General features: G+C 75.2%; 103 protein-coding genes, 1 tRNA gene and 4 pseudogenes (2 of these 108 only partly in view). 49 read left to right on the top strand and 59 right to left on the bottom strand.

Features of this window, described 5'->3' with window-relative positions:
- Positions 1-501, top strand: partial view of an SDR family NAD(P)-dependent oxidoreductase gene (locus tag FKM96_RS14485; RefSeq protein ID WP_147795834.1) — the 3' portion only. The gene continues 291 nt to the left of window position 1, outside the view; the window shows 501 of its 792 coding nt (coding positions 292-792); the start codon falls outside the window, past its left edge; the stop codon is at positions 499-501.
- Positions 502-510: 9 nt separating this feature from the next.
- Here FKM96_RS14485 and FKM96_RS14480 read toward each other — a convergent pair whose 3' ends face one another.
- The 6 genes from FKM96_RS14480 to FKM96_RS14455 all read right to left on the bottom strand — a co-directional run bounded on the left by FKM96_RS14480 (position 511) and on the right by FKM96_RS14455 (position 5,801).
- Positions 511-1,653, bottom strand: coding sequence for a methyltransferase (locus FKM96_RS14480; protein ID WP_147795833.1), 1,143 nt, complete (start codon positions 1,651-1,653; stop codon positions 511-513).
- Positions 1,641-2,060: a type II toxin-antitoxin system VapC family toxin gene (locus FKM96_RS14475; RefSeq protein ID WP_147795832.1), complete on the bottom strand. Its 420-nt coding sequence runs from the start codon at positions 2,058-2,060 to the stop codon at positions 1,641-1,643. The genes FKM96_RS14480 and FKM96_RS14475 overlap by 13 nt, the downstream gene beginning before the upstream one ends.
- The gene (locus FKM96_RS14470; protein WP_147795831.1) at positions 2,057-2,290 is read right to left on the bottom strand and encodes an Arc family DNA-binding protein; all 234 of its coding nucleotides are present in this window, start codon (positions 2,288-2,290) and stop codon (positions 2,057-2,059) included. The genes FKM96_RS14475 and FKM96_RS14470 overlap by 4 nt, the downstream gene beginning before the upstream one ends.
- A 77-nt stretch (positions 2,291-2,367) precedes the next feature.
- Positions 2,368-3,453 carry a redox-regulated ATPase YchF gene (ychF, locus tag FKM96_RS14465; protein ID WP_147795830.1) on the bottom strand — a complete coding sequence of 362 codons (1,086 nt, stop codon included), beginning with the start codon at positions 3,451-3,453 and terminating at the stop codon, positions 2,368-2,370.
- Positions 3,454-3,492: 39 nt separating this feature from the next.
- Positions 3,493-5,058, bottom strand: coding sequence for a hypothetical protein (locus FKM96_RS14460; RefSeq protein WP_147795829.1), 1,566 nt, complete (start codon positions 5,056-5,058; stop codon positions 3,493-3,495).
- On the bottom strand, positions 5,034-5,801 hold the full coding sequence (locus FKM96_RS14455) for an ABC transporter ATP-binding protein (protein ID WP_147795828.1): 768 nt from the start codon (positions 5,799-5,801) through the stop codon (positions 5,034-5,036). The genes FKM96_RS14460 and FKM96_RS14455 overlap by 25 nt, the downstream gene beginning before the upstream one ends.
- Before the next feature lie 51 nt (positions 5,802-5,852).
- Between FKM96_RS14455 and FKM96_RS14450 the strand changes: the two genes are divergently transcribed.
- Positions 5,853-7,238 (top strand): DNA recombination protein RmuC, encoded by a 1,386-nt coding sequence (locus tag FKM96_RS14450; protein WP_147795827.1) that lies wholly within the window; start codon positions 5,853-5,855, stop codon positions 7,236-7,238.
- Between the two features lie 23 nt (positions 7,239-7,261).
- Here FKM96_RS14450 and FKM96_RS14445 read toward each other — a convergent pair whose 3' ends face one another.
- Positions 7,262-8,302, bottom strand: coding sequence for a 4-hydroxy-3-methylbut-2-enyl diphosphate reductase (locus FKM96_RS14445; protein ID WP_147795826.1), 1,041 nt, complete (start codon positions 8,300-8,302; stop codon positions 7,262-7,264).
- Between the two features lie 288 nt (positions 8,303-8,590).
- Between FKM96_RS14445 and xseA the strand changes: the two genes are divergently transcribed.
- A complete protein-coding gene (gene xseA, locus FKM96_RS14440; RefSeq protein ID WP_147795825.1) occupies positions 8,591-9,931 on the top strand; it encodes an exodeoxyribonuclease VII large subunit in 1,341 nt (446 codons plus the stop codon).
- Positions 9,932-9,946: 15 nt separating this feature from the next.
- On the opposite strand, the gene FKM96_RS14435 is transcribed toward xseA, so the two are convergent.
- A complete protein-coding gene (locus tag FKM96_RS14435; RefSeq protein WP_147795824.1) occupies positions 9,947-10,711 on the bottom strand; it encodes an SDR family oxidoreductase in 765 nt (254 codons plus the stop codon).
- 100 nt (positions 10,712-10,811) lie between these two features.
- Here FKM96_RS14435 and FKM96_RS14430 point away from each other — a divergent pair, with 100 nt between their 5' ends.
- From FKM96_RS14430 to FKM96_RS14420, 3 genes are all read left to right on the top strand, one after another.
- Entirely contained in the window at positions 10,812-11,663 is an 852-nt protein-coding gene (locus FKM96_RS14430; RefSeq protein ID WP_147795823.1) for a helix-turn-helix transcriptional regulator, read from the top strand.
- Between the two features lie 51 nt (positions 11,664-11,714).
- Complete coding sequence (locus FKM96_RS14425; protein ID WP_371300427.1) at positions 11,715-11,966, top strand: exodeoxyribonuclease VII small subunit; 252 nt, start codon at positions 11,715-11,717, stop codon at positions 11,964-11,966.
- Positions 11,967-12,059: 93 nt separating this feature from the next.
- Positions 12,060-12,998 carry a carbohydrate kinase gene (locus tag FKM96_RS14420; protein WP_147795821.1) on the top strand — a complete coding sequence of 313 codons (939 nt, stop codon included), beginning with the start codon at positions 12,060-12,062 and terminating at the stop codon, positions 12,996-12,998.
- Between the two features lie 102 nt (positions 12,999-13,100).
- On the opposite strand, the gene FKM96_RS14415 is transcribed toward FKM96_RS14420, so the two are convergent.
- Genes FKM96_RS14415 through FKM96_RS14400 form a run of 4 tightly spaced genes read right to left on the bottom strand, consistent with a single transcriptional unit; the run spans position 13,101 to position 17,549 of the window.
- A complete protein-coding gene (locus FKM96_RS14415) occupies positions 13,101-14,399 on the bottom strand; it encodes an ABC transporter ATP-binding protein (protein ID WP_147795820.1) in 1,299 nt (432 codons plus the stop codon).
- Between the two features lie 26 nt (positions 14,400-14,425).
- Positions 14,426-15,274 carry a carbohydrate ABC transporter permease gene (locus FKM96_RS14410; RefSeq protein ID WP_147795819.1) on the bottom strand — a complete coding sequence of 283 codons (849 nt, stop codon included), beginning with the start codon at positions 15,272-15,274 and terminating at the stop codon, positions 14,426-14,428.
- The gene (locus tag FKM96_RS14405) at positions 15,274-16,227 is read right to left on the bottom strand and encodes a carbohydrate ABC transporter permease (protein ID WP_147797136.1); all 954 of its coding nucleotides are present in this window, start codon (positions 16,225-16,227) and stop codon (positions 15,274-15,276) included. The genes FKM96_RS14410 and FKM96_RS14405 overlap by 1 nt, the downstream gene beginning before the upstream one ends.
- A 29-nt stretch (positions 16,228-16,256) precedes the next feature.
- Entirely contained in the window at positions 16,257-17,549 is a 1,293-nt protein-coding gene (locus tag FKM96_RS14400) for an extracellular solute-binding protein (protein ID WP_147797135.1), read from the bottom strand.
- 198 nt (positions 17,550-17,747) lie between these two features.
- Between FKM96_RS14400 and FKM96_RS14395 the strand changes: the two genes are divergently transcribed.
- Together FKM96_RS14395 and FKM96_RS14390 are read left to right on the top strand one after the other, a co-directional pair.
- On the top strand, positions 17,748-18,413 hold the full coding sequence (locus FKM96_RS14395; RefSeq protein WP_147795818.1) for a carbonic anhydrase: 666 nt from the start codon (positions 17,748-17,750) through the stop codon (positions 18,411-18,413).
- A gap of 196 nt (positions 18,414-18,609) precedes the next feature.
- Positions 18,610-20,022, top strand: a complete 1,413-nt coding sequence (locus FKM96_RS14390) for an aspartate ammonia-lyase (RefSeq protein ID WP_147795817.1) — start codon at positions 18,610-18,612, stop codon at positions 20,020-20,022.
- 61 nt (positions 20,023-20,083) lie between these two features.
- On the opposite strand, the gene FKM96_RS14385 is transcribed toward FKM96_RS14390, so the two are convergent.
- Both FKM96_RS14385 and FKM96_RS14380 read right to left on the bottom strand, forming a co-directional pair.
- Positions 20,084-22,216, bottom strand: coding sequence for a methyl-accepting chemotaxis protein (locus FKM96_RS14385; RefSeq protein ID WP_147795816.1), 2,133 nt, complete (start codon positions 22,214-22,216; stop codon positions 20,084-20,086).
- Positions 22,217-22,413: 197 nt separating this feature from the next.
- Entirely contained in the window at positions 22,414-22,899 is a 486-nt protein-coding gene (locus tag FKM96_RS14380; RefSeq protein ID WP_168216997.1) for a MarR family transcriptional regulator, read from the bottom strand.
- Positions 22,900-22,973: 74 nt separating this feature from the next.
- On the opposite strand from FKM96_RS14380, the gene FKM96_RS14375 reads away from it, so the two are divergent.
- Positions 22,974-24,107: an FUSC family protein gene (locus tag FKM96_RS14375; RefSeq protein ID WP_147795814.1), complete on the top strand. Its 1,134-nt coding sequence runs from the start codon at positions 22,974-22,976 to the stop codon at positions 24,105-24,107.
- Positions 24,108-24,181: 74 nt separating this feature from the next.
- Here the strand turns inward: FKM96_RS14375 and FKM96_RS14370 are convergent, their stop codons facing one another.
- Together FKM96_RS14370 and FKM96_RS14365 are read right to left on the bottom strand one after the other, a co-directional pair.
- Positions 24,182-25,528 (bottom strand): PhoH family protein, encoded by a 1,347-nt coding sequence (locus tag FKM96_RS14370; protein WP_147795813.1) that lies wholly within the window; start codon positions 25,526-25,528, stop codon positions 24,182-24,184.
- A gap of 291 nt (positions 25,529-25,819) precedes the next feature.
- Entirely contained in the window at positions 25,820-26,581 is a 762-nt protein-coding gene (locus tag FKM96_RS14365) for an isoprenyl transferase (RefSeq protein ID WP_147795812.1), read from the bottom strand.
- 208 nt (positions 26,582-26,789) lie between these two features.
- On the opposite strand from FKM96_RS14365, the pseudogene FKM96_RS14360 reads away from it, so the two are divergent.
- Positions 26,790-27,462 (top strand): annotated as a pseudogene (locus FKM96_RS14360) (hemolysin III family protein).
- A gap of 96 nt (positions 27,463-27,558) precedes the next feature.
- Positions 27,559-28,302, top strand: a complete 744-nt coding sequence (locus tag FKM96_RS14355) for a GTP pyrophosphokinase family protein (RefSeq protein ID WP_147797134.1) — start codon at positions 27,559-27,561, stop codon at positions 28,300-28,302.
- A 124-nt stretch (positions 28,303-28,426) separates the two neighbouring features.
- On the opposite strand, the gene FKM96_RS22295 is transcribed toward FKM96_RS14355, so the two are convergent.
- From FKM96_RS22295 to mca, 3 genes are all read right to left on the bottom strand, one after another.
- Positions 28,427-28,948, bottom strand: coding sequence for a nitrilase-related carbon-nitrogen hydrolase (locus FKM96_RS22295; RefSeq protein WP_371300426.1), 522 nt, complete (start codon positions 28,946-28,948; stop codon positions 28,427-28,429).
- A 297-nt stretch (positions 28,949-29,245) separates the two neighbouring features.
- Complete coding sequence (locus tag FKM96_RS14345) at positions 29,246-29,590, bottom strand: hypothetical protein (protein ID WP_147795811.1); 345 nt, start codon at positions 29,588-29,590, stop codon at positions 29,246-29,248.
- On the bottom strand, positions 29,587-30,444 hold the full coding sequence (gene mca, locus FKM96_RS14340) for a mycothiol conjugate amidase Mca (RefSeq protein WP_147797133.1): 858 nt from the start codon (positions 30,442-30,444) through the stop codon (positions 29,587-29,589). The genes FKM96_RS14345 and mca overlap by 4 nt, the downstream gene beginning before the upstream one ends.
- 127 nt (positions 30,445-30,571) lie before the next feature.
- On the opposite strand from mca, the gene FKM96_RS14335 reads away from it, so the two are divergent.
- Both FKM96_RS14335 and greA read left to right on the top strand, forming a co-directional pair.
- Positions 30,572-30,982 carry a DUF4307 domain-containing protein gene (locus FKM96_RS14335; RefSeq protein ID WP_168216996.1) on the top strand — a complete coding sequence of 137 codons (411 nt, stop codon included), beginning with the start codon at positions 30,572-30,574 and terminating at the stop codon, positions 30,980-30,982.
- A 225-nt stretch (positions 30,983-31,207) separates the two neighbouring features.
- The gene (gene greA, locus FKM96_RS14330; protein ID WP_147795809.1) at positions 31,208-31,696 is read left to right on the top strand and encodes a transcription elongation factor GreA; all 489 of its coding nucleotides are present in this window, start codon (positions 31,208-31,210) and stop codon (positions 31,694-31,696) included.
- 81 nt (positions 31,697-31,777) lie between these two features.
- On the opposite strand, the gene FKM96_RS14325 is transcribed toward greA, so the two are convergent.
- From FKM96_RS14325 to FKM96_RS14310, 4 genes are all read right to left on the bottom strand, one after another.
- A complete protein-coding gene (locus tag FKM96_RS14325) occupies positions 31,778-32,011 on the bottom strand; it encodes a hypothetical protein (RefSeq protein ID WP_147795808.1) in 234 nt (77 codons plus the stop codon).
- 108 nt (positions 32,012-32,119) lie between these two features.
- The gene (gene ilvA, locus FKM96_RS14320; RefSeq protein ID WP_147795807.1) at positions 32,120-33,325 is read right to left on the bottom strand and encodes a threonine ammonia-lyase; all 1,206 of its coding nucleotides are present in this window, start codon (positions 33,323-33,325) and stop codon (positions 32,120-32,122) included.
- A gap of 11 nt (positions 33,326-33,336) precedes the next feature.
- Positions 33,337-34,686, bottom strand: a complete 1,350-nt coding sequence (locus tag FKM96_RS14315) for an AI-2E family transporter (protein WP_147795806.1) — start codon at positions 34,684-34,686, stop codon at positions 33,337-33,339.
- Entirely contained in the window at positions 34,683-35,912 is a 1,230-nt protein-coding gene (locus FKM96_RS14310; protein WP_147797132.1) for a cystathionine gamma-synthase, read from the bottom strand. Before FKM96_RS14310 ends, FKM96_RS14315 begins: the two co-directional genes overlap by 4 nt.
- Before the next feature lie 126 nt (positions 35,913-36,038).
- On the opposite strand from FKM96_RS14310, the gene msrA reads away from it, so the two are divergent.
- The 4 genes from msrA to FKM96_RS14290 all read left to right on the top strand — a co-directional run bounded on the left by msrA (position 36,039) and on the right by FKM96_RS14290 (position 38,822).
- Complete coding sequence (msrA, locus tag FKM96_RS14305) at positions 36,039-36,707, top strand: peptide-methionine (S)-S-oxide reductase MsrA (protein ID WP_147795805.1); 669 nt, start codon at positions 36,039-36,041, stop codon at positions 36,705-36,707.
- 165 nt (positions 36,708-36,872) lie between these two features.
- Positions 36,873-37,604 carry a HEAT repeat domain-containing protein gene (locus FKM96_RS14300; protein ID WP_147795804.1) on the top strand — a complete coding sequence of 244 codons (732 nt, stop codon included), beginning with the start codon at positions 36,873-36,875 and terminating at the stop codon, positions 37,602-37,604.
- A 64-nt stretch (positions 37,605-37,668) separates the two neighbouring features.
- On the top strand, positions 37,669-38,415 hold the full coding sequence (locus FKM96_RS14295) for a hypothetical protein (protein WP_147795803.1): 747 nt from the start codon (positions 37,669-37,671) through the stop codon (positions 38,413-38,415).
- Positions 38,412-38,822: a VOC family protein gene (locus tag FKM96_RS14290; protein ID WP_147795802.1), complete on the top strand. Its 411-nt coding sequence runs from the start codon at positions 38,412-38,414 to the stop codon at positions 38,820-38,822. Before FKM96_RS14295 ends, FKM96_RS14290 begins: the two co-directional genes overlap by 4 nt.
- An 81-nt stretch (positions 38,823-38,903) precedes the next feature.
- On the opposite strand, the gene deoD is transcribed toward FKM96_RS14290, so the two are convergent.
- Positions 38,904-39,620, bottom strand: a complete 717-nt coding sequence (gene deoD, locus FKM96_RS14285) for a purine-nucleoside phosphorylase (protein ID WP_147795801.1) — start codon at positions 39,618-39,620, stop codon at positions 38,904-38,906.
- A 112-nt stretch (positions 39,621-39,732) separates the two neighbouring features.
- Positions 39,733-40,137, bottom strand: a complete 405-nt coding sequence (locus FKM96_RS14280) for an FKBP-type peptidyl-prolyl cis-trans isomerase (RefSeq protein WP_147795800.1) — start codon at positions 40,135-40,137, stop codon at positions 39,733-39,735.
- Positions 40,138-40,262: 125 nt separating this feature from the next.
- Here FKM96_RS14280 and FKM96_RS14275 point away from each other — a divergent pair, with 125 nt between their 5' ends.
- On the top strand, positions 40,263-41,528 hold the full coding sequence (locus FKM96_RS14275; RefSeq protein ID WP_147795799.1) for an FAD-binding protein: 1,266 nt from the start codon (positions 40,263-40,265) through the stop codon (positions 41,526-41,528).
- A gap of 316 nt (positions 41,529-41,844) precedes the next feature.
- Here the strand turns inward: FKM96_RS14275 and FKM96_RS14270 are convergent, their stop codons facing one another.
- The 8 genes and pseudogenes from FKM96_RS14270 to FKM96_RS14240 form a co-directional block, all read right to left on the bottom strand.
- Entirely contained in the window at positions 41,845-43,251 is a 1,407-nt protein-coding gene (locus FKM96_RS14270; RefSeq protein WP_147795798.1) for a cystathionine beta-synthase, read from the bottom strand.
- A gap of 61 nt (positions 43,252-43,312) precedes the next feature.
- A complete protein-coding gene (locus FKM96_RS21850) occupies positions 43,313-43,525 on the bottom strand; it encodes a UxaA family hydrolase (RefSeq protein ID WP_256375957.1) in 213 nt (70 codons plus the stop codon).
- 106 nt (positions 43,526-43,631) lie between these two features.
- A pseudogene (locus FKM96_RS22290) lies at positions 43,632-43,991 on the bottom strand (altronate dehydratase); the annotation flags it as partial.
- Positions 43,892-44,521, bottom strand: coding sequence for a UxaA family hydrolase (locus FKM96_RS22285; RefSeq protein WP_371300535.1), 630 nt, complete (start codon positions 44,519-44,521; stop codon positions 43,892-43,894). The pseudogene FKM96_RS22290 and the gene FKM96_RS22285, both read right to left, overlap by 100 nt.
- A 232-nt stretch (positions 44,522-44,753) precedes the next feature.
- Positions 44,754-44,924: pseudogene (locus FKM96_RS21670) on the bottom strand (hypothetical protein); the annotation flags it as partial.
- Positions 44,925-45,030: 106 nt separating this feature from the next.
- On the bottom strand, positions 45,031-45,267 hold the full coding sequence (locus tag FKM96_RS21665) for a PfkB family carbohydrate kinase (protein ID WP_246854989.1): 237 nt from the start codon (positions 45,265-45,267) through the stop codon (positions 45,031-45,033).
- A gap of 1,154 nt (positions 45,268-46,421) precedes the next feature.
- Positions 46,422-47,378 (bottom strand): LacI family DNA-binding transcriptional regulator, encoded by a 957-nt coding sequence (locus FKM96_RS14245; protein ID WP_246854988.1) that lies wholly within the window; start codon positions 47,376-47,378, stop codon positions 46,422-46,424.
- Positions 47,378-48,952: a Gfo/Idh/MocA family protein gene (locus tag FKM96_RS14240; protein ID WP_147795796.1), complete on the bottom strand. Its 1,575-nt coding sequence runs from the start codon at positions 48,950-48,952 to the stop codon at positions 47,378-47,380. The genes FKM96_RS14245 and FKM96_RS14240 overlap by 1 nt, the downstream gene beginning before the upstream one ends.
- Before the next feature lie 243 nt (positions 48,953-49,195).
- On the opposite strand from FKM96_RS14240, the gene FKM96_RS14235 reads away from it, so the two are divergent.
- The 9 genes from FKM96_RS14235 to FKM96_RS14195 all read left to right on the top strand — a co-directional run bounded on the left by FKM96_RS14235 (position 49,196) and on the right by FKM96_RS14195 (position 59,252).
- On the top strand, positions 49,196-50,143 hold the full coding sequence (locus FKM96_RS14235) for a carbohydrate ABC transporter permease (RefSeq protein ID WP_147795795.1): 948 nt from the start codon (positions 49,196-49,198) through the stop codon (positions 50,141-50,143).
- A 15-nt stretch (positions 50,144-50,158) separates the two neighbouring features.
- Complete coding sequence (locus FKM96_RS14230) at positions 50,159-51,073, top strand: carbohydrate ABC transporter permease (protein WP_147795794.1); 915 nt, start codon at positions 50,159-50,161, stop codon at positions 51,071-51,073.
- 44 nt (positions 51,074-51,117) lie between these two features.
- Positions 51,118-52,446, top strand: coding sequence for an ABC transporter substrate-binding protein (locus tag FKM96_RS14225; RefSeq protein WP_147795793.1), 1,329 nt, complete (start codon positions 51,118-51,120; stop codon positions 52,444-52,446).
- A gap of 300 nt (positions 52,447-52,746) precedes the next feature.
- Positions 52,747-53,430, top strand: coding sequence for a fumarylacetoacetate hydrolase family protein (locus tag FKM96_RS14220; RefSeq protein ID WP_246854987.1), 684 nt, complete (start codon positions 52,747-52,749; stop codon positions 53,428-53,430).
- Positions 53,427-54,191, top strand: coding sequence for a 2-dehydro-3-deoxy-D-gluconate 5-dehydrogenase KduD (kduD, locus tag FKM96_RS14215; RefSeq protein WP_210417279.1), 765 nt, complete (start codon positions 53,427-53,429; stop codon positions 54,189-54,191). The genes FKM96_RS14220 and kduD overlap by 4 nt, the downstream gene beginning before the upstream one ends.
- Before the next feature lie 95 nt (positions 54,192-54,286).
- Positions 54,287-55,117: a 5-dehydro-4-deoxy-D-glucuronate isomerase gene (gene kduI / locus FKM96_RS14210; RefSeq protein WP_147795791.1), complete on the top strand. Its 831-nt coding sequence runs from the start codon at positions 54,287-54,289 to the stop codon at positions 55,115-55,117.
- 12 nt (positions 55,118-55,129) lie between these two features.
- The gene (locus FKM96_RS14205) at positions 55,130-56,299 is read left to right on the top strand and encodes a glycoside hydrolase family 105 protein (protein WP_147795790.1); all 1,170 of its coding nucleotides are present in this window, start codon (positions 55,130-55,132) and stop codon (positions 56,297-56,299) included.
- The gene (uxaC, locus tag FKM96_RS14200) at positions 56,296-57,741 is read left to right on the top strand and encodes a glucuronate isomerase (RefSeq protein WP_147795789.1); all 1,446 of its coding nucleotides are present in this window, start codon (positions 56,296-56,298) and stop codon (positions 57,739-57,741) included. Before FKM96_RS14205 ends, uxaC begins: the two co-directional genes overlap by 4 nt.
- Positions 57,738-59,252: a tagaturonate reductase gene (locus FKM96_RS14195; RefSeq protein WP_147795788.1), complete on the top strand. Its 1,515-nt coding sequence runs from the start codon at positions 57,738-57,740 to the stop codon at positions 59,250-59,252. Before uxaC ends, FKM96_RS14195 begins: the two co-directional genes overlap by 4 nt.
- Positions 59,253-59,325: 73 nt before the next feature.
- Here FKM96_RS14195 and FKM96_RS14190 read toward each other — a convergent pair whose 3' ends face one another.
- Positions 59,326-60,183: a Bax inhibitor-1/YccA family protein gene (locus tag FKM96_RS14190; protein WP_147795787.1), complete on the bottom strand. Its 858-nt coding sequence runs from the start codon at positions 60,181-60,183 to the stop codon at positions 59,326-59,328.
- Positions 60,184-60,451: 268 nt separating this feature from the next.
- On the opposite strand from FKM96_RS14190, the gene FKM96_RS14185 reads away from it, so the two are divergent.
- The 4 genes from FKM96_RS14185 to FKM96_RS14170 all read left to right on the top strand — a co-directional run bounded on the left by FKM96_RS14185 (position 60,452) and on the right by FKM96_RS14170 (position 64,468).
- Positions 60,452-61,420: an ABC transporter ATP-binding protein gene (locus tag FKM96_RS14185; RefSeq protein WP_147795786.1), complete on the top strand. Its 969-nt coding sequence runs from the start codon at positions 60,452-60,454 to the stop codon at positions 61,418-61,420.
- The gene (locus FKM96_RS14180) at positions 61,417-62,241 is read left to right on the top strand and encodes an ABC transporter permease subunit (RefSeq protein ID WP_147795785.1); all 825 of its coding nucleotides are present in this window, start codon (positions 61,417-61,419) and stop codon (positions 62,239-62,241) included. Before FKM96_RS14185 ends, FKM96_RS14180 begins: the two co-directional genes overlap by 4 nt.
- Before the next feature lie 19 nt (positions 62,242-62,260).
- Positions 62,261-63,724: a sensor histidine kinase gene (locus FKM96_RS14175; RefSeq protein ID WP_147795784.1), complete on the top strand. Its 1,464-nt coding sequence runs from the start codon at positions 62,261-62,263 to the stop codon at positions 63,722-63,724.
- Positions 63,725-63,844: 120 nt separating this feature from the next.
- Positions 63,845-64,468: a response regulator transcription factor gene (locus tag FKM96_RS14170; protein ID WP_147797130.1), complete on the top strand. Its 624-nt coding sequence runs from the start codon at positions 63,845-63,847 to the stop codon at positions 64,466-64,468.
- On the opposite strand, the gene FKM96_RS14165 is transcribed toward FKM96_RS14170, so the two are convergent.
- Positions 64,448-65,752, bottom strand: coding sequence for an MFS transporter (locus tag FKM96_RS14165; RefSeq protein WP_246854986.1), 1,305 nt, complete (start codon positions 65,750-65,752; stop codon positions 64,448-64,450). The two genes, FKM96_RS14170 and FKM96_RS14165, sit on opposite strands and share 21 nt — an antisense overlap.
- Positions 65,753-65,855: 103 nt before the next feature.
- Here FKM96_RS14165 and FKM96_RS14160 point away from each other — a divergent pair, with 103 nt between their 5' ends.
- Both FKM96_RS14160 and FKM96_RS14155 read left to right on the top strand, forming a co-directional pair.
- Positions 65,856-66,314 (top strand): MarR family winged helix-turn-helix transcriptional regulator, encoded by a 459-nt coding sequence (locus FKM96_RS14160; RefSeq protein WP_147795783.1) that lies wholly within the window; start codon positions 65,856-65,858, stop codon positions 66,312-66,314.
- Positions 66,315-66,450: 136 nt separating this feature from the next.
- Complete coding sequence (locus FKM96_RS14155; protein WP_246854985.1) at positions 66,451-67,353, top strand: siderophore-interacting protein; 903 nt, start codon at positions 66,451-66,453, stop codon at positions 67,351-67,353.
- 4 nt (positions 67,354-67,357) lie between these two features.
- Here the strand turns inward: FKM96_RS14155 and FKM96_RS14150 are convergent, their stop codons facing one another.
- From FKM96_RS14150 to FKM96_RS14140, 3 genes are all read right to left on the bottom strand, one after another.
- Positions 67,358-67,672, bottom strand: coding sequence for a sulfurtransferase TusA family protein (locus tag FKM96_RS14150; RefSeq protein ID WP_147795782.1), 315 nt, complete (start codon positions 67,670-67,672; stop codon positions 67,358-67,360).
- A gap of 31 nt (positions 67,673-67,703) precedes the next feature.
- Positions 67,704-68,540 carry a GAF and ANTAR domain-containing protein gene (locus tag FKM96_RS14145; RefSeq protein ID WP_147795781.1) on the bottom strand — a complete coding sequence of 279 codons (837 nt, stop codon included), beginning with the start codon at positions 68,538-68,540 and terminating at the stop codon, positions 67,704-67,706.
- Between the two features lie 124 nt (positions 68,541-68,664).
- The gene (locus FKM96_RS14140; protein ID WP_147795780.1) at positions 68,665-69,813 is read right to left on the bottom strand and encodes a glutathione-independent formaldehyde dehydrogenase; all 1,149 of its coding nucleotides are present in this window, start codon (positions 69,811-69,813) and stop codon (positions 68,665-68,667) included.
- A gap of 255 nt (positions 69,814-70,068) precedes the next feature.
- Between FKM96_RS14140 and FKM96_RS14135 the strand changes: the two genes are divergently transcribed.
- Both FKM96_RS14135 and FKM96_RS14130 read left to right on the top strand, forming a co-directional pair.
- Positions 70,069-72,123, top strand: a complete 2,055-nt coding sequence (locus FKM96_RS14135) for a beta-galactosidase (RefSeq protein WP_246854984.1) — start codon at positions 70,069-70,071, stop codon at positions 72,121-72,123.
- A gap of 70 nt (positions 72,124-72,193) precedes the next feature.
- On the top strand, positions 72,194-72,844 hold the full coding sequence (locus FKM96_RS14130) for a TetR/AcrR family transcriptional regulator (RefSeq protein ID WP_246854983.1): 651 nt from the start codon (positions 72,194-72,196) through the stop codon (positions 72,842-72,844).
- Between the two features lie 63 nt (positions 72,845-72,907).
- On the opposite strand, the gene FKM96_RS14125 is transcribed toward FKM96_RS14130, so the two are convergent.
- From FKM96_RS14125 to mfd, 14 genes are all read right to left on the bottom strand, one after another.
- Complete coding sequence (locus FKM96_RS14125) at positions 72,908-74,440, bottom strand: MDR family MFS transporter (RefSeq protein WP_147795779.1); 1,533 nt, start codon at positions 74,438-74,440, stop codon at positions 72,908-72,910.
- 199 nt (positions 74,441-74,639) lie between these two features.
- Positions 74,640-74,713, bottom strand: a tRNA-Leu gene (locus tag FKM96_RS14120).
- Between the two features lie 83 nt (positions 74,714-74,796).
- Positions 74,797-76,326: an NAD(P)/FAD-dependent oxidoreductase gene (locus tag FKM96_RS14115; protein ID WP_246854982.1), complete on the bottom strand. Its 1,530-nt coding sequence runs from the start codon at positions 76,324-76,326 to the stop codon at positions 74,797-74,799.
- A 91-nt stretch (positions 76,327-76,417) separates the two neighbouring features.
- Entirely contained in the window at positions 76,418-77,716 is a 1,299-nt protein-coding gene (locus FKM96_RS14110; protein ID WP_147795777.1) for a hypothetical protein, read from the bottom strand.
- Entirely contained in the window at positions 77,713-78,042 is a 330-nt protein-coding gene (locus FKM96_RS14105; protein ID WP_147795776.1) for a PadR family transcriptional regulator, read from the bottom strand. Before FKM96_RS14105 ends, FKM96_RS14110 begins: the two co-directional genes overlap by 4 nt.
- Positions 78,043-78,561: 519 nt before the next feature.
- A complete protein-coding gene (locus FKM96_RS14100; RefSeq protein ID WP_147795775.1) occupies positions 78,562-79,533 on the bottom strand; it encodes a Ppx/GppA phosphatase family protein in 972 nt (323 codons plus the stop codon).
- 64 nt (positions 79,534-79,597) lie between these two features.
- Positions 79,598-80,125, bottom strand: a complete 528-nt coding sequence (locus FKM96_RS14095) for a DUF501 domain-containing protein (protein WP_371300534.1) — start codon at positions 80,123-80,125, stop codon at positions 79,598-79,600.
- Positions 80,126-80,181: 56 nt separating this feature from the next.
- Positions 80,182-81,168 (bottom strand): septum formation initiator family protein, encoded by a 987-nt coding sequence (locus FKM96_RS21660; RefSeq protein WP_246854981.1) that lies wholly within the window; start codon positions 81,166-81,168, stop codon positions 80,182-80,184.
- A gap of 169 nt (positions 81,169-81,337) precedes the next feature.
- Complete coding sequence (gene eno, locus FKM96_RS14085) at positions 81,338-82,618, bottom strand: phosphopyruvate hydratase (protein ID WP_147795774.1); 1,281 nt, start codon at positions 82,616-82,618, stop codon at positions 81,338-81,340.
- 98 nt (positions 82,619-82,716) lie between these two features.
- Positions 82,717-84,105 (bottom strand): Re/Si-specific NAD(P)(+) transhydrogenase subunit beta, encoded by a 1,389-nt coding sequence (gene pntB / locus FKM96_RS14080; protein ID WP_147795773.1) that lies wholly within the window; start codon positions 84,103-84,105, stop codon positions 82,717-82,719.
- Between the two features lies 1 nt (position 84,106).
- On the bottom strand, positions 84,107-85,675 hold the full coding sequence (locus tag FKM96_RS14075) for a Re/Si-specific NAD(P)(+) transhydrogenase subunit alpha (protein WP_147795772.1): 1,569 nt from the start codon (positions 85,673-85,675) through the stop codon (positions 84,107-84,109).
- Between the two features lie 148 nt (positions 85,676-85,823).
- Complete coding sequence (locus tag FKM96_RS14070; protein ID WP_246854980.1) at positions 85,824-86,270, bottom strand: MazG nucleotide pyrophosphohydrolase domain-containing protein; 447 nt, start codon at positions 86,268-86,270, stop codon at positions 85,824-85,826.
- Between the two features lie 231 nt (positions 86,271-86,501).
- Positions 86,502-87,053 (bottom strand): hypothetical protein, encoded by a 552-nt coding sequence (locus FKM96_RS14065; RefSeq protein WP_147795771.1) that lies wholly within the window; start codon positions 87,051-87,053, stop codon positions 86,502-86,504.
- A gap of 130 nt (positions 87,054-87,183) precedes the next feature.
- Positions 87,184-90,825, bottom strand: coding sequence for a transcription-repair coupling factor (gene mfd / locus FKM96_RS14060; protein WP_147795770.1), 3,642 nt, complete (start codon positions 90,823-90,825; stop codon positions 87,184-87,186).
- Positions 90,826-91,067: 242 nt separating this feature from the next.
- Between mfd and FKM96_RS14055 the strand changes: the two genes are divergently transcribed.
- A complete protein-coding gene (locus tag FKM96_RS14055; RefSeq protein WP_147795769.1) occupies positions 91,068-92,663 on the top strand; it encodes an acyltransferase in 1,596 nt (531 codons plus the stop codon).
- A gap of 190 nt (positions 92,664-92,853) precedes the next feature.
- Here FKM96_RS14055 and FKM96_RS14050 read toward each other — a convergent pair whose 3' ends face one another.
- The 5 genes from FKM96_RS14050 to FKM96_RS14030 all read right to left on the bottom strand — a co-directional run bounded on the left by FKM96_RS14050 (position 92,854) and on the right by FKM96_RS14030 (position 97,908).
- A complete protein-coding gene (locus FKM96_RS14050) occupies positions 92,854-94,041 on the bottom strand; it encodes a glycosyltransferase (RefSeq protein ID WP_147795768.1) in 1,188 nt (395 codons plus the stop codon).
- A 223-nt stretch (positions 94,042-94,264) separates the two neighbouring features.
- Entirely contained in the window at positions 94,265-95,296 is a 1,032-nt protein-coding gene (locus FKM96_RS14045) for a glycosyltransferase family 2 protein (protein ID WP_168216994.1), read from the bottom strand.
- Between the two features lie 83 nt (positions 95,297-95,379).
- A complete protein-coding gene (locus tag FKM96_RS14040) occupies positions 95,380-95,898 on the bottom strand; it encodes a DapH/DapD/GlmU-related protein (RefSeq protein WP_147795766.1) in 519 nt (172 codons plus the stop codon).
- 1 nt (position 95,899) lies between these two features.
- The gene (locus tag FKM96_RS14035) at positions 95,900-97,054 is read right to left on the bottom strand and encodes a glycosyltransferase (protein WP_147795765.1); all 1,155 of its coding nucleotides are present in this window, start codon (positions 97,052-97,054) and stop codon (positions 95,900-95,902) included.
- Complete coding sequence (locus FKM96_RS14030; protein ID WP_168216993.1) at positions 97,051-97,908, bottom strand: glycosyltransferase; 858 nt, start codon at positions 97,906-97,908, stop codon at positions 97,051-97,053. Before FKM96_RS14030 ends, FKM96_RS14035 begins: the two co-directional genes overlap by 4 nt.
- A gap of 158 nt (positions 97,909-98,066) precedes the next feature.
- On the opposite strand from FKM96_RS14030, the gene lhgO reads away from it, so the two are divergent.
- Positions 98,067-99,287, top strand: coding sequence for an L-2-hydroxyglutarate oxidase (gene lhgO, locus FKM96_RS14025; protein WP_147795763.1), 1,221 nt, complete (start codon positions 98,067-98,069; stop codon positions 99,285-99,287).
- A gap of 139 nt (positions 99,288-99,426) precedes the next feature.
- Here lhgO and FKM96_RS14020 read toward each other — a convergent pair whose 3' ends face one another.
- On the bottom strand, positions 99,427-100,491 hold the full coding sequence (locus tag FKM96_RS14020; protein ID WP_168216992.1) for a glycosyltransferase family 2 protein: 1,065 nt from the start codon (positions 100,489-100,491) through the stop codon (positions 99,427-99,429).
- Positions 100,488-101,327 carry a polysaccharide deacetylase family protein gene (locus FKM96_RS14015; protein WP_147795762.1) on the bottom strand — a complete coding sequence of 280 codons (840 nt, stop codon included), beginning with the start codon at positions 101,325-101,327 and terminating at the stop codon, positions 100,488-100,490. The genes FKM96_RS14020 and FKM96_RS14015 overlap by 4 nt, the downstream gene beginning before the upstream one ends.
- A 367-nt stretch (positions 101,328-101,694) precedes the next feature.
- On the opposite strand from FKM96_RS14015, the pseudogene FKM96_RS22280 reads away from it, so the two are divergent.
- The 12 genes and pseudogenes from FKM96_RS22280 to FKM96_RS13960 form a co-directional block, all read left to right on the top strand.
- Positions 101,695-101,829, top strand: a pseudogene (locus FKM96_RS22280) (sugar phosphate nucleotidyltransferase); the annotation flags it as partial.
- 43 nt (positions 101,830-101,872) lie between these two features.
- Positions 101,873-102,520 (top strand): sugar phosphate nucleotidyltransferase, encoded by a 648-nt coding sequence (locus FKM96_RS14010; RefSeq protein WP_210417278.1) that lies wholly within the window; start codon positions 101,873-101,875, stop codon positions 102,518-102,520.
- Positions 102,521-102,524: 4 nt separating this feature from the next.
- The gene (locus FKM96_RS14005) at positions 102,525-103,553 is read left to right on the top strand and encodes an NAD(P)-dependent oxidoreductase (RefSeq protein WP_147795761.1); all 1,029 of its coding nucleotides are present in this window, start codon (positions 102,525-102,527) and stop codon (positions 103,551-103,553) included.
- The gene (gene rfbC, locus FKM96_RS14000; protein ID WP_147795760.1) at positions 103,550-104,101 is read left to right on the top strand and encodes a dTDP-4-dehydrorhamnose 3,5-epimerase; all 552 of its coding nucleotides are present in this window, start codon (positions 103,550-103,552) and stop codon (positions 104,099-104,101) included. Before FKM96_RS14005 ends, rfbC begins: the two co-directional genes overlap by 4 nt.
- A complete protein-coding gene (locus FKM96_RS13995) occupies positions 104,098-105,180 on the top strand; it encodes an NAD(P)H-dependent oxidoreductase (protein WP_147795759.1) in 1,083 nt (360 codons plus the stop codon). Before rfbC ends, FKM96_RS13995 begins: the two co-directional genes overlap by 4 nt.
- 375 nt (positions 105,181-105,555) lie before the next feature.
- Positions 105,556-106,731 carry a glycoside hydrolase family 99-like domain-containing protein gene (locus FKM96_RS13990; RefSeq protein ID WP_210417277.1) on the top strand — a complete coding sequence of 392 codons (1,176 nt, stop codon included), beginning with the start codon at positions 105,556-105,558 and terminating at the stop codon, positions 106,729-106,731.
- Entirely contained in the window at positions 106,724-107,797 is a 1,074-nt protein-coding gene (locus FKM96_RS13985) for a glycosyltransferase family 4 protein (RefSeq protein ID WP_147795758.1), read from the top strand. Before FKM96_RS13990 ends, FKM96_RS13985 begins: the two co-directional genes overlap by 8 nt.
- The gene (locus tag FKM96_RS13980; RefSeq protein WP_147795757.1) at positions 107,794-109,002 is read left to right on the top strand and encodes an ABC transporter ATP-binding protein; all 1,209 of its coding nucleotides are present in this window, start codon (positions 107,794-107,796) and stop codon (positions 109,000-109,002) included. Before FKM96_RS13985 ends, FKM96_RS13980 begins: the two co-directional genes overlap by 4 nt.
- Positions 109,003-109,005: 3 nt before the next feature.
- A complete protein-coding gene (locus FKM96_RS13975; RefSeq protein ID WP_147795756.1) occupies positions 109,006-109,830 on the top strand; it encodes an ABC transporter permease in 825 nt (274 codons plus the stop codon).
- Between the two features lies 1 nt (position 109,831).
- Positions 109,832-113,143 (top strand): discoidin domain-containing protein, encoded by a 3,312-nt coding sequence (locus FKM96_RS13970; protein ID WP_147795755.1) that lies wholly within the window; start codon positions 109,832-109,834, stop codon positions 113,141-113,143.
- Between the two features lie 40 nt (positions 113,144-113,183).
- The gene (locus FKM96_RS13965; RefSeq protein ID WP_147795754.1) at positions 113,184-114,071 is read left to right on the top strand and encodes a glycosyltransferase family 2 protein; all 888 of its coding nucleotides are present in this window, start codon (positions 113,184-113,186) and stop codon (positions 114,069-114,071) included.
- Positions 114,068-114,456: the 5' portion of a glycosyltransferase family 4 protein gene (locus FKM96_RS13960; protein ID WP_147795753.1), read on the top strand. The gene runs 841 nt beyond the window's last position; 389 of the gene's 1,230 nt are visible here — the first part of the coding sequence; it begins with the start codon at positions 114,068-114,070; its stop codon lies off the right edge, out of view. The genes FKM96_RS13965 and FKM96_RS13960 overlap by 4 nt, the downstream gene beginning before the upstream one ends.

The raw sequence follows: 114,456 nt of genomic DNA, 5'->3' as shown, positions 1-114,456 counted from the left end.
TTCGACCGGGCCACCGACGCCGACTGGCAGCGCTACCTGGACGTCAACCTCATGAGCGGCGTGCGCCTCACCCGCCGGCTGCTCCCGCCGATGCTCGCCCGCGGCCGGGGCCGGGTGCTGTTCGTCAGCAGCGAGTCGGGCGTGGACGTCCCGGCCGACATGCTGCCCTACGGCGTGACGAAGGCGGGGGTGCTGGCGCTGGCCAACGGCCTCGCCAAGACCACCCGCGGCACCGGGGTCACGGTCAACAGCATCCTCGGCGGTCCCACCTACTCCGACGGCGTCGCACGGACGGTCGAGCGGATCGCGGACGCCCGGGGCGTGCCCGCCGCCGACCTCAAGGACGCGATGGCCGCCGCCCGGACGACGTCGCTGCTGCAGCGGTTCCTCGAGCCCGAGGAGATCGCGCGGCTGGCGGTCTACCTGGCGAGCCCGCTGTCGTCGGCGACGAACGGCGCGGCGGTGCGGGCCGACGGCGGGGTGCTGACGACGCTGCTGTGACGCGCGCGGTCAGGCCCGGCGGGACGCGGTGATCGTGAACTTCGGGTTCCGCGCCACCTGCCGGGTCGGGCCGACCGCCGCCTGCACCGCGGGCCGGTAGCCGAGCCCCGAGTTCCACACGCACCACAGCTCGCCGCCCGGACGGAGCACCCGCGCCGCCTCGGCGAACAGCCCGCGCGCGACTCCGTCGTGCACCGCGGCGCCCACGTGGAACGGCGGGTTGAGCAGGACGAGGTCGGCGCTCGCGTCGGGGATCCCGGCCGTGCCCCGGGCGCGCTGCACGCGCACGCGGTCCGCCAGCCCGTTCGCCTCGACGGTCGCCCGGGCCGACGCGACCGCGGCCGCGGACTCGTCCGTCGCGACCACCTCGACGGCCGGACGAGCAGCGGCCAGCGCGGACGCCAGGACCCCGGTGCCGCAGCCCAGGTCCACCGCGGCGCGGGCGTCCGGCACGGCGTCCGCCAGGTGCTCGACGAGGAACCGGGTGCCGATGTCCACGCGGGCGCCGGCGAACGCCGCGCCGTGCGCGCGGACGGTCAGACCGAGGTCGTCGTGGCGCGCGGTGGCGGGCCAGGCGGGGTCTCCCCCGTCGACCGCGCGGGGTCCGGCGGCGTGCAGGACGCGGGCCTTCTGCCGCCCGCGGCTGGCGCGCACCTCGGCGAGGTGCCGGCCCAGCACCTCGTTCATCGCGCGGGACATGTGCTTCTCGCGGCCCCCGGCGACCACGGCCACCGTCGGGTCCGCGTGCCGGGCGACGAGCTCGGCGATCTCGTCCAGCGCGTCGAGCGACCGCGGCAGCAGGAGCAGCACCACCCGGGCGCCGGACACCAGCTCCGGGCCGAGGTCCGCGAGCGACCGGAACGCGTCGGCGCCGCCCAGCCGGGCCGCGTTCTCGGCCAGCGCGAGCTCGCCGGTGAGCCGGTCGGTGTGCGCGCGGACGCCGGTCAGGCCGAACCGGTGGACCGCGCCGAGGGTCACCGCGCCGTACCGGTCGCCGACCACGACGACCGAGCCGGGCTCGGCGCCGTCGAGCAGCGGCGCGGCCTCGTCCAGGACCAGCCGGTCGGCGGCGTCGACCGCGACCAGGTCCGGCGCGGGGATCTCGGGGTCGCAGCGCAGCGCGGCGAGCAGGTCCTCGGTCACGCGGCCCACGGGTCGACGACGTCGACCCCGGTCCCGTCGAAGTCCTTGACGTTCCGCGTCGCGCACGTCGCCCCGTGCACGCGGCAGATCGCCGCGATCTGCGCATCCGCCGAGTGGATCGGTCGCCCCGCCCGCTCCCGCGCGGCGAGCACGTCCGCGTACTGCTCGGCCGCCGCGACGTCGAACGGGAGGATGGCCCGGGTCGCGCGGTAGGGCTCGACGGCCAGGTGGATCCGCTCGGTGAGCGCGGACCGGCGCTGCCCGTCGGGCAGCCGCCGCACTCCCGCCAGGAGCTCCGCGAGCGTCACGGCCGTGATCGCGACCTCACCGGTCAGGGCCTCGAGCCACGTCACCACGCGCGGCTCGGGCTCCGGCCGGAAGACCTCCGAGATGACGTTGGTGTCGAGCACGATCACCCGAAGTCCACCGCCCGCGCGTCGTCGGTGCGCTCCGGCACCACGAGGTCGTCGACACCGCCGGCCTGACGCGCCGCACGGAGCAGGGCGACGCCGATGTGGGGCCGGCGGGCGGCCTGCGTGAGGATGTCCCGCGCCTCGGCCTCCATGGAGCGGCCGTGCTCCTTCGCCTGGGCGGCGAGCTGCTGCTTGACGGACTCGTCGAGCCCGCGGACGACGATGGTGGACATGCTGGCGACCTCCTCCTCGCGCGCGAGTGCTAGCCGTGATGCTAGCAGCGGACGGCGCTCGGCCTGCCTCCCGACCGTCACACGTTGAAGCGGAACTCCACCACGTCGCCGTCGGCCATCACGTAGTCCTTGCCCTCGATGCGCGCCTTGCCCGCGGACCGGGCGGCGGCGACGGAGCCGGCCTCGACGAGGTCGTCGAACGAGATGACCTCGGCCTTGATGAAGCCTTTCTGGAAGTCCGTGTGGATGACCCCGGCGGCCTGCGGCGCGGTCCACCCCTGGTGGATCGTCCAGGCGCGGGACTCCTTCGGGCCGGCCGTCAGGTACGTCTGCAGGCCGAGGGTGTGGAACCCGACGCGGGCGAGCTGGTCGAGGCCGGCCTCGTCCTGGCCGTTGTCCGCCAGCATCTCCTTGGCCTCGTCGGGCTCGAGCTCGACCAGGTCGGACTCGAACTTCGCGTCGAGGAAGATCGCGTCGGCGGGGGCGACGAACGCGCGCAGCTCGTCCTGCATCGCGGTGTCGGCCAGGCCGGCGTCGTCCGTGTTGAACACGTAGATGAACGGCTTGGCCGTCATGAGCTGCAGCGAGGCGAGGTCGGCCAGGTCGAGCCCGGCGGCCTTCGCGCCCTGGAACAGCGTCTGCCCGGACTCGAGCACGGCCTGGGCGGCCTGCGCGGCGGCGAGCTCGGCGGGGTCCGCCTTCTTGATGCGGACCTCCTTCTCCAGGCGCGGGACGACCTTCTCGAGCGTCTGCAGGTCGGCGAGGACCAGCTCGGTGTTGATCGTCTCGATGTCGTCCTTGGGCGACACGCGGCCGTCGACGTGCACGACGTCGGGGTCGGCGAACGCGCGGGTCACCTGGCAGATGGCCTCGGCCTCGCGGATGTTGGCGAGGAACTTGTTGCCGAGCCCCTCGCCCTCGCTCGCGCCCTTGACGATGCCGGCGATGTCGACGAACGACACCGTGGCCGGGAGGATCTTCTCGCTGCCGAAGATCTCCGCGAGCTTCTCCAGCCGCGGGTCGGGCAGCGGCACGACGCCGACGTTGGGCTCGATGGTGGCGAACGGGTAGTTCGCCGCGAGGACCTGCGCGCGGGTGAGCGCGTTGAACAGGGTGCTCTTGCCGACGTTGGGCAGGCCGACGATGCCGATGGTGAGTGCCACGGGCGACCATCCTAGGGGGCGGGCGACCCGGGCGGGTCCTCAGGCGAACGAGCGGATGGTCTGCAGCAGCTCCGGGGCCCGCCGGTCGTACAGCCCGCCGCCGACCCGCACGCCCACGACCAGCGCCGCCGCGCCCGAGCCGAGACCGACGACCAGGGTCAGGACCTGGAGCAGCGCGTGACCCGTGACGACCGCGGCGATGCCGAGCCCGACGGTCGGCAGGCACACGGCGAGCAGCAGCAGCATCCCCAGCGACTGGGTGAGCATGACTGCGAGCGAGGAGCCCTGCGGCGTGGAGAACGGGTTGTCGCCGGGCTTCGGCACCGGGTAGACGACCCGGGCCGAGTAGATCGACGACGCCCCGACGCCGACCGCCAGCACGCCGAGCGACATGCCGAGCACCGGGGCCGTGGCGTCCCACCGCCCGGACACGCCGAGCACGAGCACGTCGGTCGCCAGCACCACCACGCCGCCGACGACCATGCCGGCGATCGCGCGGCCGCCCCGGTCCACCCGGCCGTCCACGGGCGCGGCGACGTGCGTCCAGAACGCGGTGTCGTCGTAGGAGATGTCGGCGGACAGCGACCAGCCCATGACGAACGCCACGACCACGCCCGCGCCGAGCACGATCCCGCCGCCCCGCCCCATGAACCACAGCAGCAGGACCATGACCGGCACCACGGCGACGGCGGCCGCGTACCGCGGGTCGCGGAGCCAGTACGTGAGGCTCCGGGCGGCGACGGCGCCGGTCGGGGTCGCGGGGAACCGGGCGAAGAACCCGAGGCCCTCGCTGCGCGCGACGTGGCCCGCGCCGCCGGGCGACCGCACCAGGGCAGCCGACAGCGCGCGGTCCCAGACGCCGACGAGCACCGCGAGGGTCGCACCCGCGACGGCGACCTTGCCGAGCGCGGCGAGCCAGGCGCCGGCCTGCACGTCGGCGGCCAGCGCCCAGGGCGCCCCGAGCGGGGTCCAGCCGACCACGACGCCGACCGCGGGCAGCGCGTCCGCGACCGCGGACAGCCCGGCCGTCGCACCGAGCAGGATCGGGCCGATCAGCATGAGAGGGACGATCGCCAGCACCGCGGCCACCTCGCGGAACCGCCGGCCGCCGACGAGCGGGGCGAGCATCGTCGTGATCGCGCGGGAGCCGACCACGCAGACGGCCACGCCGAGCGCTCCCCCGACGACGCCGGCGACCACCGCGCCCGGGTCCCGCCACCAGGCGAGCGCGGACGCGCCGCCGAGCACCAGGGTCGCGGCGCCGGGGACGCCGACCAGGCCGGCGAGCGTGAGGCCCGTCAGCAGGTGCCGCCGGCGGATCGCGAACAGCTGGAACCGCTCGGGGTCCAGCGTGCTGTCCACGCCGAACGCGACCAGCGGCAGCAGCCACCACCCCGCGACGAGCAGCGCGCCGCCGAGCACGACGACCGTGCGGGTCAGCTCGGCGTCGTCGTGCGCGCCGAGCGCCACGAGGCCCACCACCGCGAGCCCGAGCAGGAACAGCGCGTAGAGGACCGACAGCAGGAGCGCGACGACCTTCCACACGCTGCGCCGCAGGCCGTTGCGCAGCAGCGTCAGCTTCAGTCGGACGAGGTGCGCAACCACGCGAGCGCCCCCTCCGTCCGGCGGCCGCCGACCAGCTCGACGAACCGGTCCTCCAGCGACGCGTCCCCGCGGACCTCGTCGACGGTGCCCTGCGCGAGCACGTGACCCCCGGCGATGACGGCGACGTGGTCGCACATGCGCTGCACCAGGTCCATCACGTGCGAGGAGACGACGACGGTGCCGCCGCCCGCGGCGTAGGCCGCCAGGATGTCCCGGATGTTGGCGGCGGACACCGGGTCGACCGCCTCGAACGGCTCGTCGAGGACCAGGACCCGCGGGGCGTGCACGAGCGCGCAGGCCAGGCAGATCTTCTTGGTCATGCCGGCCGAGTAGTCGACGACGAGGGTGTCCGCGTCCGCGGTCAGGTCGAAGGTGCGCAGCAGGTCCGCGGTGCGGTCGCGGACGGTGTCCCGGTCCAGGCCGCGGAGCAGGCCCGCGTAGGTCACCAGCTGGGCGCCGGTCAGCCGGTCGAACAGCCGCACGCCGTCGGGCAGCACGCCCAGCCCCGCCTTGACCGCCGGCGGGTCCGCCCACAGGTCCTGCCCGCGCACGAGCACGCGGCCGAAGTCCGGGCGGAGCAGGCCGGTCGCCATCGACAGCGTGGTGGTCTTGCCGGCGCCGTTCGGGCCCACGAGGCCGTAGAACGACCCGGCCGGGACCTCGAGGTCGACGCCCGCCACGGCGATCTTCGTGCCGAACCTCTTCCACACCCCGTGGATGGACAAAGCGGACATCGGCTCCATCGATCCAGCATAGGGGCGGGCGTGTCGGTGGCGCCTGGCAATCTGCAGGTCATGGACACCGGACTCGTGCTCGCCCTCGCCGGAGCCCTCCTCGCGGGGCTCGCCCTCGGCTGGCTCCTGGCCGCCGGCCGCTCCGGCGCGCGGCTGCGCCGCGCCGAGGTGGAGGCGGCGCGCTGGCGCACCGCCGCGGAGCTCGGCGGCGGGACCGTCGACGCCGACCGGCAGGCCGAGCGGTTCCGCGCGCTCGCCGCCGACGCGCTGGCGCAGAGCAGCGAGCAGTTCCTCGCGCTCGCGCACCAGAGCCTCGCGGCGCGGCACCAGGAGCAGTCCGGGGACCTCGCGCAGCGCGAGCAGGCGGTGCGCTCGATGGTCGACCCGCTGGCGCGGACGCTCGACGCGGTGCGGGCCGAGCTGCGCACCGCGGAGCAGACCCGCGCGCAGCACGACGCCGCGCTGGGCGAGCAGGTCCGGCAGATGCGCGAGGAGGCCGGGCGCCTGCGCGAGCAGACGGCCCAGCTCGTCACGTCGCTGCGCGCGTCCCAGGTGCGCGGGCGGTGGGGCGAGGTGCAGCTGCGCCGGGTGGTCGAGGCCGCCGGGATGCTGCCGCACGTCGACTTCGCCGAGCAGGACCAGGTCCGCACCGACGACGGCCTGCTGCGGCCGGACATGGTCGTCCACCTCGCGGGCGGCAAGCGCGTGGTGGTCGACGCGAAGGTGCCGTTCCTCGGGTTCCTCGAGGCCGTCGAGGCGACCGACCCCGCGGAGCGCGAGCGCCGGCTCGCCGCGCACGCCCGGCACCTGCGCGCGCACGTCGACCAGCTCGCCGCCAAGCGGTACTGGGACCAGTTCAGCCCGGCGCCGGAGTTCGTCGTGATGTTCGTGCCGGCCGAGGCGTTCCTGCACGCCGCGATCGACGTCGACCCCGCGATCGTGGAGCGCGCGTTCGAGAAGGACGTCGTCATCGCGACCCCCATGACGCTGCTCGCGCTGCTGCGCACGGTGGCCTACGCCTGGCGGCAGGACGCGCTGGCCAGCAACGCCCAGGCGGTGCTGGACCTCGGCAAGGAGCTGCACGGCCGGATCGCGACGCTCGGCGGGCACCTGTCCAAGGTCGGCCGGGCGATCGACTCGGCGGCGACGGCGTACAACCAGTCGGTCGCCTCGCTGGAGTCGCGGGTGCTGGTGAGCGCCCGGAAGTTCGCCGACCTGCGGGTCGTGGACGCGGGCCTGGAGACGCCGCCGTCCGTCGAGCGACGGCTGTCCGTGGTGACCGCGCCGGAGCTGGTGGCCTGGGAGACGCAGCAGGTGGTGGGGCTGGGGTCCGACGCGCCCACGGCACCCGGGACGGGGCGGCGGGCGGCCGACGCGCTCGGGGCGCTGGACGACGCGGTGCTCGGGGACGTGCGGCCGCCGGAGGCGGGGCCGGGCGGGGCCTGAGGGCCGGACCGGGCGGACCCGGGTCAGACGGGGCGGACCGCCAGGTCGGGCCGGTCGCCCCGGCGCGGGCGCGGGTCGTCCCCGCCGGCCGCGCGCAGGTCCGCGCGCAGCTCGCGCGGCAGCGAGAACATGAGGTCCTCGGTCGCGGTCCGCACCTCCTCGACGTCGCCGAACCCGTGCGCCGCGAGCAGGTCCAGCACGTCGCGGACCAGGATCTCCGGCACCGAGGCCCCGGAGGTCACGCCGACGGTGCGGGCGCCCTCGAGCCACGCGGGGTCCACCTGGTCCGCGGTGTCCACCCGGTACGACGCGCGGGCGCCGTACTCGAGCGCGACCTCGACCAGCCGCACCGAGTTCGACGAGTTCGCCGAGCCGACGGTGATCACCACGTCGCACTCCGGCGCGAGCTTCTTGACCGCGACCTGCCGGTTCTGGGTGGCGTAGCAGATGTCGTCGCTCGGCGGGTCCTGCAGCAGCGGGAACCGCTCACGCAGCCGCCGGACGGTCTCCATCGTCTCGTCCACCGACAGCGTGGTCTGCGAGATCCACACCACCCGGCTCTCGTCGCGGACCACCACGTCGGCCACGGCGTCCGGCGAGTCGACCACCTGGACGTGCGCGGGCGCCTCGCCCTGGGTGCCCTCGACCTCCTCGTGCCCGGTGTGTCCGATCAGCAGGATGTCGAGGTCCGCCGCGGCGAACCGCACCGCCTCCCTGTGCACCTTGGTGACCAGGGGGCAGGTCGCGTCGATCGTCCGCAGCGACCGGGCCTCCGCCGCCGCCCGCACCGCCGGGGACACGCCGTGCGCGGAGAACACCACGCGGGCACCCTCGGGCACCTCCTCGGTCTCGTCGACGAACACCGCGCCGCGGGCCGCGAGCGTGTCCACGACGTGCCGGTTGTGCACGATCTCCTTGCGGACGTACACCGGGGCGCCGTAGTGCTCGAGAGCCTGCTCGACGGCCACGACCGCGCGGTCCACGCCGGCGCAGTACCCGCGCGGGGCGGCCAGCAGCACGCGACGGCCCGCGGTCGCGGGGCCGGGCTCGGTGCCGAGGGTCACGCGCCCATCGTAGGTCGCCCGGCCGACGTGGCGCGGAAGCGGTGCGCCGGACGCCCGGTTCGGTGGGTCCAGCCGAGTTCGGTGACTGCACGCACCGAACTCGGCGGGACCCACCGAACGCGGCGCACGAGCCGGGGGGACGTCGGGCGGGCATACCGCAGACGCCGACATCGGTGCTTCGCGCCGAGATCGGTCGTCCGGCGCACCGATCTCGGCGCGAAGCACCGATCTCGGCGCATCGGCGCCCGGCGGGCGGCTGCTGTCGGGAGCGCGTGGCAGGGTGGGCCCGTGCAGCAGCAGTCCTCCCCCCCGACGCCCCGCGCGGACGCCGCCGGTGCCCCGGCACCCGGCGCGCCCGCCGAGCTGCCCGCCCGCGCGAACGAGACGACCGCCGAGCGCCCCTGGCCGGTGCGGCTGCTCTCGGTGAAGATCGCCGACTACGTCGCGAAGATGTCGCCGCTGTGGGTCGAGGGCCAGGTCGTCCAGCTCAACCGGCGTCCCGGCGCGAACATCGCGTTCCTCACGCTTCGCGACACGGACACCGACATGTCGCTGCCCGTGTCGATGCCCGCGGGCGTGCTGTCCGGCGCCGCGACCCCGCTCGCCGAGGGCGCGCACGTCGTGGTGCACGCGCGCCCGACGTTCTGGACCAAGCGCGGCACGCTGCAGCTCAACGCGGACGAGGTGCGCGCGGTCGGCGTCGGCGAGCTGCTCGCCCGGATCGAGCACCTCAAGCGGGTGCTGGCCGCGGAGGGCCTGTTCGACCCCGAGCGCCGGGTGCCGCTGCCCTTCCTGCCCCGGGTCGTCGGCCTGGTGTGCGGGCGGGAGTCGAAGGCGGAGCACGACGTGGTGGTGAACGCCCGCGCGCGCTGGCCGCAGGTCGAGTTCGTCATCCGCGAGGTCGCGGTGCAGGGCGTCGGCGCGGTGCCGCAGGTCAGCCGGGCGATCGCCGAGCTGGACGCGGACCCCCGGGTCGAGGTGATCGTCGTCGCGCGCGGCGGCGGGTCGGTCGAGGACCTGCTGCCGTTCAGCAACGAGGCGATGGTGCGCGCCGCCGCCGCCTGCCGGACCCCGCTGGTGTCCGCGATCGGCCACGAGACCGACACCCCGCTGCTGGACCTCGTCGCCGACTACCGCGCGTCCACCCCGACCGACGCCGCGAAGCGGATCGTGCCGGACGTCGGCGAGGAGCGGGCCCGCGTCACGCAGGCCCGCGCCCGGATCCGGTCGGCCGTCGAGCACCGGGTCGCCCGCGAGGCCGCCGGCCTGGAGCAGGTCCGCAGCCGCCCGGTGCTCGCCCGGCCGCACACGATGGTCGAGACCCGGGAGGCCGAGGTGCTGCGCGCCCGGGACCACGCACGGCGGAGCCTCGACCACGCGCTCGCCGGCGCGGTGACGTCGACCCGGGCGCTCGCCGCGCAGGTCCGCGCGCTGTCCCCCGCGGCGACGCTCGACCGCGGGTACGCCGTGGTGCAGACGTCCGACGGGCGCGTGGTGCGGGAGGCGACCGAGGTCGCCGCGAAGGACTCGCTGCGGATCCGGGTGTCCCGCGGGGAGCTCATGGCGACGGTGCTGGCCGTCGCGCCCGGCCGGAAGCAGCCGGCCGCCGGGGACGACGCGGACGCCTGACGGCCGGGCGTCGCGTCACTTCCCGTGCGGGTCCCGCGCGTTGAGCGCCGCGACCACCTGCGGGTAGTCCCCCCGGGCCTCGCCGTACCGGAGGAACTTCACGCGCTCGACCTGGATCTCCGTGGCGTCGGGCTGCGCCTCGAGCAGGGCCATCACCTCGGCGACGAAGTCGTCGAGCGGCATCGCGTCCGCGTTCTCCCGGTGCCCCGGCATGAGGTCGGTCTGCACCGAGGGCGGCTCGAGCTCGACGACGCGGACGCTCGTGCCGGCCAGCTGCAGCCGGATCGACTCGCTGAGCATGTGGACGAACGCCTTGCTGGCGTTGTACGTCGGCGTGACCTGCAGGGGGGCGAACGCCAGCCCCGAGGACACGGTGAGGATCGTGGCGTCCGGGCGGGTCTGCAGGTGCTCGACGAACGCGGCGATCAGCCGGATCGGCCCGAGCACGTTGGTCGCGACGGTCTGCTCGGCGGTGGCGAGGAAGCCGGCCGGGTCCGTCCAGTCCTCGGCGCGCATGATGCCGGCCATCGGGACCAGCACGTCGACCTCGGGGTGCTCCGCGATGACGCGCTTCGCGACCTCGGCCACGTCCTCGGCGTCGGCGGTGTCGATCCGGTAGGCGTGGATGCCCGGGTGCTCCGCGGTGACGCGGTCGAGCAGCTCGGTGCGCCGCCCGCCGACGATCACCTCGTTGCCCCGCTCGTGCAGGGCGACGGCGAGGGCCAGGCCGATGCCGCTCGTCGCGCCGGGGATGAAGACGGTGTTCCCAGTGATTCGCATGCTCCGAGTCTTCGGCGGCCCGCGCGGCCCCGCCAGAGAGCGGTTGTCGGGGGACCGCCGATCCCTGGTTGCGCATCGACGTCCCGCCGATACTGCTCGGGTGGATCGCGACGCGCTGGCCGACTTCCTGCTCCGGCACCGGGAGGCGCTGCGCCCGGACGACGTCGGGCTGCCGCCGGGGGCGCGCCGCCGGGCGCCGGGCCTGCGTCGCGAGGAGGTCGCGCAGCTCGCGGTCATGTCGACGGACTACTACACCCGGCTCGAGCAGCGCCGCGGCCCGCAGCCGAGCACCCAGATGCTCGGCTCGCTCGCCCGCGCCCTGCGCCTGACGCCCGACGAGCGCGACTACCTGTACCGCGTCGCCGGGCACAGCGCCCCCGACCGGGCGGCGCGCGAGGACTACGTCGCCCCCGGGCTGCTGCGGGTGCTCGACCGGATCACCGACAGCCCGGCGCTCATCCTGGACGGGCTCGCCCGGACCCTGGTGCAGAACGACCTCGCGCGCGCGCTGTTCGGCCCCGTCGAGCAGCTGACCGGGTGGGAGCGCAGCGCGATCTACCGCTGGTTCGCGCACCCCGAGACGGAGCGCCTCATGTACCCCGCCGAGGACCGGGACCGGCAGAGCCGGGCGCAGGTCGCCTCGCTGCGCGCGACGCTCGGCGCGGAGGGGCCGCGCTCCCGGGCGGCCGAGCTGGTGCGCGCGCTGTCCGCCCGGAGCCCGGAGTTCGTCGCGATCTGGGAGGCGCACGAGGTGTCCCGCCGGTTCGAGGACCACAAGACGCTGGTGCACCCGCGGGTCGGGCCGATCGACGTCGACTGCCAGGCGCTGTTCACCGAGGACGGGTCGCAGACGCTGCTGGTGCTCACGGCGGCGCCGCGCAGCGAGGCCGAGGGGCGGCTGCGGCTGCTGGCCGTGCTCGGGACCCAGGAGTTCGCGGCGCGGGAGGGCTGAGCGACCCCCGGGTGGGCGCGGGGGTCGGCGGTCGTTGGTTAGATGGTGCCCGTGAGCGACACCTCCCCCGCCTCCGACTCCCCCGGCGCCCCCGGCGTCGCCGACCTGTCCTACGAGCAGGCGCGCGACGAGCTCGTCGCCGTCGTCTCCCGGCTGGAGGCCGGCGGCGCGACGCTCGAAGAGTCGCTCGCGCTCTGGGAGCGCGGCGAGGCGCTGGCCGCCCGCTGCCAGCAGTGGCTGGACGGCGCGCGCGCCCGGCTGGACGCCGCCCGCGCGGCCGACGGCGAGGACGCCGGCTCCTGACGGACCGGGCGCACCCGCGCCCCGCGCAACCCCGCTCCACCCCGCACGACCCCACCCCCGACCCGGCACCGCCGCCGGACGCGAAGGAGCCCCATGACCGAGCAGCCCGCCGCCCGCGCCCTCGTCGTCGGGGAGGCGCTCGTCGACGTCGTGCTCCGCCCGGGCGCCGAGCCCGCCGAGCACCCCGGCGGCAGCCCCGCGAACGTCGCGATCGGCCTCGGCCGGCTGGGCCGGCGCGTCGACCTGCTGACCTGGCTGGCCGACGACGCCCACGGCGACCTGGTCCGGGAGCACCTGGCCGGCTCGGACGTGCACGTCCTCGCCGGCGACCGCGGCCCCGAGCGCACCCCCGTCGCGCGCGCCCACCTCGACGCCGAGGGCGCCGCGACCTACGAGTTCGACCTGACCTGGGACCTCCCGACGCGCTGGGACGAGGGCGGGGACGCCCCCGTCGTCGTGCACACCGGCTCGATCGCCACGGTGATCACCCCGGGCGGCGAGGCCGTCGCCCGCCTGCTCGCGGACCGCCGGGACACGTCCACGATCACGTACGACCCGAACCTGCGCCCCGCGCTCATGGGCTCCCCCGAGGACACGCTGCCGGTCGTCGAGCGGCTGGTCGCGCTGGCCGACGTGGTCAAGGTGTCCGACGAGGACCTGGCCTGGCTGCACCCGGGGGTCGCGCCGGCCGAGATCGCGCGGGACTGGCTGGGCCGCGGCCCGGCGCTGGTCGTGGTGACGCTCGGCGGCGAGGGCGCGCTCGCGATCACCGCGGGCGGCGACGAGGTGCTGGTCGAGGCGCCCCGGGTCGAGGTCGCCGACACCGTCGGCGCGGGCGACTCGTTCATGGGCGCGCTGATCGACGGCCTGTGGTCCGCGGACCTGCTGGGCGCCGACCGGCGCGAGACGCTGCACGCGATCGACCGGGCGACCGTCGAGCGCGTCCTGGTCCGCTGCGCCCAGGTCGCCGCGATCACGGTCTCCCGCTCGGGCGCCAACCCCCCGACGTCCGCGGACCTCGGCGAGTCCTGACCCCACCGCCGAGGTCGAGGGTTCCGCCCCGGAGAGGGCACGGAAACCCTCGACCTCGGCGGAAACCCTCGACCTCGGCGAGGCAGATCGCGGGGGTGCGGGTCAGCTCGCCTGGCGGTGGCGGCCCGCGGCCGCACCCTCCCCGTTCGACTGCTTCTCGGCGTCGCGGTGCGCGCGCTCCAGGGCCGCGCGGCGGTCCTCCTCGGTCTCGCCGTCGATGCGGCGGGCCGCCTCCTCGTCGTAGGTGAGGTTCTCGCCCGACTCCGGGTCGAAGATCAGCAGCCGCCTCGGGTCGAACCACAGGTCGGCGCTGCTGCCGTCGCGGACCCGGCTCTCGGAGCCGAGCGCGACGATCATCTGGGTGCGCATCCCCTCGCCGTCGAGGTCGCGGTCGAGCTCCTCGAGCTTCTGCGCGACGTCGGCGTGCGTCTCGAACGGGATGTACGCGTACAGCTCTGCGCCCAGCCACTCGACGACGTCCACCTCGGCCGAGAACGTGGCGCCCTTGGCACGCTTGTCCTCGTCCAGGACGCGGGCGTCCTCGACGTGCTCCGGCCGCAGGCCGACGATGACCAGCTCCCGGCCGTCGAGCTTGCCGCGGGCCGTCTCCGGGATCGGCACGTCGCCGAACGGCAGCCGGAGGGAGTCGCCGTGCACCTCGCCGGGCAGGAAGTTCATCGGCGGGGAGCCGATGAACCCGGCCACGAACAGGTTGACCGGCTGCTCGTAGAGGGCGCGCGGGCTCGCGACCTGCTGCAGCTCGCCCTTGCGGAGCACCGCGACCCGGTCGCCGAGGGTCATGGCCTCGGTCTGGTCGTGCGTGACGTACACGGTGGTGGTGCCGAGCCGGCGCTGCATGCGGGCGATCTCGGTCCGCATCTGGCCGCGCAGCTTGGCGTCCAGGTTGGACAGCGGCTCGTCGAACAGGAACGCGCGCGCGTCCCGGACGATCGCGCGCCCCATCGCGACGCGCTGCCGCTGGCCGCCGGACAGGTTCGCCGGCTTGCGGTCCAGGTGCTCGCGCAGCTCCAGGGTGTCCGCCGCGTACTCGACGTTGTCCTTGATCTGCTCCTCGGTGTACTTGCCCTTCTGCAGCCGCAGCGGGAACGCGATGTTCTCGTACACGGTGAGGTGCGGGTACAGCGCGTAGTTCTGGAACACCATCGCGAGGTGCCGGTCGCGCGGGGCCTTCTCGTTGACGACCTCGTCGCCGATCTTCAGCTCGCCGGACGTGATGTCCTCCAGGCCGACGATCATGCGCAGCAGCGTCGACTTCCCGCAGCCGGACGGGCCGACCAGGATGACGAACTCGCCGTCCTTGATGTCGAGGCTCACGCCGTTCACGGCCGGGTAGCCGTCGCCGTACTTCTTGACGATGTCGGTGAGGGTGATGGATGCCATGGGGTACTCCTTCCGCGGCGAGGGCCTCAGCCCTTGACCGCGCCCTGGGTCAGCCCGGACACGATCTGGCGCTGGAACAGCAGCACCAGGACGACGACGGGGATGGTCACGACGACGGCGGCGGCGGAGATCGCGCCGGTGGGGTCCTCGAACTGCGAGGCCCCGGAGAAGAACGCCAGCGCGGCGGGCACGGGCCGGGCCGCCTCGGTCGAGGTCAGCGAGATGCCGTACACGAAGTCGTTCCACGCGATGAAGAACGCGATCAGCGCGGTGGTGAACACGCCCGGCGCCGCGAGCGGCACGATCGCCTTGCGGAACGCCTGCCACGTGGTCGCGCCGTCGACCTGCGCCGCCTGCTCGAGCTCCCACGGGATCTGCCGGAAGAACGCGGTGAGCGTCCAGATCGAGATCGGCAGGGTCAGCGACAGGTACGGGATGATCAGGCCGGGCCAGGTGTCGTACAGGCCGATGTTCCGCCACAGGTTGAACAGCGGCGTGACGATCGAGATCACCGGGAAGATCGACACCCCGAGCGCGGTGGTGAGGATCAGCTTGCGGCCCGGGAAGTCGAGCCGGGCGATCGCGTACGCCGCGAGCGTGGCCAGCACCGACGAGATCGCCGTCGCGATCAGCGAGATGCCGATCGAGTTCCGCAGCGACGACAGGAACAGCTCCTGCGCCGAGCCGTCGGGCCCGAGGATCTGCTCGTAGTTGGTCCAGGACCAGGTCGTCGGCAGGAAGTTGCCGGTGCTGAGGTCGCTCGGCAGCTTGAACGAGGTCGCGATGATCGACGCGACCGGGAACAGCGCCCAGACGAGGACGACGACGGTGATGGCCGCCCAGGCCACCTTCTGCTTGCCGGACAGGGTCCCCATCACTTCTCCCCTCGGGCACCGGCGAGGTCGACCTTGAAGATCTTGATCGCGATGAAGCAGATGATGATCACGCAGATGAACAGCAGCACCGAGATCGCGGAGCCGAGCCCGATCTCCAGCCGCCCGATGGACGTCCGGTAGGCCAGCAGCGACAGGACCGTGGTGCCGTTCGCGCCGTTCGTCATGATGAAGACGTTGTCGAAGATGCGGAACGCGTCGAGCGCCCGGAACAGGACGGCGACCATGATCGCGGCCTTCATGTTCGGCAGGACGACGCGCTTCATCCGCTGCCACCAGGTGGCGCCGTCGACCTGCGCGGCCTCCTCGAGGTCGCCCGGCACCTGCGCCAGGCCGGCGAGCAGCAGCAGCGAGATGAACGGTGTGGTCTTCCAGACCTCGGACGCGATGATGACGAACAGGCTGGTGCCGGTGCCGGCGAACCAGTTGAGGTCCTCGCTGATCCCGGGGACCCAGTCGAACCAGCTGTTCACGTACCCCGAGCTGATGTCGAAGGCGTAGAACCACGCGAACGCGGAGACGACCGTGATGATGCCGTAGGGCACGAGGATCGCGGTGCGCAGCAGCCCGCGGAGCCTGAGCACGGCCCGGTGCATGACGAGCGCCAGGGCGAAGCCGAGCACGAGCTCGATCGCGACGGTGATCACCATGATCAGCGTCGTCACCCCGAGCGACTGCCAGAACACCGGGTCGCCCAGCACCACGCCGTAGTTGCCGAGCCCGACGAACGCCCGGTCGTCCGGCGCGGTGAGCCGGTACCGGAACAGGGAGTCGTAGACGGCCTGCAGGATCGGGTAGGCGGTGACGGCCAGCATCACCACGAACGCCGGTCCGGCGAGCCACCAGCCCAGCCGGGCCTCGGCCCGGGCGCGGTCGCTCTTGCGGGGCTTCGACGCCTTTCCGGGGCCCGCGCCGCGGGTGGCCTTCGCCGCCACCCCCGCCGCGGCGCCCGTGATCTCGGTACTCACAGGAGTCGCTCCCCTCGCAGCACGGCGGTGATGAAGTCCGTGGACTCCTGCGGCGTCCGGTCGGGGTCGACCGAGGCCGGCGGGTGCCAGGTCTCCTGGAGACCCTGGGAGACCTCGTTGTAGTACGGGGTCTGGGGGCGCGGGGCCGCCTGCTCCAGCGACTGGCGGATGACGTCCGCCATCGGGAACGTCTCCTGCACCTTCGGGTCGTCGTAGGCCACGGTCGACGCCGGCGGGTTGCCGTCGGTCACGAAGTACGCCGCCTGGTTCTCCGGCTTCACGATGCACGCGGCGGCCTCGTAGGCCTCGTCGACGTGCTCGCTGAACGCGCCGACGCCGAGGTTGATCCCGCCGTACGGCGGCGCGGCCTCGGTGCCCTCGGTGACCTGGGGGTAGACGGCCCAGCCCACGTCGTCGAGGAACGACTGGTCCAGCGCGCCGTCCTCGACCGAGGCCTGCATGGCCGGCCAGACGAACGGCCAGTTGACCATGAACGACCCGCTGTCCCCCTGGAACTGGGTCAGCGAGGCGTTCTCGTCCTGGGTCGGGAGGCCGGGGCCGCCGAGGCGGTCCTTCCCGATCTCGCCGATGATCCGGGCGGCCTCGCGCCCGGCGTCGGTCTCCAGGCCCAGCTGCACGTCCTCGGCGGGGGCCTCGGGGTTCTCCACGATCTGGCCGCCGGCCGACTCGACCAGGGCGTTGATCCACACCGTGTACGCCTCGGCCTTGATGCCCTGCACGCCGAGCGTCTTGTCCTGGTCGCGCGCGGTGTCCATGACCTGGTCCCAGGTCACCGGCGTGGACGCGGGGTCCAGCCCGGCCGCCTCGGCGACCGACTTCTTGTACCAGAGCAGCTGCGTGTTGGCCCAGAACGGGACCGTCACGAGCTCGTCGCCCCACGAGGCGCCCTGCAGCGCGCCCTCCGCGACGTCCTGGCTGACCTGCTCCGCGACGTCGTCCGGCACCGGCGCCAGGAAGCCGGCGTTCGCCAGCTCCGGGATGAACGGCGGGTCCAGGCTCATCAGGTCGATCGACGAGTCGGACGCCGCGAGCCGCCGCGCCAGCTGCTCGCGCTGGGAGCTGGCGTCGCGGGGCAGCACCGACACCTCGATGCGGTAGGCCCCGCCGGCCTCCTCCGTGCACTGCTGGGCCAGCGTCGCCTGGCCCCCCGCGTCCGGGTTCGTGTACCAGGTGAGCACCGGGGTGGAGTCCGCCGGCGCGCACGCCGCCAGCCCCGCCCCCAGCGCGAGCACCGACACCCCGGCGATCGCCCTCGACCGTCTTCGCACGCGCACCGCTCTCCCTCACTCGGCGCCGCGGCGCTCCCACCTGGGGCTCCGCGACGTCTCCACGCTTCCCTCCCCATGGCTACACCGGCAGGTCGCGGCCTGCCACCGGAACACCACCTACGCAGCCGACCCGACCGACCGCGGACGAGCCGCGGACGCGGTCGCTCGCCCCGCGCCGCGTGGTGCGACCATGTCCGCATGGCACACCCCACCACCCCCGCCGAGGCCTGGGCAGCGCTGCGCGACGGCAACGACCGGTTCGTCCGCGGCGCCATGGAGCACCCGTCCCAGGGCATCGACCGCCGCGCCGAGGTCAGCACCGGCCAGGCCCCGTTCGCCGTCGTGTTCGGCTGCTCGGACAGCCGCGTCGCGGCCGAGATCATCTTCGACCAGGGGCTCGGTGACGTGTTCGTCGTCCGGACCGCCGGCCACGTCCTCGACACCACCGTGATCGGGTCGATCGAGTACGGCGTCGAGGTGCTCGGCGCCTCGCTGGTCGTCGTGCTGGGCCACGACTCCTGCGGCGCGGTGGCGGCGGCCACGGCGGCGCTCACCACCGGCGAGCTGCAGCGCGGGTTCGTGCGCGCCGTGGTCGACCGCGTGATCCCGTCCATCGTGTCGCTCGCGCACGGCGCCGACGCCGAGGGGCGCCCGCGCGACCTGTCGTCGGTGGACCCCGCCGAGCTCGGGCACGAGCACGTGCGGCACACCGTCGACATGCTGCGCTCGTACTCGGTGACGCTGGCCGAGGGCATCGACGCCGGGCGCGTCGCGGTCGTGGGCGTCGAGTACGCGCTGGCGGACGGGCACGCGCGCCTCACGTCCGCGATCGGCGACATCGGCGACGTCCCGGTCCCCGCCTGACGCCTGCCCCTCCCCCCGGAACCCCGTCGTCCCGCCGAGATGGCAACTCTCGGCTGTGGCGCAGCTCGCGCGCGCAGCCGAGAGTTGCTATCTCGGCGTGAGGGGACGCGCGGAGAGGTGTGACGTGCGCCACCCGCGCGACCTCGGGCGGGGCGTGGGAGGGACCGAGGTCCCTGGCGGTGGCAGGATCGGCCGCATGAGCCTGCACGCCGACGACGACGTCCAGTACCGCATCGAGCACGACACGATGGGCGAGGTCCGCGTCCCCGCGGACGCCCTGTACCGCGCGCAGACCCAGCGCGCGGTCGAGAACTTCCCGATCAGCGGGACCGGCCTGGAGCGCGGCCACGTCGCCGCGCTGGCCCGGGTCAAGAAGGCCGCCGCCCTGGCCAACGCCGAGCTCGGCATCCTCGACGCCGCCGTGGCGCGCGCGATCGCCGACGCGGCGGACGAGGTCGCCGACGGCCGGCACGACGCGCACTTCCCGGTCGACGTCTACCAGACCGGCTCCGGCACGTCCTCGAACATGAACATGAACGAGGTGCTCGCGACCCTCGCGTCCCGGTCCCTCGGCGCCGACGTCCACCCCAACGACCACGTCAACGCCTCGCAGTCCTCGAACGACGTGTTCCCGACCTCCGTGCACGTCGCCGCCACCGACGGCGCGGTCAACGACCTCGTCCCCGCGCTGGAGCACCTCGCCGCCTCGCTGGAGCGGCTCGCCGAGAAGCACGCCGGCGACGTGAAGGCCGGCCGCACGCACCTGATGGACGCGACCCCGGTGACGTTCGGCCAGGAGTTCGGCGGCTACGCGGCCGCCGTGCGCCGCGGGGTCGAGCGCGTGCAGGCGGCGCTCCCCCGGGTCGCGGAGGTCCCGCTCGGCGGCACGGCCGTGGGCACCGGCATCAACACCCCGGCCGGCTTCCCGCAGCGGGTCATCGCCCTGCTCGCGGAGGAGACCGGGCTGCCGCTCACCGAGGCGCGCGACCACTTCGAGGCGCAGGGGGCCCGGGACGGGCTGGTCGAGCTGTCGGGCGCGCTGAAGACCATCGCCGTCAGCCTGACCAAGATCTGCAACGACCTGCGCTGGATGGGCTCCGGCCCGAACACCGGCCTGGGCGAGATCCGCATCCCCGACCTGCAGCCGGGCTCGTCGATCATGCCGGGCAAGGTGAACCCGGTCATCCCGGAGGCCGTGCTCATGGTCGCGGCGCGCGTGGTCGGCAACGACGCCACCGTGGCGTGGGCCGGCGCGAGCGGCTCCTTCGAGCTCAACGTGCAGATCCCGGTCATGGGCCAGGCGGTCCTGGAGTCGGAGCGGCTGCTCGCGGCCGCGTGCCGCGTGCTCGCCGACCGCACCGTCGACGGCATCGAGGTCGTCACCGAGCGCGGCGCGGCGTACGCCGGGTCGTCCCCGTCGATCGTCACCCCGCTGAACCGGGTGATCGGCTACGAGGCGGCGGCGAAGATCGCCAAGCACGCGGTGGCGCAGGGCATCACGGTCCGCGAGGCCGTGGTGGACCTCGGCTACGTGGCGCGCGGCGAGCTCACGGAGGCGCAGCTCGACGCGGCGCTCGACCTGCTGAGCATGACCCGCCCGAAGGCCTGACACCCGCGCGCGACGGCGCCGCCGGTCCGGGGCAGGGGGTCCCGGGCCGACGGCGCCTCGCCTAGCGTGCCAGGTCGAACTGCGCTCCGGGCCGGTTCAGCGTGAATTCCTCCGCGCCCCGCGCGAGCTCGGCGGCGACGTCACCCAGGGTGATGACGGCCTGCCGCACCTCGGCCGCCCCGTCGAACGCCTGGCCCGCCGCCTGGGCGACGTCCGCGGCGCTGCCCGCGATGTCCGTCGTGCTCTCGGCGGCGACCACGAGGTTGCGCTCGATCTCCGACGTCGTGGCGGTCTGCTCCTCGACCACGGCCGACACCGCGCCCTGCAGCCCGTCGACCGTCGCGACCGCGCGGGAGATCCGGGACACCGACTCCTGCACGTCGGCGGCGTCCCGGGTGACGGCCTCGAGCACGGGCGCGATGGTGCCGATCGCGCTCGAGGTCTGCTGCGCCAGGTCCTTGACCTCACCGGCGACCACGGCGAACCCGGCACCGGCGCTGCCCGCGCGGGCCGCCTCGATGCTGGCGTTCAGCGCGAGCAGGTGGGTCTGGCCGGCGATCGTCGTCACGGTGTCCAGGACGGCGGCGATCTGGCCGGTGGACGCCGCGAGCCGGTCCGCGGCGGCGGCCGCCTCGGCGGTCACGCCGACGGCCTGCGACGCCTCGCCGGAGGCCGCGCTCACGTCCTGCGCCACCGACTCGATGGACGCGCGCATCTCCGTCATCGCCGCGGTCACCGTCTGCACCTCGGTGCTCACGACCGAGGCGGAGCCGGCGGCGACCTCGGCGCGGGACACGGTGCGGCCCGCGGCCTCCTCCAGCGTCCCCGACGAGCCGTCGAGCCGGCCGGCGGTGCCGCGCACGGCCTCGGCGCCCTCGCGCATCCGGGTGAGCGCGGCGCGCATGGCGTCGATGGCCTCGCCGAGCGCCGCGCCCATGACGCCGATCTCGTCCCGGCCCTCGCCGCGCACCGCGACGGACAGGTCGCGGTCGGCGACCCGGCGCAGCGCGGTGGTGAGCCGGCCGACGCGGGCGACGATCCGGCCGGAGATCCACACCACCAGCGCGACTGCGACCGCGGCGACGACCAGGCCGGCGACCAGCAGGGTGACCATCAGGGTGCTGGCGCCGGACTCCAGCTCCGCGGACACGGCGCGGAGGTCGGCGTCGAAGCCCCACGCGGCGACGGTCCAGCCCCAGGGGGCGTACCGCGCGAGCTGCACGGTGGCGGCGCCGGCGTCCCCGAGGTCGACGCGCTCGGTGGCGGTCTCCCCCTCGCCGAGCTCCGCGGCGGCCTCGACCAGGCGCGGCGCGTACGCCTCGCCGTCGGCGTCCACCGAGCCCGCGGCGTCGCCCGCCTGGGCACCCGGCGGCGGGACGACCCACTGCCCGTTCGCGTCCGCGACGGTCAGGTAGCCCTCCTCGCCGACAGCCACCTCGGCGAGCACGGCGCGCAGCGGGGCGTCGACCTCGGTCTGCGGGACGCCGACGAACAGGCCGCCGACCACCTCGTCGCCCGCCAGCAGCGGGGCGTAGGCCGTGACGAACGGCTGGCCGACCACGGTCGCCGTGCCGTAGTACGGCTGCCCGGACAGCAGCGACGCGACCACGGCGTTCGGCTTGCCGTCGGCCCCCGTCGCGCCGATCGCGGTGCCGATGACCCGTGCGCCGTCGGCGTTGGTCACGCTCGTCGCGACGCGCAGCATGTCGCCCTCGGCGTTCACCCGCTGGAAGACCGTGACCGGCGCGTCGAGCAGGGTGGTGATGTCGTCGACCACCGGGACCGGGGTCGCCGGGTCGGTGGTGCGGCCGAGCCAGGTGCCGCCGACCTGCAGCCGGGGCAGGTCGACCTCCTCGGTGGCGCCGGTCGTCTGGTCGGTGACGGTCCAGTGCTCGGAGCCGTCGAACGTCAGCGCCCCGGCCTGCGCGAACGTCTCCTGGGCGACCCGGAGGCTCGAGGCCATCCGGTCGGTGACGGTGGCGACCTGGGTCTCGACCATCGTCACCGCCTGCTGGGTGGTCTGGGTCATCGAGTCGCGCATGAGGCGGTCGACGTCGTCGCCCGCCTGGTAGGCCAGGCCGGTCACCTGCCAGCCGCCGACGGCGGTGAGCAGGGCGGCGGTGACGGCGACGGCGCCGGCTCCGGTCGCGACGAGCTGAGCGCGCAGGGAGGTGCGCAGTCGGGGCAGGGGCACGGTGGTCTCCTGGGCCGAGGGGCGGGGGGCTCCGGGCCGCCTGGTGGGCCGTCCGGGGTTCGCCGACCCATCGGGGGGACCTTGGTCCCTTGTGAGCGGTCACAGGGATGGAAACGCGGTGTTTTGCCCGACTTCACCCGACGATCGCGCACACGATCGCCCCTGACCTGCTCGGACGCCCCGCGTCCCGACCTCGCTCAGGCGCCGCCCTCGACCCGCACGAGCACGCGGGACAGCAGGGCGGCGAGCGCCGCGGCCTCGCCGGCGTCCAGCGCGCCGAGCGCGTCGGCCTCCCGGGCGAGGTGCTCCGGCATCAGCCGGTCGACCGCGGCGCGCCCCTCCTCGGTCAGCTCCAGGAGCACGCCGCGACGGTCCCGGTGCGGTATCGCCCGTCCCACCAGGCCCGCGCGCACCAGCGTGTCGGCGCGCTTGGTGATCGCGGCCGGCGACGCGGCGGTGATCGTGGACACCTCGGCCGCGCGCAGCGCGCGCCCCGCCCGGCGCAGCGCGCAGAGCACGTCGAACTCGCCCCGCGTCAGGTCCGCCTCCGCCAGCGCGGCCTCGGCCCGGGCGTCCAGCAGCGCCGCGATCCGGGTGATCCGTCCGGCCACGGCGATCGGCGCGACGTCGAGCCCCGGCGCCTCGCGCTCCCAGTCCGCGCACAGGCGGTCCACGCTGTCCACGGCCGCCAGCCTACCGAGCGTGAGTTGCTTCACGAATCATTTACCCGTGAACGAGTCGGTGGCAGGATCGCCGGGTGCACCGCCTGTCCCTCGCCGCCGCCCTCCTGCACCCGTCCCAGCTCCGCGCCGCCCTCCGGCCGCACCGCGGCGGGCCGAGCACCCGGGACTCCCTCGGCGGCGCCCTGCGGTGCGGCGCGAGCGTCGCGCTGGCGTTCCTGCTGGTCGCCGCGATCGGCCGCCACGACCTGGCCGGCTACGCCTCGCTGGGCGCGCTCGCGTCGCTCTACGGGCGGTCCAGCGGGTACGCCTGGCGGCTGCGGCTCATGGCGCTGGTCGGCGGCGCGCTCACCGCGGCCGTGGTGGCGATGTCGGCCCTGGCGGCCGCGGGCGCCCCGGTGGCCGCGGAGCTGGCGGTGCTGACGCTGCTCGCCGCGGGCGCGACGGCCGGGGCGGTTGCGCTGCGCACCGGCCCGCCCGGGGCGACGATCCTCGTGTTCGCGGCGGGGGCCGGCACGGCCGCGGCCGCCGGCGCGGGCGACGTCCTGGCGCGGGGTCTCGCGGTCGCCGGCGGCGCGCTCGTCGCCTGCCTGGTGTGCAACGCGGGATGGGTGCTCGACCGGCGGCGCGCGCTCCCGACCGAGCCCGCGCCGCGGGTGCGCGACGTCGTGCGCGCCGGCACCGCGGGCGGCGCCGCGCTCTCCCCCACCGTCTCAATCGCGGTAGCCGCCGCGCTCGCCGGGTCCGTCGCGGCCGCCGCCGGCTGGGGCCACCCGGCCTGGGCCGTCATGGGCGCCGCCGCAGTCCTGCAGGGCGCGCACGTCCGGCACATGGGCGTCCGGGCGCTGCAACGCGCCGCCGGCACGGCCGCGGGCGTCGCCATCGCGCTGCCGCTGCTCGGCGCGCACCTGCCGTTCTGGGCCGTCGCGGCGCTCGTCGTCGTGCTGCAGACGGCGACCGAGCTCGTGGTCGCCAGGCACTACGGGGTCGCGATGCTCACGATCACCCCGATGGCGCTGCTGATGACGTCGCTGGGCGCACCGCCGGACCCGACCCGGCTGGCCCTCGACCGCGCCCTGGACACCGCAGCGGGCGCGGTGGTGGGCCTCGTGGTCGCGGTCCTGGCGGCCCGCCCGGAGCACACGGCCCCGCCCCACCCGTCCGCCCCCGCTCCCGCTCCCGCTCCCGCCCCCTCGCCGAGCGGGCAGTAGACGTCCCTTCCGGGGCCCCGGAGGCGACATCTTCTGCCCGCTCGGCGACGCGCGGCCGGGCGGCCGGGCGGCCGTCAGAGCTCGATGCCCTCCAGCATCTCCGTGACCAGGGCCGCGACCGGCGACCGCTCCGAGCGGGTCAGCGTCACGTGCGCGAACAGCGGGTGCCCCTTGAGCGCCTCGATCACCGCCGCGACGCCGTCGTGCCGGCCGACCCGCAGGTTGTCCCGCTGCGCCACGTCGTGCGTGAGCACCACCCGGGAGCTCTGGCCGATCCGGGACAGCACGGTGAGCAGCACGTTCCGCTCGAGCGACTGCGCCTCGTCGACGATGACGAACGCGTCGTGCAGCGACCGCCCCCGGATGTGCGTGAGCGGCAGCACCTCGAGCAGCTCGCGGTCGATGATCTCCTCGACCACCTCGCGGCTGACCACGGCGCTCAGGGTGTCGAACACCGCCTGCGCCCAGGGGTTCATCTTCTCGGCCTCGCTGCCCGGCAGGTAGCCGAGCTCCTGGCCGCCGACCGCGTACAGCGGGCGGAACACCATGACCTTGCGGTGCTGCCGGCGCTCCAGCACCGCCTCCAGCCCGGCGCACAGCGCGAGCGCCGACTTGCCGGTGCCGGCCCTGCCGCCGAGCGACACGATGCCGACCTGCTCGTCGAGCAGCAGGTCGATCGCGATGCGCTGCTCCGCGCTGCGGCCGTGCAGGCCGAACACGTCCTGGTCCCCGCGCACCACCTGCACGTGCTTGTCGGCGGTGACCCGGCCCAGGGCCGAGCCGCGCGGGCTGTGCAGCACCAGGCCGGTGTGGGTGAGCAGCGTCGGGGAGTCGGGCAGGTCGGCGAGCGGGAGCGACTCGTGCTCCCACAGGTCGGCCATCTGCTGCTCGGTGAGGTCGAGCGCGTCCATGCCGGTCCACCCGGAGTCGACGGCGAGCTCGTGCCGGTACTCCTCGGCGCGCAGCCCGATCGCCGACGCCTTGATCCGCATCGGCAGGTCCTTGGACACGACCGTGACGTCGTGGCCCTCCGCCGCGAGGTTGGCCGCGCACGCGAGGATCCGGGTGTCGTTGTCGCCCAGCCGGAACCCGGCCGGCAGCACCTCGGGGTTCGTGTGGTTGAGCTCGACCCGCAGCGTGCCGCCCTGCTCGCCGAGCGGGATCGGCGTGTCCAGCCCGCCGTGGGCGACCCGCAGGTCGTCGAGCAGCCGCAGGGCGGCGCGGGCGAAGTAGCCGAGCTCGGCGTGGTGCCGCTTGGCCTCGAGCTCGGTGATCACGACGACGGGGAGGACCACGTCGTGCTCGGCGAACCGCGTGATCGCGCGCGGGTCCGACAGGAGGACGGAGGTGTCGAGGACGTGCGTCCGGCGCCCCTCCGGCTGGTCGGTCGAGGCGGTGGCGGTTCCCAGCTTGCTGACCACGGCAGGCTCCCTCCGGCGCTGCTCAGCGCCGAGTCGGACCCCTCGCGCCGGACCCGCGGGTCCTGCGGCGCTCGGTGACGGGACGAGGGCGGCCGGCCACGGAGGACCAGGACCGGCCCTCCCCCCGGAGCGGATGCTCCATGGGCTGGCCTCCCGGGGGCGGCGGGTGCCGCCCGTTGCTCCGGACGCTACGCCGCGCCTCCGGCACGGCGGCACGCACGACACGCCGCGGGTGTGATCCGCAACACGATGTTCACCCGGGCGTCGCCGGGCCGTCGCCGCGGTCCCGGCTCACTGGCCGTGCCGGCGCTCCCGGGCGGCGTAGTCGCGGACCGCGCGCAGGAAGTCGACCCGCCGGAAGTCCGGCCAGTAGACCTCGCAGAAGTAGTACTCCGAGTGCACCGACTGCCAGAGCATGAAGCCGCCGAGCCGCTGCTCCCCCGACGTGCGGATGACCAGGTCCGGGTCGGGCTGGCCCTTGGTGTACAGGTGGTCCGCGATGTGCTCGACGTCGAACGTCGCGGCGATGTCGTCGAGCGTCGCGCCCTCGGCCGCGCGCTCGCGGAGGTAGGACCGCACCGCGTCCGCGATCTCCTTGCGGCCGCCGTAGCCGATCGCCACGTTGACGTGCAGGCCGCGGACGTCGGCCGTGGCGGACTCCGCGTCCCGCAGCGTCGCACGGGTGTGCTCGGGGAGCAGGTCCAGCGAGCCGACCGCCTGCAGCCGCCAGCGCCGGGTGGCGGCGAGCTCGCGCACGGCGTCCTCGATGATGCCGAGCAGCGCGTCCAGCTCCTCGGCGTCGCGGCTGAGGTTGTCCGTCGACAGCATCCACAGCGTGACGACCTCGACCCCGACCTCCTCGCCCCACGCGAGCAGGTCCGCGATCCGGTCCGCGCCGCGCCGGTGGCCCGTCGCGGTCGACTCGCCGAGCTGCCGCGCCCACCGCCGGTTGCCGTCGAGGATCACGCCGACGTGCCGCGGGACCCGGTCGCGGGGCAGCGAGGCGGCGAGGCGGCGCTCGTACAGCCCGTAGAGCGGGTGGGGCAGGCGCACGCGCGGATCTCCTCGTCTGGGCGGCTGGGCGTGCTCACGCTACCGCTCGCGAGGGGCCCGGACCGCCGGTCGCGCGAGGTCCGAGGGGGAGGATTCGTGCAGGCCCGCGGCGCACCCCGGCGCGCTACCTACGCAGCCGTAACCTACGCACTCGTAGGTTAGGCTCGTCCGCGTCGCCGCCCGAGCCCGCCGACAGGGAGGACCCGCCGTGAAGGTCGCCGAGACCGCCGAGCAGATCGCCGACGCCGTCAAGCCCCGGCTGCGGGGCTGGATCCACGCCGGGATGTTCCCGCTCGTCACCGCCGCCTCGATCGTGCTCGTCGTGCTCGCGCCCACCGCGCCGCTGACGATCGCGTGCGCCGTGTTCGGGCTCGCCGCCATGCTGCTGTTCGGCACGAGCGCGGTCTACCACCGCGGCACCTGGTCCCCGCGGGTCGCCGGGATCCTGCGCCGGATGGACCACACGAACATCTTCCTGGTGATCGCCGGCACCTACACCCCGCTGGCCGTGGCCCTGCTCCCGGCCTCGACCGCCCGGACGCCTGCTGATCATCGTGTGGTCCGGCGCGCTGGTCGGGCTGCTCGCGCGGGTGTTCTGGCTCGGCGCGCCGCGCTGGGTGTACGTCCCGGTGTACATCGCGCTCGGCTGGGTGGCGGTGTGGTTCCTGCCCGCGTTCTGGCGCGCCCCGACGGGCGGACCCGAGGTCGTCTGGCTCGTCGCCGGCGGCGGCCTCGCCTACACCCTCGGTGCGGTGGTCTACGGCCTCAAGCGGCCGAACCCGAGCCCGCGCTGGTTCGGGTTCCACGAGATCTTCCACGCGCTGACGGTCGTCGGGTTCACCTGCCACTACGTCGCGGCCGCGCTGGCGGTCCTGCGCTGACCCCCGCTTGGGGGGAACTACGGTGGAGGCATGACCGGCACCGTGCACCGCGTCCCCGACCCGTCGGCCCGGGAGCAGGCCGTCGCCCCGGTGGCGATGCCCGACCCCACGGAGCTCCGCGCGCTCATGCGCGACATGCGCCGCCTCGCGCTGACGTACAAGTTCGGCATCGACGAGGTCATGACCAAGATCGCGATCCTGCGCGACGAGTTCCGGCACATGGCCAACTACAACCCGGTCGAGCACGTCGGCAGCCGCCTCAAGTCGTTCGAGTCGATCGTGACCAAGTGCCGGCGCAAGGGCATCCCGCTGACCCCCGACGCCGTCCGTGCGCAGATGTTCGACATCGCCGGCGTGCGGGTGACCTGCTCGTTCGTGTCGGACATCTACCGGGTCCGGGACATGCTCGTCGGGCAGGCCGACCTCACGCTGCTCGAGGAGCGCGACTACATCGCGCACCCCAAGGGCAACGGGTACCAGTCGCTGCACCTCATCGTGCAGGTGCCCGTCTACCTGTCCGACCGCGTGGAGCAGGTCGTCGTCGAGATCCAGCTCCGGACCATCGCCATGGACTTCTGGGCGAGCCTCGAGCACAAGATCTACTACAAGTACGACCGGCAGGTGCCGCGACACCTCACGGACTCCCTCAAGCTGGCGGCGGACGTCGCGGCCCAGCTCGACGCGTCGATGGAGCGGATCCACGACGAGGTCCGCGCGCTCGCCGGGGATGACGACGCGGTCGAGCACGCCGAGGCGGTGCTCACGCCGGAGGAGCTGCTGCGGACGTTCTGGCCGTCGCCGGACACCGACCTCGACCCGGAGGGCCGCCCACGCGGCTGATCCCCGGAACCGGCCACGGCCGGCGTACTCAAGGGGCGCGCGCCCAGGTCGGTGGTTCTCGCCGAGGTCGGTGGGAGGAACCACCGACCTCGGCCCGAAGCACCGACGTCGGCGGACCGGCGCGTCAGACCGCCGGGACGACGCGGTAGCGACGGTTCGCCAGCGACGGGTTCGACTCCCGCACGCCGCGCAGCGCCTCGGGGTCCAGGTCGACCGTGCGCAGCTCCGGCTCCTCGCCGAGCTCCAGCCCCACGACGCCGTCCGGCCCGACCACCAGCGACCGCCCGGTGACGCCCCGGCCCGCCTGGCCGACCGCCACGACGACCGCCGTGTTCTCGATGGCCCGGGCCGTCGCCAGCGTGCGCCAGTGCTCCGCCTTGAGCGGGCCCGCGGCCCACGCGGCGGGGACGACCAGCACCTCGGCGCCGGCGTCGACCAGGCGGCGCGCGGACTCGGGGAACCGCAGGTCGTAGCAGGTCAGCACGCCGAGCCGCACGCCCGCGACGTCGAGCGTCAGCGGCGGGGCGTCGGCCGGGCCCGGCTCGAGGCGCTCCGACTCGCGGTGCCCGAACGCGTCGTACAGGTGCACCTTGCGGTAGACCCCCGCCAGCGCACCCTCGGCGTCGACCGCGACGACCGCGTTCACCGCGCGCTCGGGGTCCGCGCCCGGCAGCGTCGTGCCGGCGAAGCACCGCCACGCCGTCCGCGGCGGCGCGCTCGCGCAGCCGCACGAACGGCCCGTCCAGCGGCTCCGCGTGCTCCGGGCCGGTCCCCCGCGGGTCGAAGCCCGAGGCGTACTCGGGCAGCACCAGAACGTCGGCCCGCGCGCGGCGCGCGGTGTCGAAGGCGCGGCGGACCACCTCGCGGTTGGCGTCGTGGTCGTCGCTCACCCGGAGCTGGCCGACCGTGACGCGCACCGCCGGGCGGACCGGCGGCGGGGTGCTCACGCGCGACCCCGCGGCGGGGTCGGGCCGGTGCCGTCGGGGCGCTCGGGGCCGTCGGCCGCGGGGGTGTCGCCGCCCGCCGCGGGCGCGCCCTTCTCCTCGGCCTCGCGCAGCCGCCGCGCGTTCCGGTCGACGACCCGCAGGTGCCGGACCATCGAGAACGCCAGCAGGATGACCGCCGCCGCGGCGGCGAACGTCACGAGGAACCCGAGCAGCCCGGGCGAGGTCTGGTCCTCCGGCGGGATCTCGATGCTCGACGGCGAGGGCGACGGGCTCACGGCCGCGGCGACCGCCCCCCAGCCCTGCAGCAGCGTCCCGTGCGCGACCGCCAGCAGCCCGGTCACGCGATCGCCTCCCGGACGCCGGCGAACAGGTCGTCCTCCGGCAGCGTGGTCGGCACCCGCGACTCGGCGAGCTCGAACTCCTCGGTCGGCCAGACCTCGAGCTCCAGGTCGCGCGGCATCGCGAAGAAGAAGCCCTCGGGGTCGATCTGGGTCGCGTGCGCGCGCAGCGCCCCGTCCCGCGCGTCGAAGTGCTCGTGCACGTCGACCAGCGTCGTGACCTCGCGCTCCGGGATCTCCCGGGCGGCGCGGGACTCGACCCACTCGCCGAACGGCGACTCCAGGCCGCGCTCGACCAGCGCCTCGTGCGCCGCGCGGATCCGGGCCATCGAGAACCCGTGGTTGTAGTAGAGCTTCAGCGGCTCCCACGGCTCGCCCGCGCCGCGGTACCGCTCGGGGTCGCCGGCCGCGTGGAACGCCTCGAACGCCACCCGGTGGCACATGATGTGGTCCGGGTGCGGGTAGCCGCCCGTCGGGTCGTACGTCGTGATGACGTGCGGCCGGAACTCGCGGACCAGCTCGACCAGCGGGCGGGCCGCCTCCTCCAGCGGCTGGAGCGCGAAGCAGCCCTCGGGCAGCGGCGGCAGGGGGTCGCCCTCGGGCAGACCCGAGTCGACGAAGCCCAGCCAGTGCTGCCGCACCCCGAGCGCGGCGGCCGCCGCGGCCATCTCGACGCGGCGCACGGCGCGCATCCCCTCGATCCCGCCCTCGACGGGCGGGTGGTGCGGGTTCAGCACGTCGCCGCGCTCCCCGCCGGTGCAGGTGACGACGAGGACGTCCACGCCCTCCGCGGCGTACCGGGCCGTCGTCGCCGCCCCCTTGCTCGACTCGTCGTCCGGGTGGGCGTGCACCGCCATCAGGCGCAGCTGCTCGGTCACGGTGTGGTGTCGTCCTCTCCTCGTCGCCGGTACGGCACCCGGCGCGAGACAATGGTCGCACCCCGACGACTCCGCGCGGCCCGCGCGCGACCCGTTCCCCCAGGAGATGACCGTGACGGCGACCCCGACCCCCGCCCCCGAGCTCCCCGCCGGGCGCTACGGGAAGACCGCCGGACCCGGGCGCCGCCGGGCCGGGCGCCTCGCGATGGTCGCGCTCGGCGTCGTGGCCGTGGCGGTCGCCGCCTGGCTCGCGCTCGCCCAGGACGGGCTCAGCTGGAAGGTGGTCGGTTTCAAGGTCGACGGGCCGACCAGCACGCAGCTGACGTTCGACGTCACGAAGGACGCCGGCACCACGGTCAGCTGCCGGGTGCAGGCGCTGTCCGAGTCCTACGCGGAGGTCGGCGTGCAGACCGTGGAGGTCGGCCCCGCCGGCACCGCCACGCAGCGCGTGACGACGACGATCCCGACGACCGAGCTGGCCGTGTCGGCGGTCGTGGAGTCCTGCTCCGCCGCGTGATCCCGCGGCACGACACGGTGGGACCCGGCCACGCCGGACCCCGCCAGTTGCTATGCTTGCCGATTCATACGCCGCCCCCGGTCCGACGTCGCCCGATGTCGCCGCAGGCCGACGCGACCGCGAGGGAGACGGCATCCCCGTTCATCGCTCGGGCCCGCGCACGCCTGGCCGGGGTCACCGACGGCGCGTCCCGACCGGGCGCGCGACACGCAGGAAGGAGTGGACGTGACCGACACGACGCAGGCCGCCACCTGGCTGACGCAGGAGGCCTACGACCGCCTCAAGGCTGAGCTCGAGCACCTCGAGGGCCCGGGACGAGCCGAGGTCACCGAGCGGATCGCCGCCGCGCGTGACGAGGGCGACCTCAAGGAGAACGGTGGCTACCACGCCGCCCGCGAGGAGCAGGCCAAGCAGGAGGCCCGCATCCGCGAGCTCAAGGAGAAGCTCCGCAACGTGCAGATCGGCACGCCGCCGGACGACGGCGTGGTGGAGCCCGGCATGGTCGTCACCGCCGTGGTCGCCGGGGACGCCATGACGTTCCTGCTCGGCTCGCGCGAGATCGCCGGCAGCGCCGACATCGAGGTGTTCTCCCCGACGTCGCCGCTCGGCGCGTCCATCAACGGCCGCAAGGTCGGCGAGAAGGTGACCTACACCGCGCCCAACGGCCGCGACATCCCGGTCGAGATCACGGACGCGAAGCCCTTCGCCGGCTGACGCACCACCCCGCGACGCGACGAGGGCCCCGACCGGCGATCCGGTCGGGGCCCTCGTGCGTCCGGGGCCGGCGGGGCGGCGTCAGACCACGCACTCGCAGACGAGGTTGTACTCGACGACCTGCTCGCCGTCCTCGGGCCGCGCGAACGCCTCGGCCTCCGCGCGGGACGCGAACCGCCGGCCCACGAGCCGGCCGTTGGCGAGCAGCACGCCCACCTCGATCTGCGTGCGCGGGTCGACCCAGCCGTCGGCGGGATCTGTCGTCGCCGGGGTGGTCGTCGCCGGGGTGGTGGTCGTGGCCGTCGTGCTCGTCACCGTGGTCCCTCTCGTCCGTGCGGGGCCGCACCGGCCCTCGTCATCGTCAACACCGCGCGGCCCGGGTCCATGCCCGCCCTGCGCCGCCCGAGTCGCGGCCGCCGCGCGTCAGTGCTCCGCGAGGCGGAAGCCGCCGTCGCGGAGGTGCTGCAGGACCCGCACGCAGTGCTCCGGACCCTTCGTCTCGACCTGGACCTCGATCTCGACCTCGTCGATCTCCAGGTCCACCCCGGTCCGCACGTGCGAGACGTGCATGACGTTGCCGCCGGTCGTCGCGAGCTCGCGCAGCAGCGCCGCCAGGGCGCCCGGGGTGTCGTGCACCCGCACCCGCAGCTGCAGGTACCGCCCGGACACCGCGAGGCCGTGCCGGACGACCCGGAGCAGCACCAGGGGGTCGATGTTGCCCCCGGACAGCAGGACGACGACGGGGCCCTCGAGGTCGCCCGGCGGTGCCGCCATCACCGCCGCCACGCCCGCGGCGCCCGAGGGCTCGACCAGGAGCTTCGCCCGCTCGGCGGTCAGCAGCAGCGCGCGGGACAGGTCCTCCTCGGACACCGTCCGCACCTCGCAGCCGTGCCGCTGCAGCAGCGCGAACGGCACCGCGCCGGGCGTGCCGACCGCGATGCCGTCGGCCATCGTGTGCAGCTCGGGCGCCGCGACCGGCTCCCCCGCCACCAGCGACGCCGGGTACGCGGCCGCCCGCGCGGCCTGCACGCCGATCACGCGGACCTGCGGCGCCACCTCGGCCACGACCGCCTGGATGCCCGCCGCCAGCCCGCCGCCGCCCAGCGGCACGACGATCGTCCGGACGTCCGGGACCTGCTCGAGGATCTCCAGCGCCAGCGTGCCCTGCCCGGCGACGATGTCCTCGTGGTCGAACGGGTGGATCAGCACCCGGCCGGTGCGCTCCGCCTCGGCGCGCGCCGCGACCAGCGCCTCGTCGACGCTGCGGCCGTGCGGCCGGACCTCCGCGCCGTACTCCTTGGTCGCCGCGACCTTCGGCAGCGCTGCGTCGACCGGCATGTAGACCACCGCGTCGATGCCGAGCAGCTGCGCCGCCAGCGCGACGCCCTGGGCGTGGTTGCCGGCGCTCGCCGCGACGACGCCGCGGGCCTGCTCCTCCGGCGACAGCCGCGCCATCCGCACGTACGCGCCGCGGATCTTGAACGAGCCGGCGCGCTGCAGGTTCTCGCACTTGAGGAGCACCGGCGTCCCGGCGATCTGGGACAGGGCCCTGGAGGTCTCCACCGGGGTGCGGGTCGCCACGCCCTGGAGCAGGCGCGCGGCGGCGCGGGCGTCGTCGAGGAAGGTCACCGGTGCATCATTCACGATCCCGCGGTCTGCTCGTCCGGGCCGCGCCGCGCGCCCCCGGCCCCGCGCGCGCCGCCGGGCTCCAGCCCTGCCGCCGCGTCGTCCCCTCCGGGGCGCACCCGACCGCGCCCGCCCAGCCGTCGGCGCCCGAACGCCCCGGGCGGCCGGAGCGTGACGTGGTCGTCGGTGCCGAGCTCGGGGAACTTGTCGTGCCCGTGCAGGTACAGCAGCACCGTGTTGAGCACCGCCGCGATCGGCACGGCGAACAGCGCGCCGACGATGCCGGCCGCCAGCGAGCCCGCCGCGACGACGAGCAGCACGGCGACCGGGTGCAGGGACACGGCGTGGCCCATGAGGAACGGCTGCAGCACGTGCCCCTCGATCTGCTGCACCAGCAGCACGACGCCGAGCATCAGCAGGGCGACGACCGGGCCCTGCGCGACGAGCGCGACCAGCACCGCCACGGCGCCGGTCGCGATGGCGCCGACGATCGGGATGAACGAGCCGACGAACACCAGCGTCGCGAGCGGCACCGCCAGCGGGACCCCGAGGACCGCCGCGCCGATGCCGATGCCGGTCGCGTCCACGAACGCCACGAGGATCTGCGTCCGGGTGTACCCGGAGAGCGTGACGATGCCGCGACGTCCGGCCTGGTGCACCCGCTCGCGCACCGAGATCGGCAGCAGGCCGACGAGCCAGGTCCAGATGGTCCGGCCGTCGAGCAGGAAGAAGAACGTGCAGAACAGCGCGATCAGCGCGCCCGCGGCCACGTGACCGACGGTGGTGGTGACCGACAGCGCGCCGGAGACGAGCGTGCTGGCGTTCTGGCTGATCTGGTCGCGGCCCTGCTCGACGAGGTCGTCGAGCTGGTTCGTGCTCAGCCCGAGCGGGCCGTCCGAGAGCCACTGCAGCGCCTCGTCGACGCCCTGGGACGCCTGGTCGTACAGGTCGCCGAAGCCGCTGGCGATCGACCGCCCGGCCAGCACGACCAGCCCGGTGACCACCGCGAGCAGCAGCAGCACCGACGTGATCGCCGCGAGCCCCCGCGGGAACCGCAGGCGCGCCGCCAGGAAGCGGGCCACCGGGGCGAGCAGCACCGTCAGCAGCAGCGCGATCGCCACAGACACGACGATGACCTTGAAGAAGCCGACGACCCAGAGACCCGCCGCGGTCGCCGCGGCGATCAGCAGGAACCGCCAGGACCAGGCCGCCGCGGCGCGCACCGACGGCGCCACCGACTGCTCCGCCGACCAGCCCGCGGGTGTGTCGCCGGACGCGAGGTCGCCCTCGTGCAGGACCGGAGCCGGCGCGGCGGGGTCGCCGGTGCGGGCGCGGCCCCGGCCGCCCCGGCGCGGGGTCGTCATGCCAGCGCCTGGGCCAGGTCGGCGAGCAGGTCCGCCTCGTCCTCGATGCCGACGGACAGCCGGACGAGGTCGTCCGGGACCTCGAGGTCCGTGCCGACGACCGAGCCGTGGGTCATGCGGGCCGGCAGCTCGATCAGCGACTCGACGCCGCCCAGCGACTCGGCCAGCGTGAAGACCTTCGTGCGGGCGCAGATGCGGTCGGCGCGCTCGGCGCCGCCCGCGCGGAACGACACCATGCCGCCGAAGCCGGACATCTGCCGGGCGGCGACCTCGTGACCCGCGTGGCTGTCGAGGCCCGGGTAGATGACCTGCGGGACGTCGTCGCGCGCCTCGAGGAACGCGGCCACCGCGGCGGCGTTCGCGCAGTGCCGGTCCATCCGCACCGCGAGCGTCTTGAGGCCGCGCAGCGTCAGCCACGAGTCGAACGGGCCGGCGACCGCGCCCGAGGCGTTCTGGTGGAACGCGACGGCGTCCGCGAGCGCCGTCGTGCCCGTCGGCCCGTCCAGCCCGACCGGCAGCTGCGCGCCGTCCGCGACCACGAGCGCGCCGCCGACCACGTCGGAGTGCCCGCCGATGTACTTGGTGGTCGAGTGCACGACCACGTCCGCGCCCAGCGTGATCGGCTGCTGCAGGTACGGCGTCGCGAACGTGTTGTCGACGACGAGCACCGCGCCGGCCGCGGCGGCGTGGGCCGCGAGCGCCGCGACGTCCGCGACGCCCAGCAGCGGGTTGGTCGGCGTCTCGAGCCAGATGACCTTGGTCTGCCCCGGGCGGATCGCCGCGAGCACCGCCTCGGCGTCGGACAGGTCGACCGCCGTGTGCTCGACGCCCCACGGGCCGAACACCCGCGCGATCAGGCGGTACGTGCCGCCGTACGCGTCGTTCGCCATCACGACGTGGTCGCCGGGGCGCAGCACGGCGCGCAGCAGCGTGTCCTCCGCGGCCAGGCCCGACGAGAACGCGAAGCCCGCGCCGCCGCCCTCCGCCGAGCGCAGGGCCTCCTCGAGCGCCGCGCGGGTCGGGTTGCCGGAGCGCGAGTACTCGTAGCCGCCGCGCAGGCCGCCGACGCCGTCCTGCTTGTAGGTCGACACCTGGTAGATCGGCGTCACCACGGCGCCGGTCGCGGCGTCCGGGTCCTGGCCCGCGTGGATCGCGCGCGTCGCGAACCCGGCCGACGACCAGTCGCCGTGGTCCGTGTGCTGGTCGAGGTCGCCCGTGGCGGCCAGGGTCGGGGTGCTGTCGTTCGCGTCCGTCACGTGCCCAGGCTAGGCCCCCGCCCCGGCCGGTGCCGCGCGGGAACACCCGGGCCCGCGCGCGGGTTGAGCGTGTCGGACCCGTGGAAGGGAGTCACCATGAACTGGCTGTTCGGATCCGCCCTCAAGTCGACGATGGTCGAGCCGGAGCGCGCGCTGAAGGGGCACGAGGGGTACACCTACTCCGTGCCGGCCACCCACACGGTGCTCGGCACGCCGCTGCAGGGCCCGTGGCCCGAGGGGACCCGGACGATCGTGCTCGGCATGGGCTGCTTCTGGGGCGCCGAGCGCATCTTCTGGCATCTGCCGGGCGTCGTCAGCACCTCCGTCGGCTACCAGGGCGGCTACTCGCCGTACCCGACGTACGAGGAGACCTGCACCGGCCTGACCGGGCACGCCGAGGTGGTCCAGGTCGCCTACGACCCGGCCGTCCTCTCGGACGCCGACGTCCTCCGGACGTTCTGGGAGTCGCACGACCCGACCCAGGGGTACCGGCAGGGCAACGACCGCGGCACGCAGTACCGGTCCACCGTCTACACGACGACGCCGGAGCAGGCCGCCGCCGCGGAGGAGACCCGCGCCGCGTACCAGCAGCGGCTGACCCAGGCCGGGTACGGGGAGATCACGACCGAGATCCGCACCGCGGACGAGGCCGGCCCGTACTACTACGCCGAGGACTACCACCAGCAGTACCTGGACAAGAACCCGAACGGGTACTGCGGCATCGGCGGCACGGGCGTCTCGTGCCCGCGTCCGCTCGACGCCTGACGGCGCACGCCCGGACGGCCCGGTCCCTCACGCAGGGGCCGGGCCGTCCTGCGTCCGGTCCCGCTCCCCGAGATCGGACCTGCGCGCCGAGATCGGGCCCCGGACGGCCCGATCTCGGACGAAAGGTCCTATCTCGGCGCAGGTGGCCGCGCTAGCGTGCCGGGCATGGGCAGGGGCGTGCGGGAGCGGCACCGGGAGGACCTGCGGAGGCTGCTCGGGGACCACGACGCCGTGCGCGCGCACCTCACCGCCGGCTCCGGGCTGCCCGGGCCGCGGGCGAACCTCGAGCTCCTGGGCGCGTTCGCCGACGTCGCGCCCGCCGACCTGGTGCTCGCGCTCGCCGACGACGCCGACGAGTACCTGCGCTGCTGCGGCACCGACGGCGTCGGCCGGCTCGTCCTGGACGCCCCCGCGGCCGAACGCGACCGGCTGACCGCCCTGCTCCGCACCCGGGCCGCCGACGGGTCCTGGCGCGTGCGCGAGTCCACCGCGATGGCGCTGCAGCGGATCGGCGACGCGGAGCCCGGCACCCTGCGCGCGCTCGTCGCCCACTGGGTCGCCGACCCCGACCCCCTGGTCCGCCGGGCCGCCGTCGCCGGGGTGTGCGAGCCGCGGCTGCTGCGGGACCCGGCGACCGCGGCCGCCGCCCTCGACGCGTGCGCGCGCGCCACGGCCTCGATCGCGGCGCTGCCGGCGGGCGACCGCCGCGACCCCGGCGTCCGGACGCTGCGCCAGGCGCTCGGCTACGCGTGGAGCGTCGCCGTCGCGGGCGACCCGACCGCCGGGCTGCCGCGGTTCGCCGCGCTCCGGGGCTCCGACGACCCCGACGTGGTGTGGGTCGTGCGCGAGAACGAGAAGAAGGCGAGGCTGCGTCGGCTGCTCGACGCGCCCAGCTGACCCCCGCCCGCCGGGGCACGCGTCCCCGACCGACACGCCTTCCGGCCGACCCCGAGGAGCCCCCGTGCCGCCCATCGCCGACGACCGCGCCGCACCCGACCCCCGCGCGGGGCGCCGGGACCGCCGCCGGGCCGGCGTCGCGCTGACGATCGTGCTGCCGGCGCTGCTCGCCGGCGGCTGCGGCCCGGAGTCCGCTCTCCCGCCGGCCGCCGAGGTCGCCGACGCCGGCCCCGACTGCCTCGCAGACGAGGTCCTGTGGGGCCTCGGCCTGACCCCGCCGGACGGGCACGACCGGCCGGCGCCGGCTTCCGGGTCGGTCCCGGCGGACTTCGACGCCGTCGCGATCGTCGACTGCCGCGGCGGCTGGCGCGCGCCGCTCGACCTCCAGCCGGAGGTCACCGCGCCCCCCGAGCGGCTCGACCGCGTCTCGCCGGAGGACGTCGTGACCGCGGGCCCCGGGCCCGTGGACGACCTCGCGGAGCACGAGGTCGACCTCCAGGACCTCCCGGCCGTGCCGGAACCGGTGCCTGCGCCCGTCTCGGTCACGGTCGTCGAGGCCGAGCTGCGCGGCGACCTCGGCCCGCTCCTGGCGGCGCTCGCCCGTCCCAGCCAGCAGCCGGCGCCCGACGAGGCCTGCCCCGCGATGATGCAGATGCGGCCGGTGATCTACCTGGTCGACGCCGACGGGCGTGCCGTCCTCGCCCGGTGGCCGACGACCGGCTGCGGGTTCCTGCTCGACGACGGGGCACCCGGCCTGCTGGACGCGCTGGAGGTCGTCCGCGAGACCACGCGCACCGCGGGGGCTGCATGACCCGCGGGGCGGTGCACCACGTCGAGCTGTGGTTCGCCGACCTCCCGAGCGCCGAGCGGTCCTGGGGCTGGCTGCTCGGCGCGCTGGGCTACGCCCGCACCGACCGGTGGGCCCACGGCTGCACGTGGTCACCCGGCGGCGCGCCCGGCGGGGCCTACGTCGTGCTGGAGTCCGGCCCGGACGTCGTCGACGCACCGCACGAGCGGCGCCGGCCCGGTGTGAACCACCTGGCGTTCCACGCCGGCACCCGCGCGGAGGTCGACGCCCTCGTCCGCGACGCGCCGGCGCACGGCTGGACGCTGCTGTTCGCCGACCGGCACCCGCACGCCGGCGGCCCGGACCACTACGCCGCCTACCTGGAGGACGGCGAGGGCCTGGAGGTCGAGCTGGTCGCGGCCCCGGCCTGACCCGACCGTCGAGAGGGCATCCGCCACGTCGAGTGCCTATCCGGCGGATAGGCACTCGACGTGTCGGACAGGCACTCGGCGTCAGGCCGCGGTGGCGAACGCGCGGAGCGCCATCTGCACCGCGTGGTCGAACAGCTGCTCGCGCTCGTCGGCGGTGAGCTCGTTCGGCTGGAACGTGAAGTCCGAGATCGACAGCAGCGCCAGCGCCTTCGCGCGCTCCCGGTCCGCGACGGCGTACAGGCCGGCGGCCTCCATCTCGACCGCGAGCGTGCCGTGGTCGATCAGCGCCTGCGTGCGCTCCGGCCGGTTCGAGTAGAACGAGTCCGACGTGAACACCGCGCCGGCCTGCGCGCGGGCCCCGGGGACCTCGGCCGCGGCGGCGAACGCGGCGGCGGCCAGGCCGAAGTCCGGCACGTGCGAGTAGTGCACGCCCGAGATGCGGTGCTCGCTGACCCCGGAGTCGGTGTGCGCAGCGGTCGCGACGACGACGTCGCCGAGCTCCAGCGTGCGCGCCATGCCGCCCGCGGTGCCGATCCGGATGATGCGCTGCACGCCGTAGAACCGGAACAGCTCGGTCGCGTAGATCGAGATCGACGGCACGCCCATGCCGGACGCCATCACGGACACCGGGCGGCCCTGCCAGGTGCCGGTGTAGCCGAGGATGCCCCGCACCTCGGTGACCAGGCGCGCGTCGTCGAGCACGGTCTCCGCGATCCGGGTCGCCCGGCGCGGGTCGCCCGGCATGAGGACGTCGGGGGCGAAGTCGCCGGGCTGGGCGGAGATGTGCGGGGTGGGCATGGCGGGCTCCTCGGGGGTCGTGGCGGGCGGTGCGGGGGCGGACGCGCGGCCGCCGCCCGGCCCGGGTGTCCGGGCGAGGGCGGCGGCCGAGGTGGTGCGGGGTGGTGCTGCGTCAGTGCGTGCCGACGATGTCGACGACGAACACCAGGGTGTCGCCGCCGCGGATGCCCGCCTGCGGCACGCCGCGGTCGCCGTAGCCGAGGTGCGACGGGATCGACAGCAGGACGCGCGAGCCGACGGGCTGGCCGACCAGGCCCTCGTCCCAGCCGCCGATGACGGCGCCGACGCCGATCGGGAACGAGATCGACGAGCCGCGGTCGTACGAGTTGTCGAAGACGTTCCCGCCCCAGGTCTGACCGAGGTAGTGGACCTCGAGGTCGTCGCCGGCCTCGACGAGCGCGCCGTCGCCGGGCGACAGCACGACGACCTCGAGCTCGGCGGGGGCGTCGCCCTCCGGGAACGTCAGGGTCGGCTTCTCACCGAACGAACCGGTGGCCTCGGGCAGCGTGGCGGGCATGACGTCTCCTCGATCGGGTGCGGCGTACTCCCCCATCCTGCACGGTGCGCTCCCCGGCTCGCGAACGCGCCCGGGTTACGGTCGTGACCGGCGGGCGAGGGGCGCCCGCCGGGACGGGAGCACCGATGACGCTGACCACCTGGGCCGGGAACCTCACCTACGCCGCCGCGCGCGTGCACGAGCCGCGCACGGTCGAGGAGGTGCAGGAGGTGGTCGCGGCCGCGCGGCACGTGCGGGCCCTGGGCACCCGGCACTGCTTCAACGACGTCGCGGACACCCCGCACGACCTGGTGCGGCTCGACGGGCTGGACCCGGCGGTCGACGTCGACGCCGCGGCGCGCACCGTGACGGTGTCCGCCGGCACCCGGTACGGCGCGCTGGCCCGCGCGCTGCACCCGCGGGGCTGGGCGCTGCACAACCTCGCGTCGCTGCCGCACATCTCCGTCGCCGGCGCGGTCGCCACCGCGACGCACGGGTCGGGCGACCGGTCCCGGAACCTCGCCGCCGCGGTCGCCGGCCTGGACCTGGTCACGGCCGACGGCACGCTGCGGCACCTCGCCCGCGGGGACGCCGACTTCCCGGGCGCGGTCGTCGCGCTGGGCGCCCTGGGGGTCGTCGTGCGCGTGACCCTCGACGTCGAGCCGACCTACGACGTCGCCCAGGAGGTGCACACCGACCTGCCGTGGGACGCCGCGCTGGAGCACCTGGACGAGATCACCGGGTCCGCCGACTCGGTGAGCCTGTTCACCGACTGGTCCCCCGCGGGAGTCCGGCAGGTCTGGCGGAAGACCCGCGTCGCCCCGGGGGCGACGTACGAGCCGCGGGCCGACCTGTTCGGCGCCCGCCCGGCGCCCGGGCCGCTGCACCCGCTGCCCGGGATCGACCCGGTGAACTGCACCCAGCAGCTCGGCGTCCCCGGCCCGTGGCACGAGCGGCTGCCGCACTTCCGGCTCGAGTTCACGCCGAGCAACGGCGACGAGCTGCAGTCCGAGTACCTGGTCCCCCGCGCGCACGCCGTGGCGGCGATCGAGGCGATGCGCGGGCTCGGCGACCTGGTCGCGCCGCTGCTGCAGGTCGCCGAGATCCGGACGATCGCCGGCGACGACCTGTGGCTGAGCACCGCCGAGGGCGGCGACCGGGTCGGCCTGCACTTCACCTGGCTGCCGCGGCAGGCCGAGGTCGAGGCGGTGCTCCCGCGCATCGAGGCCGCGCTGGCGCCGTTCGGCGCGCGGCCGCACTGGGGCAAGCTGTTCGACGCCGTGGGCGGCCCCGGGGCGGACCCGCGGGACCTCTACCCGCGGCTGGACGACTTCCGCGCCCTGGTGGCGCGCACGGACCCGGAGGGGACGTTCCGCAACGCGTTCGTCGACCGCTCCGTGCTCGACGGCTGACCCCGTCCACCGGGGAGGTGTCGCCCGGAGGAGGACCGGCTTCGTTCCCGAGCGTGCGTACACCGAGGACACCGTGTCGCCCGGGCATGAGGAAGTCCGCCCTGGACACGGGTACACCGGGTGCGCGGTGCACCCGGTGTACTCATGTCCAGAATGGGTGCCGCTCCGCCCGGGTGACACCGCGTCCACGCAGAGCTCAGCAGCAGCCCGGGCCCGTGCCCCGGTCGGACGTGCGCAGCACCTCGCGGACGTACCACCGCAGCGCGCGCACCGCCCGCGCCACCGCGCTCACGACCGGCCCCCGCCGCGGGCGGTCTCAGCGCGCCAGGAACGCCAGCAGGTCGTGCCGGGTGAGGACGCCGACGGGCTGCCCGTCGTCGACGACCATGAGCGCGTCGTGCTTCTGCAGCGCCTCGCGCGCCGACTCGACCGACTCCCCCGACCCGATCAGCGGCAGCGCGGCCGCCATGTGCCGGTCGACCCGGTCGGACAGCGACGCCGTCCCGGAGAACACCGCGTCCAGCAGCTCGCGCTCGGACACCGACCCGGCGACCTCGCCGATCTTCACCGGGGGCTCCGCGCCGACGACCGGCATCTGCGAGACGCCGTACTCCTGGAGGATCTCGATGGCGTCCCGGACGGTCTCGTTCGGGTGCGTGTGCACGAGGGCCGGCACGCTGCCGTCCTTGGTGCGCAGCACGTCGGTGACCGTCGCACCCGCCTCGGTGTCGAGGAACCCGTAGGACCGCATCCACCGGTCGTTGAAGATCTTCGACAGGTAGCCCTTGCCGCTGTCGGGCAGCAGCACCACGACGACCGCCCGCGCGGCCGCGGCCGGGTCCTCCTCCTCGAGCCGGCGGGCCAGCCGCAGCGCGCCCTCGACGGCCATGCCGCAGGACCCGCCGACCAGCAGGGCCTCCTCGCGGGCGAGGCGCCGGGTCATCGCGAACGAGTCGGCGTCGGACACGGCGATGATCTCGTCCGGGACCGACGGGTCGTACGCGGCGGGCCAGAAGTCCTCGCCCACGCCCTCGACCAGGTACGGCCGCCCGTCGCCGCCCGAGTACACCGAGCCCAGCGGGTCGATGCCGACGACTCGCACCGGGCCGCCGTCGGACTCCGCGCGGTCGGCGGAGGCGTCGTGCAGGTAACGGCCGGTGCCGGTGATCGTGCCGCCGGTGCCGACGCCCGCGACGAAGTGCGTGACCCGTCCGTCGGTGTCGGCCCAGATCTCCGGGCCGGTGGAGGCGTAGTGGCTCGCGGGCCCGTTGACGTTGGCGTACTGGTTCGGCTTCCAGGCGCCCTCGATCTCCGTCACCAGCCGGTCGGACACCGAGTAGTACGAGTCCGGGTGGTCCGGCGGCACCGCGGTGGGCGTGACGACGACCTCGGCGCCGTACGCGCGCAGCACGTCGCGCTTGTCCTCCGACACCTTGTCCGGGCAGACGAACACGCAGCGGTAGCCCTTGCGCTGCGCCACCAGGGCCAGGCCGACGCCGGTGTTGCCGCTGGTCGGCTCGACGATGGTGCCGCCCGGACGCAGCTCGCCCGAGGCCTCGGCCGCCTCGATCATCCGCAGCGCGATCCGGTCCTTGGCGGAACCGCCGGGGTTGAAGTACTCGACCTTGGCCAGGACCGTCGCCGAGAGGCCTTCGGTGACGGCGTTGAGCCGGACCAGCGGGGTTCCGCCGACGAGCTCGGAGATGTGCTGCGCGTACTTCACGGGTCTCCCAGGGGGCGAAGGGCGGGGCGGGCGACGGCCCCGGGGGACCCCAGCCTAGGTCTCAGGTGACCGTGCCGATGTGCCAGGGGATGAACTCCTCCACGCCGATGCCGAGCTCCTCGCTCGCGGTCGGCTCCCCGGAGGCGACCGCGAGGATCCGGTCGAACAGCTCCTGGCCGACCTCCGCGACCGTGCGCGTGCCCTCGGCGATCGGCCCGGCGTCGAGGTCCATGTCCTCGGCCATCCGCTCGTACACCGCCGTGTTCGTGGCCACCTTGATCGACGGGGTCGGGGCGGCAGCCGAACACCGACCCGCGCCCGGTGGTGAACACGACGACGTTCGCGCCGCCCGCGACCAGCCCGGTCACGGACACCGGGTCGTAGCCGGGTGTGTCCATGAACACGAAGCCCCGGTGCGGCGCCATCGGCTCGCCGTACTCGTAGACCGCGGCGAGGTCGGCCTGGCCGCCCTTCGCGACCGCGCCGAGCGACTTCTCCAGGATGGTGGTCAGGCCGCCGGCCTTGTTGCCGGGCGACGGGTTGTTGTCGAGCGACCCCTGTCCCGCGGCCGCGTACTCCTGCCACCACGCGATCCGGTCGAGCAGGCGCGTCGCCACCCCGGCGTCCACCGCGCGCCGCGTCAGCAGGTGCTCCGCCCCGAACACCTCGGGCGTCTCGGCGAGCGCCGACGTCCCGCCGTAGGCGACGAGCCGGTCGCTGGCCCAGCCGAGCGCCGGGTTCGCGGTGATCCCCGAGTACCCGTCGGACCCGCCGCAGTTGAGGCCCAGCACGAGCTCCCGGACGTCGACCTCCTCGCGCCGGCACCGGTCGAGCTCCGGCAGCATCTCCGGACCGCCTCGACGCCGGCGCGCACGGTCGCGCGCACGCCCCCGGTGTCCTGGATCGTCAGGCTCCGCACGACCGTGCCGTCGGGGATCGTCGCGAGCAGGCCCCCACCTGCGGGCTCCGGCGCGGGCGCGCCGACCGACGGCATGCCGAGGAACGCCCCGGCCCCGTCGCGCGCGGACAGCTGCTCCGGCTGCAGCATCTCGCAGCCGAGGCCCAGCACGAGCACCGCGCCGACGTTGGGGTGGGCCGCGTAGCCGCGCAGGGTCCGCAGCAGCAGCCGGCCGCCCTCGCTCTCCGGCACCATCCCGCAGCCCGACTGATGGGTCAGCGGGAGCACGCCGTCGACGTGCGGGAACGCGGCCAGCGCGCTCGCCGGGAACGCGTCGGCGATCATCCGGGCGGTGGACGCCGAGCAGTTCACGCTCGTCAGGATCGCCAGGTAGTTGCGCGTGCCGACCCGGCCGTCCGACCGGCGGTAGCCGCGGAACGTGGGGCGCGGGCCGTCCGGGACGGGCAGCACGGTGCGCGTGCCGCCGAGCTCGTGCTGCCTCTCCCCCGCCTCGAACCCGAGGTTGTGCGCGTGGACGTGCGCGCCCGGGGACGATGTCGGCGGTCGCGACGCCGATCACCTGGCCGTACTTGCGGACCCGCGCGCCGGCCGCGGCGGCGCGCAGCGCGACCTTGTGGCCCCGCGGCACCCGGTCGCGCACCCGGACGCCCGGGCCCGAGGCGGGCGCGGCGTGCTCCCCCGGGGCGAGGTCACGGGTCGCGACCGCGACGTCGTCGCCCTCGCGCAGCACCAGCAGGTCGGGTCGGGTGGTCATCGGGCGGGCCTTCCGTCGGTCGGTCGGGGGCGGGGCGCGACAGGGGTCGCGCGGCGAGGCGCGGCAGGGGCCGCGCGGCGAGGAGGGCGCGCGGCGGCGCGGCGGGTCACCACGCGATCGCCGCCGGGCGCAGCGCCGCCGCGGCGTGCACGTCGGCGAGCCGCCCCCGCGCCGCGTCGCCGGGCGTCGTCATCGCGAGCGCGCCCGACGCCACCCCGAGGTCGAGCGCCTCCGGGAGCGGCGCGCCACGCAGCAGCCCCGCGACCAGGCCGGCGGCGAACGCGTCGCCGCCGCCCACGCGGTCCAGGATCTCCAGGTCGCCGTGCCCGACGGACGCGTGCACCCCGTGCTCGGCGGGACCACCCGAGCGCGCCCCAGCCGTTGCGGGACGCGGAGCGCACCGCCCGGCAGGTCGTCGCCACGACCCGCACGCCCGGCGCGACGGCGCGCATCCGCGCCACGCCGCGCTCGAACGCCGCCCGCGCGGCCACCGGGTCCTCGGCGGGCGGGTCGTCCACGTCGGGGAACAGGTCCCACGCCGTGCCGATCAGCACGTCGCACGCGCCGGCGAGCGCCCGCGCCGTCGCGCACGCCTCCGCCCGGCCTCCGCGACCCCGCCAGAGGGAGGGCCGGAAGTTGGTGTCGACCGACACCGGGACGCCGAGCCGCCGGGCCTCCCGGGCGGCGTGCAACGCCGTGGCGGTCGTCGTCGAGGACAGCCCGGCGAACACGCCCCCGGTGTGGAACCACCGCGCTCCCGCGAGCACGACGGGCCAGGGCACGTCGCCCGGGGCCAGCCGGGAGGCGGCCGTCCGCGCGCGGTCGGAGACGCCCACCGCGCCGCGGGCACCGTGCCCCCGCTCGGTGAAGTTCAGGCCGTTCCGGGGCGGGAACCGGTGTCCCGGGCGGCAGCCAGCGGACCCAGCGGGTGTCCACGCCGGAGGCGAGCACCAGGTCCTCGACCAGCCGGCCGACCTCGTCGTCGACGAGGGCCGTGACCACGGCCGCGGGCAGCCCGAACGCGGTGCGCAGGGCGCGGGCGACGTTGTACTCCCCGCCGCCCTCGTGCGCGGCGAACCCGCGCGCCGAGCGGATGCGCTGCTCGCCGGGGTCGAGCCGGAGCATCACCTCGCCGAGGGCGACGACCTCCGGCGCCCGGGCCGCCGGACGGCGCCGCGGGCCACGGGGAAGACGGGGACGGCATGGCCTCACCTCGCTGTCGGGATCGCCGCCAACCTACCCGAGAAACCGGTTCCTCCGCAGCCCGTCCTGCCCTCCCGGGGCGCCGTGGAGGCGAGGCGTTCGCTCCCGCGACCTACGCCTTCCGGCGCCGCCCTCGCCGATCGCCGTGGGCGCAGCCGGAAGCCGTAGGCGGGGTCGCGCGGGGGCGCGCCCGCAGGGGTGCACGCCCAGCGCGTGGGCACACTCAGGCCGGGCTGGTGCGCAGCGGCGCGCGCGAGGCAGCGCCGCGTCCGCGCGCGGCCTCCCGCTCCGGCGTCAGCCCGCCGCCGGGGCGGTCGCCGACGAGGCCCGCGTCAGCAGCGCCGCCGGCAGCACCTCCGCGGCACCCCGCACGTCGACGCCCTCGTCCGGCGCAGGCTCCGCCTCGCCCGCGATGCGCGCGTGCAGCCGCGCCCACGCGCGGGCCCCGATCTCGTCGTAGGGGACGTGCACCGTCGTGAGCGACGGCGTCGCGTACCGGGCGAGCTCGATGTCGTCGAACCCGACGACCGACAGCGTCCCGGGCACGTCGACGCCGAGCTCGTGCAGGTGCCCGAGCAGCCCGAACGCGACCTGGTCGTTGTACGCCACGACGGCCGTCGCCTGGGTGGCGAGCGCCGCGTGCGCCAGCGCGTAGCCCTCGGCGACCGTCGCCCCGCACGCGAGCGTGAAGAACCGCACCTCGCCGAACGCCAGGCGGGCCCGGCCGAGGCCGTCCAGGCGGGCCGTGTTCGACGGGCTCGACTCGGGGCCGGACAGGTAGGCGATCGCCCGGTGGCCGAGGCCGACCAGGTGCTCGACGACGCCGTACATCGCCGGCGAGTAGTCGACGTTGACGCTCGGCGTCGCGGACCCCGGGACGGTGCGGTTGACCAGCACCACGGGGTCGACCTCGTCCAGCACCTCGGCCAGGACCTCCTGCGACATCCGCGGCGCGACGATGACGAGCGCGTCGCACCGGGCACGCGTGCTGCGCACGATGTCGGCCTCGTCGCGGTCGGGCCCCGCGGTCTCGGCGACCACGACGCTGTACCCGTGCCGGTGCGCCCCGTCGGCGACCGCCCGGAGCACCGCCTGGAACATCGGGTTCGCGAGGTCCGGCACGACGATCCCGACGGCGAGCGTCCGGCCGAGCGACAGCGAGCGCGCGGTGACCGACGGCCGGTAGTGCAGCTCGGCGGCGGCGGCGCGCACCCGGCGGGTCAGCTCGGCGTCGACGGTGCTGCCGTTCATCACGCGCGAGACGGTGGCCCGGGAGACCCCCGCGGCCGACGCGACATCGCTGATCGTCGCGCCCGTGCGCATCGGTCCGCTCCCTTCCGCCGGACGGCGCGCCGCGGCTCAGCGCGCGCGCTGCCCAGGTCGAGTGCGCCGATGCTAACAGCGCGGCCGGTCCGCAGGGACTCGCCGGCCGCGATGCCGACGGACACCGCCCGCAGCCCGTCGCGGTACCCAGCCGCGCGGCCGAGCGGATCGTCCTCGAGCCGGAGATCGCGGCGGAAGACGTCCGCGAGCAGCAGCGCGTCGCCACCGCCGTGCCCGCCCTCGCCCCGCGGGATCGGCACCTCGCGCGCGCCCTCCCAGTGCCGCTGCACCACCAGGTGCTCGCCCTCGGGGCGGGACGGCGCGACCGGCACGGCGTCCGGGTTGGCCGACGGGTCGAGCACCACGCGGCCCTCGGCGTCGACCGACACCGCGCCGCGCTCGACCACGGTCAGCTCCGCCCGCCCCTCGGTGCCGTTGACGGCGACCGAGTACCCCTCCCACGGGCAGTGCGCGTTCAGCGCGTACGTCATGGAGAAGCCGGACCGGTAGTCGACCACCAGCGACAGGTCGTCCTCGATCGAGATCCCCTCGGTGAACACGTCCCGGTCGCGCAGGTAGCCGTCGTGGTGCTCGGCGTCCAGGTAGAGGCCCTTCAGGCGCCGGTCCGCGCGCAGGTCGAGCGCCCACGGGTCGCCGGTGGTGCCGGTGCCGCGCTCGGGCCGCGGCCCCAGCCCGCGCGCCTGCGCGTTGTCGTGCCCGTAGAACCGCAGGCCGCCCGAGGCGAACACCCGCTCGGGCTCGGCGTCGAGCCACCAGCCCACGAGATCGAAGTGGTGCGACGACTTGTGCACCAGCAGGCTCCCGGAGCGCTCGCGGTCCCGGTGCCACCGGCGGAAGTAGTCCGCGCCGTGCACGGTGTCCAGCAGCCACTCGAAGTGCACGCTGGTCGGCCGCCCGATCGCGCCGGACGCGATGACCTCGCGCAGCGCGGAGTTCCGCGGGGCGTACCGGTAGTTGAAGGTCATGACGAGGTCCCGGCCCGTCGCGGCCACGGACCCGGCGATCGCCCGGCACCCGTCCGCGGTGGTGGCCATCGGCTTCTCCAGCACCACGTCCGCGCCGGCGGCCTGCACGCGCGTGACGTGCTCGGCGTGCAGGTGGTCGGGCGTCGTCACCACCACGACGTCGACCGCCTGCTCCGCGACCATCCGCTCGAGGTCCGCCGGGAGGTACCGGGGCAGGCCCGCGGGTCCGTCGAGCCCGAGCGCCGTGCCGACCTCGGCGTCGTAGAAGTCGACGCGGCCGGGGTTCGGGTCGCACCACGCCACGAGCTCGGCGACGTCACGGTGCTCGCCGGTGATGGCCCCCACGTACATGCCCGCTCGGTGGCCGGTGCCCAGCACCGCGTACCGCCGGCGCCGCCGGCCGGCGGGGACCGGCGCGAACCGGGTCGTCACCTGCTCGTCCGCGCGCGGGGACGCAGAGGCGGGCGGGCGGCGCGCCGTCGGGTTCTGGTCGAGCGGGGCGGGAGGGGGCGTCATCGCACGGGGCCCTTTCGTCAGAAACGGGTTTCTCACGAGTCACCCTACCCAGGCGCGGCAGCGCCGCGCAGCACCGCCTCGGAACCGGGACCTCGGTCCCAGTTCTGCCGCTGGATCGCGCCCTGTCACGAGATCGGCAGCCCGATCCGCCGTCCCGGGCTGGACAGGGGGTTCACCCGTTCGGGTAGCGTCCGGAACCGGTTCCTCAGAACCGTTGCAGCCAGACCACGAGGAAGTGTGTCCATGACAGCACTCAACGAGCTCCGCACCATGCGCAGCAAGCGGGGCGGCCCGAAGATCGCGGCCGTCTCGAACCTCCGCAAGTCCGATCAGCGTGCGGCGCTGGCGTTCCTGGCCCCGTGGTTCCTGGGGCTGTTCGGGATCACCCTGATCCCGCTGGTCGCGTCGCTGGTCCTGGCGACCACCGACTACGACCTGCTGACGTCGCCCACCTTCATCGGGCTCGACAACTTCACGGCGATGCTGACGGACACCCGGCTGCACGAGTCGCTCCGGGTGACGTTCCTGTACGTCGTGACGGGCGTCCCCCTGCAGCTGGTCGTGGCGCTCGGCCTGGCCGTGCTGCTCAACCGCGGCCTGCGCGGGATGACGTTCTACCGGTCGGTGTTCTACCTGCCGTCGCTGCTCGGCAGCTCGGTGGCCATCGCGATCCTGTGGCGCCAGGTGTTCGGCGAGGACGGGCTGTTCAACGCCTTCCTCGGCCTGTTCGGCATCCAGGGCATGGGCTGGGTCTCGCACCCGGACACCGCGCTGTGGACCCTCGTCCTGCTGCACGTGTGGACGTTCGGCTCCCCGATGATCATCTTCCTCGCCGGCCTGCGGCAGATCCCGGAGATGTACTACGAGGCCGCCTCGCTCGACGGCGCCTCGCGCTGGCGGCAGTTCCGCTCGGTGACGCTCCCGCTGCTCAGCCCGATCATCTTCTTCAACCTCGTGATGCAGGTGATCATCGCGTTCCAGTCGTTCACCCAGGCATTCGTGGTGTCGAACGGGACGGGCGGCCCGTCGGACTCGACGCTCTTCTACACCCTCTACCTGTACCAGGAGGGGTTCACCAACCTGCGCATGGGCTACGCGGCCGCCATGGCCTGGGTCCTGGTCCTCATCGTGCTCGTGCTGACCGCCATCAACTTCTGGGCCTCGAAGTTCTGGGTCTTCTACGAGGACTGAGAGGAGTCCAGCGCCATGACCACCACCACCTCCCCCGACCTGCCCACCCGCATCCGCCGCCTCGCCGACGACAGCCCCGTCCGGCCGGGCCGCGAGCGCTGGCGCTCGGTCCTGCGCACCGGCACCCGGCACGCCGCCATGATCATCGCCGCGGTGATCATGATCTACCCGCTGATCTGGCTGCTCGGCAGCTCGTTCAAGCCGACCGAGCTCATCTTCCGCGACCTGTCGGTGCTGCCGACCGAGTGGGACTTCTCCAACTACGCGAGCGGGTGGGAGGCCCTGTCCCAGCCGTTCGGCCGGTACATGCTGAACTCCGCGGTCGTCGTCGCCGGCTGCCTCCTCGGCAACCTGGTGACCTGCTCGATGGCGGGCTACGCCTTCGCCCGGCTGCGGTTCCGGGGCCGGAACATGTGGTTCGCGATGATGCTCATCAGCATCATGCTGCCGATCCACGTGATCATCGTGCCGCGCTACATCATGTTCCAGCAGATGGACTGGATCAACACGTTCTGGCCGTTGATCGTCCCGAAGCTGCTGGCCACCGACGCGTTCTTCATCTTCCTGATGGTGCAGTTCTTCCGCGGCATCCCGAACGAGCTCGAGGAGGCCGCGCGGATCGACGGCTGCGGCCACCCGCGCATCTTCTTCTCGGTGATGCTGCCGAACGCCGTCCCGGCCCTCGCGACCACGGCGATCTTCACCTTCATCTGGACGTGGAACGACTTCTTCAGCCAGCTCATCTTCCTGACCCGGGACGAGATGCGGACCGCGCCGCTGGCGCTGCGCCTGTTCCTCGACCCGGCGACGGGCAGCAACTGGGGACCGATGTTCGCGATGTCGATCGTGACGCTCGTCCCCATCTTCCTGGTCTTCCTCTTCGGCCAGCGGTACCTGGTCCAGGGCATCGCGACGACGGGGATGAAGTGATCAGCCGCACCGCAGAGCACGACTCGACGACGAGAGGGACGCTGATGCAGGGACGACGAGGGACGACGCGCGGGCGCCGGCTGGGCGCGGCCGTCGCCGCCACGGCGATGGCCGTGACGCTCGCCGCGTGCGGGAGCGCGGACAGCCCGGGCACCGGGGGCAGCACGAGCGGGTCCGACGACCCGGACCAGGTGACGATCACCTTCGCCTGGTGGGGCTCGGACACGCGGCAGCAGATCACCGAGGAGGTGATCGCGGCCTTCGAGGCCGAGTACCCGCACATCACGGTCCAGCCCGACTTCACCAGCTGGGACAGCTACTTCGAGCGCCTGAACGTGGCGGCGGCCGGCGGCAGCCTGCCGGACGTCATCACGCAGCAGGAGCGGTTCCTGGCCGAGTACGCCAGCCGCGGGCTGCTCGCGGACCTCCGCGAGCTGGACATCGCGACGGACGCCATCGACCCGTCGGTGATCGAGTCCGGCGAGGTCGACGGCACGTTCGTCGGGATCGCGACCGGGGTCAGCAGCCACGCGCTGGTCACGGACCCCGCGATCTTCGCCGAGGCGGGCGTCGACCTGCCCGACGACACCACCTGGACCTGGGACGACTACGAGGCGGTCGCGAACGCGATCTCCGCGGGGTCCGGGGGCGAGCTGTTCGGCGTGCAGAACTACAGCTTCCTCGAGGTCGTGCTGAAGATCATGGCGCGGCAGAACGGCGAGGAGGTGTTCACCGAGGACGGCGAGCTCGGCGTCTCGGTCGACACCGTCGAGGCGTGGTTCCAGCGCTCGGTCGACCTGATGGAGTCGGGCGGCGAGCCGTCCGCGTCGGTGTCCACCGAGATCAACGCCGCCGGCGTCGAGGGCTCGCTGCCCGCGACCGGTCAGGGCGCGATGGCGTGGTTCTGGTCCAACCAGCTCGACGCGATCCAGAGCGCCGCCGGCCGCGACCTGCAGCTGCTCCGCCCGCCGGGCGAGGCGGACGGGGTCCGGACGGGCGCCTACCTGTACCCGACGATGTACTACTCCGTCGCCGAGTCCAGCCCGCACCCGGAGGAGGCCGCGCTGCTCGTCGACTTCCTCATCAACTCGACGACCGCGGGCGAGCTGATCCTCATGGACCGGGGCCTGCCGTCCAACACCGAGGTGCGCGAGGCGGTCCTGCCGCTGCTGTCGGACGCGGACCGCGTCGGCGCCGACTTCGTGGCGGACATCGAGCCGACGATCGTCGACGGGACCCCGGTCCCGCCGGTCGGCGCCGGCGAGACGACGCAGATCACCCAGCGGGTGAACTCCGACGTGCTGTTCGGGCGGATCACCCCGCGCGAGGCCGCGGAGCGCTGGCTGGACGAGGTCGGCGCGGCGATCTCCTGACACCCGGGCCGGGGCTCGCCCGCCGCGCGAGCCCCGGCCCCGCCCCCGCACCCCCCCGACCCCAGGAGACCCCCGTGCGCCTCGTGAGCCACCACGCCGGCGCCGCCGTCCGCCCCGGCGCGCTCGTCGCCGGCCCCGGCGGCGACCGGCTGCTCGACCTCTCCGCCGTGCTGCCCGGCCGCGCCGTGGTCGACGTGCTCCGCGACCCCGCGCTGCACGCCGCCGCGCAGGCCGCGGTCGACGCGGCGGACCCGGCCTGCCTGCCTGCCGGACGCGGCCTCCGTCCGGCTCGCGCCGCCGGTGCGCCCCGGGACGATCCTGTGCCTCGGGCACAGCTACGCCGGGCACCTCGGCCGGGACCGCGCGCCCGACGACGTCCCCGAGCACCCGAACGTCTTCGTCAAGACCGCGAACACCCTGTGCGGCCCCGACGACCCGGTGGTGCTCCCGCCCGCCGTGCAGCACGCCGACTACGAGGGCGAGATCGCCGTCGTCGTCGGGCGCCGCGCGCACTGCGTCCCGCTCGCCGAGGCCGAGGCGTACGTCGGGGGGCTGACGCTGTTCGACGACGTCTCCGCCCGGGACTGGCAGTCCCGCACCTCGCAGTGGACCCTCGGCAAGTGCGTCGACGGCTTCGGCCAGCTCGGCCCCGCCGTCGTCACCGCCGACGAGGCCCTGCCGATCACGGGGCGGGAGCTCACGGTCGAGCGCGACGGCGTCGTCACGGTGCGGTCGAGCACCGACGACCTGGTGTTCTCCCCCGCGTTCCTGATCCACCACCTCAGCCAGGTGCTCACCCTCGAGCCGGGCGACGTGATCGCCACCGGCACCCCCGCCAAGCTCCCCGAGGCGGCTGCCGCGCACGTGCCGCTGCGGCACGGCGACGCCGTGACCATCGCCGTCACCGGCCTCGGGTCCCTCACCACCACCTTCGTCGCCGGCGCGTCGCCGGCGCCCCGCCCCACCCCTGGAGGCCCGCTGTGATCCTCGACTCCTTCCGCCTGGACGGGACCGTCGCCCTCGTCACCGGTGCCGCCCGCGGCCTCGGTCGCGGCGCCGCGCTCGCGCTCGCCGAGGCGGGCGCCGACGTCGCCCTGCTCGACCACGTGGCGGGCACCGAGACCGCCGAGGCCGTGCGCGCGCTCGGCCGGCGCTGCCTGGTGCTGGAGCGCGACCTGGTGCACGCCGCGCCCGAGGACCTCGACGCCGACGTCCAGGCGGTGGTGGACGGGCTCGGCCGCGTCGACGTGCTCGTGAACAACGCCGGCATCATCCGCCGCGCGCCGCTGCTGGAGCACGCCGCCGCGGACTGGGACGACGTGCTCGCCATCAACCTGGACGCCGTGTTCCACCTGTCGCGGTCGGCGGCCCGCCGGTTCGTCGACCAGGGGCGGGGCAAGATCATCAACATCGCCTCGATGCTCGCCTTCCAGGGCGGCGTCCTGGTCCCGGGCTACACCGCGTCCAAGCACGCGGTCGCGGGCGTCACGAAGGCGCTGGCCAACGAGCTCGCCCGGCACGGGGTGAACGCCAACGCGATCGCGCCCGGGTACATGGCCACCGACAACACCGCCGCCCTCCGGGCCGACGAGGTCCGCGAGCGCTCGATCCTCGACCGCATCCCCGCCGAGCGCTGGGGTACGCCCGCGGACCTGCAGGGCGCGTTCGTGTTCCTCGCCTCGGCCGCCTCGGACTACGTCAACGGCGCCGTCCTGCCCGTGGACGGCGGCTGGCTCGTCCGCTGACCCCCGGCCCCGCCGACCCCCGGCCGCGCGCCGCCCCGCACCACGCCTCCGGCGCCGCCCGCACCCCGCCCGACCCATCCCAGGAAGGCCCCCTCGTGGAGAACCGCTACGCCACCGGACCCGACCAGATCGCCGGACTCGACACCAGCGGGCTGCGCGCCCGCTACCTCGTGCCCGACCTGTTCGTCCCCGGCGAGGTCCGCCTCGTCCACACCCACCACGACCGCGTCGTCCTCGGCGGCGCCGTCCCGGCCGGGCGGCGGCTGCCGCTCGAGGCGCCCGACGGGCTGCGCGCGGCGCACTTCCTGGAGCGCCGCGAGGTCGGGATCGTCAACGTCGGCGGCGCGGCGGTCGTCGAGGCGGACGGGACGACGTACGAGCTGCCGCCGCGGGCCTGCCTGTACCTGGGCCGCGGCGTGCGGGACGTGACGTTCGCCGACGCGGCCGAGGGCTCCGGCGCCCGGCTCTACCTCGTCTCGGCCCCCGCGCACACCGCGTACCCCTCGACGCGCGTGCTGCCGGAGGAGGGCACCGTCCGCGAGCTCGGCGACCAGGAGACGTCGAACCGCCGGACCCTGCGCCAGTACCTGCACCCGGACGGCGTGCGCACCTGCCAGGTGATGATGGGCGTCACGACGCTGCACCCGGGCTCGATGTGGAACACCATGCCGGCGCACACCCACGACCGGCGCACCGAGTGCTACCTCTACGTCGACCTCCCCGAGGACGCCCGGGTGATCCACCTGCTCGGCCGGCCCGAGGAGACGCGGCACCTCGTCGTCGCCGACGGGCAGGCCGTGATCTCGCCGTCCTGGTCGATCCACGCGGGTGTCGGCACCGCGGCGTACTCGTTCGTGTGGGCGATGGCCGGGGAGAACCAGGCCTTCGACGACATGGACGCCGTGCCGCCGGCCGCGCTGGCCTGAGCGGGGGACGCGATGACCACGCAGACGACCCCGGACGCGCCGACCGGTCGCGGCTACGGCACCGCACGCACCCGCTGGGCGGTGCTCGGCGCCGACACGCTGCTCGCCCGCGAGCCGCTGGTGAACCTCCGCGACCGCTGGGAGTACGAGGACGGGCTGGTGCTCGACGGCATCCGCGCCGTGCACGCGCTCACCGGCGACCCGCGGTACGCCGCGTACATCCGGCGGAACCTCGACCACTTCGTGCGGGAGGACGGCTCGATCCTCGGGTACGCCCGCGCCGAGTACAACCTCGACCACGTCAACAACGGCAAGGCCGTCCTGGACCTGCTGGCGGAGACCGGCGAGCGGCGGTACCGCCTCGCCGCGGACCGGCTGTTCCAGCAGCTGCTCCGCCAGCCGCGGCTGCGCGCCGGGACCTTCTGGCACAAGCAGATCTACCCCGACCAGGTCTGGCTCGACGGCCTCTACATGGGCTCCGTCTTCTACGCCCGCTACTGCGTGCTGGCCGACCGGACCGACCTGCTGGACGACGTGGTGCTGCAGTTCACCACCGCGTACGACCTCACCGTCGAGGGCCCGTCCGGGCTGTGCCGGCACGCCTGCGACGAGTCCCGTCGGATGGCCTGGGCCGACCCGGGGACCGGGCGCTCGCCGCACGTGTGGCTGCGCGCGCTCGGCTGGTTCGTCATGGCGATGGCCGACGTGCTCGAGCACCTGCCCGCCGAGCACCCCGGCCGCGCGCGCGTCCGGGACCAGCTCGAGGACGTGCTCGCGGCGCTGCTGCGGGTCCGGGACCCGCGCACCGGCCTCTGGTACCAGATCCCCGACCAGGGCGACCGGCCGCTGAACTACCTGGAGTCCTCGGGCTCGTTCATGGTCCTCGCCGCGATCGCCAAGGCGCTGCGCCTCGGGTATCTGACGGGCGACCGTTGGGAGCAGGCGCTGGAGTCGGGCTGGGCGCACGCCACGGAGCAGTTCCTGTCGGTCGACGCGCAGGGCTGGGTGAACGTGCACCGGATGTGCCAGGTCGCGGGCCTCGGCGGGCAGCCGTACCGCGACGGCTCCTACGCGTATTACATGAGCGAGCCCGTCGTGACGAACGACCACAAGGGCGTCGGGCCCTTCCTGCTCGCCGCCGTCGAGATGGACCGCCGGCACGGCCTCGGGGCGGCCCGGTGACCGCCCCGGCCCGGCCGGCGGGCGCCTGGACCCTGCACCCCGACCGCGCGCTCCCGGCCGACCCCGTCACCCGGCCGGTCGCGCGGGAGATCTACCGCGCGACCCGCGACCTGCCGCTGGTCGCCATGCACGGGCACGTGCCCGTCGAGTGGTTCGCCGACGACGCGCCGTTCCCCGACCCCGCCCAGCTGCTGGTGGTCCCGGACCACTACCTGGTGCGGATGCTCGCCTCGCAGGGCGCCGGCATCGAGGAGCTGGGCGTCGCCCCGGTGGCCACGGACGCGGGCGTCGTCGCCGAGGCCGACCCGCGGGAGGTCTGGCGGCGGTTCTGCGCCGGGTGGCCGCTGTTCCGCGGCACTCCGACCCGGTTCTGGCTGGAGACCGAGCTGGTCGAGGTCTTCGGCGTCACCGAGCGCCCGAGCGCCGCGACCGCCGACGCGCTCTACGACCAGGTGCAGGCGGCGATCGACGACCCGGCGTTCCGGCCGCGGGCGCTGCTCGACCGGTTCGGCATCGAGGTGATCAGCACCACCGACCCGGCGTGGTCGACCCTGGACGCCCACGCCCGGCTCGCCGCCGACGGTCTCGGCGACCGCGTCGTCCCGACGTTCCGGCCGGACGCGCTGCTCGCCGTCGACCGCCCGGGCTGGCGCGCCGACCTCGAGCGGCTGGGCGAAGCGGCCGGCACGGACGTCGGGTCCTACGCCGGCTACCGGGAGGCGCTGCGGGTGCAGCGCGCCCGGTTCAGGGCCGCCGGTGCCCGCGCGTCCGACCACGGGCTGCTCGGCACGGGCACCACCCCGCTCACGGATGCCGAGGCGGAGCGGGTGTTCGCGGCGGCGCTGCGCGGGGACGTGACGGCCGCGGACGCCGACGCGTTCGCGGGCCACATGCTGTTCCAGATGGCCGCGATGGCCGCCGAGGACGGTCTGGTCCTGCAGCTGCACCCGGGCGTGCTCCGGGACCACGACCCCGCGGTGGCCGCGGCGTTCGGACCCGACAAGGGGTACGACATCCCGGTCGCGACGGAGTGGACCCGCGCCCTGCGCCCGCTGCTGGCGGCGTTCGGCCGGCACCCCGGGTTCCGGACCATCCTGTTCACGACCGACGAGTCCACCTTCTCCCGCGAGCTCGCCCCGCTGGCCGGCGTCTACCCGTCCGTCCGGCTCGGCGCGCCGTGGTGGTTCCTCGACGCCCCCGACGCCATGCGCCGGTTCCGGGAGGCCGTGACCGAGACCGCCGGGTTCGCGAACACCTCGGGGTTCGTCGACGACACCCGCGCGTTCGTGTCGATCCCCGCCCGGCACGACCTGGCCCGCCGCGTCGACGCCGGGTACCTGGCCCGGCTCGTCGTCGAGCACCGGCTCGACCTCGACGAGGCCGTCGACACCGCGGCGGACCTCGCCTACCACCTGCCCCTGCGCGCCTACGAGGCCTCATGACCACGACGTCCCCGCCCGGCCCGGCCGGACACCCCACCCCCGCCGCGCACGCCGACGCCGTCGGGCTCCCCGTGCCCGACGCGACGACCGTGACCCGGGACGCGCTCCCGCTGACGGTGCTGCAGTTCGGCGCCGGCAACTTCCTGCGCGCCTTCGTCGACCAGATGATCCAGGGCGCCAACGACGCGGGCGTCACCCGGCACGGCGTCGCGGTCGTGCACGCCACGCCCGGCCCGGACCGGGCTCTCGACCTGCTGCGCGAGCAGGACGGGATCTACCACGTGCTGCTCGAGGGCGTCCGCTCCGGCGAGCCCGTGCGGCAGGTCACCCGGGTCACCGCGATCCAGCGGGTCGTGCGGGCCCATGAGGAGTTCGCCGCCTACCGCGCGACCTACCTGGAACCGTCGCTGCAGGTCCTGGTGTCCAACACGACCGAGGCGGGCATCGCCTGGGTCGAGGGCGACGACCTCGCCGCCACCCCGCCCGCGTCCTTCCCCGCCAAGGTCACCGCGCTCCTGCTGGACCGGTTCCGGCACTTCGGCGGCGACCCGGCCGCGGGCCTGCACGTGGTGTGCTGCGAGCTCGTCGAGGACAACGCGAGCACCCTGCGGCGGTACGTGCTCGCGCACGCGACGGCGAACGGCCTGCCGGACGCGTTCGTCGCCTGGGTCGAGCAGGCCTGCACGTTCCACGACACCCTGGTCGACCGGATCGTGCCCGGCTACCCACGCGACGAGATCGACGACGTGCACCGGCAGATCGGGTACGCCGACCGGCTCGTGGTCAAGGGCGAGCTCTACGGCGTGTGGGCCGTCGGCGGCGACCCGGCGCTGCGCGAGGTGCTGCCGCTGGACCGCGCCGGCCAGCCCGTCGAGTTCCTGCCCGACGTCCGGCCCTACCGGGACCGCAAGGTGCGGGTGCTCAACGGGATGCACACCGCGCTGAGCCCGCTCGGCCTGCTGCTCGGGGAGGACGGCGTGCGGGAGACCGTGGCGCGGGCGGACGTCGCGCGCTACCTCGACCTGCTGCTGGACCGCGAGATCCTGCCGTCGCTCGCCGAGGACCCCGAGGCGCTGCGCCGGTTCGCCGCGACCATCCGCGAGCGGTTCACCAACCCGTTCCTGCACCACCGGCTCGCCGACATCGCGCTCAACGCGCTCGCAAAGTACCGCGCGCGGAACCTGCCCGTGCTGCTGGAGGCGTGGCAGGACGGCCGGGAGGCGCCCGCGACGGCGTTCGCGCTCGCCGCGCTGCTGGTCCTCGACTCCGGGCGGCTCGGGCCCGCGGGGTTCGAGCCCGCCGACGACCCGGGGCCGCTCGCGCTCGCGCGCGCCTGCGACGACCGCGACCTGCCCGGCTGGGTCCGCGGGGTGGTGGTCGCCGCCGGGATGCTGACGGCGGACGACCCGCGGCTCGGGCGCCTCGCGGACGAGGTGGCCGGGCACGCCGGGTCGATCCTGCGCCGAGGAGCCGAGGCGGCGCTGGCGCACCTGCTGGCGGGCGCGGGCTGACCGGGCGCCCGGGACGACGACGGCCCGCGCCCCCTTCCGGGGACGCGGGCCGTCGTGCTCGTGCGGGGTGCGGTCAGTCCCGACCCTGCAGGATCGCGAGGATGCGCAGGATCTCGAGGTACAGCCAGACCAGCGTGACGATCAGGCCGAACGCGGCCGACCAGGCCATCTTGGCGGGAGCACCCTGCTCGACGCCGCGCTTGATCGCGTCGAAGTCCATGATCAGGCTCGCTGCCGCGAGACCGACCGCAAACAGACCGGCAAGGACGCCGACCCAGCCGTTCCGCAGCGGGCCGAAGCCGTCGCTCGACACGAAGAACATCATCACGACGTTGACCAGCGAGTAGGCCAGGTAGCCGACCATCGCGATGAGCAGCCAGCGCGTGAACTTCGGGGTGACGCGGACCCGGCCGGACTTGAACAGGAACAGCGCCGCGCCGAACGTCGCGAACGTGGCGATGACGGCCTGCAGCACGATCGGCTGCACCGACTGCCCGTCGAAGGTCATGTTCTGGAACGCCAGGCTGATGCCGCCGAGGAACACGCCCTGCGCCACGGTGTACAGCGTGATGAGCAGCGGGCTCGGGTTCTTCTTGAACGCGTTCACCAGGCCGAGCACCAGGCCGACGACCGCGCCGATCGGCCACAGGCCGGGCGCGACGTTCCAGGTGGCGGCCGCGACGACGACCAGCAGCGCGAGCAGCCCGCCCGTCTTGATGATGACGTCGTCGTAGGTCAGGCGGCCCGTGTCGCGGGTGGTGGCCGCGGGCGCGCCGTACATCTGCTCCAGCGACTGCGCCTCGATCACCGGCCCGGTGGCGGTGGCGCCGTACGCACCGGGCCCCGCCGCGGTCTGCTGCGCACGTCCGCGGTTCCCGCGGGCGCGCGGGTCGCCGAAGACGGCGCTGTTGTTGAACACCGGGTTGGTCATCGGTCCTCCAGGGTCGGTTCGCGATCGAGCCGGCAGTGGCACTGACCCTAGAACGCCGCGACCCCCACGGAAGTTCCCCGGACCCCTCACGCGCCCAGGACCATCCCGGCGGCCGACCCCGCGGGCCCCCGGGTCATCCCCACGACGGAGGGCGTCGGTCGTGCGGGCGAGCCGACCGCCCCGGAGGATCGGCCCCACGGACGTTCCGCGACGCGGCCCGGGTCCGTAGGTTCGTGCCGTACCCAGAGACCACCCCTGTGAGGACACCATGATCGAGGCAAGAGGACTGACCAAGAGGTACGGTCACAAGACGGCTGTCGCCGGCATCGACTTCACGGTCCAGTCGGGCAAGGTCACCGGCTTCCTCGGCCCGAACGGCGCCGGCAAGTCGACCACGATGCGCATGATCATGGGCCTCGACCGGCCCACGTCCGGCACCGTGACCGTCAACGGCCGCCCGTACGCGCAGCTGAAGTCGCCGCTGACCGAGGTCGGCGCGCTGCTGGACGCGAAGGCGGTGCACTCCGGCCGCTCCGCGACCAACCACCTGCGCGCCGTCGCCGCCACGCACGGCATCGGCCGGAAGCGGGTCGACGAGGTCATCGAGATGACCGGCCTGCAGGCCGTCGCCGGCAAGCGCGTCGGCGGCTTCTCCCTCGGCATGGGCCAGCGGCTCGGCATCGCCGCGGCTCTGCTCGGCGACCCGCGCACGCTCATCCTGGACGAGCCGGTCAACGGCCTCGACCCCGAGGGCGTCCTGTGGGTGCGCAACCTGGTCAAGCACCTCGCCACCGAGGGCCGGACCGTCTTCCTGTCCTCGCACCTCATGAGCGAGATGGCGCTGACCGCCGACCACATCCTCGTGATCGGTCGCGGCCGGATCATCGCCGACGCCCCCGTCGCGGACATCGTCGCCGGAGCCTCCGGCACCCGGGTCCGGGTGCGCAGCCCGCAGGCGAGCCGCCTGGCGGAGCTGCTCCAGGGCCCGGACACCACCGTCACCTCCGTCGAGGCCGGGCTGATCGAGATCACCGGCACGACCGCCGAGGCCGTCGGCGAGCTCGCCGCCCGCGACGGGGTTGTGCTGCACGAGCTCACCCCGGTCGCCGCGTCGCTGGAGGCCGCGTACATGTCGCTGACCGCCGACGACGTCGAGTACCACTCCGCGCCCACCGGGGCCGGCACCACCGTCCAGCAGGGGCAGACCGCCCCCACCCCCGAGGAGGCCCGGCGATGAGCGCCACCGCCACCGTCCCCGCGACCCGCGCCGCGGCACGCCCGTCGGGCGACGCCCGGGTCACCTTCGGCCGCCTGCTGCGGTCCGAGTGGATCAAGCTGTGGTCGCTGCGCTCCACGTGGTGGGTGCTGCCGATCACCGTCGTCGCTCAGGCCGGCATCGCCTGGATGATCGCGTACTTCGGCGTCCGGCAGTTCGACGAGTCCGGCATGGACTACACGGTCACCGCCGGCGACATCGTCGGCGGCATCCAGTTCGCCCAGCTCGCGATCTGCGTCCTGGCCGTGCTGGCGATCACCGGCGAGTACTCCACCGGGATGATCCGCAGCACCCTGTCGACCTCCCCCACCCGCACGCCGGCGCTGCTGGCCAAGGGGCTGGTCGTGGTCGTCGTCGCGTTCGTGACCGGCGTCGTCGGCACCCTGGTGTCCTGGGCCGTCACCTACCCCGTGCTCGGCGAGGCGCACCGCGTCGACCTGGGTCTCGAGATGAACCAGCGGATCCTGCTCGGCGCACCGCTCTACCTCGCGGCGATCGCCCTGCTCGCGTACGCGATCGGCGCGCTGCTGCGGCACTCGGCCGGCGCGCTCGCGACCGTGCTCGGACTCCTCCTGGTCGTCGAGAGCGTGTTCGCGCTGATCCCGTGGGCGTTCTTCGAGAAGATCAGCCCCTACCTGCCCATGTCGGCCGGCTCCCAGCTGGTCATGTCGGACAACCCCGACGCCGTGCTCGGGCCCTGGGAGGGCTACGGCGTCCTCGTGGCCTGGGGCGTCGTCGCGCTGGCCGCGGCCGCGGTGCTGCTCCGCCGCCGCGACGCCTGACCCGCGCCGCACGCCTAGGGTGGCCCCGTCCCGACCCCGGGGCGGGGCCGCCGTCGTCCCGCCACCCGTCCGCCCCTCTCCTCCGGAGGACCCGCTGAGCACCCCGGATCCCGCCCCCGCCGCGTTCACCGAGCTGGACGCCCGGCGGCTCGGCCGCGTGCGCCGGTTCTTCGCCCTGCACCCGCGGGCGTCGGACGTGCTGGTCTGCGTGTTCTTCGCGCTGTCGGCGATCTCGTCCGTGGGGCCGGTCGTCGACGGCGCGGGGCCGAACGTCGGGTTCGCGGCGGACACGGTCGTCCTGTCCGGCGCGGCCGCCGCGCTGTCCCTCGCGCTGACCGCGCTGGCGCTCGTCGCCCTGTGGTTCCGCCGGCGCTGGCCGGTCCGGGTCACGATCGCCCTCGGCGCGTCGGCCGTCCTGCAGGTCCTGCTCACCGGCTCCGTCGGCGCGGGCGACGTCGCGTTCGCCCTCGGCCTCTACGTCGTGGCGGCCACCCGGCCCCAGCGCCAGGGCTGGCTCCTGCTGGGGGCCGCGACCGTCGGCGTGCTCGGGGCGTTCTTCCTGTGGGGCGCCGTGCTCCGCCCCGACGGGGCGCGTCTCAACGTCGACATCGGCTCGATCCTGGTGGCAGGGCTGGTCGCGCTGGCCGTCGGCGCCAACGTCCGGGGCCGCCGCCTGCACACCCGTGCCCTGGTCGAGCGGCACCAGCAGCTGGTGGACGCCGGCGAGCAGCACGCCAAGCTCGCCGCCGCCGCCGAGCAGACCCGGATCGCCCGCGAGATGCACGACGTGGTCGCGCACGGTCTCACCGTGATGATCGCCCTGTCCGACGGGGCCCGGGTCGCGATGCGCCGCTCGCCGGACGACGCCGCCGCCGCGCTGGACCTGCTGTCCGAGACCGGGCGGTCGGCGCTCGCGGACATGCGCCGGATGCTCGGGGTGCTCCGCGGGGCGGACGTGCCGCTCGAGCCGCAGCCCGGCACCCAGGACCTCGAGTCGCTGGTGCAGCAGTTCCGCGCGGCCGGGCTGACGGTCCACCTCACCACCGCCGGCCCCGCCCTGCCCGCCGACGCCGCCCTCGCGCTCACCGTCTACCGGGTGGTGCAGGAGTCGCTGACCAACGCCCTGCGGCACGCCGGCCCCGGCGCGCGGGTCGACGTGCTGGTCCGGCACGGCGCAGGGCGGGTCGGCATCGAGGTCGTCGACGACGGCGCCGCCGCGGACCCGGTCGCCGACGCTGCCGGCGAGACCGGGCGGCTCGGCCGGCTCGGCGAGCGCCTGGCCGTGCGCGGCGACGACCCGCTGGCCGCGCGGACCCGACGCCGAGGGCGTCACCGCGGTCACCCCCGCGACACCGGTGCGCGGCGGCCGCGGCCTGGTCGGCATGCGCGAGCGCGCGGCGGTCTACCGTGGCTCCGTCGCGGCCGGGCCGTACCGTGGCGGCTGGCGGGTGCACGTCGAGCTGCGCACCGAGGACGCCCCTGACGGCCCCGCGCACGCCGACGCCGCCACCCCGACCGAGGAGCCCGCGTGACCACCACCCCCGACGGCACCGCGCCGGCGCCGATCCGCGTCCTGCTGGTGGACGACCAGCCCCTGCTGCGCATGGGCTTCCGCCTCGTGCTCGACGACGAGGACGACCTCACCGTCGTCGGCGAGGCGGGCGACGGCGCGGAGGCGCTGCGGCAGATCGCCGCGCTCGACCCCGACGTCGTGCTGATGGACGTCCGGATGCCCGGCACCAACGGGATCGAGGCCACGGAGCGGATCGTCGCCGCCGGCTCCCGGTCCCGGGTGCTCATCCTCACCACGTTCGACCTGGACGAGTACGCGTTCGCCGCGCTGCGCGCCGGCGCGAGCGGCTTCCTGCTCAAGGACGCCCGCCCCGCCGAGCTCACCGCCGCCATCCGCGCCGTCGCCACCGGCGACGCCGTCGTCTCCCCGCGGGTGACCCGGCGGATGCTCGAGCTGTTCGCCGAGGAGCTGCCGGGCGAGCAGGACGCCCCCGCGCCGCGCGGCGACGCCCGGGCGGACGACCTCACCCAGCGCGAGCGCGAGGTGCTGCTCGCCGTCGCCGAGGGGCTGTCCAACGCCGAGGTCGCCGAGCGGCTGTTCCTGTCCGAGGCCACCGTGAAGACCCACGTGGGGCGGATCCTCGCGAAGCTCGGGGTCCGCGACCGGGTGCAGGCGGTGGTGTTCGCCTACGAGTCAGGCCTCGTCGGGCGCTGACCCGGCACCGACCCGGCACCGCGTGGGTGCCGGGTCCGGCCCGGCCGGGCTCAGGCCTCGCCCAGCGCCTCCTCGGGCGTGCCCTCGACGGCGCGCGCCGCGCGGTCCCACTGCCGGAAGGTCAGCTTCTCGCCGACCGCCGCGGCCATCGCGCGGCCCTTCCACGCGAACGCCACCACGCCGATCAGCAGCACCGCCGCGCCCACCCAGTACGGGGCCGTCGCGCTCACCGGGTGCAGCAGCAGGCCGGCGATCACGGGCGCGGGGGCCGCGAAGCCCCAGCGGACCAGGTTGAACGCCGCGGTGGTGGTGCGGCGCTCCGCACCGCCGAGCCCGAGCGCCAGGTCGGTGAGGTTCGCGTTCGCGATGCCCATGCAGACGCCGGCCAGCACCAGCACCACGACCGACTCGGCGGTCCCGGCGCTCGTGGCGAGCAGCGAGCGCGACCAGCAGGCCGCCGATCGCCACGCCGACCGTCGCCACCGCGCCGATCCGGTGCGCGAGCCGGTGGCCGACCACCAGGATGCCGACCGCCAGGCCGATGCCCCACGCGGTGAACACCAGGCCGAGCGGGATCACGTCCAGGCCGAGGAACACCGGGGTGTAGCCGAGCACCACGAAGAACACGAAGTTGTACGCGGCGGTCACGACGCAGAGCGTGCGGAACGCCGGGCGGCGGAACGGCTGCCACACGTCGCGCAGGGTCAGCGCGGTCGGCGGGTCCTGCGGGTCGCGGAGCCGGGTGATCGACATGCCCAGCGCGATGAGCATGAACACGCCGCACGCGGCGAACGGCACCCGCCAGGAGATCTGGCCGAGCAGGCCGCCGATCAGCGGGCCCACCGCGAAGCCGAGGCCGACGCAGGTCTCGAACAGCTCGACCACCCACTCGCGGTCGGTGGCCAGCGCGACCAGCAGCACCATCGCGGTCGCGAAGAACATCGCGTTGCCCAGGCCCCACAGGCCGCGGAGCACGGCGAGCTCGAGGATGTTGCCGGACAGGGCGGCGAGCACCGCGGCCGCCGCGACGACCGTGACGCCGGTCGCGAGCACCTTGCGGTAGCCGTACCGGCCGGTCGCGATGACCGCGGGGATCATGCCCACCGCCATCACGACCAGGTACGCGGTGAACAGCAGCTCGATCTGCCAGGTGGAGGCGCCGATCTCCTCGCCGATCACCGGGAGGATCGGGTCGACCACGGCGATCCCGGCGATCGCGAAGAACGCGGTCAGGGCCGTGGCGTAGATGGCGGTCTTGTTCGGTTCGGGGTGCCGACTGGGCATGCGTGTCCTCAGGAAGTCGTCGTCGGGTATGTCTGTACTATACAGGCTTATTGCCCGGCGGGACGTGGCAGACTGCCCGGGCCGACCCGAGGACGAGGTGACCATGCAGCCGGACGACTCCCTGCGCACGATCGAGGCCCAGGTGGCCATGCTGCTGCGCCTGTCCGACCGGACCCGCCGCGCCGGCGCCCGCGCCCGCGGGGAGATCGAGCGCTCCGCGTACCTCGTCCTGGGGGTCCTCGCCGAGGAGGGCCCCACGAGCGTGAACGCCATCGCGGACGCCCTGCGGCTCGACCCGTCCACCGTCACCCGGCAGGTGCTCGCGATGGAGCAGGCCGGCCAGGTCGTGCGCGCCGCCGACGCCAGCGACGGGCGGGTCACGCTCGTCCGGCCCACCGAGGAGGGCCTGGCGGGCCTCGAGCGCACCCGCGAGGTCCGCGCCCGGCTGTACGGCGAGGTCCTCGACCACTGGTCCGCGGACGACCGGGCCGACCTCGCGCGGCTGCTCACCCGGCTCAACGCCGACGTCGACACCTGGGGCCGCGCGCACGGCAGCCGGTGAGACGCGCCGCGTCCCCGCGTGACGCGCCGCTGCCGACCACCTACGCTCGACCCGACGCGCCGGCCACGCCCCCGGGCCGCACGTCCCCGCACGCCGACCCGTCCGGCACCTCGAACCACTGGAAGGTGCTCCCCGCGTGACCTCGACCGAGCCCGTGACCACCCCGCGCCGCCCGCCGCGGACCGCCCTGCGCGCCACCGTCGTGCGCGCCGAGCACCTCAGCCCGGCGATGGTCCGGATCACCCTCGGCGGCCCCGGCGTCGCCGGCTTCGCGCCGTCCCCGCACGCGGACTCCTACGTCAAGCTGGTGTTCCTGCCGGGCGTCGGCGCGACGACCTCCGGCGCCGACGTGCTCGCCGCCTGGACCACCCCCGACGGCCGGGTCGACATGGAGGCCGCCCGCGCGGCCCTGCCGCCGGAGCACCAGCCCCGGATGCGCACCTACACCGTCCGCGGGTTCGACGACCTCGAGCTCACCCTGACGATCGACCTGGTCGTGCACGGCGCCGACGGCATCGCGGGCCCGTGGGCCGCCACCGCGGCACCCGGCGACGAGGTCGTCGTGGTGGGCCCGGGCGGCGGCTACACCCCCGACCTCACCGCCGACCACCACCTGCTCGCCGGCGACGCCTCGGCGCTGCCCGCGATCGCCGTCGCGCTCGAGCGCCTCGGCGGCACCGCCTCCGGGCACGCCGTCCTCGAGGTGCACGACCAGGCCGAGCAGCAGGCCCTGCACGTCCCCGACGGCATCGCGCTGCACTGGGTGCACACCGGCGACGCCGCGCCCGGCGCGCGGCTCGTCGAGGCCGTCCGCGCCCTGCCGTGGCCGGTCGGCCGGGTGCACGCGTTCGTGCACGGCGAGGCCGGGTCCGTGCGCGAGCTGCGGCGCTACCTGCGCGTCGAGCGCGGGCTCGGCAAGGCCGACCTGTCGATCTCCGGCTACTGGCGGCTCGGGGCGGACGACGAGGGCTGGCGCGCGGGCAAGCGCGACTGGCTGCGCGGGATCGAGGACGCCGAGGCGGCCGCGGGGCTGGACTGAGGCCTCAGGCGTCCGTGGCCACGTGCCAGGGACGGTCCGGGTCCGTGGGGCGCGCGTCCGCGGCGACCTCGATCGCGTACGTCGCGGGCGGCGGCCCGTCCGGCACCGGCCCGAGGTAGCGGTGGCCGGTCATCCGGCACCACGCCGGCAGGTCGATCGGCGCCACCGGGTCCGACGTCGTCAGGTGCACGACGGTGCCGCCCGGAAGCTCGCGGGCGCGGGCGCGGAGCAGCACGAGGAGCCGGGCGCAGCCGAGGTCGCCGCCGTCGAGGTGCACGGGGGCGCGGGGCGCGGTCGCGTCGTCGGGCGGCGTGGGCACGCTCGGACTGTACCGAGACCGCCGGGGCCGGTCAGCCGACCGTCGCCGGGCGCCCCGTCCCAGGGGCGTCCACCGCGTGCCCGCCGACGGTCGGCTCCCGCGCGTCCGACCCGGCGTCCGCACGCGGCGCGGGCTCGTCCCGCTGGCCGACGAGGCCCGCCGCCGGCTCGTCGGCGCCGGGGCCGGCGGGCGGACCGCCGGCCCCGATCGCGCCCGCGACCAGCGCCGCCGCCACCTCGCGCGGGTCCCCGGTCGCGGACAGGGACCTGAGGTGCGCCAGCGCCTCGGACGCGTCGCAGCCGCGCTGGGCCATGACGACCCCGACCGCGCGGTCGAGCACGACCCGCGACCGGCTGCCGGCGAGCAGGTCGTCCATCGTCTGCGCGAGCTCGATGATCTCGTCCCGGGCGGCGACGACGGCCGCGATGCCGTGCGCCAGCCCGAGCGCGCGCGGCGTCACCCCGGACCAGTCCGGCGTGCCCGGCGAGTAGAGGGACAGGTGCACGGTCACGTGCCCGTAGGTGCCCGGCACGACGAGCGCCGAGCGGAAGCCCTGCACCCGGCAGGCGTGGCTCCACACCGGCCACCGGTCGTCGGCGGCGACGTCCGGGACGGTCACCGGGGCCCCGGTCGACCGGACCAGGTACCGCGGCCCGAGCCGGTGCCGGTCCTGCACGGCGTCGCACCGTGCCACGGCGACGGAGGCGGCCGAGAGCCACCGGTCGCAGCCCCGGACGGTCGCGGCGGAGCAGGCGGAGGCCTCGACGCCCAGCGTGCGGGCGGCGTGGCGCGTCAGGGTGTGGATCAGCGCGTCCAACGAGGCGTCGGCGTCGACCCGCACGACCTCGTCGGACCCTCGGGTGGCCATGGTGCGGTCCTGACGTGGTGGGAGCACGCTGCGCAGCGCTGCACAGGCCGTCAGTGTCCGCCCGCGCGGCCGGGGGCGCCACCCGGGCGGGCAGCACCCCCGACCGCGGGACCGGATGCGCTCGTCAGGCCGTCTGGCCGGGGCGCAGCAGCACCTTGGTCCAGCCGTCCTCGCGGTCGTCGAACCGGCGGTAGCCCTCGGCGGCCTGGTCGAGCGGCAGCTCGTGGGACACGATGAACGACGGCGTCGCGCGCCCGGCGACGATGAGGTCGCGCAGCTGGCGGTTGTACCGCATGACGGGTGCCTGGCCGGTGCCCATGTGCTGGCCCTTGGTGAAGAAGGTGCCGTAGTCGAAGCCGATCCGGCCCTGCTTCGCGCCCTCGTCCGCGGCGTCCGGGTCCTCGGGCACGTAGACGCCGACCACGCCGATGCCCCCGGTCGCGCGCACCGTGGCGACGAGGTTGTCGAGCACCAGCTCGGGGTGCTCGTCCCCGGACGGGTCGTGCGCCTGGTAGCCGACGGCCTCGACGCCGCAGTCGGTGCCGCGGCCGTTCGTCGCGTCCATGATCTGCTCGACCGGGTCGCCGGCCGAGAAGTCGACGCCGATCGCGCCGATGCTCTCCGCGAGCCGCAGCCGGTCGGGCTCCTTGTCGACGACGAACACCCGCGACGCGCCCCGGATGAGCGCGCTGTGCGCGGCCATCAGCCCGACGGGCCCGGCACCGAACACCGCGACGTCGTCGCCGGGCTGCATCCGGGCCAGCTCGGTGCCGTGCCAGCCGGTCGGGAAGATGTCGCTGAGCATCGTGAAGTCGTTCTCGTGCTCTGTCCCCTGCGGGAGCTCGAGCAGGTTGACGTCGCCGTAGGGCACCCGGAGGTACTCCGCCTGGCCGCCGTCGTACGGGCCCATGTTCGCGTAGCCGTAGGCCGCGCCCACCATGCCCTCGAGGGGGTTGGTCCGCAGGCAGAACGACGTCCAGCCCTGCAGGCAGTTGCGACAGGTGCCGCACGCGATGTTGAACGGCACGCTGACCCGGTCGCCGACCTGGATGCGGGTGACGGCGGGCCCGACCTCCTCGACGACGCCCATGTTCTCGTGGCCGAGGACCTTGCCCTCCTCGACGGTGGTGCGCCCCTCGTACATGTGCAGGTCGGACCCGCAGATGTTGGTCGTGGTGATCCGGACGAGCACGTCGGTGGGCTGCTCGATCCGGGCGTCGGGGACCTCGACGACCTCGACCTGCTGCGGACCGCGGTAGACGACTGCGCGCATGCTGGGGTTCCCTCCTCCGGGCGGCCTCATGGGCCGCGCCCGCCGCGACGTGGCTGCACGGCCGGGGTCTCGATCCTCCGCCGGGCCGGGCGCCCCGGCATCTGGGCGCTCCCCGACCGCGGGCGCCACCCCCGCCACCAGCGGACTTGGCCTTACCTACCAACCGGTAGGTAGAGTGGCGACCGGTCCGACGGCGGACCGGCCGGACCCGCGCCGCGCGCAGGCGCCCGGCTTCGCGCGACGAAGGGTGAACCGGTGGACGAGCTCCTGTTCGGTGCGGCGTACTACGACGAGTACATGCCGACGGACCGGATCGAGACGGACGTCGAGATGATGAAGGCGGCCGGGATCACGGTCGTCCGCATCGCCGAGTCGACGTGGAGCACGCTCGAGCCGCAGCCCGGCGTCTTCGACTTCACGCACGTCGACCGCGCGCTGGACGCGTTCGAGGCGGCGGGCATCCACGTGATCGTCGGGACCCCGACGTACGCGGTGCCGGCGTGGCTGGTGCAGTCGCACCCGGACGTGCTCGCGACCACGCGGGCCGGCGAGGGCCGGTACGGCGCGCGGCAGATCATGGACATCACGAACCCGACGTACCTGTTCCACGCGGAGCGGGTCATCCGGCGGCTCCTGGAGCGCACCGCGCACCGCCCCGGCGTCATCGGGTTCCAGATCGACAACGAGACCAAGTACCACGAGACCGCCGGCCCCGCGGTGCAGCGCCGGTTCGTGAAGTACCTCCGCGAGGAGTTCGGGGGCGACCTGGACGCGCTCAACGCGGCGTTCGGCCTGGACTACTGGTCGAACCGGGTGGACGCCTGGGAGGACTTCCCGGACGTCCGCGGCACGATCAACGGCTCGCTGGGCGCCGAGTTCGACAAGTTCCGCCGCCGCCTGGTCGAGGAGTTCCTCGGCTGGCAGGCCGGGATCGTGCGCGAGTACGCCCGCGCGGACCAGTGGGTCACGCAGAACTTCGACTTCGACTGGACCCCGGGCTGGTCGTACGGCCTGCAGCCGGCCGTCGACCACTTCAGGGCGGCGCCGACGGTCGACATCGCGGGCGTGGACATCTACCACCCGACCCAGTCCCGGCTCACGGGCAAGGAGATCGCGTTCGGCGGCGACATGACCCGCTCGATCAAGGGCGGCGCGAACTACCTGGTGCTGGAGACGCAGGCGCAGGGCCAGCTCGGCTGGCTCCCCTACCCCGGCCAGCTGCGGCTGCAGGCGTACAGCCACCTGGCCAGCGGGGCCGACGGCCTCATGTACTGGCACTGGCACTCGATCCACCACTCCTTCGAGACCTACTGGCGCGGTCTGCTGTCGCACGACCTGCAGCCCAACCCGACGTACGAGGAGGCCGGCGTCTTCGGCCGCGAGGCGCAGCGGGTCGGCTCGTCGCTGATCCACCTGCGCAAGCACAACCGCGCGGCGATCATGGTGAGCAACGAGGCGCTGACCGCGCTGAAGTGGTTCACGATCGAGGTCGGGTTCATCGACGGCGTGTTCGGCTCGTCGATCGGCTACAACGACGTGCTGCGCTGGGTGTACGACGCGCTGTTCGACCTGAACGTCGAGGTCGACTTCGTGTCGGTCGACGACGAGGACCTCGCCCGGTACGACCTCCTGGTGGCGCCGGTGCTCTACGCGGCCCCGCAGGCGACGGTCGACCGGCTGGACGCGTACGTGCGCGGCGGCGGCCACCTGGTGACGACGTTCCGCACCGCCGTCGCGGACGAGTACGTGCAGGTGTGGCACGACACCGCGCCGCACGGGCTCACCGAGGTCACGGGCGTGACGTACAACCAGTACACGGTGCCGGGCGACGGCGTCGGCCTGGCGCTGCACGGCGACCTCGCCGCGGTGCCGGGCGCGACCGAGGGGGCGGCGGCCGGGGCGCAGGCGTTCCTCGAGCTGCTGAACCCGCGGGGCGCCGAGGTGCTGGCGTCGTACGACCACCCGGCGTGGGGCCCGTACGCCGCGATCACCCGGAACCGGGTCGGCGACGGGTCGTCCCTGCACCTGGGCACCATGACCTCGCCGGAGCTGCTCCGCGCCGCGCTCACGCTGGCGGTCCGGGACGCGGGGATCGCGGACTGGGCGCAGGACCTGGCCGGCACGGTGTCGGTGCGCCGCGGCACGAACGCCGCGGGGAACGCGGTCACCTACCTGCTCAACTACTCCGCGGACCCGGTGACGGTCGCGGCGCCGGTGGCCGGCCGCTCGGTGCTGGCGGACGGCGCGGCGGTCGCCGCGGGCGAGGAGCTGGTCATCGGGGCCTGGGACCTGGTGGTCCTGGAGTCCTGACCGGGGACAGGGCGGTCCTCGCGCACGGCTAGGGTCGTGCGCGAGGACGGCCCGGACGGAAGCAGGAGACGTGACGACGCAGCAGCAGGACCCGCCGGCGGTGCGCCGCCGGGTCCGCCTGACCCCCGAGCAGCGCCAGGCGCAGATCCTGGACGCGGCCACGCGCCTGATCGCGCGCCACGGGTTCACCGGCATGGCGCTCGCCGACGTGGCGCAGGAGGTCGGGCTCACCCAGGCGGGCCTGCTGCACCACGTGGGCTCCAAGGAGGGCCTGCTGGAGCTGGTCGTCTCGCAGCTGTACGACCGGCGCGGGACGCCCGACGACTACGTGGCGACCGGCGACCCGGCCGCCACGCACCCGGACGGGATCTCGATGCCGGGCTACTTCCGGTTCCTCGTCTCGTTCAACGCGGCGCGCCCGGAGCTGCTGCGGCTGTACACCGTCCTCGGGGTCGAGGCGTCGTCGCCGGAGCACCCCGCGCACCCGTACTTCCTCGACCGGCCCGACCAGGTCTGGGGGTTCTACCGCGGCTTCTCGTGGCGCCTGCCGCCCGAGGTCGGCCCGTTCGACGGCCTGCGCGACCTGGTCGAGATGACGATCGAGGCGATGGACGGGCTGCAGATCCGGTCGTTCCGCCGCCCGGCGGTCGACCTGGGGACCGAGTGGGCGAAGTTCGAGCGCGTCCTCTACCCGTCGCCCGTCTGGGACGGGTACCGCTAGCAGGACGACGACGGCCCGGGTCCCCGCGCGGGGACCCGGGCCGTCGTGGTGGCGGCGCGACGCTCAGTGCATCGCGACCGGCGCCTCGGCGTCGGCGGGCGGCCGCCGGACCAGCAGCGAGGCGACGAGCGCGACCAGCGCGACGACGCCGCCCCACAGGAACGCCCCGCGCACGCCCGCGGCGGTGGCGGTGAGCACGTCGGCGCCCGCTTCCAGCCGCGCGGCCGTCGTCGTGGACAGCACCGTGATGAACAGGGCGGTGCCCGCGGCGCCGGCGAGCTGCTGCAGGGTGTTCACGATCGCGCTGCCGTGCCCGTACAGGTCGCGCGGCAGCGAGCCGAGCGCCGACGTGAACAGCGGCGTGATCATGAACGCCAGGCCGACGCTGAGCAGCGTGTGCACCGCCACGACCGCCCCCGCCGGGGTGCCCGGGTGCAGGGTGGACAGCAGCCACAGGGCGACGCTCAGCGCGAGCACGCCCGGCGTCACCAGCGGGCGCGGCCCGAACCGGTCGAACAGCCGGCCGACCAACGGGGACAGCGCGCCCATCACGAGGCCGCCGGGGAGCAGCAGCAGGCCGGTCTCCAGCGTCCCCAGCGCCAGGACGTCCTGCAGGAAGATCGGCAGCACGATCAGGGCGCCGAACATCGCCATGAAGCCGACGATCAGCACCAGCGCGGACACGGTGTACGAGCGCCGGGTGAACACCCGCAGGTCCATCAGGGGGCCGTCGTGGGTGCCCTGCAGCCGGATCTGGCGCAGCGCGAACGCGGCGAGCGCGAGCACGCCGACCGCGATCGGGATCCACGGCGCGACGACCGTGTGCCCGCCGGCGGCCTCGCCGATGCTGGACAGGCCGAAGATCAGCGCGCCGAAGCCGACGGCCGACATCAGCAGCGACAGCACGTCGAGGCGGTGGTCGGACGGCTCGGTGACGTCCCGGACCTTCCACGCGCCGAGCGCGAGGGCGATCCCGGCGATCGGCAGCATGACGAGGAAGATCCACCGCCAGGACAGCTGGGACAGCACGAGGCCGGAGATCGTCGGGCCGATCGCCGGGGCCACCGAGATGACGATCGAGATGGTGCCCATGGTGCGCCCGCGGATGCTCGGTGGGACCAGGGTGAGCGCGGTCGTCATGAGCAGCGGGAGCATCACCGCGGTGCCGCTCGCCTGCACGACGCGGCCGGCGAGCAGCACGCCGAACCCGGGCGCGGCCGCGGCGAGCGCGGTGCCCGCGACGAACAGCGACATCGCGGTGATGAAGATCGGGCGCAGCCGGAACCGGCTCATGATCCAGCCGGTCGCCGGGATGACGACGGCCATCGTGAGCATGAAGCCGGTGGTGAGCCACTGGCCGGTCGCGGCGGTGACGCCCATCTCCTGCATGAGCACCGGCAGGGCCACGCCCATGGCGGTCTCGTTGAGGATCACGGTGAAGCCGGCGACGAGCAGCAGGCCGATGAGGGTGCGGTCGCCGGGGGCGAGCCGGACGGGCGCGGGGGCGGCGGGGGCCGGCGCGGCGGTCGTGGCGGCCGGCCCGGCGCCGTCGCCCGGCGCGCGGTCGCGCAGGGCGGTGTCGTCGTGCGTGGTCATAGGTCTCCCTCGCGGGTGGAGTCGGCGGTGAGGTGCGCGCGAGCGGGTCCGCGGCGGGGCCGGCGGACGCCCGAGGGAGGCGCACGTCGGGACCAACGTCCCAGACGCTCCGGATGATTCCCGAGGCGGCGGCGCGGTGTCGCCGGGTTTTCCGCCGACGCCCGCCGCGGGCCGCTGGGTGACCGGCGGACCGCGAGGGTGCCCCCGGCGGGGTTCGAACCCGCACTGGGCCGGGTTTAAGCCGGCTGCCTCTGCCGGTTGGGCTACGGGGGCCGCGCCCATCCTGCCAGCACGACGGAGCCCGCCCACCCTCGCGGGGTGGACGGGCTCCGGTGCTGCGGGCCGTGCGGCGCGCGTCAGGCCTTGGCGGTCGGCTTGACCTCGGCGGGCGAGCCGTCGGCGGGCGAGGTGTCGTCGGCCTTGCCGGCACCCGAGGGCTTCACCTCGGCGCCGGGGACCGCGGCGTGGTCCTCGTCCTTGGCCGGGGCGGCGACGGGCGCGGCCTCGGGCTTCGGCTTCGGCGGCACGGACGCGGCGCGGAACTCGGCGCGCGGGTCGTGGATCGAGCCGAGGGCCACCGTCTCGCGGCGCCACAGCAGGTTCGCGGTCCAGCCGGACATGATCGCGATCTTGCGGTTCAGCGTCGGCATCGCCATCACGTGGTACGAGCGGTGCAGCACCCAGGCGAAGAAGCCGCGGACCTTGATCTTGCCCAGGAACTGGGCGACGCCCTTGTACATGCCGAGGGACGCGACCGCACCGATGTTCTTGTGCTTGTAGTCGGTCGGCTCGGCGCTGCGCAGCACGCGGGCCAGGTTGTCCGCCAGGTGCGTCGCCTCGCGGATCGCGTGCTGGGCGTTCGGCGGGCAGAACGAGCCCGGGTTGTACAGGTCCGGCACCGCGGCGCAGTCGCCGGCCGCGTAGGCGTCCGGGACGACGCGGCCGTCGGCGTCGGCGATCTGCAGGGTCGCGAGCGTGGTGACGCGGCCCATCTTGTCGAGCGGCAGGTCCGAGTTCTGCAGGACCGGGTTGGCCTTGACGCCCGCGGTCCAGACGATGGTCTCGGAGTCGAACTCGGTCTTGTCCGAGAGGACCACGTGGCCGTCGACGCAGGAGTTGAGGAACGTGGAGAGGTACACCTCGATGCCGCGCTTGCGCAGCTGCTCGAGGGTGTAGCCGCCGAGCTCCTCGGAGACCTCCGGGAGGATGCGGCGCGAGCCCTCGACCAGCACGAAGCGCAGGTCGTCGGCGCTCAGCGACGGGTAGTGCTTGACCGCGTCGCGGGCCATGTCCTCGACCTCGGCGATCGCCTCGACGCCGGCGAACCCGCCGCCGACGAAGGTGAAGGTCAGCATCCGGCGGCGCAGCTCCGGGTCCCAGGTGGACGACGCGCGGTCGATCCGGCCCAGGACGTGGTTGCGGACGGCGATGGCCTCCTCGACGTTCTTGAAGCCGATCGCCTGCTCCGCGAGGCCCGGGATGGGCAGCGTGCGGGCGACCGAGCCGAGGCCCACGATCAGGTGGTCGTAGGTGATCCAGTACGGGTCGCCCTCCTCGGGCGTGATCTGGACCTTGCGCTCGGCGTGCTTGATCTCGGAGACCTTGCCCTGCAGCGCGTCGATGCCCTTGAGCGCGCGGCGGTGCGGCGCGACGACGTAGCGCGCGTCGATCGAGCCGGCGGCGGCCTCGGGCAGGAACGGGGCGTAGGTCATGTACGGGCGCGGGTCGACCACGACGATCGCGGCCTCCCGGTTGCCCAGGCGACGACGGAGCCGGCGGGCCGAGTACAGCCCCACGGACCCGCCGCCGAGGATGACGATGCGCGGCACCTTGCGGGACGGGGTCCCGGACTGCGGCGCCAGGGTCGTGGCGGTGGACTCAGACATAGGTCCAACGGTACGTCCCATGACTTCCCCGAGGCGAACCGGGACCACGTGATTCTGGGCACAAGGTCCCGGATTCCGGCGCCGCCGCCGGTCAGGGGGCGGTCGTGGCGGCGTTCTCCTGGGCCGCGACACCGCCGGCGCCGGGACCTCCGTCCCGGGTGCTGGACTGCGCGGCGGTGGCGGCGGTCTCGGCGGCGGCGGGGTCGGCCGACGGGGCGGCCGAGGGCTCCCCGGACGGTCCTGCCGACGGCCCCGCGGACGGCCCGGTCGCGGGCTCCTCCGCCGCGCGGCGGTCGACGACGGAGGGCGCCTTGGCGAACGGGCGCGGCGGGACGCGCGGCTCCGCGGTGAGGACGTCGACCGGGTCCTGCGCGGACTCGTCGATGCCGAGGCGGTCCCACTCGAAGTCGGCGTTCGGCGCCCCGAGCAGCGGGTAGACGTTCCACCGCGTGCGGCCGTCCTCGTCCGTGGCCGGCAGGAAGTTCCAGTCCTCGGTCACGCCCGGCAGCGACCAGGTCGACCAGCCTTCGTCCGTCGTCGTGCGCACCGGGCGGCCGCGGTCGTCGTACACCTGGACGTCGGAGAGCGGGTTGCCGTCCGCGTCGTAGACGAACAGGTTGCTCACCTGCATCCCGTCGACCCACACGCCGTCCTCGCGCGGGATGCCGTCGGACGGCTGCTCCACGTACGCGGTGTCGTACCCGGTCTGCCAGCGCACGGCCCCGTTCCCCGCCCAGATCACGGCCGGGATCAGGAGCACCACGGCGAGCGCCCCGGTCGCGGCGGGCAGCCACCGGCCGGACCGCGGCAGCCACAGCCCGCGGCCCCACTGCACGCTCACCACGACGAGCCCGGTCAGCAGCACCCAGGTCGGCAGGTCGGCCGGGACCCAGCCGCCCTTGCCGCCGCCGTACGCGTACCGACCGCCCGCCAGCTGGAGCAGCAGCTGGTAGACCACCCAGGCGCGCAGCACCCACCACAGCGGGCGGACCGCGAGCCCGAAGTCGCGGAGCCCCGGCCACCACGGCTGCCGGCGCATCCCGGCGGTGGCGCGCAGCGCGGTGCTCCGGACGTCCGCGCGCATCCCGCGGACCCGCGCCCGGAGCCCCCGGCGCGCAGGCACCGGCTCGGGCTCGGGCAGCCCCGCGGCGACGCGCAGCTCGCGGGCGTAGTCGGCCGGCGGCCCGAACAGCGCGATGAGGTCGCCGTGGGCCCCGACTGGCGCGACCTCGTCCGCCAGCGCGTCCGCGAGGTCCGCCTCGAGCCCGTCGGTCAGGTCGTCCACCTGCTCGGCCGGCATCCCCGCCAGGTGCTGCCGCACCCGCGCGGCGTACTCCGCCACCGTCGCGGGCGCGGCCGCGCGGCCCGCCTCGGCCTGGGTCCCGCTCACGCCGCCACCTCCCCGTCGAGCAGGCGGGTCATGGTCCCCGCGAACTCGCGCCAGTCCTTGCGCTGGGCGGCGAGCATCGCCCGGCCCTGCGCGTTGATCCCGTAGTACTTGCGGTGCGGGCCCTCGTCGCTGGGCACCACGTAGGACGTCAGCGCACCCTGGGAGTACAGCCGGCGGAGCGTGCCGTACACGGACGCGTCGCCGACCTCGGCCAGCCCCGCGGCACGCAGCCGCCGGACGACGTCGTAGCCGTACCCGTCCTCCTCGGCGACGACGGCGAGCACCGCCACGTCGAGCACTCCTTTGAGCAGCTGGGTCGTGTCCACCCGGGGCCTCCCTGGCGCGGACGCCGGGTGTCCCGGCGCACCGCAGGTGCGGGGCGGGCGCCGCGGTCGGCCCCCTGTCGGCCGCGGCACCCGCTGTCTGGTGCGGGAGCCGACCCTCCTCGGCTCCCGCAGGAGCCACGGTAGTACAGATTGCGCAGTACCGGGCGAAGTTCGCTACCGGACCCGCGGGCGTGTCGCCGGGCCCGCCGACCCGCTCGCCCGCCCGGCCCGCCCGGCCCGCTCGCCCGCCCGGCCCGCTCGCCCGCCCGGCCCGCTCGCCCGCCCGGCCCGCTCGCTCGCCCGCCCGCTCGCCGAGATAGGACCTCCCCGCCGAGGTAGGACCTTGCACGGCCCTATCTCGGCGCGACGGTCCTATCTCGGCGCAGGAGAGCGGGAGCCGTGACGCCGCACGCCGCCGAGGTCGGTGGTTCGGCGCGAGGTCGGTGCTTGTAAGCACCGACCTCGGCGCGAAGCACCGACCTCGGCGCGGGCGCGCGGGGGCGCGCGGGCGCGCGCGGGTCAGGCGCGGGTGGCGCGCGTGCGCTCGGCGACGCTCCAGGCGATGCCGTCGAGGATGTCGTGCTCCGAGGTGACGACCTCCGTCAGCGTGCCACCCGACGCCTCGACCTCGGACCGCACGCGCTCGACGACCGCCCGCCACACCAGCGCGCCGGCACCGATGACGTCGACCCGGCCCGGGTGCATGAAGCCCAGCGACGACCGGGCGTCGTGGTCGCGGGCGAGCAGGTCGTCGCAGGCGGCGACCACGTCGTCGACCGCGAGGACGGCGCCGTCGATGGCGTCCCGGTCGTAGGCGGGCAGCCGCAGCGCGTGCGCGGTGATCGTCGTCACCGAGCCCGCCAGGCCCACGAGGGTGGCGGTCCGACCCAGCGGGACGTGCTGGGCGGCGACGTCGAGCGCGGCGCGCACGTCGGCCTCGGCGGCGGCGACCTGCTCGGCGGTCGGCGGGTCGGCCAGCAGGTGCCGCTCGGTGATCCGCACGCAGCCGACGTCCATCGAGTACGCGGCCTCGGGCTCCCGCTCGCCCAGCACGACCTCGGTCGAGCCGCCGCCCAGGTCGACGACGAGGAACGGGCCGTCGTGGGTCGCGCCGAGCACCCCGGTCGCACCGCGGAACGACAGCGCGGCCTCCTCGACGCCGCCGATGACCTCGGGCTCGACGCCCAGGGCCTCGCGGACGCCCGCGACGAACTCGTCCCGGTTCTCGGCGTCCCGGGACGCGCTGGTGGCCACGAACCGGACGGCCTCGACGCCGAGGTCGCGGCAGACGTCCGCGTACCGGCGGGTGGCGCCCAGGGTGCGGGCCATGGCCTCGGGGGCGATGCGGCCGGTGCGGTCGACGCCCTGGCCGAGCCGGACGACCTCCATGCGACGGTCGAGGTCCGTGAGGGTCCCCGCCTCCGCGTCGACGTCGGCCACCAGGAGCCGGATGGAGTTGGTCCCGCAGTCGATGGCAGCCACACGCGTCACGCGACAGATCATCCCATCCCGGGCGCGGGCCGCGCGCCGCGGCGGCGGGCCCGGCCGGCGGGCGTCAGCAGGTGCAGCGGTCCGGGCGCCACACGTCGCGCAGCCGCAGCAGCACGTCGTCCCCGACCGGGTTGACGCCCGGACCGGCGGCGAGCGCGTGCCCGACGACGACGTGCAGGCACTTCACCCGGGTCGGCATGCCGCCGGCCGAGATGCCCGCGATCTCCGGCACGTCACCGAGCTCGGCGCGGTCGGCGAGGTACGCCTCGTGCGCGCGCTGGTACGCCGCCGCGAGCTCCGGCTCGGACTGCACGCGGGCGGTGAGCTCCTTCATCAGGCCGGTGGCCTCGAGGGTGCTGACCGCGCCGACGGCGGGCGGGCACGTCAGGTAGTACGTGGTCGGGAACGGCGTGCCGTCGTCGAGCCGCGGCGCGGTGCGGACGACGAGCGGCCGACCGCAGGCGCACCGGGCGGCGACGCCGACGACGCCGCGCGCGGGCCGGCCGAGCTGCTCGCGGAGCACGACGAGGTCCGCCTCGGTCACCTCGGGGGTGTCGTGCCGGGCGCGCGGCACCTCGGCCGGGTCGGGCAGCGCGGGCGCCGGGGTGGTGGGCAGGTCGGTCACGAGCGGTCCTCGGGCGGTCGGCGTCAGGGGGTCGGCGCCGTCGGCTCCCCGTCGGACCCCTCGGTCCCGGTGCCGTCCGGCGCGGTCCCATTGTCCCCCGTCGTGCCGGTGCCCGCGGACCCGTCGGTCCCGGTGCCGGTCGAGCCCGTGCCCGCGGCCCCCGCCACCTGCACGGAGTCCCACAGCTGGGCGTACCAGGGGCGCGTCGGGTCGTCGGACTCGACGGTCCCCGGGGTGGTCGCGGCCGGGTCGGTCGCGGTGTCGTCGGGCACGACCTCCGGGTCGGCGACGCGCAGCGCCCGCTCCCCCGGCATGACGAACGCGAGCCGCTCGCGGGCCTGCGCCTCGACGTAGGCGGGGTCGGACCACCGGTCGAGCTCGGCCTGCAGGTCCTCGTTGTCCTGCTCGGCGGCGGCCACCTCGGCGCGCAGCTGCTCGAGCCGGACCTGCTGGTCGAGGTACTGCCGCAGCGTCGGGAAGACCAGGACGAACGCGATCGACAGCACCACGAACATCACCAGCGCCCGCACGGTGAACAGCCGCGGCAGCCGCTGCTGCACGGTCTCGGCGCGCGCCCCGCGGCGGTCGCCGCCCGAGCCGCCGCGGCCGCCCGGCCGGGAGCTGCTGGGCCGGCCGGCCGCCGGGCGCGGCGGGGCGGACCGGGCGCGCGAGGTGCTGGGGCGGGGGGTGGCGGGGCGCGGGACCGACTGCTGCGGGGCGCCGGTGCGCGGGGTCGCGGGCGTGCGCGCGGCAGGGGCCTGGCCCGCGGACGGCCGGGTCGCCGGGGTCGAACCCGATCGGGTCGCGGGGGCGCCGCCCGAGCGCGGCGCCGGCGCGGGCGAGCGCGGCACGCTCGCCGTGCGCGGCGCGGGGTCGCGCGGCGCGGGCTGCCGGGGTGCCGGGGTGCGCGGCGCGGGCGTGCGCGGAGCCGAGCCGCGCCGGTCGCCGCCGCGGGTCGCGTCGTCGTCGGCGCCGGTGCGGGGCGCGGCGGGACGACGAGGGGCGGGCATGGTCCCGATTGTGCCCCGCGCCGCGCCCGCGACCCCGCAGGCGGCCCGGCCGTGTCCGCGCACGCACACGATCCGCACAAGCCGCGGGCGGCGCCGGGCACACCCCGGACGCGCCGGAGGCCGGCGACCCCGTGCGGGGTCACCGGCCTCCGGTCGAGAGCCTGAGGGCTCAGGCCTTCCAGCGGGGGAAGGCCGACAGGCCGGCGTAGCGGCCGGCGTCGTCCAGCTCCTCCTCGATACGGAGCAGCTGGTTGTACTTGTTGATGCGCTCGCCACGGGCCGGGGCACCGGTCTTGATCTGGCCGGCGTTGGTCGCGACGGACAGGTCGGCGATCGTGACGTCCTCGGTCTCGCCGGAGCGGTGCGAGGTCATCGTGGTGAAGCCGTTGCGCTGGGCCAGGGTGACGGCGTCCAGCGTCTCGGTCAGGGTGCCGATCTGGTTCAGCTTGACCAGCAGGGAGTTCGCGGCCTTGAGCTCGATGCCCTTGGCCAGGCGCTCCGGGTTGGTGACGAACAGGTCGTCGCCGACGATCTGCACCTTGTCGCCCACCTTGGTGACGAGCTCGGACCAGGTGCCCCACTCGTCCTCGGACAGCGGGTCCTCGATGGAGACCAGCGGGTAGTCCGCCACGAGCTGCTCGTAGAACGCGATCATCTCGGCCGGCGCGAGGGCCTTGCCCTCGAACTGGTACGCGCCGTCCTTGAAGAACTCGGTCGCGGCGACGTCCAGGGCCAGCGCGACGTCCTTGCCCGGCACGAAGCCGGCCTTCTCGATCGCGACGAGGATCAGGTCCAGCGCGGCGCGGTTCGACTCCAGGTTCGGCGCGAAGCCGCCCTCGTCGCCGAGACCGGTCGACAGGCCCTTGCTCTTCAGCACGGACTTCAGGGAGTGGTAGACCTCGGCGCCGGTGCGCAGGGCCTCGCGGAAGGTCGGCGCGCCGATCGGGGCGACCATGAACTCCTGGATGTCGACGTTGGAGTCGGCGTGCGACCCACCGTTGAGGATGTTCATCATCGGGACGGGCAGCACGTGGGCGTTCGGGCCGCCGACGTAGCGGAACAGCGGCAGGTCGGCCGAGTCGGCCGCGGCCTTCGCGACGGCGAGCGAGACGCCGAGGATCGCGTTGGCGCCGAGCTTGCCCTTGTTCGGGGTGCCGTCGAGCTCGATGAGGGCCTGGTCGACCAGGCGCTGCTCGGTGGCCTCGAAGCCGATGAGCTCCGGGGCGATCTCGTCGATGACCGCGTTGACCGCGTCCTCGACGCCCTTGCCCAGGTAGCGCGACTTGTCGCCGTCACGGCGCTCGACGGCCTCGAAGGCCCCGGTCGAGGCACCCGAGGGCACACCGGCCCGGGCGATGGTGCCGTCGTCGAGCGCGACCTCGACCTCGACAGTGGGGTTGCCGCGCGAGTCGAGGATCTCGCGGGCGCCGACGGCCTCGATGCTGGCCATGGTGCTCCTTCGTCAAACGGGTCGGTTTGCGACCTCAGCCTAGTGCGCGCCGTCCGGTGCGTCGGTGGGACCTTCGGCAACCGGACGGTGAACGCCTGTCAGAGCGCGGCGACGATGCGCTCGACCTGGTCCTTCGCGTCGCCGAACAGCATCGCCGTGTTCTCCCGGAAGAACAGCGGGTTCTGCACGCCGGCGTAGCCGGTGGCCATCGACCGCTTGAACACGACCACCTGCTTCGCCTTCCACACCTCGAGGACGGGCATGCCGGCGATCGGCGAGCCCGGGTCCTCCAGGGCGGCGGGGTTCACGGTGTCGTTGGCGCCGATGACGAGCACGACGTCGGTCGAGGCCAGGTCGTCGTTGATCTCGTCCATCTCGAGGACGATGTCGTACGGCACCTTGGCCTCGGCGAGCAGGACGTTCATGTGCCCGGGGAGCCGGCCCGCGACGGGGTGCACGCCGAACCGGACCTCGACGCCCGCGGCGCGGAGCCGGGCCACCAGGTCGGCGACCGGGTACTGCGCCTTGGCGACGGCCATGCCGTAGCCCGGGGTGATGACGACGCTCGACGCGGACTTGAGCATCGCCGCGACCTCGGCCGCCTGCACCTCGCGGTGCTCCCCGACCTCGGTCGAGCCCGACGGGACGACGGTCCCGCCCTCCGTGCCGAAGCCGCCGAGGATCACGCTGACGAACGACCGGTTCATCGCGCGGCACATGATGTACGACAGGATCGCGCCGGAGGAGCCGACGAGGGCGCCGGTGACGATCAGCAGGTCGTTGTCCAGCATGAAGCCCGCGGCCGCCGCGGCCCAGCCGGAGTACGAGTTGAGCATCGAGACGACGACGGGCATGTCGCCGCCGCCGATCGCGGCCACGAGGTGCCAGCCGAGCGCGAGGGCGACGACGGTCATGAGCAGCAGCGGCACCAGCGACGGCGACGTCAGGAACCAGCCCAGCGCCCCCGCGGACGCGACCAGCGCGCCGAGGTTCAGCCAGTTGCGGCCGGGCAGCGTGAGCGGCGCGGAGGACATCTTCGCCGAGAGCTTGAGGTAGGCGACGATCGAGCCGGTGAACGTCACGGCGCCGATGAGCACGCCGAGGAACACCTCGACGAGGTGCACCGCGTCGGCGTGCGTCTCGGTCAGGTAGGAGTTGACGCCGACCAGGACGGCCGCGGCGCCGACGAACGAGTGCAGCATCGCGATCATCTCGGGCATCTGCGTCATCTCGACGGAGCGGGCCCGCCAGGTGCCGACGGCGATGCCGATGAGGAGCACCAGCGCGATGAGCAGCAGGGTGACGAGCGGGCTGCGCTCGGAGACGTCGACGCTGAGCAGGACGGTGGCGACCAGCGCGAGGGCCATGCCGACCATGCCGAGCAGGTTGCCGCGGCGGGCGGTCTCCTGCTTCGACAGCCCGGCGAGGCTGAGGACGAACAGGACGGCGGCGACGAGGTACACGCCCTGGGCTGCGGAGGTGAGCATCTCAGGCCTCCTCCTTCCGGAACATCCCGATCATCCGGTAGGCCACCAGGAAGCCACCGAAGATGTTGATGGCGGCGACCGCCGCCGCGGCGAACGCGAGCGCCGAGACGACCCAGCTGTCGCTGCCGATCTGCAGCAGCGCGCCGACCAGGATGATCCCGGAGATGGCGTTGGTCTGGGCCATCAGCGGCGTGTGCAGCGAGTGGCTGACGTTCGAGATGACGTAGTACCCGACGAACACCGCGAGCACGAACACCGTGAAGTGCCCGGCGAACGCGGCCGGCGAGAACGTGATCGCCAGGGCGAGCAGCACGGCGCCGAGGGCCAGGCCGGCCATCTGGCGCTGCCCGCGGCGGCGCGCGGCCTCCCGGGCGAGCCGGGCCTGCTCGGCGGGGTCGACCGGCGCCACGGCCGGGGCGGGTTCTGCCGCCGGCGCCGCCGACACCTGCACGGGGGGCGGCGGCCACAGCACCTCCCCCGCCCGCGTGACGGCCATGCCCCGCTGCACCGGGTCGTCGAGGTCGAGGACCAGCGCCCCGTCCTTGCCCGGGGTGAGCAGCGTGAGCAGGTTGACGACGTTGGTGCCGAACAGCTGCGACGTGTGCCGCGCCATCCGGCTGGTGAGGTCCGTGTAGCCGAGGATCGTCACGCCGTTCGCGGTGACGACCTTCTCCCCCGGCACGGTCAGCTCGCAGTTGCCGCCGCCCGACGCGGCCAGGTCGACGATCACGGACCCGGGGCGCATCGCGGCGACCATCTCCGCGCTGATCGTGCGCGGCGCGGTGCCGCGGACCAGGGCCGTGGTGATGACGATGTCGGCCTGGGCGGTCTCCGCGGCGTACATCTCGGCGGTCAGCCGCTCCTGCTCGGCGGTGAGCTCGCGGGCGTAGCCGTCGGCGCTCACCTCCTGCTGGGCCGCGGCGGCCTGCACGAACGACGCGCCCATCGACTCGATCTGCTCGCCGACCTCGGGCCGGACGTCGTAGGCGCGGACCTGGGCGCCGAGGCTGCCGGCCGCGCCGATCGCCGCGAGCCCGGCCACGCCCGCGCCGATGACGAACACGGTCGCCGGCGGGGTCTTGCCGGCGGCCGTCACCTGGCCGGTGAACATGCCGCCGAACTCCTCGGCGGCCTCGATGACCGCGCGGTAGCCCGCGACGTTCGACATGGTGCTGAGCACGTCGAGCGCCTGAGCACGGGACACGCGCGGCACGGCGTCGAGGGCCAGCGCCGTGACGCCGCGGGCGGCCAGCGCCGCGACCCGCTCGGGGTGGGCGGCGCCGGCGGGCGCGAGCATCGACACCAGCGTGGCGCCGGGGGTCAGGGCGGCGACCTGCGCGTCGGCCGGGGCGTTCACCGTGGTCACCACGTCGCTCGCCCAGACCTCGGCCGCGTCGCCGAGGGCCGCGCCGGCCTCCGCGTAGGCCGCGTCGGGGAAGCTCGCGGCCTCGCCCGCGCCGTGCTCGACGACCACCTCGTAGCCCAGCTTCGCCAGCCGGCCCACGGTGGCGGGCGTGGCGGCCACGAGCCGCTCGCCCGGCCGGGCCTCCTTCGGGACGCCGATCCGCATCGACCCCTCCTCGTCCGGTGTCGCGGTGCGCCCGCCCTCGCCGGGCGTGGGGCACCGGGCCGCGGGTGCACCGCCAGCCTCGCCCATCCTGGTGCCCGGGGCCCGACGGAGTCCCGGACCTTCGGCCCGGCGCGTCCGACCCGGGCCGTCAGCCCTGCTCGGCCGCCCGCAGGTCCCGCTCCCACACGGCCGTCGCGCGGCGGAGCTCGCCCTCCGCGTCGGGGCCGGCCGCGCGGGCCTCCTGCACCAGGGCGAGCAGCCGCGCGCCGAGGTCGCCGGGCACCCCGGGGGCGCCGGGGGTCGGCGCCGGCGCGACCGCGGCCAGCCCGGACCGCTCGGCCCGCGACGCCACCTTCTGCGCCCGCGCCAGCGCGCCCATCGCGAGCGGCACGCCGTCGAGCACGGACTCCCGCTGCTTCTCCTCGCGCTTGATCGCGTCCCACTGCCGGTTCACGCCGTCGGCGTCCGCGACCTCGGCGGTGCCGAAGACGTGCGGGTGCCGCCGCACGAGCTTGGCGACCAGGTCGGCCGCGACGTCGTCGACGTCGAACGGCCCGGCGGGGTCCTCCTGGGCGATCCGGGCGTGGAACACCACCTGGAGCAGCAGGTCGCCGAGCTCCTCGCGCAGGTGCGCGGTCCCCGCCCTCGACCGCCTCCGCGACCTCGTAGGCCTCCTCGAGCACGTACGGCACGAGGGAGGCGTGCGTCTGCTCGGCGTCCCAGGGGCAGCCGCCCGGGGAGCGCAGCCGGTCCATCACCGCGACGAGGCGGCGCAGCGGGTCCGCGACGGCGGTGGGGTCCGCCGCGGCCTCGGCGCGGGCGTCGGTCACGGGGCCGGGGTCGGCGCGGCCCCGTCGGCGGACACGATCCACGGGTACGCGGTCGTGCCGACGGTGCCGAGGTCGTCCGCGGTGCCGAACCGGGGGTTCACGGTGAAGTCGAGGGCCCCGAGGTCCTCCTGCAGCGACGCGAGCAGCGTGTCCGCGTCGTCCGCGCCCTGCAGGGCCTGGATCTCCAGCAGGTACCGCATGACGCCGACCGAGGCCGGCGAGAAGTCCTGGGCCGGGGCGCCCGCGGCCTCGACCTGCTGGTCGAGCGCGTCGGCGGCCTGCTCGTCGGACACCGCGACGCCCGCGTCGGACGCCGCGGCGGAGACCGTCGGCTCCTGGATGAGCACGCCGAGGATCGCGGACGCCGAGACGCCCTGGAGCACGGGGCCGAGCTCCTGGGTCGCGGTCTCGACCTCGGACGTCGGGATCGACCGGCCGTCGACCACGGCCGCCGCGCCGGGGCGGCCGCCGCCGCACGCCGCGAGCACGCCCGCCACCGCCAGCACCCCGACGGCGGACACCGTCCGCCGGACCGTCTTCCGCGTCACCGCACACCTGGCCTCTCGTCGCTCTCCGTCGCCCGACCGGGCCCATCGTAGGGGCCGGTCCTGGGCTCGGGGCCAGGACCGGCCCCGACGCGCTGCCGGCGCGAGCCGGCGGGCGGGAGCGCCGGCCGGCTCAGCGCGCCGCCGTGCCCACCCCCGCCGCGGCGGACACGTCGCCGAGCACGACCGCGTCGATCAGCTGCCGCGCCCAGGACATGACCGCCTCGCCGTGCAGCGGCTTGCCGCCGATCCGCGCGGTCGTCGGGAACGGCACCAGCACGGTGCGCAGCGCGGGCTTGAGCACCGAGCCGGGGTACAGCCGCTTGAGCCGCAGCTGCGCCGACTCGGGCAGGTCGACCGGCGCGAACCGCACGAACTTGCCCTGCGCGGTGACGTCGGTGAGCCCGGCGGTGCGTGCGTGCAGCCGGAACCGGGCGACCGCGAACAGGTTGGTCACGGGCTCGGGGATCGGGCCGTACCGGTCGACCAGCTCCGCCGAGATCTCCTCGAGCGCCGCCTCGTCCCCCGCGGCCGCGAGCTTGCGGTACGCCTCCAGGCGCAGCCGCTCGTGCGCGATGTAGTCGTGCGGGATGTGCGCGTCGACGGGCAGCTCGACCGTCACGTCGGGCAGCTCCTCGGGCTGGTCGCCGCGGTAGGACGCCACGGCCTCGCCGACCATCCGGATGTACAGGTCGAAGCCGACGCCCTCGATGTGCCCGGACTGCTCGCCGCCGAGCATGTTGCCCGCGCCGCGGATCTCCAGGTCCTTCATCGCCACGGCCATGCCGGCGCCGAGGTCCGTGTTGGCGGCGATCGTCTGCAGCCGGTCGTGCGCGGTCTCGGTCAGCGGCTTCTCCGGCGGGTACAGGAAGTACGCGTACGCCCGCTCCCGCCCGCGGCCGACGCGCCCGCGGAGCTGGTGCAGCTGGGACAGCCCGAGCCGGTCGGCGCGCTCCAGGATCAGCGTGTTCGCGTTGGAGATGTCGAGGCCGGTCTCGACGATCGTCGTGCACACCAGGACGTCGAACCGCTTCTCCCAGAAGTCGACGATCACCTGCTCCAGCTGGTGCTCGTTCATCTTGCCGTGGGCGACCGCGATCCGGGCCTCCGGCACCAGCTCGTTGAGCCGGGCCGCGGTGCGCTCGATCGACTCGACCTTGTTGTGCACGTAGAACACCTGGCCCTCGCGCAGCAGCTCGCGGCGGATGGCGGCGGAGATCTGCTTCTCCTCCCAGGCGCCGACGAAGGTCAGCACGGGGTGCCGCTCCTCCGGCGGGGTCGCCAGGGTCGACATCTCGCGGATGCCGGTCACCGCCATCTCGAGCGTGCGCGGGATCGGCGTCGCCGACATCGCCAGCACGTCGACGTTGGTGCGCAGCGCCTTGAGGGTCTCCTTGTGCTCGACACCGAACCGCTGCTCCTCGTCGATGATGACCAGGCCCAGGTCCTTGAACCGCACCTCGCCGGTGATGAGCCGGTGCGTGCCGATGACGACGTCGATGCTGCCGTCGCGCAGGCCGTCGACTACCGCCTCGGACTCGGCCTTGGTCTGGAAGCGCGACAGCGCCTTCACGGTCACCGGGAACCCGGCGTACCGCTCGGCGAACGTGTCGAGGTGCTGCTGCACGAGCAGCGTGGTCGGCACGAGCACGGCGACCTGCTTGCCGTCCTGCACGGCCTTGAACGCCGCGCGCACCGCGATCTCGGTCTTGCCGTAGCCGACGTCGCCGCAGATGAGCCGGTCCATCGGGACCGACTTCTCCATGTCGGCCTTGACCTCGTCGATCGTGGCGAGCTGGTCCGGGGTCTCGACGTACGCGAACGCGTCCTCGAGCTCACGCTGCCACGGGGTGTCCGGGCTGAACGCGTGCCCGGCCGTCGCCTGGCGCGCCGAGTACAGCCGGATGAGCTCGCCGGCGATCTCCTTGACCGCCTTGCGGGCGCGCCCCTTGGTCTTGGCCCAGTCCGAGCCGCCCATCTTGTTGAGGCTGGGCGCCTCGCCGCCGACGTACTTGGTCACCTGGTCGAGCTGGTCGGTCGGCACGAACAGCCGGTCCCCCGGCTGGCCGCGCTTGGACGACGCGTACTCGACCACCATGTACTCGCGGGTGGCCGCGGACGCACCGGTGCCGATCGTGCGGGACACCAGCTCGACGAACCGGCCGACGCCGTGCTGCTCGTGCACGACGAAGTCGCCGGGCCGCAGCTGCAGCGGGTCGACGACGTTGCGGCGCCGGCTCGGCATCTTGCGCATGTCGCGGGTGGACGAGCCGGGTCGGCCCGTGAGGTCGGACTCGGAGAACACCGCGAGCCGCAGGTCCTCGGACACGAAGCCCGGGCCGACCTGCGCGGGCATGACGAGGACGACGCCGCCCTCGAGGTCGCCCTCGAGCGCCGGGACCAGCCGGGCGGGCACGTCGGCGGCGCGCAGCTGCTCGGCCATGCGCTGCGCGGGGCCGTGGCCCTCGGTCGCGAGGAGCAGCCGCCAGCCGTCCTGCTGCAGCCGGCGGACGTCGGCGACGGCGCGGTCGACCTCGCCGCGGTACCGCTCGACGTCGCGGGCGGCGACCACGACGGTCTCGACGCCGTCGTCGGCGCTGCGGAGCGCGTCCGGGTCGGCGGCGCCCTCGGCGGCGTCCGCGTCGAGCGTGAAGGGGCTGAGCGTCCACCAGCCCAGGCCGCGCACGGCGGCGAGCGCCCGCACCTCGGCGAACGACGCGAACGACGCGGCGGACAGGTCGAGCGGCGTCGCGGCGCCGGCGGCGGCGGAGGTCCACGCGGCCTGGAGGAACTCCTCGGTGGTGGCGACGAGGTCGTGCGCGCGGCGGCGGACCCGCTCGGGGTCGGCCAGCACGAGCAGCGCGTCGTCCGGCACCAGGTCGAGCACGGGGACCATGTCGCCGACGAGCGCCGGGGCCAGCGACTCCATGCCCTCGACGGCGATGCCCTGCGCCAGCTTGTCGAGCATGTCGACCGCCCCGGGCAGCCGCTCCACCAGGGACGCGGCGCGCTCGCGCACCTCGTCGGTCAGCAGGATCTCCCGGCACGGAGGCGCCCACAGGCCGTGGCCCGCGACCTCGAGGCTGCGCTGGTCGGCGACGGAGAACCAGCGGATCTCCTCGACGTCCTCGCCCCAGAACTCGATGCGCAGCGGGTGGTCCTCGGTCGGCGGGAACACGTCGAGGATGCCGCCGCGCACGGCGAACTCCCCGCGGCGCTCGACCATGTCGACCCGGCTGTACGCGGCGGCCACCAGGCGCTCGGCGACCTCGGACAGGTCGGCCCGCTCCCCCACGTTCAGCGACACGGGCGCGAGCTCGCCCAGCCCGGCGACGACCGGCTGCAGCAGCGCGCGCACGGGCAGGACGAGGACGCGGATCGGGCCGGTGTGGCCGGGCTCGGGGTCGGGGTGCGCCAGGCGGCGGAACACGGCGAGCCGGCGCGCGACGGTGTCGCTGCGGGGCGACAGGCGCTCGTGAGGCAGCGTCTCCCAGGACGGCAGCACCGCGACGTCGTCGTCCGGCAGGTAGCAGCGCAGCGCCGCGGCAATCTCGTCCGCGTCGCGGCCGGTGGCGGTGACGACGACGAGGGGGCGGCCGGGCCGCGCGGCACCGGGGGCGGCCTCGGCGCGGGCGCCCGCGAGGGCGGCCAGCAGCGGGGGGCGGATGCCGGCGGGCCCGACGACGTCGACCTCGCCGCGGGACGGGACGAGGGAGACGGCGCGCGCGACGGCGGGGTCGGTGAGGAGGACGGGCAGCAGTCCGGCGACGTTCATTGGGTTCCTTCCGGGGGTGCCGGCGGCGGGGCGCGGTCAGCACGAGAACCCCGGATCCAGGGGATCCGGGGTGCAGCGACCACTGTACGAGCGACCACCGACACTCTCACCCTGACGGCGGCACCCCTCTTGACACGTTCTGCACCGTTTGTCCTAATTTGCACTTCAACTAGAGGCCTGACGCGGGGCTCCCGCGCAGCCGCGACCAGCCCCGGCCGACGACTGCCACCCCGGGAGGGCGAATGGGTACCGCGCACGGCGGCGACCGCCTGCCCGTCCTCTGGAGCCTCAACGGCCTGCGGGCGGCCGGCGCGCTGCTCGTGATGCTCTACCACGTGAACTCCTGGAACCTGCAGGTCATCCGGGGGTCCAGCGCGTTCTACACCGGCGTCGGGCTGTTCTTCGTGCTGTCCGGCTTCGTGCTCACCTGGACCGCGCAGCCCGGGACGACGCTCGGGGCGTTCTACACCCGCCGGCTCGCGCGCATCCTGCCGAACCACCTCACGGCGTTCGCGATCGGGCTCGCGGTGACGGTGCTCGTGGTGGGCGCCACGGTCGACCCGGCCACGGTGCTGTCGGGGATGTTCCTCGTGCAGGCGTGGTCGCCGGACGGCCAGGTCGTGTTCGCCGTGAACGGCGTCGCCTGGTCGCTGTCCTGCGAGATCGCGTTCTACGCCGCCTTCCCGGCGCTGCTGTGGGCGCTGCGCCGGATGCAGCCGCGCACGCGGGTCCTCGTCGCCGGGGCCGCGCTCGCCGCGCCGGTCGCCGTCGCGCTGGTCTGGCCGTCGCTCATCCCGCTGCTCTTCCACCTGCCGCCCGCCCGGCTCCCGGAGTTCCTGCTCGGCATGGTCACGGCGCTCGCGGTGCGCGAGGGCTGGCGCCCCCGGGTGCCGGCCTGGGCGCTGCTCGCCGTGCTCGCCGCGTGCGTGCTCGGCGCCGCCGCCGTCGACGTGCACCCCACGGTGCTCACCGCGGTGCTGGCCGCGATCTTCGCGCCGCTCGCCGCGGGCTGCGCGTGGGGCGACATCGACGGTCGCAACCGCTGGGCGCTGCACCCGGCGGTGAAGCTGGGCGGGGCGCTGTCGTTCTCGTTCTACCTGCTGCACGAGCTGGTCATCAAGGTCGTCGTGGCGACGCCCGTGCGCGGGCCCGCGGCGATCAGCGTCGTGCTGGTGGTCTCGGCGGGCCTCGCGTTCCTGCTGTGGCGCGGCGTCGAGCTGCCGGCCCGCGCCCGGATCCTCGCGGCGGTGCCCGCGCCCGCGCCGCGGCTGGGGGCGGCCCCGCCGGCGCACGCGCCCGGTGGACGCCGGGCCCGGCACAGCCGGCCGCGCGAGGTGGCGTGGTCGTTCCCGCTGACGCCGGGGGCCGGGCTCGCCGCCGTGGCGGTGCCGGCGGGCTCGGTGCCGGCGGGCTCGGTGCCGGCGAGCGGGCCCGGGGCCGGGCCGGCGCCCGGGCGGGGCACCACCGCGACGACCCCCGGGTACGTCGCCACGGCGCACGGCCTCGCGCTGACGGACGTGCCGCGCGCGCTCGAGCCGGCGCCGGCGCACGCCGCGATCGCCGCCGGCCCCTCGGCCGCCGAGGGCGCCGTCGGGACCGCGGCGCTGGTGGCGGTGGCCGCCGTGGTCGCGGCGGGGCGCCCCGCCGCGGAGCACGCCGACGAGGCGGTCCGGTCGCGGGACGCGCGCGCCGTCGCCGGTCGACCGCCGGCAGACGACGGAGCGGCGTGGGCGGCACCGGAGCCCCCGGCCCGGCAGCGCGCCGCGGCCGACGGCGCCCCGACGCCCGGCGCACGCTGGCACCCCCCGGCGGGCCCGTCGCGCCGCCCCCGCGCCTGACCGCCGCGCCTGACCCCCGCGCCTGACCTCCGCGCCTGACCCCCGCCGAGTGCCTACCCGACACGTCGACTGCCTATCCCGTGGATAGGCACTCGACGTGTCCCGTATCCGCTCGACGATTCCGGACCCGAGGCGCGGAGGCGCGCAGCCGGCGGTGGGTGGGGCAGCGGCCCGCCCGCCCCCCGCGGGGTCAGGACGCCGTGGTGCCGTGCAGCGGGGTGGCGGGCGGGCGGCCCGCGCGGGCCTCGGCGCCGCGCGAGCGGCCGCGGTCCCAGAACTGGTGCACGGCGCCGCGCGCGCCCTCGTCGACGGCCGCGGCGGTCGGCGCGGGCTCGGCGGCGGGCAGCGCGGTCGGCGGCACCGAGTCGCGCGGCAGCAGCGCCACGGGCACGGCGGAGCGCGGGGCACCGCCGCCGCCCGGGGCGTCGCCGGCGGCGGACGCGGGGCGTTCGCGCGCGGGCGCCCGCAGCAGCCGCAGGGTCTCGCGGTGGTACGCGACGGCGGCGTGCGCCCGCAGCCGGGCCCGGGCGTGCCCGCGGCCGTGCCCGAGCGCCAGCAGCCGCAGCCACCGGCCCGCGAGCCGCAGCAGCACGACGGGTGCGGCGGGGCGGACGTCCCGCAGCCGCCGGTCGACGTACGCGGCGGCCCGTCCGTGCCCGCGGGCCCGCTCGATGAGGGCCCGGCGGACGAGCGCGCGGGGGCCGAGGTCGCGCTCCACGACCGCAGCCGCGACGGCCCGCTCGCGGAAGCCCGCGCCGACGACGTCGCGTCGGAACACGACGTCGAGCCCGTCGGGGCAGCGCGCGGTGCCGAGCGCCTCGTCGAAGCCGACCGCCTCCAGGACCGCCCGCGTCGCGGCCATGCTGACGCCGCTGAACGCCCGGCCGACCTCGGGCGGGTCCGGGACGAGGTCGAGGTAGGCGGCGGCGAGGTCCTCCGTCAGCCAGGGCCGCTCGAGGTTCGCGGTCAGCCGCACCGCCCCGCCGGTCAGGTCGGCGCGGCCGGAGCGCAGCGGCGCGGTGAGCGCGAGCACCCAGTCGGCGGGCACCCGGACCTGGGCGTCGGTGAACAGCAGGTACCGGCCGCGCGCCGCCGCGACGCCGACGTTCCGGGCGCGCCCGCCGGTCACCCCGGGGGCGGCGACGACGCGCAGCCGCGGGTCGGCGGGCAGCGCGGGCAGGCGGCCGAGGTCCCGGGCGACGAGGAGCAGCTCGCCGTGCAGCCGCTCGCCGCGGAGCCAGGAGGTCCGGTCGTCCCGGCGGCCGGCGGCGTGGTCGAGGGAGTCCAGCAGGCTGCGCAGGGTGTGCGGCAGGCCGTGCTCGTCGCCGCGCGCGACCACGACGACCGACACGTCCGCGCGGGCCCGGGCGTCGATCACGCGTCACCTCCCGCCGGCTCGGCGTCGGGTGCGGCCGAGAATGTCGACATACCCTCGCAAACCGGACAGGTGCGCGTCGAGTCGGTCACCCGGGTGCGCGCACCGGGGGTCGCCCGGTCGCCGGACGCGGGTCACCCGTGCGGGTGCGACCGACCCCGATGGCCCGCCCTGGGCCGGCGAGGCGGACCCTTCGCCTCGCGCCCGCCGATCACCGCGCGCCGGCTCAGTCCGCCTCGTGCCCGCAGCCGGCCACCGCGAGCTCGCCCGCGCGGAGCGGCTCCGGCTCGGGCAGCCCGCCGCGTGCGTACCCGATGCCGAACCCGGTGCTCCAGGACAGCCGCGCGACGTCGCCCCGGGACCGGATCCGGGCGGCTTCGCCCGCCACGAGCCACGCCCGCCGGGCGATCCGCGCCGGCCAGCGCCGCGCGGCGACGCGGTCGCCGCCCGCGACCGCGCCGTCGCCCGCCACCGGCGCGGACCCGTCCGCATCCGCCTGCGCCGCCACCTCGGCGTACCGCGCGGCCAGCCACCGCTGCCCCATCCCGCTGCCCCGCCCCTGCCGCCAGGCCCCGACGAGGCCGTCGCGCAGCCGCATGTGCACCACGGCGTCGGGCTCGAACGCGAGCGCCCCGCCGGCGAGCTGGGCGCGCCAGCACAGGTCGGTGTCCTGGAGGTAGCGGGCGCGGACGTCGAAGCCGCCCAGCCGGTCGAACAGCGTCCGCCGGACGGCGAGGTTGCTGGAGCTCGCGCTCCCGAGCCGGGGCAGCGGCTCGGTGTACTGCAGGCCGTCGACCTGGGGCAACGCCCGGGACCCCTGCGCCGCGCGGCTGTTGAGCCGCTCCCACTCCAGGCGCCCCGCCGCGACGTCGGCGTCCTGGAGCGCGCCGTGCAGGGCGTCGACCCAGCCGGGCGCGACGACGTCGTCGGCGTCGCAGAACAGCAGGTCCCGGCCCCGGGCCGCGCGCGCCCCGGCGTTCCGGGCGGCACCGGCCCCGCGGATCCCGGAGGCGTCGACGAGGCGCACCTCCGCCGGTCCCCGGGCGGCGTCCCGGACGACGTCGCGGGTCCCGTCGGTCGAGCCGTTGTCGGCGACCAGCACCTCCCAGGTGCAGGCCGGGGCCTGGGCGGCGAGCGCGTCGAGCTGGGCGGCCAGCGTGGCCTCGGCGTCCCGCGCGGCGATCACCACCGAGACGTCGATCGCGGCCTCGCGCCCGCCCCCGGGCGGCCCGTCGGCGGTCGGGCGTGCTGCGGTCACGGCTCCCCCCTGCCTGGCCCACGAACGGGACAAATCACCCGTAGCAGATCACAGAGGGCAGGGCTGCGCGAGCCCGTGCGGCGTCAGTACCGCTCGGGCCCGTAGTCGATCCGGTAGTGCTGCTCCCGCGGCCGCTCCCCGATCGGCCGGGCGGGCACCCCGCCGACGATCGTCCAGGGCTCGACGTCCTGGGTGACGACGGCGCCGGCGGCCACGACAGCCCCCTCGCCGATGGTCACGCCGCGCACGACGGTCGACCGGCTCGCGAGCCAGGCCCGGTCCCCGATGGTGATCGGCCCGAGCCGGCCGGCGAACCCGGGGTCCCGCAGGTCGTGGTCGGCGGTGACCAGCAGGACGTGGCTCGCGATGACCACGTCGTAGCCGATGTCGATGCCGCCGCGCGCGTCGATCTGGCAGAACCGCCCGACGTGGCAGCGCCCGGCGATCCGCAGGTTGCCCGGCTCGAGCACCTCGGACCCGCCGAACAGGTAGACGTGCTCGCCGAGGTCCGCGCCCAGCCGCCGGAGCGTGCGGATCCGCAGCTCGTTGCTGGGCACGTGCGTCAGCGCCCGGTTGAAGACGAGCTCACCCCGTCGACCCACGTCAGCCGTCCTCCCCGCGGGCCGCGCCCGCGTGCTCGTGCTCCGGGGCGACGGCCCCGGCGCGCAGCCGCGCCGCGAGCGCCGCCACCGTGTGCTCCCGCCGGACCAGCGCCCGGCCGGCCTCGCCGCGCGCCCGCCGGTCAGCGGGATCGGCCACCAGCGACCGGACGGCGTCGAGCAGCGCCCGCTCGCCGGTCGCCCCGTCGCCGACGACGACCACCCGGGCCTCGTCGAACAGGTGCCCGGCGCCCCGGGAGTCGTTGGTGACGACCGCGCAGCCGTTCCCGAGGGCGGCGACCAGCGGGCCGCTCACCGCGTGCGCCCCGCCGCCGCCCCAGCCGTCGCGCCGCCAGCGCACCACGACCGCGGCCCGCGCGAACGCGGCGCGCACGCCCTCCTCGGGCAGGAAGCCGAGCAGCCGCACCCGGTCGGCGGCCCCGGCGGCCTCCGCGGCGGCCGCGAGCGCGCGCGCCGTCTCCTCGCCGCAGGCGCCGACCGCCAGCACCCAGCCGTCCGGCAGGTCGGCGGCGGCGCGCACCAGGGGCAGCACGTCGTCGGCGGCGGCCACGTACCCCGGCACGAGCACCTCGGTGCGCCCGTCGACGGGGTCGTCGGTGGCGGCGCCGACGTGCGGCAGCGCCTCGACGGTCCGGTCCAGCCGGTGCGCGGCCGTGAGCGCCGCGGCACCGGACGGCGACAGGCAGAGCACCCGCTCGGCCCGGCGCAGCAGGTCGCGCTCGGCGCGCCGGCCGAGGGTGCCGGACAGCGCCGCGGCGACCCGGCGGCCGCCCCGGCGGTCGAGCAGCGTGGTGAAGAACGCGCCGCCGGACAGCTCGGGCACGTCGTGGACCATCAGCCAGACCCGCCGTCCGCGCCGCGCGGCCCACCAGGCGGCCCAGAACTCCGCGAGCCCGCGGCCGGCCTGCTCGACGACGAGGACCGCGCCCGGGTCGCGCCGGGTCAGGCGGCGCGCCAGCCGGACGGCGAGCGCGGCGGACTGGGACGCCTCGGGCGCGGGCGGCAGCGGCTCGGTGCCGGTCGGACCGAGCGCGTCGAGCACGGGGCGGAAGGCGGCGGCGTACGCGGCGACGCCGCTCGGGCTGGGCGGGAGGCGGGTGACGTGCACGTACCCCGTCGGAGCCGCGGGCACGGTCACCGCCGACCCCGACCGACCCGGCGCACCCGGTCGCGCGCGGCGACCCCGGCGCGCTGCACGCCCTCGACGGCGCCGAGCAGCCGGGCGTCCCGGGCGGGGACGTCCTGGGTCAGGGTGCCGGCGCGCTCGGCCACGAGCAGCGAGGCGTACAGGTGGCCGAAGGTGTGCAGGGCCGCGACGGCGAACCCGGCGCGCCCGTCCCGCCACGCGCCGCTGAACACGGTCGAGCGCAGCAGCTCGCGGACCAGCCGGACGGGGTCGTCCAACCGGGTGAACCGGCCGGGGTTGTTCGCGGCGTACCGGAGCACCTTCTCGGTGGTCTGGCCGACCGAGCGGAAGTTCAGGTGCGCGATCGCGGGCACGGAGGCCGGCGCGTCGACCCCGGGCCCGTCGAGCACCGGCGGCACGTGCGCGAGCGCCGGCTCGGCGTAGTGCGCGCGGCCGCGGCGGAGCAGGGCGTACTTCGCGCTGCCCTGCAGCGAGTGCTCGAGCATCCGGCCGTAGGCGACGTTGTCGTACCGCAGCCGCACCGCGGCCAGGTCGGGCCGGTCCAGGACGGGCTGCAGCGCGGCGCGGAACCCTGCGGGCAGGTGCTCGTCGGCGTCGACGAACAGCACCCAGTCGCTGGTCGCCGCGTCGAGCCCGCGCTGGCGGACCTCCTCCACGACGGGGGCGTCCGGCACCGGCACGACCCGCGCGCCGTGCGCCGCGGCGACCTCGCGGGTGTCGTCGGTCGACCCCATGTCGCAGACGAGCACCTCGTCGAAGCCGGCCAGCAGCGGGAGGCAGTCGCGCAGCTGGTCGGCCTCGTTGCGGGAGTACACGACGGCACTCACCGTGCTCGGGGGGGTCATGGCCCCGAGCGTAGGTCGGCGTCCCCCGCCGAGGGCACCGCCCGAAGGGTGAATTGGGGTGAAACGCGACATAGGGGACAGATCCGACGGCTAGCCTCGCCGTGCGGGCGAGCCGATCCGCACCGCCCTGACCAGGGCCCAGCACCGAGGAGCGCGCCATGAGCCACGTCGTCGTCGTCGGATCCGGCATCGTCGGGCTGGCGGTCGCCGCCCGGCTCGCCGCGCGCGGCGACGAGGTCACCGTCCTGGAGAAGGAGGACGGGCTCGCGCTGCACCAGACCGGCCGGAACTCCGGCGTCATCCACTCGGGCCTCTACTACGCGCCCGGCAGCCTCAAGGCGACGATGGCCGCGGCCGGCGCCCGCTCGATGGTCGAGTACGCCCGCGCGAAGGGCGTCCCCGTCGAGGTGTGCGGCAAGCTCGTCGTCGCCACGTCGGACGCCGAGGTGTTGCAGCTGGAGAAGCTCGCCGGCCGCGCGGAGGCGAACGGCGTGCCGGCCCGCCGGCTCACGCCCACGGAGGCCCGGGAGCACGAGCCGCACGTGCGCGCGGTCGCCGCGCTGCGGGTGGAGAGCACCGGCATCGTCGACTACCCCGGCGTGTGCCGGGCGCTCGCCGCGGACGTCGAGGCCGCCGGCGGCCGGATCCTGTTCGGCGAGGAGGTGCTCGCCGCGCGCACGGTCCCGGACGCGCCCGGGGCCCCCGGCCGGGTGGAGATCCGCACGTCGCGCGCCGACCGGGAGGCCGACGCGCTCGTGGTCTGCGCCGGCCTGCACGCCGACCGCCTCGCACGGGCGTGCGGGCTCGAGCCCGAGGCCCGGATCGTGCCGTTCCGCGGCGAGTACTTCGAGCTGACCCCCGAGGCCGGCGCGCAGGTCCGCGGGCTCATCTACCCCGTGCCCGACCCGCGGTTCCCGTTCCTCGGCGTGCACCTCACCCGCGGGATCGAGGGCCACGTGCACGCCGGCCCGAACGCGGTGCTGGCGCTCGCGCGCGAGGGCTACACCTGGACCGACGTCTCGCCGCGCGACCTCGCCGACAGCCTCGCGTGGCCCGGGCTGTGGCGGCTCGCCGCGCGCAACCTGGTGCCCGGCGCCGCCGAGGTCGGCCGGTCGCTCTCCCGGAAGGCCTTCGCGCGCAGCCTGTCCCGGCTCGTCCCGGGGATCACGGCGGGCGACCTCGTCCCCGCGCCGGCCGGGGTGCGCGCGCAGGCGCTGCGCCGCGACGGCGGGCTGGTCGACGACTTCCTGCTGCAGGGCGAGGGGCGGCAGGTGCACGTGCTGAACGCGCCGTCGCCCGCGGCCACCGCGTCGCTGGAGATCGCGCGGCACATCGTGGACCAGCTCGACGCCGCGGTCCCGGCGGCGCACGCGGCCTGACGACGCGCCGCCCCGGTCGCCGGGTCTCCGTCCCGCGCCTGTCCGCGCGACGCAGTCCGGGATCGGAGACCCGGCGCCGCGCCCGGGCGCACGGCAGCGGCGCCGGGCCGCGAGGGGGGCGCGGGCCCGGCGCCGCGGATCAGGCGGGGACCGTGCGGTCCGCCGGGGGCAGCGCGGCGGCGCCGCCGGGGGCGACCCGGGGCACGGCCACCGGGCGCGGGGTGTCGAGGCGGGCGAACGCGAAGCCCAGGCCGAAGCCGAGGTCCCAGCACCAGGACCGGAACTCCGCGACCGAGCGGACCCGGGCGAGGTCGCGCCCGACGAGGCGCACGCGGTGCACCGCCCGCCGCAGGCCGACGTGGCCGTCCGGGTGCGCGGCCGTCGCGGCGGCGGCCGCGGAGGCCACCGGGGCGCCCGCCCCCGCCACGCCGGCGGCCCGCCCGGGCGCGGCGAGCGCCCGCAGCCGCTCCTCCTGCTCCCGGTACCGCAGCGCCAGCCAGTGCTCGCCGGATCCGTAGTGGTACCCCTGCTGCAGCGTCGACCGCAGCGTCCCGCGCAGCCGCACGTGCAGCACGGCCTCCGGCACCCAGGTCAGCGGCACCCCGGCGAGCTGCACCCGCCAGCACAGGTCCGTGTCCTCGAGGAACAGGCAGCCCGGGTCGAAGCCCCCGACCGCCCGGAACACGTCGGCGCGGATGCCCATGTTCCCGGCCCCGGCGGCGTGCAGCCCGGGGAGCAGCGGGGACTCCTGGAGGCCCGTCGTCTGCGGGATCGTCCGGGAGCGCAGCACGCGCGGCCCGTTCAGCCGCGCGCCGTCGAACCGCCCCGCGACGAACGCGTGCGTGCGCAGCGCGGTGCGCATCGCCACGAGCCAGCCGTCGCCCACGACGTCGTCGGCGTCGCAGAACGCGACCAGCGGCGCGCGCGCCACCGACACGCCCACGTTGCGGGCCGCGCCGGCCCCGCGGGTGGCGGAGGCGTCGACCACCCGGACCGGCAGCCGGTCCGCGTACGAGCGGGCGAGGTCCACGGTCCCGTCGGAGGAGCCGTTGTCCGCGACGACGAGCTCCCAGTCGAACGGCACGCGCTGGGCCGCGAGCGCGTCGAGCTGCGCGCCGAGGGTGGCCTCGGCGTCGAAGGCGGCGATGACCACGGTGAGCTCGACGCCGGCGGGTCGCGCGACGCCGTCCCGGAGCCCGCTCACGACATCAGCTCCCGGAACACGGACCGGACCCGCGGGTACCGGCCGAGCAGCCCGCCGACGGTGTCGAAGGACCAGCCCTCCGCGAGCAGCGGGTCGACGAGCGCCGCGGTGACGGCGGCCCTGTCGAACGTCGGCAGCTGCTCGCCGGGGGCCAGCGTCCCGGGGTCGGCCCGGGTGTCGTGCAGCAGCAGGATCCCGCCGGGGTGCAGCGCCGCGCGGGCGCGGGCGGCGACGTCGGCGACGGGGGCGTCGACCCAGTCCTCCGCCCAGCCCGACCAGATGACGACGTCGAGCCCCGACCGGGTCCAGCCGCGCAGCGAACGGGGCCGGTGCGCGCCGTAGGGCGGGCGGAACAGCGTGACGGGCACGCCGGCGACCGCCTCGACCCGCCGCCGCGCGTCCGCGACGACCCGGATCGCCTCGGAGTCCTGCAGCCGGTTGAGCCGCCCGTGGTCGGGGCCGTGCAGCGCGAGCTCGTGGCCCTCGGCGACCAGGCGCCGCACGAGGTCCGGGTGCGCCTCGGCGGCGTCGGCCAGGACGAAGAACGTGGCGCGCAGGCCCCGGTCGGCGAGCAGGTCCAGCAGGCCCGCCGTGTGGTCGGGGTGCGGTCCGTCGTCGTACGTCAGGGCGGCGACCGCGTCGGCGGTGCGGACGCAGGCGGTGGGTGCCAGCCCCCGGAGCAGCGGGCGCGCGAGGCGCAGCGCCGCGCGGTCGGGCAGCGGACGTGGCGCGGGTGCCCCGAACTCGCCCAGGTCGCGCCGCAGCACCAGGGTCTCCCCCGGGTCGCGCGGCGCCGGACGGGTGCCGCGGTGCAGCGCCGGCTTCTCGACGACCATCGACCTCCCCCTCGCATCCAGCCGGGCGGGACGTCGCAGCCGCCGCCGGACGACAGTGTGCCCGTGGCAACCGGCCCGGTTTGTCCGTTTTGGGGCTTTTCACCCGAACGCTCGACAGGTTTCGCCCGGGCGCCGCCCGCGAGACCTCCGTCGCCCGCGCGCACCGGCGGCACCCGTCGACGTCGGCCGCGTGCGGGGGGCACCTGGGCCACCCGGGGGACGCCCGCCACCCGCCCGCGGCCCCCTTGGGGTGATATGTCCGGTTTTCACCCGTTAGTACCTGTCTGGCCCGAAATGCCCGGACTAGCCTCGGGGCTGCCGCGCGGCGTTCGCGGCGCCATCCCACACCCCCGTCCGAGGAGGAGCCATGACCGCAGGCGACCTGTCGCCCGCCGACATCCCGGTGGTGATCCTGTGCGGCGGCATGGGGACGCGCCTCCGCGAGGCCAGCGAGAAGCTGCCCAAGCCGCTGGTCGACATCGGCGGCCGGCCGATCCTCTGGCACATCATGAAAGACCTACAGCGAGCACGGCTTCCGCCGGTTCGTGCTGGCGCTCGGCTACAAGAGCGACCTGATCAAGCAGTACTTCCTGGACTACCGGCACCTGACCTCCGACTTCACGCTGCACCTCGGCGCGGACGGTGCGGAGTCGGAGCCCGTCTTCCACGGCACCGCCGCCAAGGAGGACTGGGAGATCACGTTCGTCGAGACCGGGCTGACCACGGCGACCGCCGCGCGCATCCGCCGCGTCGCCCAGCACCTCGACGCCGACCGGTTCGCCCTCACGTACGGCGACGGCATCGGCGACGTCGACATCACCGGCGCCCTGCGGCACCACGTCGAGCAGGGGCTGCTCGGGACGCTCACCGGCGTGCACCCGTCCAGCCGCTACGGCGAGATGCGGGTCGAGGGCGACACGGTCGTCGAGTTCAACGAGAAGCCGACCCTGGCCGACGGCTGGGTCAACGGCGGGTTCTTCCTGTTCGAGCGCGAGTTCGTCGACAAGTACCTCGACGACGACCCGGCGGTGATGCTCGAGAGCGCGCCGCTGCAGCAGCTCGCCCGGGACCGCCAGCTCTCCGTGTACGAGCACGAGGGCTTCTGGATGGGCATGGACACGTTCCGTGACTGGACGGAGCTGAACGGACTGTGGGACGCAGGTCGCGCCCCCTGGAAGATCTGGGAGGACTGAGCGCGTGCGCATCCTGGTCACCGGCACCGAGGGCTACCTCGGCAGCCTGCTCGCACCGACGCTGCTGGGCCGCGGCGACGAGGTCACCGGCCTCGACACCGGCTACTACAAGAACGGCTGGCTCTACAACGGCGTCCACGAGACCCCGCACACGCTGGTCAAGGACATCCGGCACGTCACCCCGGACGACCTGGTCGGCTTCGACGCGGTCGTGCACATGGCCGAGCTGTCGAACGACCCGATCGGCGACCGCATCGGCGAGGTCACGTACGACATCAATCACCACGGCTCGGTCGCGCTGGCCTCGGCCGCGAAGCGCGCCGGCGTGAGCCGGTTCGTCTACATGTCGTCCTGCTCGGTCTACGGCGTCGCCGACGGCACGGTCGACGAGACCAGCCCCACCGACCCGCAGACCGCCTACGCCCGGTGCAAGGCCCTGGTCGAGCGGGACGTCACGGCGCTGGCCGACGACGATTTCTCGCCGACGTTCCTGCGCAACGCGACGGCGTTCGGCGCCTCGCCGCGGCAGCGGTTCGACATCGTGCTGAACAACCTGGCGGGCCTGGCCTGGACGACGCACCGGATCGCGATGACCTCCGACGGCACGCCGTGGCGCCCGCTGGTGCACGGCCTGGACATCGCCAAGGCGATCCGCGCGGTGCTCGACGCCCCGCGCGAGGACGTGCACGCGCAGGTGCTGAACGTCGGCGCCGACGCGAACAACTACACGGTGCGCGAGATCGCCGAGACGGTCGGGGCCGAGTTCCCCGGCTGCGAGGTGTCGTTCGGCGAGCCGAGCGCGGACAACCGGTCGTACCGGGTGTCGTTCGCGAAGATCCGCGAGGTGCTCCCCGGCTTCGAGACCGACTGGGACGCCGCCGCCGGCGCCGCGCAGCTGCACCGGGTGTTCGAGCAGATCCAGCTCGACGCCGACACGTTCACCGGGCGCGGGCACACCCGCCTGGCGCAGATCGAGCACCTGCTCAAGACCGGCCAGGTGGACCCGCAGCTCTTCTGGACGGTGAACCCGTGAAGTACACCCCGACCGCCGTCGACGGCGTGATGATCGTCGACCTGGAGGAGCGCGGCGACGACCGCGGGTTCTTCGCGCGCACCTTCGACACCAGCGAGTTCGAGGCGCACGGCCTGGACACGACGGTCGCGCAGTGCAACCTGTCGTACAACCACGTGGCCGGGACGCTGCGCGGCCTGCACCGCCAGGTGCCGCCGTACGCCGAGGGCAAGCTGGTCCGCTGCACCGCCGGCGCGATCGTCGACGTGGCCGTGGACGTCCGCCCGGACTCCCCGACCTACGGCGAGCACGTGATGGTCGAGCTCTCGGCCGCGAACCGGCGGGCGCTGTTCATCCCGCCGTACGTGGCGCACGGCTACCAGACGCTGACCGACGGCGCCGAGGTGATCTACCAGGTCAGCGGCCCGTACGCCCCCGAGGGCGAGCAGGGCTTCCGGTACGACGACGCCGCGTTCGGCATCGAGTGGCCCGTGCCGGTCACGGTGATCTCGGACAAGGACGCGGCGTGGCCGCTGGTCTCGTCCGACGCCGCCGAGGTGGCGCCGTGATCGTCGTCGACTCGCTGCTGAAGGCGCGCCAGGCCGACGGCCGCCCGATCCGGGTGGCGCTGGTCGGCGCCGGGTTCATGGGCCGCGGCCTGGTGAACCAGATCGTCAACTCCGTGCCCGGCATGGACGTCGTCGCCATCGCGGCGCGGCACCCGGAGCAGGGCGTCCGGGCGTACACCGAGGCGGGGCTCACGGGCGTCGTCGAGGTGGACTCCCCGGCCGCGCTCGCCCGCGCCGCCGCGTCCGGCACCCCCGCCGTCACCGCCGACTACCGCGTGGCGGTCGCGTCCGACGCGGTCGACGTGGTGGTGGACGTGACCGGCGCGGTGGAGTTCGGCGCGCACGTCGCGCTCGCCTGCTTCGAGCACGGCAAGCACCTGGTGCTGATGAACGCCGAGGTCGACGCCACGGTCGGCGGCGAGCTCGCCCGCCTGGCCGACAAGGCCGGCGTCGTCTACACCGGCTGCGACGGCGACCAGCCCGGCGTGCAGATGAACCTGCACCGGTTCGTCACCGGGCTCGGCATGGACCACGACGGGCACGTCGACGAGCTGACCACCCGGTACGACGTGGACGAGCTCCGCGCGCTGGGCGGGGCCGTCGACTACGTGGTCGGGGCGCGCCCCGGGCCGGGCGTGTACATCCTGGCGACGCACGACGACCCGAAGCAGCGGCACTACCTGGAGCTCTACAAGCTGGGCACCGGGCCGCTCTACTCGTTCTACCAGCCGTACCACCTGTGCCACTTCGAGGTGCCGACGACGATCGCCCGGGCCGCGCTGCTCGGCGACGCGACGATCCGGCCGCTCGGGGCCCCGTCGGTGGAGGTCGTGACCACGGCCAAGACCGACCTCGCCGCCGGCACCGTGCTGGACGCGCTCGGCGGGTACCACTACTACGGCCAGGCGGAGAAGGCGGCGGTGACGCGGGACGAGCGGCTGCTGCCGGTCGGCGTCGCGGAGGGCTGCGTCCTCGTCCGGGACGTCCCGAAGGACGCGACGCTCACGTACGACGACGTCCGGCTCCCGGAGGGCCGGCTGGTCGACCGCCTCCGCGAGGCCCAGGCCGCCCTGGCCTGACCGGGCGCGCACGGGCCTGGGCCCAGCGACCCGGCGCGCGACCCGGCGCGCATCGCCACCCGATCCTCGCGCTGCCCCCCCTCGGGATCGGGGGGTGGCGCGAGAAAGGGGTGGGGACGCGCGCGACCTCCGCCTTCCGGCGCAGCCTCCTCCGATCGGGGTGGGCGGGGCCGGAAGGCGGAGGCCGAGCGCGCCCGCGGCGCGGACGGCGGCGCCCGCGGCGCCGGCGGCGGATCACCCGGATGCCAGCGGCTTCACCCGGGGTCGGCGGACAAACCGGACAAATCTACTCATAGGCTTCATCGCAGCAGGAACGGGCCTGGGGACGACGACCCGTCCCCCCGGCCACCCAGGACCACCAGGAGAGGGGGGACCGTGCCGTCCACCGACAGCAGCACGGACCTGCGCGCCCGCGCCGTCACGTTCTACCTGCCGCAGTTCCACCCGGTGCCGGAGAACGACGCGTGGTGGGGCCCCGGCTTCACCGAGTGGACGAACACCGCGAAGGCCCGGCCGCTGTTCCGCGGGCACGTGCAGCCCCACATCCCGGCGGACCTCGGGTTCTACGACCTGCGGATGCCCGAGGCGCGCGAGGCGCAGAGCGACCTCGCGCAGCGGTACGGCGTCGAGGCGTTCGTGTACTGGCACTACTGGTTCGGCGGCGGCCGGCGGATCCTCGAGCGCCCGTTCACCGAGGTGCTCGCCTCCGGCGCCCCGTCGGTGAAGTTCTGCCTCGCCTGGGCCAACCAGACCTGGAGCGGCATCTGGCACGGCGCCAGTGACCGCGTCCTGATGGAGCAGACGTACCCGGGGCCCGAGGACGAGCAGGCGCACTTCGACTCCCTGCTGCCCGCGTTCCGCGACGAGCGCTACCTGCGGGTGGACGACCGCCCCGTGTTCTACGTGTTCCGGCCGGAGGACCTGCCGGACGCCGCGGCGTTCGTCGACCGCTGGCAGGCGATGGCCCGCGCGGCCGGCCTGCCCGGGCTCTACCTCGTCGCCGAGGTGTCCGACCTGCTCGGCCGCGGCCCCAAGTACACCGACGTGGACGCGGCCGGCTTCGACGCCGGCGTCTACATGCGGATCCCCGCCCGGCAGACCCGCGCCGACGTGCTGCGGATGCGGCTGGGCCGGAAGCTCGGGAAGCCCGAGATCTTCCCGCACGCACCCGACTTCGAGCCCGCGCCCGCCGGCATCTCCGACCGCCTGCAGCCGTGCGTCTACCCGAACTGGGACAACTCCCCGCGCTCGGGCTCGCGCGCCGTCGTGGTCACCGGCTCCTCCCCCGAGCTGTTCGGCCGGCACGTGCGCCAGGCCGTCGACACCCTGGCGGACCGCCGGCCCGAGGAGCGGCTGCTGTGGGTCAAGTCCTGGAACGAGTGGGCCGAGGGCAACTACCTCGAGCCCGACCTGGAGCACGGGCACGCGTGGCTCGAGGCGCTGCGCGCCGGCCTGACCGGGACGAGCACGCTCGCCACGGAGCCGGCCCGGGTGCTCACGCCGCACCCCCTCGCGGCACCCGCCCCGTCGGACGGCGTCGCGCATGGGTGAGGCCACCACCGCGGCCCCGCTGCGCATCGCGATGCTGTCCTACTACCTCCCGTCGGGCAGCAAGATCGGCGTGGGCTTCCAGGCCCACGAGCTCGCCACCGAGCTGGCGCGCCGCGGCCACCACGTCGACATGTTCAGCGACTGCCCGCCCGTCCCCGGCGCGACCTACGGCCACCGGCACGTCGCGATGGCCGGCTCGCTGCGCACGTTCCGGTTCGCGACCGACCTGCGCAAGCAGGACTTCACGGGCTACGACGTGCTGCACGCGCACGGCGACGACTACTGGCTGTGGCGCCGGCGCGCGCCGCTGCACGTCCGCACGGTGCACGGCTCCTGCTTCGAGGAGGCGCGGCACATCCGCGGAGCCAAGGAGAAGCTCCGGATGCTGCTGCTCGGCATGACCGAGGTGCTCGCGTCCGTCGTCGCCGACCGGGTCGTCGTGGTGTCCCCGCAGACCCGCCGCTGGGTGCCGCGGTCGCACGACGTCATCCCGAACGGCGTCGACACCGCACGGTTCACCCCGGGCGACGCCGCGGGCCGCGCGGACCACCCGGTGGTGCTGTTCGTCGGCACCTGGCACGGCCGCAAGCGCGGCAAGGACCTGGCGGCGGCGTTCGCCCGGGACGTGCTGCCGCGGGTGCCGGAGGCCGAGCTGTGGATGGTCACGCGGGACGCCCCCGCCGACCCCGGGCCCGGCGTCAGGGTGCTCGGCCGGCTGTCCGACGAGGACCTGGCCGACGCCTACCGCCGCGCCTGGGTGTTCTGCCTGCCGTCGTCCTACGAGGGCTTCGGCATCCCGTACGCCGAGGCGATGGCCAGCGGCCTTCCGGTCGTCGCCACCCCGAACGTCGGCGCCCGGTACGTCTCCGACGAGGGCCGCGCCGCGGTGCTCGCCGACCTGGACGACCTGGGCACCGCGCTGGCCGACGTGCTGCTCGACGCCCCGCGCCGCGCGGCGCTGTCCGCCGCGGGCCTCGAGCGGTCCCGCGCCTTCTCGCTCACCGCCGTCGCCGACGCGTACGAGCGCCTGTACACGACCCCCCAGCAGCACGGAGACCAGTCATGACCGATGTCGCCATCCGGGCCGCCGGGGTCGGGAAGTCGTACCGGATCGCCACCTCCGACGACGCCCCGTCCACGGCCGCCGAGGCGGTGCTGCAGCGTCTGCGGCACCCGCTGCAGCGCGCGCAGTACGAGGAGTTCCGCGCCCTCGACGAGGTGAGCTTCGAGATCCCTCGCGGCGAGGCCGTCGGCATCCTGGGCCGCAACGGCGCCGGCAAGTCGACCCTGCTCAAGCTGCTGACCCGCGTCGCGGCGCCCACCCGGGGCCGCATCGAGCTCGCGGGCCGGGTCGGCTCGCTGCTGGAGGTCGGCACCGGCTTCCACCCGGAGCTCACCGGCCGCGAGAACGTGTTCCTCAACGGCACCCTGCTCGGGATGCGCAAGAGCGAGATCAAGCAGCGCTTCGACGAGATCGTGGCGTTCTCCGGCGTCGAGAAGTTCCTCGACACCCCGGTGAAGCGCTACTCCTCCGGCATGTACGTCCGGCTCGCGTTCGCGGTCGCCGCGCACCTCGACACCGAGATCCTCGCGGTCGACGAGGTGCTCGCGGTGGGCGACGCCGAGTTCCAGGCCAAGTGCCTCGACCGGATGCGCACCGTCGCATCCGAGGGCCGCACCGTGCTGTACGTGTCGCACCAGGTGCAGACCGTCAAGACGCTGTGCAGCTCGGCGATCTTCCTGGAGCACGGGAAGCTCGTCATGCACGGCACGGTCGACGACGCGATCGAGCTCTACCAGACCAGCCGGGACCGGGTCGCGATCAGCCAGACCGACATCGACCGCCGGCCCGGCACCGGCGAGGTCCGGATCACCTCCGCGACCGTGTCCAGCCCGCTGTACAAGACCACCGAGCCGAAGACCATCGAGTTCCTGGTCTCGGCCAACGCCGACTACATCGGCAAGTACTTCGTGTCCTGCCACATCAACGACCGGCACGGCACGACGATCCTGCAGTGCGACTCCCGGGTCAGCGGCCTGTGGCTGGACCCGGCGCAGGAGCAGAAGATCGCGCTCACCATCAAGGAGCCCTGGCTCAAGCCCGGCGAGTACACCGTCGACCTGTTCGTGTGCTCCTCCGGGGTGCTCGACTCGTTCGAGGGCGCCGGCCGGTTCGAGATCCACCCGGTGCTGCCCTACCCGCAGGCGGTCTCCGACGAGGGGCTCGACGCGGGCCTCGTCCTCGCCGACTTCGACTACGAGAGGCGCTGAGCGATGGCCACGCGCACGACTGTCATCAACCCGCCCGGGCGCCTGCCGCTGCCGGCGTGGCGCGAGATGTGGGAGGCCCGCGAGGTCTTCACCCGGTTCGGCATCCGCGACCTCAAGCTGCGCTACCGGCAGACCGCCCTCGGCGTCATCTGGGTGGTCCTGCAGCCGCTGCTGAGCGCCGGCATCTTCTCGATCGTGTTCGGGCAGATCGCCGACCTGTCCAGCGACGGCGTCCCGTACTTCGTGTTCTCGTTCACCGGCATGCTCGCGTGGACGCTGTTCAACGGGATCGTGTCACGGGCCGCGCCGTCGCTGGTGAACAACCAGGCGCTGGTGTCGAAGGTGTTCTTCCCGCGGCTGCTCGTCCCGCTGTCCTCGGTTCTGTCGGTGCTGGTGGACTTCCTGGTGGCGGGCGTGCTGATGGTCGGGCTGATCATCTGGTACGACATCCCGATCACCTGGGCCCTGCTCACGCTGCCGCTGTGGATCCTGGCGGTGATCCTGCTGGGCTCCGGGCTCGGCATGGCCGCCTCGGCGCTCATGGTGAAGTTCCGCGACATCGCCTACGTGGTGCCGTTCGCGCTGCAGACCCTGCTGTACGCCAGCCCGCTCGCCTACTCGCTGAGCGAGGTCGGCGAGGGCATCCGCTGGCTGTTCGACATCAACCCGCTGACCTGGATCCTCGAGGGCTTCCGGTGGTCGCTGCTCGGCCTCGCGGAGCCCGCGACGTGGCAGATGGCCGCGACGGCGGGGGTGAGCGTCGCGGTGTTCGTCGGCGGCGCGCTGATCTTCTCGAAGATGGAACGCGGCTTCGCGGACGTGATCTGACGTGGCCGCGCCCGCCGTCCCGCCGGTCGACCCGCCCGCCGGCGCCCCCGCCCCGGCCCCCCGCCGCCGGTGGGGCCGCCGCGGCGTGGTCCTGGGCCTGACCGCGGTCCTCGGCGCCTCGGCCGGGATCGGGGTGTGGCAGCTCGCCGCGCAGCAGCCCGGCACCGGCGACGGCGCCGTGGCCAGAGCGCCGACCGCGGGCGACCCCGCGGCGCGGATGTGCGGGGTCGCCGACCCCGACCGGTACGCCGCGCTGGCCGCCGACGCCCCGGTCGCGGACGTGCAGGACCTCGCCGACCTGGGCGACGCGGTGCCGCTCCAGCTCGCGGCCACCGGCGACCACGTGGCCGCGCTGCAGCGCGACGGCGGCACCACGACGATCAGCCGCTGGACGTCCGACGGGAAGGCCGGCACGCCCGTCGTGGTCGACGGCGGCGACGACGCGCCCGGCAGCTTCGCCCTGACGACCGACGGCGGCGTCCTGGCCACCGACGGCTCGGCCGGCGGCACGACCGTGGCGCTGTGGGCCGCGGGCTCGGCCGACCCGAGCACCACCTGGGACCTCGCGGCGCTCGACCGCGGCGACGTCCGGGCGGTGCTCGGCTGGACCGCGGGCCGCTCGGGCGTGCTCGCGACCGTCGTGCTCGCCGACTCGCACCGGCTGGCGCTGCTGCGCGCCGACGGCACCGTGGACGGTGACGGCCCGGAGCTCGAGTGGGGCTCCTACCCCCGGTTCTACCCGCAGGACGACGGCTCGCTCGTGCTGATGAGCGACGCCGACGACCAGTCGTCGTCGATCGCGCTCGTGCGGTACGCGGCGGACGGCACCCCGGGGCTGCGGATCGAGGGTCCGCTGTCCGGGGCGTCGAACGGCGGCGCGCCGGGCCTGGACCACCCGACCGGGGTCGCCACGGCCGCGGACGGCGGGCTGCTCGTGGCCGGGCCGACCTGGCGGCTGCTCGAGGTCGGCCCCGACGGCGTGTGGCGGCGCCAGTCGCTGTCCGGCGAGGGCCAGGGCTCGACCTTCCGGTTCGCCGACCTGACGCCGTTCGTGCGCGGCGGCGACGCCGTCTACTTCGCCTCCCCCCGCGAGGAGGGCGGCGGCCTGCAGCTGTCCCGCGTCGAGGACGCGGACCTGGACCTGCTGCTCGACGCCCCGATCGTCTGGGACGTGAACCACGCGTCGTCGCTCGACCTGCTCGGCTTCGGCGCGGGGCTGGGCACGGAGGCGGTGGACGACTACTTCGGGCCCGGGACGACGCCCGCGGTGCACGCCGCGTTCGCGCCGTCGTGGGGCGCGCTCGCCGACGCCTACGAGCTCCGCTACGAGGTGACCGGCGACCCCTGGCTGGACCCGCCCGTCGAGGCGACGTCCGGCACGGTGGCGATCCCGGCCGACGGCGGGGAGGTGCCGCTCGACCTGCCGGCGGCCCGGCCCGGCCCGTACGAGGTGCACGCCACCCTGGTCGAGAAGGCCACCGGCGCGGTCCGCACCGCCACCTGCCTGCGCTACGCCGTCGGCGGGGAGGGCGCGACCTACGACCCGGCCTCGCTGGCCGAGGGCGCCGACTGGGGCGGGCCCGGCCCGCTGCGCGGCGTCCAGCTCGCGGCGCAGCTCGGGCTCGGCAGCCACCGGGTGCAGCTCGACTTCGGCCGGCTGGTGCCGGACGTGACGGCCACCCCGTCGGCGGCCGGGCTGGACCTGGCGGCGCTGCCCGGCGCGGAGGACGGCGACCCGTTCGCGGGGATCGACGCCGCCGCGACCCTGGCCGCCGACTCGGACGTGCAGCTCTACGTGCAGGTCGGCCAGGGCGGGGAGGCGGAGGCCGAGGCCGTCGCCGACGGCACCTGGGGGGCCTGGGTCGGGGTGATCGCGGACGCGCTGCGCGCCGGCGCGCCCGACCTGCACCTCTGGGCCCCGTGGAACGAGCCGAACAACACCGGCTTCGGCGACGGCGCCGCCTACGCCACGCAGGTGCTCGCGCCGTTCGCCGACGCCGTGCGCGGGGCCGACCCGCAGGCCCGGGTCGTCGGCGGCAACGCGCTGAACGTCGTCGTGCCCTGGTACCAGCAGGTGGTCGACGCCGGCGGCTGCGCGTCGATGGACGTCGTCGGGATCCACCCCTACACCGGGTTCAACCGGTCCTGGGACGAGGAGGGCGCCGACGGCCCGATCGGGCAGATCACCGCGCTGCGCGAGGTGCTCGCGGCGTGCGGCGACGACGTCCCCGTCTGGGACACCGAGTCCGGCTGGTGGTCGGACGGCCCGGCGAACCACTGGGCGCAGGCCTACGACGTGGCCCGCTCCCTGCTGTGGATGCGCGAGCTCGGGGTGGACGAGTGGATGTACTTCTTCAGCGAGGGCGGCTGGGGCGAGGGCGGCTTCACCTGGTCGCTCGTGCAGCTGGGCTCGTTCGTGAAGCCCGGTGCGCTGGCGATGGCCGCGGTGTCCGGGGTCCTGGACGGCCGCGGGGCGCCCGACCTGCTCGACACCGGCGACCCGGCGCTGCACGCCATGGCGTTCGGCCCGGCGACCGGCGCGCCCTCGGCCGCGGGCAACCCGGCCCCCGCGGGCACCCGGGACGACCCGCTGCTCGCGGTCTGGACGCAGGACGAGGTGACCACGGCGCTGGTGACGGCAGACGCCGCGACCACCGTCACCGTGACGGACGTCTACGGCGGCGCCCGGACGGTCGACCTGGCCGCCGGCGAGCCGACCCCGCTGCCGGTCACCGGCTCGCCGGTGTTCCTCACCGCGGACGCCGCGCTCGCCGTCGCCCCGGACGCCGACGCGGGCACCGACCTGCTGGCCGACGGCACGGTGACGGCGAGCTCCAGCACCGACGGCACCGACCCGGCCGACCTGGTCGCCGAGGGCGGCGCGGGCGCGAACCCGTGGCGCGCCGGGGCCCGCACCGAGGACGGCCCGGACGACAGCCCGTGGGTGCAGGTCGACCTGGCGACGCCCGCCACCGTCGACCGGGTGGTCGTCGAGAGCGCCGGCATCCGGTGCTGCACCTCGGGGGTCCGGGCGTACACCGTCGAGGTGCAGGACGAGGACGGCGCGTGGCACGAGGTCGGCCGGCAGGACGGGCTGTTCCTGGCCCGCACCACGTCGGTGACCTTCGAGCCCCGCACCGTCACGGCGGTCCGGGTGCAGGTGCCCTCGACCACCACCCGGGGGATCACCGTCCCCGACGTGAACTACTCCGGCCAGTCCGGCGGGCTGCTGCCCGCGTGGGAGCCCGTGCGGCCCGAGCCGACCTGGCCCGTGTCGCTGGTGCGGCTCGCCGCCTACGGACCCGCCGCATGACCGACCCGACCGCCACCCGCTCCCAGGAGGGACGACGACGATGAGCCCCAGGGCCACCGTGGGCATGCCCGTCTACAACGGCGAGAAGTACCTGCCCGCCGCGCTCGACTCGGTGCGGGAGCAGGACGAGGCCGACCTCGAGATCGTGATCTCGGACAACGCCTCGACCGACGCCACCGAGGAGATCTGCCGCGCCGCGGCGGCCGAGGACGACCGCATCCGGTACGTCCGGCTGCCGGAGAACCGGGGCGGGCGGTTCAACTTCAACCACGTGCTGTCGCTGGCGACCGCCCCGTACTTCACCTGGGCCGCCGCCGACGACGTCCGGCGCCCGGCGTTCGTCCGGCGCTGCCTGGAGGTGTTCGCCGAGTCCGACCCGGCGACCGTCCTGGTGTACCCGCGCACGCAGATCATCGACGCGGGCGGGATCGTCACCGAGGACCTGAACGACGCCGACCTCGCGTGCGACGAGCCGACGCCGCACGAGCGGATGGGCCACTTCCTGCGGGCGCAGGCGGCGCACCTGTTCTACGGCCTGCACCGCACGGACGCGCTGCGCCGCACCCGGGGCATCCGGCCGACGGTCGGGAACGACCTGGTGATCCTGGCCGAGCTCGCCTGCCAGGGGCCGTTCCAGCTGGTGCCCGAGCAGCTGTTCCTGCAGCGCCGGCACAGCGAGCAGTTCTCCCAGCAGGGGCAGGCGCAGGTCGCCTGGCACGCCCCGTCCGCGTCGGTGCGGTTCGCGTTCCCGCACACGAAGGTCAGCGTCGAGCTCGCCCAGGGCGTGCTCGCCTCGGACGTGCCCGCCGCGGAGAAGGCGCGCGCGCTGGCGACGATCCCCGTGGCGTGGACGATCCCGCGCTGGCGCGGGCCGGCCGCCGACGTGTGGGCGGCCCTCGGGCTCGAGCCGCGGAGCCGGCGCCGGTGAGCGCGTCCGGCGGGTCCGGCGGGACGGGCGGGTCGGGCGGCGGCGACGCCGGCGCGGCCGCGCGCGTGCCCGAGGTGCACGTCCTCACCCCCGGCGACCACTTCTCCCCGCGCACCGGGTCGGCCATCCCGACGGTCGTCGACGGGCTCTGCGCGGCACTCCCGGCGGGCGCGGCCCCGCGGCCCCGGGTCGTCGTCGCGGACGGCACGTACCCCGACCGGTACGCCAGCGCGGACCCGGTGGGCTACCCGCTCGCCACCGCGCGCCCGGCGGACCGCTACCTCGACGCGCTGGCCGGGCGGCTCGGGCTCGCACGCCCGGGCGTGCGGCGCACGCTGCGCCCGACGCTGGGCGACCAGGAGGCGTGGGCGCCCGGCGTGGTGCT

The sequence above is a fragment of the Cellulomonas sp. Y8 genome, assembly GCF_008033115.1.
In the GTDB taxonomy this organism is placed as follows: Bacteria; Actinomycetota; Actinomycetes; order Actinomycetales; family Cellulomonadaceae; genus Cellulomonas.
Note: the sequence above shows the minus strand (reverse complement) of the source record. Positions and strands in the feature narration are given on the sequence as shown.

What these genes read in the sequence shown, in the direction of transcription:
- FKM96_RS14280 (WP_147795800.1), bottom strand. Translation starts at nt 40,137, where the DNA reads ATGCCCGCCACGCTGCCCGAGGCCACCGGTTCGTTCGGTGAGAAGCCG.
- FKM96_RS14190 (WP_147795787.1), bottom strand. Translation starts at nt 60,183, where the DNA reads ATGACCAACCCGGTGTTCAACAACAGCGCCGTCTTCGGCGACCCGCGC.
- FKM96_RS14315 (WP_147795806.1), bottom strand. Translation starts at nt 34,686, where the DNA reads ATGACGACCCCGCGCCGGGGCGGCCGGGGCCGCGCCCGCACCGGCGAC.
- FKM96_RS13980 (WP_147795757.1), top strand. Translation starts at nt 107,794, where the DNA reads ATGACCGATGTCGCCATCCGGGCCGCCGGGGTCGGGAAGTCGTACCGG.
- FKM96_RS14140 (WP_147795780.1), bottom strand. Translation starts at nt 69,813, where the DNA reads ATGCGCGCAGTCGTCTACCGCGGTCCGCAGCAGGTCGAGGTCGTCGAG.
- FKM96_RS14435 (WP_147795824.1), bottom strand. Translation starts at nt 10,711, where the DNA reads ATGCGAATCACTGGGAACACCGTCTTCATCCCCGGCGCGACGAGCGGC.
- FKM96_RS14055 (WP_147795769.1), top strand. Translation starts at nt 91,068, where the DNA reads ATGGGTACCGCGCACGGCGGCGACCGCCTGCCCGTCCTCTGGAGCCTC.
- FKM96_RS13965 (WP_147795754.1), top strand. Translation starts at nt 113,184, where the DNA reads ATGAGCCCCAGGGCCACCGTGGGCATGCCCGTCTACAACGGCGAGAAG.
- FKM96_RS14180 (WP_147795785.1), top strand. Translation starts at nt 61,417, where the DNA reads ATGAGCGCCACCGCCACCGTCCCCGCGACCCGCGCCGCGGCACGCCCG.
- deoD (WP_147795801.1), bottom strand. Translation starts at nt 39,620, where the DNA reads ATGCCCACCCCGCACATCTCCGCCCAGCCCGGCGACTTCGCCCCCGAC.
- FKM96_RS14145 (WP_147795781.1), bottom strand. Translation starts at nt 68,540, where the DNA reads ATGGCCACCCGAGGGTCCGACGAGGTCGTGCGGGTCGACGCCGACGCC.
- FKM96_RS14275 (WP_147795799.1), top strand. Translation starts at nt 40,263, where the DNA reads ATGACGCTGACCACCTGGGCCGGGAACCTCACCTACGCCGCCGCGCGC.
- FKM96_RS14470 (WP_147795831.1), bottom strand. Translation starts at nt 2,290, where the DNA reads ATGTCCACCATCGTCGTCCGCGGGCTCGACGAGTCCGTCAAGCAGCAG.
- FKM96_RS14075 (WP_147795772.1), bottom strand. Translation starts at nt 85,675, where the DNA reads ATGCGGATCGGCGTCCCGAAGGAGGCCCGGCCGGGCGAGCGGCTCGTG.
- FKM96_RS14235 (WP_147795795.1), top strand. Translation starts at nt 49,196, where the DNA reads ATGACAGCACTCAACGAGCTCCGCACCATGCGCAGCAAGCGGGGCGGC.
- FKM96_RS14410 (WP_147795819.1), bottom strand. Translation starts at nt 15,274, where the DNA reads ATGGGGACCCTGTCCGGCAAGCAGAAGGTGGCCTGGGCGGCCATCACC.
- FKM96_RS14015 (WP_147795762.1), bottom strand. Translation starts at nt 101,327, where the DNA reads ATGGTCGTCGAGAAGCCGGCGCTGCACCGCGGCACCCGTCCGGCGCCG.
- FKM96_RS14160 (WP_147795783.1), top strand. Translation starts at nt 65,856, where the DNA reads ATGCAGCCGGACGACTCCCTGCGCACGATCGAGGCCCAGGTGGCCATG.
- FKM96_RS14170 (WP_147797130.1), top strand. Translation starts at nt 63,845, where the DNA reads ATGGGCTTCCGCCTCGTGCTCGACGACGAGGACGACCTCACCGTCGTC.
- FKM96_RS13985 (WP_147795758.1), top strand. Translation starts at nt 106,724, where the DNA reads ATGGGTGAGGCCACCACCGCGGCCCCGCTGCGCATCGCGATGCTGTCC.
- FKM96_RS14030 (WP_168216993.1), bottom strand. Translation starts at nt 97,908, where the DNA reads ATGACCCCCCCGAGCACGGTGAGTGCCGTCGTGTACTCCCGCAACGAG.
- mfd (WP_147795770.1), bottom strand. Translation starts at nt 90,825, where the DNA reads ATGAACGTCGCCGGACTGCTGCCCGTCCTCCTCACCGACCCCGCCGTC.
- FKM96_RS14300 (WP_147795804.1), top strand. Translation starts at nt 36,873, where the DNA reads ATGGGCAGGGGCGTGCGGGAGCGGCACCGGGAGGACCTGCGGAGGCTG.
- eno (WP_147795774.1), bottom strand. Translation starts at nt 82,618, where the DNA reads ATGGCCAGCATCGAGGCCGTCGGCGCCCGCGAGATCCTCGACTCGCGC.
- FKM96_RS14195 (WP_147795788.1), top strand. Translation starts at nt 57,738, where the DNA reads ATGACCACGACGTCCCCGCCCGGCCCGGCCGGACACCCCACCCCCGCC.
- FKM96_RS14230 (WP_147795794.1), top strand. Translation starts at nt 50,159, where the DNA reads ATGACCACCACCACCTCCCCCGACCTGCCCACCCGCATCCGCCGCCTC.
- FKM96_RS21660 (WP_246854981.1), bottom strand. Translation starts at nt 81,168, where the DNA reads ATGCCCGCCCCTCGTCGTCCCGCCGCGCCCCGCACCGGCGCCGACGAC.
- FKM96_RS14165 (WP_246854986.1), bottom strand. Translation starts at nt 65,752, where the DNA reads ATGCCCAGTCGGCACCCCGAACCGAACAAGACCGCCATCTACGCCACG.
- FKM96_RS13975 (WP_147795756.1), top strand. Translation starts at nt 109,006, where the DNA reads ATGGCCACGCGCACGACTGTCATCAACCCGCCCGGGCGCCTGCCGCTG.
- mca (WP_147797133.1), bottom strand. Translation starts at nt 30,444, where the DNA reads ATGGCGGTGCACGCCCACCCGGACGACGAGTCGAGCAAGGGGGCGGCG.
- FKM96_RS14115 (WP_246854982.1), bottom strand. Translation starts at nt 76,326, where the DNA reads ATGTCTGAGTCCACCGCCACGACCCTGGCGCCGCAGTCCGGGACCCCG.
- FKM96_RS14415 (WP_147795820.1), bottom strand. Translation starts at nt 14,399, where the DNA reads ATGGCATCCATCACCCTCACCGACATCGTCAAGAAGTACGGCGACGGC.
- FKM96_RS14335 (WP_168216996.1), top strand. Translation starts at nt 30,572, where the DNA reads ATGACCGTGACGGCGACCCCGACCCCCGCCCCCGAGCTCCCCGCCGGG.
- FKM96_RS14225 (WP_147795793.1), top strand. Translation starts at nt 51,118, where the DNA reads ATGCAGGGACGACGAGGGACGACGCGCGGGCGCCGGCTGGGCGCGGCC.
- FKM96_RS14240 (WP_147795796.1), bottom strand. Translation starts at nt 48,952, where the DNA reads ATGACGCCCCCTCCCGCCCCGCTCGACCAGAACCCGACGGCGCGCCGC.
- FKM96_RS14245 (WP_246854988.1), bottom strand. Translation starts at nt 47,378, where the DNA reads ATGAACGGCAGCACCGTCGACGCCGAGCTGACCCGCCGGGTGCGCGCC.
- FKM96_RS14450 (WP_147795827.1), top strand. Translation starts at nt 5,853, where the DNA reads ATGGACACCGGACTCGTGCTCGCCCTCGCCGGAGCCCTCCTCGCGGGG.
- FKM96_RS14390 (WP_147795817.1), top strand. Translation starts at nt 18,610, where the DNA reads ATGAGCCTGCACGCCGACGACGACGTCCAGTACCGCATCGAGCACGAC.
- lhgO (WP_147795763.1), top strand. Translation starts at nt 98,067, where the DNA reads ATGAGCCACGTCGTCGTCGTCGGATCCGGCATCGTCGGGCTGGCGGTC.
- FKM96_RS14420 (WP_147795821.1), top strand. Translation starts at nt 12,060, where the DNA reads ATGACCGAGCAGCCCGCCGCCCGCGCCCTCGTCGTCGGGGAGGCGCTC.
- FKM96_RS14355 (WP_147797134.1), top strand. Translation starts at nt 27,559, where the DNA reads ATGCCCGACCCCACGGAGCTCCGCGCGCTCATGCGCGACATGCGCCGC.
- FKM96_RS14395 (WP_147795818.1), top strand. Translation starts at nt 17,748, where the DNA reads ATGGCACACCCCACCACCCCCGCCGAGGCCTGGGCAGCGCTGCGCGAC.
- pntB (WP_147795773.1), bottom strand. Translation starts at nt 84,105, where the DNA reads ATGCTCACCTCCGCAGCCCAGGGCGTGTACCTCGTCGCCGCCGTCCTG.
- msrA (WP_147795805.1), top strand. Translation starts at nt 36,039, where the DNA reads ATGAACTGGCTGTTCGGATCCGCCCTCAAGTCGACGATGGTCGAGCCG.
- FKM96_RS14125 (WP_147795779.1), bottom strand. Translation starts at nt 74,440, where the DNA reads ATGACCACGCACGACGACACCGCCCTGCGCGACCGCGCGCCGGGCGAC.
- FKM96_RS14455 (WP_147795828.1), bottom strand. Translation starts at nt 5,801, where the DNA reads ATGGAGCCGATGTCCGCTTTGTCCATCCACGGGGTGTGGAAGAGGTTC.
- FKM96_RS14290 (WP_147795802.1), top strand. Translation starts at nt 38,412, where the DNA reads ATGACCCGCGGGGCGGTGCACCACGTCGAGCTGTGGTTCGCCGACCTC.
- FKM96_RS14205 (WP_147795790.1), top strand. Translation starts at nt 55,130, where the DNA reads ATGACCACGCAGACGACCCCGGACGCGCCGACCGGTCGCGGCTACGGC.
- FKM96_RS14185 (WP_147795786.1), top strand. Translation starts at nt 60,452, where the DNA reads ATGATCGAGGCAAGAGGACTGACCAAGAGGTACGGTCACAAGACGGCT.